Below are 115343 nucleotides of genomic sequence, written 5' to 3'. Positions count from 1 at the left end.
ATGTATATACAGTAGTTATTTTTTGTGCAGCTGGCAAGTGATTTCAACTTTTTTATCATTTGTCTAAATGAAAAAATTAAAGTGGCCAATTTAAACTTATGTTTTATAATGGTTAATTTATATCTTAGATAACAAATCGATCCGGAAAATCGGTAAAAATAGCGTCGATTGAACCTAGTCTTTCTATTTGTTCAGGCTTGTTTACTGTGTATGCCCATGCTTGAACACCTTTGTCGTGTAAGTAGTCAATGTCATTGTTGGTTACTGAAAGGTGGTGTAAATGACAGCTGTATGCACTGACATTACGAATAAGAGCCTTTGTTTTATCGTCTAATCTTTCGCAAAGGGCGCCTAATTTTGCATTTGGTAATTTTTGTCTGAGATTAAGCAGAGCTTGATGATCGAAACTTGAGAAAACAAGGTTGTTAATGGGAAAAGAACTTAAAGAGAGTGATTTTTCGAGTTGATTGCAAAGTTGTTCGCTCGCTTTTTGGAATACTTTCAGTTCAAGATTAATGGATAAAGAAAGACGCTGAGCGATTTGGAGTAGCTCTTCAATGGTTAATATTTTTTCGCTACTAAAGCGGCAATGGTCAAACCAACTGCCAAAATTGTACTGCTTTAATTGTTTCAGTGTTAGTTCGCTGATTGTTCCATGGCCATTACTACAGCGATCGATACTAGCATCATGAGCAATAACCAAATGGTTATCTTTGGTGATCTGGATATCAACTTCGATCCATTTTAATCCTAACCGAGCAGCTGCCTCTATACTAGCTTGTGTATTTTCAGGGTAATAGCCAGAAACACCTCTATGACCAACAATTAACATAATTTCCTCATAAATAATCATTCGCATTCGATATAAAAATCTGACACTATCAGTAAATAATAGATAATTTTGTAATTAAAGGGGGGTGAATGACTGCTGAAAACAAAAGTGCGCTTATTCTCCTATTTACAACGGTTCTTGCTGGTTTGGGCTGGATATTTTCAAAACAAGCGATCCAAGGTATTCCTCCTTTTGGCTTTATTGGATTAAGATTTTGTGTGGCCTCTTTCTGCCTTTTACCGTTCTGTTTTAAAAATCTAATTTTTATCGAAAAAGTGAATTTAATAAAAGCTATTGGGTGCGGGCTGGTGTTGGCTTTCGCCTTGCTAACATGGGTTTATGCAATTTCGGTGAGTGAATCTCTTGGAGCCGGCGCATTTATTGTCAGTCTATCCATGCTTATTGTTCCCATTTTCGGTTGGCTGATGTTTCGTGAGAAGCCCAAAAGGATATTTTGGTTCTCATTGCCAATTGCACTAGCTGGTCTGGCCCTACTTTCATTATCTGGTGGTTGGCATAGCTCACCCGGACAACTTTGGTTCTTAATAAATGCTTGCTTACTTGCTTTACACTTCAATGTGAACAGTAGGTTATCTAAAAGTGTGCCTGTTCTCGTCCTTACCACAATCCAATTGGGAGTTACCGGTTTCGTCGCTATTTGTGTCTCTTTATTGTTCGAGACCCAGCCAGCGCATGTCTCGGGTGAAATATGGGTCTGGTTTTTTCTTAGTGCTCTTCTTGCAACTAGTCTGCGCTATGTAATGCAAACTTTTGGTCAAAAAGGCTGTCATCCCAACAACGCAGCTTTAATCATGCTTCTAGAGCCAATCTGGGCTGTAGTTTTGAGTATGCTGGTTTACGGTGAGGAGTTATCGAATAATAAGATATTAGGGTGCCTGTTAATACTAGTATCCTTGCTTTTGTATCGTACTGAGGGTCGAATGTTTCGTTTACGTTCATAAGCTGGTCAAATATTTCTACTAACATCACAACCTAGAGTAATTGCTCTTACTTTGGGTGAGACTGTTGCTAAATTAAGTAAATGCTATTTTATACAGTCTTTATCCAATGAAAATACATGAGCTTGATGGCTATATTCAGACAATATATCTTGTTGAGGTAGATGAGGGTTTATTATTGTTGGACGGTGCGTCGAGAGCAGATGTTGAACTCATTCAAAAGTATATCACTGAGCAATTATCCCGTCCTATTCAAGATCTGAAAGTTGTGGTGGTGTCCCATATGCATCCCGATCATGCCGGAGCAGCGAACCCTTTGCGTAAACTCTCAGGTTGCCTTATCGTCGGTGCAGAGCGAAGGCATCATTGGTATCGTGGTTTTTCTGGCGCAGTCATGCATATTACCGATATTTTTCTTGCACGCTGGGTAGCAAAACGCCAACGTAAAAAAAGACGAAATTTATGGTACTCAAGAAAGCTAAAATTTGATGTAGAATTATTAGATAAGCAAATGCTCCCAATATTTGACGACTGGCAAGTTATTGAAACACCTGGGCATACAGACAGAGATTTGTGTGTATACCACCGAGGTATCGGTGTTGTCTATGTTGGAGATTTATTGGTAAAAATAAAGAAAGGCTTGATTCCTCCATTTCCGATATTTCATCCCAATCAATATCGGGCATCACTTGACAAGATAAACCAGCTAAAGCCTAAAACATTGTTACTCGCACATGGGGGAGAGGTTAAGTTTCAAGAGTTAGGTTTATCTGCTTTACGCGAAAAATTACCAACAAAGCCCAGAACACATTGGCGTTTACTTAAGTTTAAAATCAGACAAGTATCTATTAAATTATTCGATTTTTCATAATCTTATAGTGTTATTATTGTAATCTTTGCTATTAAAATCTGTTCGTGATTATTGTGTTGTTGTCCTACTAAGAATATGATGTGCGCTGTTGTAATTATTCAGAACCTTCCCATGTCACGAATTCTTATTGTTGATGATGATCTTGAGTTGTGTAGCCTGTTAACTGATGTATTAAACAACGAAGGCTACGAAGTTAATTGTGTTCACTGTGGAGAAAGTGCTATCAGTTATATAGAGAAGCACCCACTTGATATGGTTCTTCTCGATGTCATGCTACCCAAACTGAATGGTATGCAGGTTGCGAGAAAAATTTGTCAGCGATTTGCCACCCCGATTCTAATGTTAACTGCGTTAGATGATGAGGAGTCCATGCTTGATGGTTATCAAGCTGGTGCCGACCACTACATTGCCAAACCTTTCAAAGTTCCTCAATTATTAACTCGAATTAAAGCAATCTTTCGTAGGGTAAGTCTAGAAAAGCAGCGTAAACCGCATTTTGTTGATAGCGATTCTGTGCAACAAAAGCTGTTGAGGCTACCTTTAACTGGAACCGAAAATGATATATTGAGTTATCTGATTGCTCGAGAGAATAAAGTTGTTTCAAAATCTGAATTGCAAATCGAAGTTCTAAAAAAAGAACTTAGCCCGTTTGATCGCAATTTAGATATGCATATTAGTAATTTGAGACGCAAATTTTCAGAAGCTGGTGTCGCGAAACAACACATTAAAACTGTACGAGGTAAGGGATACAGTTATATAGAAAACATAAATTAACCCCCACTGTCTGGCAAAAATGAAAAATCAGTTCCTACTTAAAAGTGACTCTCTGGTATTCCAATTATTTGGCTATATGTCGACAGTCTTGATACTTATTCTTGTTTTACAAGCGATCGCGGAGCATGCCTTGATCAGAGTTATGCTGGGGGTACCACAAGAGATAAAAAACGAATTATATCAACTAGTTGATGAGGCGAATAGTTTTATTGATAAGAATGATATAAGCGGCCTTGAGGAATGGGAAGAATCACAACCTTATTATATTTTTGTTCTTAACAATTTAAACAAGCCACTGACAAGTCGTCAAATGCACCCACACTTTGAGTTCAAGCTTAAGTTTCTTAGAGAGATTGATGAAATATTAGACAATAAGGTGAACAAACCTCTGATAGGAATGGGTTTGAGAAACGGTAATAAGTTGATTGTCCAATTACCAAGCCAGAAACATCCGGCTCATAGGTATTTGTTATTTTTTAGTATTAGTAAGGTAATTATTGCTGTATTAACATTGCTAATAGTGTCTTATATTTTGGCTAAAAATCTGCAAAACCCACTCAATCGACTAAGAGAAGCGAGCAGGCGGCTCGCTTGTGGTGATTTCTCTGTTAATGTTGTTTCTGAACTTAAGTCCAAGACGAGAGAGTTCAATGATCTTGCTTCTGACTTCGATCATATGGCTGATCAAATCAGCCAACTTTCTGGTCGGCAGCGGCAACTGATTCGTGATGTTTCACATGAGTTAAGAACGCCTCTAGCGAGGCAAAATATCGCTATCCATTTATTGCGTGCTCAAGTAGACGAAAAGGGTGAACAAATTGTTGACCGTCTCGAGGCACAAGTCGATGAAATGAATAAGATGGTAGGGGAGATACTAGAGTTCAGTCGCTTGGAGAATGCACGTTATGAGGCAAATTTTAAATGGGTTGATCTCGGAGGTGTGATTTCAATGCAAATTGAGCAAGCTAGGCGACAGCTTGTCGGAGCTCAAGTTATCGACTTTAACCTAGAAAGATCTCCTTGCTTTGTAGTTACTGATGAGCGGCTATTTGTCAGATGCATTGATAACCTTCTTTCAAATGCAATGAAATATGCGGGGACTAACGCAAGTATTTCTGTTCGAACTCTCGATATAACTCGTCAAGGAAAAGCATTTACCAGGGTACAGGTATCAGATAATGGACCAGGAGTTCCGCAAGAAAAGATTGAGGAAATCTTTACACCTTTTACTCGTCTTGATAGTTCGAGAGCAAAAGCACGAAGTGGTTATGGCTTGGGATTATCTATTGCCAAGGAATCTGTTTTATTGCTGGGCGGTACGATAATTGCGGAAAATCTTATTACTGGTGGGCTGAGTATAGAAATTGACCTTCCTCAAAGTGAAATCTCCGTTTTATAGCGATTTTTGCCACTGATATTTGTATAAATCGTAAGTGTAATTGCTTTTTTTCTCAATCTCAGTACTATGAGATATCTAATGATAATGAGACTACTTCTCAATTCGCTATTTTGGCTCTTTGTAACGAAAAGACTTTATGAACATTAAAACAGTTAGCCTACCATTGCTTTTGGCATTGGCTGCGTCAGGCTCTAATGCCAATACTCTCGAACACGCTCAAGACATTCAGAAAAAAACCAACGATTCTTCTATTTCCAGTCAAAAAAGAGTGGATATGAGTGCTGATCGCACTCTAGAGTTGCAAACAGAAATTGAACAGATTCGTCTTGAAATTAAAAATTTAACCGTATATCGAAACCATCTTTCATCGCTTGTTAAAAGCCAAAACAATGAGATGGATAGCTTAGAGCAACAAATTGAAGAAGTAAAAACCACACGTCAAAGAGTTGTTCCTTTAATGTATGACATGATTGACGGTCTGCGACAGATAGTCGCTTCAGGGCCGCCAATTAAATTAAATATTCGCCAGAAGCGAATCGCAAAACTTGACTCGATGATGTCAAGGGCAGATATCAGTGACGCCGAGAAATATCGCCGAATTTTGGATGCTTATCAAATAGAACTTGACTATGGAACACTACTAGAGGTTTATCGAGGGGAAATAAAAGTTGGTCTAGAGAATATTCAGGCCGATATTTTTCACCTTGGTCGTATTTCTATCGTAGCGAGAAGCATAAATAAAATGAAATACTGGTCTTGGGATGGCAATTCTGGCTCTTGGGTTGAAATGAATGGCTCTTTAAATTCAGAGATTGATAAAGCGTTTAATCTGGTGGAACAAAAATCCACATCAATGGTGACATTGCCTGTATCGTTGAATGCTGGAGGGGTTAAATAATGAGGTTTTCAACTACTGCAGCCATGCTCGTTTTAAGTGTCTTGTCATCTCATGCCATCGCAAGTGACTTGGTCTTGCGTGCTTCTGAAGAGTCAAGTAAACAAAAACAGCACAATATCGCCCGAGAAGCTGACTTTAAAAAGACGGAAGCATTACTCTATTCTCAAAAAGCTGAATTAATGGCTCAGAAAAAAGAGCTAGAAAATAAAACTAAACGTTTGTCAGAGACATTTAGCGAAAATGAAGACAGTTTAGCTCGTTTAGAGGAAAAACTCCGTCTTGAATCAGGCAGCTTGGGAGAACTGTTTGGTATTGTTCGTTTGAGCGCTAAGGAGCTTGAAAGTGAGTTAGTTCGGTCTGTTACTGGCGCAGACTCACAATCTTACAATGACGTCATTAAGTCGGTCGTCTCTGCTTCTAAACTCCCATCAATAAAGCAACTGAAAGACTTATGGGCTGCTTTTGAAGAACAAATTATCGCCAGCAACGAAATTCAACCTATTGAAATATCGTTTATAAACGGTCAAGGCCAAACTGAGAAGGTAAATGCAATAAGGTTGGGCTCTTTTGGTCTCATTGGGGATGCTGGTTATATAAAGTGGGATGGAGAAAAACGTGTCGGGTTTGATTACTCGAAACAGCCAGATTCTTTTCCTACCTTAACCTCAATCACTCCCATTCTTTCGGGGCAGGTAACCCCAGTAGCACTCGACCCTTCACGTGGAGTGATTTTAGAACAGTTTACCCATCAACCAACTCTATTGGAGCGTTTTCAAACTGCTGGAATTGTTGGAAAGGTAATCGCAGGGCTTTTGGTGATCGGTTTGTTGATTGGGGTGGTACGGGGAACGGTCTTACTTAGAGTTCGTCACCAAATACAAAAACAGCTTAAAACTCCTGACTCCCCCGGAAATAACCCATTAGGTAGGGTACTTTCTGTTTACAACAAAGATAAGGATCGCACTGTCGAAGCTTTGGAGCTTCGTCTATTAGAGGCTGTGGTTGATGAACAGTCTGAGTTAGAAAAAGGTTTATCAATGCTGAAACTTTTTGCTGCTCTCGCTCCAATGCTGGGTCTGTTGGGTACGGTAACGGGTATGATAGAGACATTCCAAGTGATCACCCAATTTGGGAATGGCGATCCTAAGATAATGGCGGACGGAATTTCTATGGCTCTTGTTACGACAGTATTGGGCTTGATAACGGCTATGCCGCTATTATTGGCACACAATATTCTGAGCTCTCAAGCTGAAACGATCAGAACTACCTTGGAGAAACAGGGTATTGCCTTGGTTGCAGAACAGGCCGAATCTGCATGTTCGACAAGCAAAACTTTAGGACATGCCGCGTAATGGAGTCATTCCTTGCCTTACTAACCGATGGCTTCTTGTCTTCATTAAAAGGAACCTCTCTAGGAAACTTTATGCAACAAGGGGGGCTGGTACTTTGGTGGCTTGCTGGGGTTGTGTTTCTTACATGGACTTTGGCTATCGAGCGCATGTTATTTTTGTGGTTCGAGTTCCCTAAATTGCGACAAAAATGGGTGGATGCATGGATGCAAAGGGACGATCATGATTCATGGTTTGCTGTCTCTATAAGAGACGGCTGGCTTGCATCGGCAAAGTGTTCACTGAATAAAAACCTGCGATTTATTAAAGTGTTGGTTGCGATATGCCCGATGCTTGGTCTCTTAGGCACAGTGACAGGTATGATTTCAGTATTTGATGTAATGGCAAATCAAGGAAGCAGTAGCCCTGAATTAATGGCCTCAGGTATTTCTTTAGCAACTATACCAACAATGGCAGGTATGGTTGCCGCCCTTACAGGAATGTTTTGTCATTCACGGCTATCAAAGATTTGTATGACAAAACAGATAAAGTTGGAAAAATCATTAAGGAGTCGTCGATGAGACTCGGTAGACGTCAGCAACAAGAAGAAGCGCAAATCGATCTTACATCTATGCTCGATATTGTATTTATTATGCTGATATTTTTCATTGTGACTAGCTCATTTGTGCGTGAATCCGGTGTTGAGGTCAATCGACCTGCTGCCGCGAGCGCCGTTAGTCAAAAAGACGCGGGGATTTTTGTTGCGGTGACATCAAACAGCGATGTGTATATCGATAAGAGAATGGTTGATTTAGAGAGAGTGCAAGCCTCACTAGAAAATCTTCTTTTAGACAAGCCAGATGCCTCTTTGGTAATTCAAGCAGATGAGCTTGCTTACAGTGGAGTGGTAGTAAAAGTAATGGACGCAGCGAAGCAAGCTGGTATAAATAACATTGCTTTGGCAGCGGAGAAAAAGTAGTGAATCGCTTTTTTATTGCTACTCCTATCGCTTTATTCTTGTCTATCTCTGTATTCAGTTTTATGGCTCTTATGGTTAGTGTAGATTCGGATCGCAACTTAAAAAAAACAGAATCTCTTGCGTTTAACATGGTTATGGTTGAAGAGGATAGTGCTCTTCAACGCCGCCAGCGTGCGGCGCCAGAAAAGCCGAAAGCCCCACAAGCCCCACAACAACTTTCTGCTCTGACTTCACAAACTCCATCACCCTCAAATATTTCTCCTGTTAGTCCTATGACACTAGGATTGGATACCTCTATATCAGGCATAGAAATTAGCTCGCCAAAATTCGGTGATTTTGGTGTGACACAAAATGTTATGCCGCTTAGTCGTGTAGAGCCTAATTATCCGGCAAGAGCCCTAAAGAGAAACATAGAGGGTTCTATAACATTGAGTTTTACCATCGACTCAAAAGGTAGAGCTGTTGATGTAAAAGTCACTTCCGCTCAGCCAAAACGAATATTTGATAGGGAAGCGATAAGAGCGATCAAAAAGTGGAGGTATCAGCCAAAAATTGTTGATGGTGTCGCGGTATCTCAATTTGGAATTTCTCAAACAATTGAATTTAAGTTGGACAAGTAATGGAACGCTTAATTCTTATTCTATTGCTCATGCTTTCTTCTCTCGCACATGGTAAAGAGTTAAGTCAGTACATTGCTATTAAAGCTCAAAAAGCTTATCAACTTTCTCAAGAGGAGAAGACTGATGAAGCTATTCGTTTGCTTAAAGCTATCGAGACCTCTCGCTTGTACGATCAGGCTTATATATCAAGAATGCTGGGTATTTTCTATTGGCAAGAAGAACAAGTTTCTGATGCAATCTTGCACCTAAAAGCAGCTGTAGATAGTAAGCAATTATTACCGGACATAGCATGGTCAACTGAAAAAATGTTGGCAGATTTATACTTAAGTTCAGGGCAGTTTACCCAGGCGTTACCTCGATATTATTCATTGGTAAAGACTTCAGAGCCCAAGCCTGATTCAGAAGGTTTATGGCTACGAATCGCTCAAGCTCATTATCAATTAGGCCAATGGAAGTCTGTTATCTCATCGGTTAATAAGTATTTTAAGACTTCCCCAAAGGAAAGAGTTCAGCCTTTATCTCTAAAATTGGGCGCTCAACTTGAACTCAAAAAATGGGATAGAGCGATATTAACATTGAAGTCTTTGTTAGAAATAAAACCAGAAAAAGCAAGCTGGTGGCGCCAACTCGCTTCACTTCAGGTACAAGTAGGTAAAGTGCGTGATGCTGTCGATACACTCTCTCTAGCTAAAGTAAATCATGTTGAATTGTCACAGCGAGATCTTAGAATGTTAGCTCAGCTATATGCTCAAGTTGGCCTCCCAGAAAAAGCGGCGTTGGAAATTAGCCAACTAAATGATGCTTCAACTGATGTTAAACTGCTCTTTGAACAAGCCGTTTACTGGCAAAGGGCAAAAGAGTGGGATAAAGCCATCGCGGTATGGCAATCTGCTTCGAAATATAAGTCTAAGTATCGCTGGAACCTTATCGGCTTGTTACTTCAACAGCAACACTACAGAGAAGTCTTGGACCTAACCAAAGATATCAAAAAGAATCCAGAAAGAGTGGCTATGACAAGGGCTGAAGCATTCTACAAATTGGGCGAAATCAATAAAGCACTGCATGAGGCTAAAAGGGCTGACAGAATAAAGTCCTCAAAAATTAGCCAGCGCTGGATAAAGTTTTTGTCAAAGGTAAGTCGTGATACCACTGTATGATGGGAATATAAATAAGATTGTAAAAATTTTGACTGAGACGATTTATGACTAGACGATAGATAAAACGCCCTCTAAAGTTTTAGATGGACAAGAGCTGATTACTTTAGAGGTCGTTATGCGTGTATCAATATTTGTGTTCCTAATGGCGATATTTTTAATTCCTATCGTTAACAGCTCACAAATCAATACCCTAAGTTATGTGACAGAGCAGTATCCACCTTATAACTACAAACAAAACAATATCACCAAAGGCATCGCTATCGATATTCTTGTTGAAGCAAGCTCCCAAATCCAGAGTCCTATCGATATCAATAATATAAAGGTACAGCCATGGGCAACGGCGTATCGTTCTGCTTTGATTACCCCTGACACTGTACTTTTTTCTACTACACGTACGCAGTTAAGAGAGCACATTTTTCAATGGGCTGGGCCCATAAGCCAGACAAAAATCGTTGTTTTGGGTCGAAAAGACAGAAACTTTACTATAAACGGCCCTCTAGCCCTGGCTCAATATCGAATCGGTGTGATCCGAGACGATGTTGGTGAGCAACTTCTCGTTGAACTGGGTGTACCAAGAGATTCGATGATAGAAAACACAGTGCCACAAAAATTGGTTCATCAATTTATATCTGGTGAAGTGGATCTTTGGGCTTATGAAGAGAATGTTGCCAAGTGGTGGTTAAAGGAAAGTGGACAAAGCCCTGAAGACTACGAAGCCGTGTTTACCTTGAGTGAAGGGGATTTATACTTTGCGTTTAACCTTGGCACAGACAGGGCGTTGGTGAGGAAACTTCAAGAGGGCATTAATCAGTTAAAGTTAAAGATCGACGACAATGGTAAAAGTCGTTACCAAGTGATTCTCGATAAATATAGATAATAATGGTTGTCCTTTCTGATTGAAAATTGAGCAAAACTTTTTTGTCCATATTTTTATCTCTCAAATTTATTAAACAAAGCTTGTTCTCGTAATAGAAAGAAGAATAATTAAGAGGTCTAAACAAGCTTTTTGCTTTACTGGGGTCAAATGGAAAGTATTTTTATCATTCTCGCTATTTTGGTTCTTTTCTTCTTTTTTGTACAAAAGCGTTTTATCAAGCAAGAAGAACTAAAAGACAGTGTCTACAAGAAAAAGGGACCGATTTTAAATGCTCAAGAAGTCGCTCTTTATAATGCTCTATTAGCCGCTGTTGGAAAACATGGTGTTGTGTTAAGTAAAGTGAGCCTCACTAATGTCATTGCACCAATGGCAACGGACAAAAAAGAGTGGTTTATTGCCAGTAACCGAATCTCAAAAAGTTACTTTGATTTTGTTATTTGCGATCCTCGGACATTAGAGTCGAGGGTTGTCATTGAACTTGATGATGGTAAAGAGTTGAATAAGGGAAAAGTCGATCGGCAAAAACTACTAATGCATTGCTGTAATTCGGCTGGCATCCCTTTGATAGGGATTACTGTGAAATATAGCTATCAGGTGGGGCGACTTCGACGTTTGCTTGCAGCTCATATCGATTTAATTGAGCCTGACAAGGAAGTTAGATTTTGTAAAAAATGCGGGAGCCCAATGGTCGTAAAAGTTGCATCTCAAGGTGATTTTAAAGGCCGTCGTTTTTTCACCTGTAGTCGTCAGCCCCAATGTACCTATACCGAAAATTACAATATTGTCTTTGAGGAAGAGGACAATTGATTATTAAATGAAATGGAGTTGGGCTTGTTCGTCATCGCAGTAAACCATAACCTGATTTCTTCCATTTTTCTTTGCTTTATAGAGTTCTTTATCTGCAGCCTTTAACACAGATTCTAAGTTTGAAAAATGGTTGCAGTAATAAACTCCAATACTTGCGGTTAGTGCTATCGGGTTTTCTTCATTGTTGAAAATGTAGCTCTCTATTGCCTGACGTAGTTGCTCGGCTTTGTCTCTTGCTTCATTACTGCCTGTATCGTGAAGTGCGATACAGAATTCTTCTCCACCTATTCTATAAACTAAATGCTCACCACTTAGCCCATCAATAAGCGTTGCTGTTTCCACGAGAACTCGGTCTCCCACATCGTGCCCAAATTTATCATTGACTGCTTTAAAATAATCCAAATCTAGAATGAGTAATGAAAGTGGAATTTTTGAGCCTGAGCGCCTGTAATGATCGTAGTTATGAACGAGTGCATGTCGGTTATACACGCCAGTCAGAGCATCACGAGATGCAAGTTGCCCTAAAGAGGTTTCAGACAGTCTGCGTTTAACCTCAAGCACATGAGAAGTAGCCCATATCGCAACAAAGACGAGCGAGAAATTGATAACCAGTTGCGCATTGTTGGCAAGGTCGTCATTTGTTACTTCATAAGAGAGAATACCGACCTGAACAACAAATGCGGTACCTATTGCTAGTGCACCGCAGCGGCGACCTAATATCAAGTAAAATACAACCGGGAATAAACAAGTCCATAAAAATATACCAAACTCCATTGGATAGACTTTTGTTGCCAAGCTTGTCACTATGATCAAACTGTAAACATAGGCTGTTTTGAGTATATTAGAAATATTTTCATTGTAGGCAAGATAGGATACCGCCAAAGAAAAGAAACCTAAGCATCCTTCGATAATGTTGTAATACTCTATTTGGAAGAAACTTAGCTTTATAGTTGTTATTGTCAGTAAGAAAACCGCTATTAGCGTACTAAGCCAAAAAACTATGGCTCTGCGAAGCTGCCCTGAAGGATTAAAAATGTCTAGCTCCATTTGCTTCGCCTTTGTTTAAAAAATGAGAATATGCTAACGCTTGAATACTTTTCCATCATATTCTATTCACATTTGGAATCAAGGCTCAAACCTATCGAACCTCACAGTATTTGAACTGTAGGTTACATTTTGTACCAAAAATTTGTATTTTTCACGATAAATGCGGCATTAAAGATAATACAATCAATAGTTTAGTTATGTTAACGAATGTTACATTAAGGATGGTGAATTGAACAAATGAGTACTGTTTTGTTCAATTCTGGTATTATTTCGTATATTTTTATTTGAGACTAATAATGTGGAAAAAATAGCAATCTTTGTTGATGTGCAGAATATTTACTACACAACTCGCGAGAAATACCGAGCCCACTTTGATTACAATCATTTTTGGCATGTAGTAGCAACAGAAAAAGAAGTCGTTGTTGCTAACGCCTATGCCATCGCTTCTAAACATGAAAAACAGCGGCAGTTTCACCACATCTTAAGAGGGATAGGTTTCGAAGTTAAACTTAAACCATTCTTACAAAGAAAAGATGGCACTGCTAAAGGTGATTGGGATATAGGTATTGCCTTGGATATTTACGATATATCCAAGGAAGTTGACCGAGTCATATTATTATCGGGTGATGGCGATTTTGAAGTGCTAGTTGACCGTGTAAAAAAGACATCCAATGCAAAATTTGATGTATTTGGTGTGCCAAGTTTGACATCACAGTCACTGATTGACGTTTGTGATAATTTTACACCTATTGATGAAACGTTTCTTCTTTTGTAGACAATGTAGCATCATGGAAAGAGGTATAGACTCTATTCACATTGTTGTGCCTCTTCTTGCCCCTCGATAGCCGCAAGCTTTTCTCTTTCAGCCTTAGAGATATACCGAGGTTTATTGCTTTTATGCAACTTTGAGTTCATTTTCTTCTTCTTGGCTTTTAATGCTTGATTAATCTTTTTTTTTCGATTCATAGATTTTATCCTCTTAAATAATTGGGCATGATATCAATTATTGATATGGTCTGATACTTTTTTACACCATGCTAAGGTATTTGTTTCCTTTACTCTTACCAACGCATACATATAAACTGACAGTAATTAACAAACGAATAAGCTAGACTTATTGCGACATACGAAAAGCAGTATTAAAGATGACTATGGCAAAAATTCTTAAGCACACTCTCTATATTATTGAAGACGATACGAAGCTCCGTGAGATGTTGACGGAATACTTTAGCTCACAAGATTTTGATGTGACCTCATTCGAGAGTGGCGATTCTGTGGCAGCAGTCATTATTGAGAAACAACCCGATCTTGTAATTTTAGATTTGATGCTTCCAGGAGTAGATGGGCTAACGATCTGCAGACAAATAAGGTCAGGTTATCAAGGTAAAGTGGTGATGCTCACTGCGAGTGATGATGATTTTGACCACGTCGCAGCATTAGAGATAGGTGCTGATGACTTTATTACAAAGCCTATCAAGCCTCGTGTGTTATTGGCAAGAATGAGAATGTTATTAAGAAGGCCTGCGAATGGTAATAAAGGCCAAAACAAGACTATCGAATTCGGTCAGCTATTTCTCAATGAGGCAAGAAAATCTTGTACATTGAATGGTGATTCGATCCCTATGTCCGATAGCGAATTTGATTTACTTTGGGCACTCGCTTCTTCACCAGATCAAGCGCTATCGAGAGATGAGTTAACAAAAATTCTGCGTGGAATTGAGTACGATGGATTGGATCGAACCGTTGATAACAAAGTGGTAGGTTTGCGCAAAAAGTTGGGTGACACTTCAACCACACCAAAGAGAATTATCACAGTAAGAGGCAAGGGTTATCTCTTTGTCCCCGATGCTTGGTAGGGGATTGAGCCTTCATGCGTAGGATCTACTTAGAGTCTTTCATAGGTCTGCTCATATGGTTTATGGCAAGTCTTTTTGCCTATGAGCTTATTATCTATGGTGTCAATACTGACTATGATCATGTGCTCCAGGAAAGAGAAGGTAATGCATTTAGAAATGTACTTCTAAGTATTTCTGAACAGCAAGGTGCTCAAGCAGCAGTAGACGCGCTCAAGCATGTCGTGAGTGAAACATCGCGTAAGCTTCTGATTGTTAGAGTAGAGAACTTGCCCGAGGATGTAGGTCACTTTTTTTCTACTGAGCATATCGAAGACTCCATATATTATGATGATGATAGAGAACCTTGGTTTAAGCTCACTGACCCTAATTTAGTTTTCCATATTGTTCCAGATAAGAAAAGCGACTTGTGGAGAGCCATTCAATTTGATGATGATATCGGTTGGGTTTTTATACTATTAGGTTTTTTCATTTACTCATTATGGTTCGTTTGGTTTCTTGGCAGAAGGATCCAAACTCTCGAGAAAGTGACTATGGAGTTTGCAAGAGGTGATCTTGAGGTAAGAGCGCCTCTACAAAGCAATAAGGTAGTGGGGACACTTAATAAAAGCTTCAATTATATGGCAGATAAAATCTCCAACTTAATTTCTAGCAATCAATTTTTGGCTAATGCTGTTGCTCATGATCTGCGCACTCCTATCTTTCGAATTCAGTGGCAAGCGGAAATGCTCAAAGACGATAATCTTACCGATAAGCAACACCAGAAAGTTTCTAGCATTATCGAAGATACTGAAGAAATGGAACGTATGGTTGAGGATTTACTATACATGGGCAAGCTCGAAAGGCCAGAGGTAGATCTAAAGTTTGAGTCCACAGATTTGATCAACTTAATCGAAGACGTTGTCAACAAACAGCGGCAAGACTGTTCGAATGATATCATTTTAGATTATTCAGAAAGGGTCTACGTTAATTTGGACTCATGGCTGTTTAGGCGAGCATTGTCAAATCTAATTCTCAATGCAATTACCTATGGCAGATCGGTGACGAAGCTTAATGTCTCTACGGAACAAGATATTATCAGCATATCTGTTGAAGATAATGGCGATGGTATTCCCGAGTCTCATTGGCCCTCAATTTTTAAACCTTTCTACAGTACTGATCGATCGAGAAATAAATCTGCGAGCGGGTTTGGATTAGGGCTAGCAATCGTCGATTTAATCGTAAAAAGACATTATGGCCACATCGAGGTAGGACACAGTTCTCTTGGTGGGGCAAAGTTTACGATAAAACTACCGATTTGAACTGATACGTATCATTACAAATAATTACAAAAGTGTGACATACTTCTCCTTAATAGTTTTGTACGCTGTTCAATATTGAGCATTGGATGGAACTGGCTATGTGTAATGTTGAAGTATGTGTAAACAAACCAATCGTTGTTGCTTACCAAAACTTACCAATACCTTTCCCACATCGAATCGACAAGTTCACCATTATCATGCCGGCTGACTAAGCCTTCTTCATTGATGCTAAAAATGCCTTTTTGAAGAACCATGCTCAAAATTTTTGTTTTTATTACTGTTTCCCACAACATAGCAGCCCAATAAACGAGTGTTCATTTATTGTTCTGGGAGCTCTACAGGAAATATTTATGTCAGCGAATTATTTCAACTTTGTTGCTACATTACCTCAGATAGCTGAAACGGTTTATCCAGAAATACGTGGTTTTAAAAAGCTCCGTTATAACGCTAGATTTTGTTTGTGGTCATTACTTAAACCTAATGTGACCCAAAGGATGCAGGCATTGTTTGATAAACCCGGGTTGACAGAAGTGATTAAGCAGCACCCTCGTATTATAGAAAAACCGTTAAAGCCATATGTCTGCCTAGGCTGGCGCCCCGAAAAGAGAGCACAAAAAGTCTACGAGCATTTCGAAATGCTTCACGGTATTTACGGAAAGAATACACCAAATCTCTACTCTCCAAGTGGTTACACTATTGCATCTATTGAAGGATTTCGAGTGGTTTTATGTTCCGGGCCAGAGAGGGAGGGATCTCTAGCTGTTAAGTTAGTCGATGAGTTCAGCCAAGACCTCTTCACTATAGCTTTCAACATATCAACAGATCCAGAGCGCACTATCCACATTGGAGCACTTCAAGGCCCTGGTGAGCATATTCAAGATAGGGGTGAGATCATTAAGTCCCTGACTAAAACAATGTACGGCTTGCGTCCCAAGGCATTGGTACTTGAAGTATTATTGATACTCGCTCGTCATTGGAATGTGAAGCATGTTTTTGGCGTAACGAACAAAGGGCACATTTACCAAGCACTCAGATACACTGGTTCAAAGCGCTCGAGTATTACCTATAATTACGCAGAATTGTGGACAGAGTATGGTGGGGAAGAAGTCTCTAAATATCTATGTAGTTTACCTGTAGAACCGATAAGAAAAGACCCATCATTACTAAAAAGAACTAAGCGTCGCCTCTATACAAAACGTTATCAATGGCTCGATGAGCTTGAGTTGTCAGTCGTGCAGAGCATTGCAGAATTAGAAGAGTAATTCTTCTTTTTACACACTTCATAAATCAATTTTCGTGAATCAGGGACTGATTCTTCTTACTCCAAAAATCGAATTGAATGGTAGGCTCGTGTATAAACTTTTATATGAAAGAAGTAGAGTTGAAATCGCTTATTTTTAAAGATTTTGGATAGGATGCAGATAAATGAAAAACCCACTCAAAGTGGGCTTTCTTAAATTTGGTGGGTCCGGGCGAACTCGAATCGCCGACCCCTACCATGTCAAGGTAGTACTCTAACCAACTGAGCTACGGACCCAAATTTTTCAATGCATTTATACATGCAAATGTTTCCTCAAGGAGTGGTGGGTCCGGGCGAACTCGAATCGCCGACCCCTACCATGTCAAGGTAGTACTCTAACCAACTGAGCTACGGACCCATTCCTTAAGAACGAAATGGATGTTACCTAGACTTTTCGGATGGTGCAAGAAAATTTTCGCTTGTTATGTTTGTTTGCTTTATAACTGAGCTAATCGTCTGGGTTTTGTACAAAATTCGATTGGATTCACTTGGTTGTAATAAAAATTGCCCACTGTATTTGCCGTTCTTTTGACTTATAGATGTAGACTGAGTTGCTTAAATATTAATCAAAGTGAAGTGTGTTGAAAGTTTATTTTAAAATGGTGAATTTCAATCTTAGAGTTTGCCATTATGATATTTATTTTTAACCAATAAAGGGGTTATTCATGCGACTATCTTTAGTGGCATTCGCCGTTATTGTAACGCTCACTACAAGAGCAGAAACTGTCCCGTCATATCAAGGCATGGTCCCTGTAACCTTGGCAAAAACTTATGACAAGGATAAAGATGTCTCCCAATACTGGGCGAGTGAAAAGCTCGATGGGATCAGAGCGCTTTGGAATGGTAAGTTTCTTCATACGCGGAGTGGAAAGAGAATTTACGCACCTCATTGGTTTACTAACTCACTACCGAAGATAGCCCTTGATGGTGAACTGTGGGCGGGGCGTGGCCAGTTTCATGTTGTTCAAAGGACGGTACTTGATAAAGTTCCCAGTGATAGTGCTTGGCGGAATATATTTTTCGTTGTGTTCGATTTACCAAATAAGTCGGGCAATTATAAGATTCGATATGAAGAACTAAACAACATACTGAATATAAAAAATCAAACACACATTATTCCCATACAGCAAAAAGCTTTGACGAGCGATGGTGACCTTATGGCATTTTTGTCTCAAATCGAGAATTTAGGCGGGGAGGGTGTAATGCTGCGCGAACTTAATAGCCCTTATCTATCTGGTAGAAATAACAGCTTGTTAAAGCTAAAAAGTTATCGAGATCAAGAAGCGCGCGTGATTGGCTACAAACAAGGTAAAGGTAGGCTTAAAGGGAAAATTGGCTCGATCTTGGTGAGAACAGAAGACAACCTTGAGTTTTACATTGGAAGTGGCTTGACTGATGAGCAAAGAAGCTCTCCGCCGAAGTTAGGAACCGTAGTAACTTTTAAATATAGTGGAGTAACGCAAAATGGTATTCCCCGTTTTGCGAGGTTACTCAGAATCAGAAATGAGTAACCTCGGTATTACTCTGTGGTTATCTTGAAGCAAGCTCTAGCTGGTGTTTTTCATCTAACTTGTGTATCCATCTAAGCCTTTGTCCTAGCATTATTGCAGCGGAAGTGAGACCAATAATAAAGCCAACCCAAAAGCCCATAGCTCCCATTGGCTCAACAACCCAATCAGTGAGAGCGAGAATATATCCAATAGGTAAACCGAGTACCCAGTATGCAATAAAAGTTCGATTGAAGATTGCGGACATGTCCTTATATCCTCGTAGAGCCCCTGCGGCAACGACTTGGATAGCATCTGTAACTTGGTAGATAGCTGCAAATATTAGTAATGTTGTTGCGAGTTCAATAACGGCGCGGTTCTCCGTATACAATAAGCTTATTTGCTCGTTAAACAAGACAGTCAACACCGCCGTTAAGCTTGCGATAGCGATAGAAACCAATATACCTACCTCACTAGCAACTTTTGCCCCTTTCGCGTCTGCTTCACCAATGCGATGACCAACACGGATACTCGCGGCGGCACCAATGCTCATTGGTATCATAAAAACTAATGAGGAAAAATTCATGGCAACTTGATGAGCGGCCACGACAAGTGGTCCGAGAGGAGCTACAAGTAGGGAGACGACAGCAAAAAGGGTCACCTCAAAGAATAGTGCTGCAGCAACAGGGAAACCCAACTTGAAGAGTTTTATTAACTCTTTAGTATTTGGCTTATGAAACTTTTCAAAAACATTCAACTTTTCTAGTTTCTTTGACTTAAGTACATATAAGAGGAGCAATACAAACATCACCCAATAAACGATGGCGGTAGCAACACCGCAGCCGACGCCTCCAAGGGAAGGGGCACCGAATTTTCCATAAACAAATATCCAATTAAGAGGGATGTTGAGAAGCAGACCGATAAAGCCGATTACCATTGAAGGCTTTGTTAATGACATTCCGTCTGTAAGGCTCCTCAGCGCTTGAAATAATAAAAAGGCAGGAACACCAAAGATAACAACATCGATGTAACCAACGGTTTTATCTCTCATCAATGGCTCAAGATCCATAAAACTTATAATGAACTGAGCTTTGAGGAGAACGAATGCAGTTGGAATGGAAAGTAGCAAAGCCATAGCAATGCCTTGTTGAACCTCGAAGGCAATTTTCTGAGTACGATTTGAACCGTTAAGCTGAGCAATGACAGGAACCAGAGCCATTAAGAGTCCAACACCAAATAGGATTGTGGGTAACCATATACTCGCTGCAATAGATACCGCGGCCATATCAGTTGGACTGACACCTCCAGCCATCACCGTATCGACAAATCCCATTCCCGTTTGGGCGACTGAAGCGATAAATACTGGGATTGCAAGTTGGATAAGCGATGTGGTTTCTTTTTTATAATTGTTCAACAGAAGTTTCCTAATCGATACGTATAAGTGCTGGTGTTGTGCTCGGGAAGGCATTAGCATGAACATGATTTGCCACCTACTATGCGAATAATAAAGAATTGTCATATTAACTTCTATTAAAAAATTGGGAATTGTTGAAATGTTTACTGGAATTGTTAAAGGTATGGCCGAAGTCATTGCGATAGAGAAGAAAGAGGATTTTCAAACACATACGCTTAGACTTTCATCTTCACTCAACGATGGCTTGGCGATAGGTGCTTCTGTGGCACATAATGGTTGCTGTCTCACCGTAACCAAAATACGGGATGATTTAGTTGATTTTGATTTGATGCAGGAAACACTAAAGCTTACTAATCTTGGTCATGTTAATGAGGGAGATAAAGTCAATATTGAGCGCGCCGCTCGATTTGGTGATGAGATCGGTGGACACTCAATGTCGGGTCATATCTCGTTAGTAGCAGACATCGTTGAGGTGATTGATACCCCAAATAACCGCACAATCTGGTTTGAGATAGACCAAGATAAGATGAAATATATTCTTGCAAAAGGTTATGTTGGTTTGGATGGCTGTTCATTGACCATTGGGTCGGTAAAAGAAAGTCGTTTTTCTGTGCACTTAATACCAGAAACACTCCAGCGAACACTTTTCGGCGAGAGAAAGGTCGGGGATAAAATAAATGTTGAGTTTGACCCCCAAACACAAGCCATAGTTGATACTGTCGAAAGAGTCTTAGAAAGGTAAATTCTAATATACTCAAGTAACCTCAAGATGCTAGGTTCAGCGAGAATGGCTTGCTTTGCAGAAATTTGAAGTTCGAACAAAGTTTAAACCCTAGAATATTTGTTCGTCATCGGCATCTATCGTGAGTTCAATCTGATCGGATTGATTGTTGATATACATATTCATATGAATGCTGTGGCAACAAGCAGGGCAATCATCGTAAAAATCTTGACTGCCATTTGACGCATCTAGCTCAACGTTAAAACCATGCCCACAATGTGGGCAAGAAATCTTTTTATTGCAGTAGTTTCGCATAAAAAGTCCTTCTTATTACTCAACTGAAGTTACGGCAAATCAGTTTTACAGCGAATAAGTTTATAGCCAAGTGATCTTTGGATTTTTGGCTCTTTTAAAAACTGCTAACAATGCCAAAGTTACCTTGAAGTCTCTTGGAAATACGCGATATTTTATCTAAGTGTAGAACTACGTCGTCAAAATTTCAGGCACCTTTTCGCCATGAATTTCTAATCATGGTAAGCGATACAGAATCCCCAATGTACCCGATAATATGTATATTATTAAACTGGCGATTTTTTTGGAACTGGTGACTGAAGATGTGTACAGTGAAGGCGCGATTAGAGATATATTGCACTTCATAAGTGACATTGTCACGTGGGATTTCGCGACAATAGAAAGCCTACAAGGCACTGAGATAACTTGTGTATATTAGACATCAAAGTGACAGTATACGTTTGATTAATACTTCGGAGGAATCTAGGTAGTGCCCACCAAATTGATTACAATGATTAAGTATATGGTACAAATTATAGATATCTTTGCGTTCTTCATAACCATAATTAAGTGGTGCAATACTTTCGTATCCTTGGTAAAAATCGGGCTGAAAGCCTCCAAACAGTTCAGTCATGGCCAGATCACACTCTCTATCCCCCCAATAGCATGCAGGGTCATAGCATAGTGGTCCAAATACAGTTCTTGAACAATTACCGTACCATAGGTCCCCGTGCAGCAAAGAGGGTTTTGGTTGGTGGTTGGCCAGCTTGTTTTGAATTAGTGATGTGAAGTCAGATATATCAATGAGATTTACACCCTTTTCCCTCAATAGTTGTAGTTGCCATCCTATGCGTTGCTCAGCAAAAAAACGGCTCCATTTCCTGTCCCACTGGTTTGGTTGAAGGCTCGAACCAATAAAGTTGTCTTGATCGAAACCATACTCTTTCTGTTCTCCCCAAAGGTGCAGTTCCGCTAGTTGTTCGCCGAATAGTCGACTTGCTTTGCCATCATCTAGAGGTTTGGTGGGTAAATAATTTAGAATGATGAAGGCGTTATCTTTTGAACAGCCAGTAAGGATACACTCTGGGACATCAATAGTTGATGTTTCTCTGAGGTATCTAAGGTTTTCAACCTCTATTTCAAACTTTTGATAAAAATCTTTACTATTTATTTTAACAAAATAACGTTGGTTGCCGTCCGATATCATATAGCAATCACTAATATCACCACCATTAAGTTTTTCTTTCTCTATAATTTGGTAAGAGAACATTAAGGTATCTGATAACTGCTCACAAATTGCTTGCCACATAATTGCTGCCACATTCAAGTTGGTAAATAAAAGTGTAGAAGATGTTTTCTATAATAGGGATTAAAGTTGCAATTACGTGCCGGTGACTTGGTCGATTGCAGTAGGGTAAAGAGTCCTACAACATATATCTATTACCATATTAAACTTTAGTCACATACTTAGTTGTGGTTCACATGTTAGTGAATAGAGCGAATTTTTTGTGATGAACAATGTTGCCTTTACTTGTGCAAAAACCTCGATATGTCATAGTATTAAAAGATGCGGTTTGGCTGGCGTAGAAAAAATGGAGATAAGCTGTGGTTGTTGAGACCGATGGATACTTAGCCTTAATTGAGCACTTGTCCTTTAATTTGGATATATTCTCTTCAGATGAGGGGGATACAGGAACGGAAAGTGTAGAAGATGTCGTCACTGACATGATTTCCAGTAATATAATGTCTATATTTGAGCAAAACCCTGAACTTCACTCTAGTGTGAGGTTTCAATTACTAAAAGAAGCAGATGCTGTAGTCGCTGATTTGAGTGAAGTCTTAGCCAATGTATGGGATAAACAAGCGACTAATGAACAAGTTGGCTTCCTAGATGAATATATCTCTTTGCTGAAAAACCTGTTTGACTCAGCAGTTGCAAAATATGATTAGAGGTATGGTCAGTCAGTCGCGCTGACTGAAATTGAGACTCGCCTAATTTGCCACAATTTGTTACTCCAATATGGGTTATCTAACCGAGATATGATAACCCCCTTCGACTGTGATGCGTGAATAAACTGTTGGTGGCCAATGTAAATTCCAACATGTCGACTCTTTCTTGTTATTTTGAAAAAGAGCAAATCTCCAACCTCTTTTTTATCAAAAGGCGTTATGGAGTGGCCAACCTTGCTCTGGGTTCTTGTTGTTCTCGGTAAATGATAAGCAAAGTTCTGCTTGAAAAATGTTTGGACTAAAGCAGAGCAATCTACACCTTGACGTGTCTGACCTCCATACAAATAAGGTACTCCTTTCCAATTATCGTATGCTTCCATTAATACACTTCTGTGTTTCATTTCAGTTGTTGTTAACGGGAGAGCATTTATGTTGAAGCTTTTTGGTTGTGAGGTGCTACATCCCATAACCATCGTACCAAGTAAACTAATGCTAAAAGCTTTTATTATCTGAGTTGTTAACACGATTTCTATCCATGAATAAAAGTAAGCAAAATAGAGTAACATGAAATTGATAAGTATATGATAAAATGAATAATAAAAGTTGTTACGCTGTAACAAAAATTAACAGATATGAGTGTTTTTGTACCATGCTGTCCAGTTGATAACAACAGTTAGGTATGATGGTCTACTTGTTTCGAAAAGGCTGAGAAAGCATTTTATCAATACGTTGTTCTATTTTTGAACGAAATATGGGCAATCCTATCGAAACGTGCTGATGCCCTAGGCTTGGTTGGCAGAGGTAGGTGTTAAAGATACGATCCCAGATGGATAAGAAAAAACCAAAATTAGAATGGGTCTCTTTAGGAATAATGGAATGATGAACACGATGCATATCAGGAGTCACGATCAGAAACCGCAAGTAGCGATCAATGGTTTTCGGTAAATAGATATTGCTGTGATTGAACAGCGCACTTGCGTTGAGTAGAATTTCAAAAATGATGACGATTAATGGGGATACGCCTAAAAGCATTACGACAACTATTTTAATCCACATCGAGAGCAGAATTTCGATGGGATGGAAGCGTATGCCAGTGGTAACGTCGATATCTTGATCAGCATGGTGCATCCGATGCAATCGCCACAGTAGTGGAATGCGATGAAAAATGACATGTTGCGTATAGATGGCGAGGTCAAGAGCCAATATACCAAAACACATTTCGAGCCATAGTGGCCAGCTAAGTGATGTCCAGTGAAGCAGCCCAAAGTTAAGGTCAGCAGCAAATGAAGCGGCTTCAAAAGCTACAATTGGCATCATTATGGTAAGAGTTATTGAGTTAAAAGCAATCAGCCCCAAGTTATTGAACCATCTATACACTTTATTTTGGGTGAGAACTTTGCGAGGGAAGAGGAACTCAAAGATACTGCAAATCAAAAGCACACTCACAAAAGCAATTAATCTAACGGTTTCTGTTGTTTCCATAATTCTTAGCCCTTGCAACGACCATGATGATAAGTAAACTTAGCTTCCCATTTAACTAAACATGTCAACTTATGAGAATCCACGCCTTTCATCGTCTTTATCAAACAAGGGTGGCGCAATCGACAAAAACGTTTAATGCGCGAGGAAGCCGCGTTAAGCGATGCCAGTATTGTCAGGTTGCCGTTGAATATTGTGTATGTCAATACCAACCTGTCGTGGATAGTAGGGTGGCTGTAATGCTTTTACTATCCGCTAACGAAGTGTTTAAGCCTAGTAACACCGGTCGCTTAATCCTTGATACGATCCAACAAGGCTTTGCGTACCAGTGGAGCAGGACCGAACCAAATAGAGAAATGCTTGGGCTATTGAGTAATTCAAAGTATCAGCCAATTTTAGTTTTTCCCAAACAATATGTTGAAGATGAAAGTCGTATTATTCAACAACCTGAACCGCTTAAATGTTCGAATAAAGTACCTTTGTTAATTTTTATCGATGGCAGTTGGCGTGAAGCGAGAAAAATTTTCAATAAATCAGAGTACCTATCAAAGCTTCCGGTTCTTTCGATTGAACCGACGCGTATGTCACAGTACATGATGAGGCATTCTGAGAACGAGCAACACTTGGCGACAGCGGAAGTTGCTTCTATTGTTCTTGATCAGCTTGGAGAAAATCATGCATCAGGAGTACTCTCGAGTTGGTTCGATGTGTTCCGTGAAAGTTATATGTTATCTAAATCACGGTTTTATTCTGATTTTTCTCGCCCAACGTTAAGACAATACTTGGTTGATCATAGAGATTATTTAGATTTTCAACACAACCCCGATCTTTCGTAGACGAGTTGTAAAAAGTAACGTTAGTATGGGAAATTAAGACACGAGCTAAGAGAGGGATACTATGTACTATGGCTTTGATATTGGTGGTACTAAGATCGAATTTGCTGCTTTTGATCATCAGTTAAAGTGTTGCGCTAAAAAGCGTGTGCCAACTCCTACACAAGATTATTTAGTGCTATTGGATACAATAAGCTCGATAGTTGTAGAACACGATACCAAATTTGGAGTAAAAGGTTTTGTGGGCCTTGGTATTCCTGGGATGGAGAATCCCATTGATGGCAGAGTTTTAACTGTCAATATTCCAGCTGCAAGCAATCGAACTCTACGTAAAGACTTAGAAGAGAGATTACAAAGAAGAGTTCAGATTGAAAACGATGCGAATTGTTTCGCAATATCTGAAGCTTGGGATGAGGAATTCAGAGAGTTACCATCTGTGCTTGGGCTGATTCTCGGTACCGGTTTTGGTGGTGGGCTCGTTTATAACGGCAGTATATTTAGAGGGGCAAATCATCTAGCTGGTGAGTTTGGTCATCTGAGACTCTCTATCGATGCATGGTTTACACTCGGAGAAAATCCGCCACTTTTTGATTGTGGTTGTGGAAAGTCTGGTTGTTTAGACAACTACTTGTCTGGACGAGGCTTTGAAGCATTATATGCACACTATTTTAAACGAAAAAAAACGGCCCAAGAAATTATTGCAGACTTTGACGCAGGTGAAGAGCATGCAATCGAGCATGTTGAGCGATTTATCGAAGTTATGGCGATCAGCTTTGCCAATATATTTACGGCCAATGATCCTCACCTTGTGGTGCTCGGGGGTGGGCTTTCAAATTTTGATTATCTCTACCAAGAATTACCCCAACGAATCGAAAGTTACCTTATAGATGTTGCTCACTGCCCAAAAATTGTGAAAGCAAAATATGGTGACTCCGGTGGTGTTCGCGGCGCGGCTTTTTTAAATATTCAAGAGGGCACTGCCCAGCCATTATAAACCCATAATGGCTGGCTTTTATGATGCTAGGACTTTCTCTTTCCAACACCGAGGTTTTCTTTTTGCTGTAGCGTGATTCTACCAAAACCTAATTTTTTAAAGTGATTATCACGGTAGTTACGTACTGTTTTGGTGTCTGAAATTGCTTCTATTTGTTGTTCCATTTTTAGGTATTCTGAAATATCAATACCTTCAGCTTCAGCTACGGCTTCATGAATATTTCGGTGTTTTTCGTAGGAAAATGAGAGGGTTTTTTCTTCGTCTTTAAACGTGTAAAGAATCGTTCTTACCATAATGATACCTAGATTTAGATAGGTGATCGGTACTTTGATCACTAGTGTCTTTTATTTGCGGCTGATTTTGCCTGTATTCAACGCAATTGTCACCGTTAAAGAGAGTCTCTTGTCACATTGACTATGTCTTCAGGGGTATTTAAGTTGATAAACATTGTTTTGCAGTCACTAAAATCGACATAGCAGCAGCGCACTCTCTGATGCAGCAAAGCGAGCTTTCTCTGCTGTTGGTCTAAGCAGGATTTTATTTGTGGAACAATACGCCGATTCATTGCTGTAAACACCGGTTGACAGTAGTCACCATCGTGGGCAACGACGATATCTACTGTATCATTGATGGCGTAGGTCAAACGCTCCACCAAGTCATTACTTATAAATGGACAATCACAAGGAATAAATCCAATCCATTCTTTGTCAATGTGTTGAAATGCTGAGTAGAAAGCTGCAATAGGCCCTTGATAGCCTTTAATGGTATCTACAATAACCGGAGCATAACGTTGGTATTGCTGTATGTTTCGATTGGCGCTTATATAAATATCATCAGTTTGCGGTTTTAAGCGTTCAAAGACGTGTTCAATGAAAGGTTTTTGGGATAACACGGAAAACCCTTTATCTACTCCCTCCATTCTGGACGCTTGACCACCAGCCAATATGACCCAAGCACAATCTGTTATCATGGTAGTTAATAGCCTCTTATCCGCTTTTTTAGCATGCTTAAAAACATTGCAAAACTGTTTAGTGATAGGGTTCGGTGCTCAAATATTAACTAATTTGGCCTTTATTATAAACAATACTTGAAGTTGTAGGCTTGAATCATTAATGTGACGCAGATTTTGACATTTTTTAGGTACAAAGACATTGATTTCGACAAATAACATCACGCAACAATTTGGCGCCAAACCATTGTTTGAGAACATTTCGGTAAAGTTTGGTGAAGGCAACCGCTATGGCCTAATTGGGGCGAATGGTTGTGGTAAGTCGACATTTATGAAAATTCTAAGCGGTGAGCTCGATCCAACTGCAGGAAATGTTGCTTATGATCCTAATGAACGAGTCGCAAAACTGAACCAGGACCAATTTGCCTATGAAGAATTTACAGTTATCGATACTGTTATCATGGGATATAAAGAGCTTTGGGAAGTGAAGAAAGAGCGAGATCGTATCTATTCACTAGCGGAGATGACCGAAGAAGAAGGTATGCTAGTTGCCGATCTTGAAGTGCAGTTTGCGGAAATGGATGGATACATGGCAGATGCAAAAGCGGGTGAGCTTCTGTTAGCAGTCGGTATTCCGGAAGAGCAACACTATGGATTAATGAGCGAGGTGGCTCCTGGTTGGAAATTACGTGTGCTACTTGCACAGGTTCTTTTCGCAGACCCTCATATCATGTTGCTCGATGAGCCAACCAACAACTTGGATATGGACACAATCCGCTGGCTTGAAGATACTTTGAATCAGCGTAACTGCACCATGATTATCATTTCTCACGACCGTCACTTTTTGAACTCAGTTTGTACTCATATGGCTGATCTTGATTATGGTGAGTTGAGGGTCTATCCGGGTAATTACGATGAATACATGACGGCAGCAAGCCAAGCTCGAGACCGCCTCTTGTCCGATAATGCTAAGAAAAAGGCACAGATCGCCGAGTTGCAGACGTTTGTGGCACGATTCTCTGCGAATGCGTCTAAGGCTAAACAAGCAACATCGAGAGCGAAGCAGATTGACAAGATTCAACTGGAGGAAGTCAAAGCCTCGAGCCGCCAAAATCCCTTTATTCGCTTTGAACAATCTAAAGAGTTATTCAGAAACGCTTTGATTGTGGAGAACCTGTCTCAAGGTTTTGAGGAAGATTTATTTGCTAATTTTGATGCGATCTTCGAAGTTGGGGAGCGAGTAGCAATCATAGGTGAAAATGGCGTCGGTAAGACTACTCTGCTGAATACATTAGCGGGCGTGTTGCAACCACGCACTGGTAATTTCAAGTGGTCAGAAAACGCCAACATCGGTTATTACGCGCAAGATCATGCTGCGGATTTTGCAGAAGATATCAATCTTATGGATTGGATGGGGCAATGGCGCCAAGAAGGCGATGATGAGCAAGTCATTCGTAGTTTTTTAGGGCGTATGCTGTTCTCCCAAGATGACATCAAAAAGTCTGTTCAAGTACTATCCGGCGGGGAGCAAGGTCGAATGCTTCTAGGTAAGCTTATGATGCACAAACCGAATATGTTACTGATGGACGAACCAACCAACCATATGGACATGGAATCAATAGAGTCATTAAACACCGCTCTTGAACATTACAAGGGCACCTTATTTTTTGTTTCGCATGACCGTGTTTTTGTTGACTCCCTAGCGACTCGAATTATCGAAATTAAAGATCATAAGATTATTGACTTTAAAGGCTCATATGAAGAGTACTTAAAAAGCCGTGGGATTAATGACTAGTTTTTACCTCTATGCAGTAAAAAAGAGCCAAGATTGGCTCTTTTTTTATTTCTGTAAGAAACGTTACTGCTTGGCATGTATCGTGATTAATTTGATTTCGACCATAGTCTAATAGGCAAAGACTAGGGAGAGCTCAGATAGAATGTTATGATCCTCCATCATACCTAAGAAATATAGACAGAATGAATTTTCCTTATCGAAATATCGTCGTGTTGACCGGAGCGGGGATCTCGGCTGAATCAGGTATCCAAACATTTCGTGCTGAAGATGGGTTATGGGAGAACCATCGGATTGAGGATGTTGCAACTCCTGAGGGCTTTGAAAGAGATCCTGAGCTTGTGCAAAGTTTTTATAACCAAAGACGCTTAAATCTCCAATTACCAACTATACAACCCAACTCTGCTCACTATGCTTTGGCTGAGTTAGAAAAACAGCTGGATGGGAATGTAACAATTATAACGCAAAATATTGATGATCTGCATGAAAGAGCAGGGAGTCAAAATGTGATTCATATGCACGGTGAATTGCTGAAAGTGAGATGTTGTGAGTCTGGTCAGACAATAAGCCATACAGGCGAGTTAAAGACGGGTGATCTTTGCCATTGCTGTCAAATTCCGACGCAGTTGAGGCCTCATGTTGTTTGGTTTGGAGAAATGCCTCTCAAGATGGATGAAATTTACCAGCGCATTGAACAATCAGACCTCTTCGTTTCTATTGGCACCTCTGGTGTTGTTTATCCTGCTGCAGGCTTTGTCCATGATGCAAAAATGTTTGGGGCACATACCATTGAAATTAATTTAGCACCAAGTGCCGTCGAAAGTGAATTTGATGAAAAGCATTATGGGAAAGCAAGTGAGAAAGTTCCAGAGTTGGTGAAATTACTTCTTGACTGAAGTGAATAGAGCATTCGTGCCGCTCTTCTTAATTTTCTGAAGAGCGGTTAGGTGGTTACTACTAGCCTATCAGAGGCTTGGCATTATCTCAGTGCCGTGGACAGTAATTTCTACTTTGCGAGCGCTTGGGTCATCTTCCTCGTTCTCGGTGACCATGACTTCAATTTGAATATAGTCTTTCTGTATGCCATGTTGAATCAAAAAGTCTGCAACGGCGATAGCCCTTCTTTGAGCAAGATCAGTGTTGTGACTTAAATACATAGGTTTACTGTCTGCGCCACCTGTTACTCGGATATCATAGGTTTCTAGCCTCTCGATCCTGTTGACTAACTGTAGTAGCTGAGACTTCATCGTTGGTTCGAGCTCTGCAACATCATAGCGATAAATACCGCTATTTTCAGCTAGATCTACCTGCTGCTCGAAAGAAACTTCCTGAATATGCTGGATAGGCTTTGCTTCATATTTATTTCCAGACCAAGGGTGAAGCACGAACGATAAGCTTATTTGACGCATTTGTTTCGTTTCTGTCTTATTTATGTACGGGTCAACAACATCGACATTAAACATCTGATCAAATTGTATTGAGACGTCAATAAATTCACTTAATGCGTAACGACTGCCAATAGATAGATAGGGTGCAATGCCACTGGTCGTAAACGAAGACTTTTTGCTTGGATTATTCATCTCTGATTGATAAAAGTAGCCACCTGCACCTAAAAAAACGCCAACATCACGAGATAATGACCAGTTATGTTTTGTATATATATCAATTCCATGCATATTATAGCTATTACCATCCGATAGGTTTCGGTACCCTAATTCAAAATTCAATGGTTGAGTTGCAATACCGATACTGTATTTTAAGCTGGTAATATCATTCATTTTTGGGCCTTGATGACCATTAAACTTCGCAAGACCTCCTCCAACTTTAAAGTAGAGTTCGTTATCAATAAGAGTATCAACGAAACTTATCTCGTGATCATTCGGTGGAGCCGCCTCTTCGGCCAGCGCTAAATCAACGACCAGAGTACTTAGAGCGAATAGTATTATTTTTATAAATTTCATTATATTTCCTACAAATAAGAAACGGTGTAAACCACCATTCCCTGAAACTTGCCTTTATTTATATTGGAAACACCTAAAGGAACTAATTTAGCAAGATAGCGGTCATATCCGATCTGAGTTATCTCGTAACCATTTCCAACAGGTTCGTTTAATGTCACCTCTCTACCATCTGGTGTGTAGAGCTTAATACCAAAGGATTGAATTTCTTGGTTATTTTGGTCAAATACGGGAATATAGGATTTGTTGGTTAAGTCGCGAACATTATCAAAATAGCCCCGTAATTTAACCGAGGGGCAATCAGGTCCGTACTTTACGTTTCTGACAATAATGGTGAGGGGGCTCGGTTCCATCTGAGCGATGTCGTTTACACCAATACGGCCATAGTCAACATTGTTATTTTTAATTTCGAGTTCGACTAGGCACTTAGAAGGCTTTAATATGTCCATATTGGCGATGACGCTACGATAGTTTGCAAATTTACCGTTGTAGCCGATCTCGCCATCTACCTGAAAGATGTTTACTGGTGAGCTATAACCCCTGAACTCACCTGAATCAGTAACAATAATCGGTTGATAAGTAATTGTACGCGTGGTTCTTGTTCTTTTCTCACAGGATTGATCACTCTCGTATGAGTAGCATTCAGAAACAATAAAATTATTTATAGCAACTTTTTCACCATAAATATCCGTGCCTTGATAGCGGAATCCAACTTTGATACCAGGTATATGAGGAACTACAGTATTACCAGTTTTACCAGGCCAAAAGTAAACATGTTCTCTTAAGTATCTATAGCTAGGGTAATTTCTCACATCTTTATAGCAGGTAATGGTTACCTTTTGTGAAGGTCCTCGCCATACTATTTGCCCATTCGGTGCATCCATTGGTACTGATGCAGAGGGGTCAATATAAAAGTTGGTCATATTACCCGCCTCAGTCGCGCTGTAACACGCAAGAGCCATTACCCTAGGGGTCATACAAGCACTTGCTATAAATAATATAAGTGCAGTAAAAAAGTACTTTATCATTGGTTTAATCTTTCTTTACCTGTGCAACGCAAATACCGGTTGAGCGGCAGTAAAAAGTATTAGTTACGGTTGCTCCATAGTCGTTGATATGACTTAAGTGATATCGCTCACTTTTCTTTATGGCTAAGGTTTTGCTACTAAATGGTGGCAGCATTATTGGCTTAAAACCTGAAGTTTCCATTTTCTTACCCTGAGTTAAATCAGAGTATGTCACGTAAAAAGGAGACCCATTTTCTAAAATTATTTTGTCTTTAGCCAAGGTTTGAATTCTCGTCGAGCTCGCTATTGCTTTATCAATTCTGTTGATATGGTTTAGGCTATCTGGACGGTAGAAAAATTTGATCACCGATTCAACAGCAATCTGAATCGAGCCAGTTGTGGTCTGGGGTTTTGCTTCGTCCCCTTTGTTTTCCGTTGATGGTGGAACTTCTCTTACGTGTAAGAAAAACGCGCTCTCCCTATCTTGAGGTAAAAGTGAGGAGGTTGGTAAGGATCTAATACGCAGTATCGCATAATCTTTACTCTCTATTCTTAACACAGGAGGTACGACGACAAACTTATCTTGGAGCTCCTTGCCATTGATGTCTGTTAACCAAGACTGTGCGAGAAATGGACTATCGGACGAGTTTCGAATTTTGATGGTCTCGATGGCAGAATCCCCCTCATAGACCACCCGGGTTCGATCTAGAGCTAGTGCAGCGATTGCAGGCGTAGTAGTCAACAAGCAACATAACATTGCAAAAGTAACATTTTTCATTTTTTGATTACCGATGTTTTTATACAGTTAATTGAACGGACGACTTCGTCGCTATTCAAAATGGATTCATTTATGGCTAGTTGGCAGTGGTTTTCTTCCCAAAGAACACTGATTTTGGAATCGATATTTATACCAACCACATAAGCGGTTGAATTTTGTCCTACGATGCCTATTTCCTGTTTGAGCTCTTCGTCGAAGACGATAGCGCCGAATGGAATACTTTGTTCGCTGTTAAAAAGTGCTAAGAAGTTTTGTCCTTTGCGTGCTGTTATTTTTTGATATCCTATGGCTCCCTCTGTTAGAACCATACTTTGTATGCTTGAAAGTACTTCAATATCTTCTGGTAGTGACTTGAAGTCGATAGTGTTGTGACTTTTCTGATAGGGTGTTACACCGTTAACCAGAGCTAAACCAAATACATTGGTTTTTTCGTGGTTACTGCCATAGATAGTGACGTCCGGTACGCCCGAGTCAATGAGTATACGTGATGCCCCGGTGTTGAGTGCGCTATAGGCCAAACCATGTTCAGACAATAAAGCTGTTCCAGACATATTCCCGTTAATCTGACGGTATGAATTGGTTTTATAGCTGCCACCAAACGACGTTGATACTGCTGAGAGGTCTCGATTGTAATTGCCACTCACTCCGTTGGACTCACCTTCATAGACATCGTACGCAATACGATAGTTAGAACCCTCTTCTTTATCGTGCCCTGAATAAGCTAGAGTTTGAGAATAATCATTGCTTCGCGAATTGGTTTGTACTGAAACCGTATGACTTGTACCGATAGGTATGGAAACGCCTAAGGACCATCCTTGATCATCACCAACTGATGAATATGGATTAAGATATGACTCACTCGAACGATAGACATTTGCTGTAAGGTATAAATCTATGTCATTGATTTTCAGGGGGTGGGAAATGTTAATATCATATCGAGAACTCTTACTTCGCTCTCCCCAGTATTTGTTTGAAGTGAAAGAAATATAAGCACTCGTTGACCCAAACCTCTGGGTTAGTGCGATGTGTTTTTTATCTTTTCTATTGCTATTTGGGACATAGGGATTAGAAAAGTTAATTTTTTTGTAAGTGCCTAAATACTCTTCGAATTCATAGTATTGCTCTTGTGAAAAACGATATCCAGCAACCCGTAAACCTAATCCAAGACTGGTTAGTGTGGTGTTGTACGTGATCCCATACGACATGCCTGAGGCAGTATTGTGATCAGAAAATTTAGCTTTTGCTGAAGTAACATCGACTGAGGCAGCACCGAACGCATTGAAATTAACGCCTGTTCCTAATGTATAAGACTGGTAATTTTTAGACAGTAATGTGGCTGAGAATACGGATAGGTAGTTGTTCAGACCGTAAGCTGCCTCAGTAGAAAAAAATGCAGGTTTATAGTCGTATGTGTCGCTTCTCGGTACTCCTGCAGAGACGCTGTAACGCAAATGTTGAGGTCGAGTTAGATATAATACGTCGGCACCATTGACTTGATAGTGCAGGACTTTACCATCCGCTTGTTTTACTTCAACATCTAAAGTTCCTTTGTGAGCTTGAGAAAGATCATCAATCAAATAGGGACCTGCGTTTACATTGACGACTCTGAGAATGTCCCCCTGTTGTCGTATAGTAATTACGGCATTAGTACTGACGGTACCGGAAACAATAGGAGAGTATCCGCGCAAGTTAGAAGGCAGCATTTGATCGTCACTTTGCAACCGGATACCTGTCATACGAAATGAATCATAAATATCCGAGCCATATTGGGTATTACCAAACGTAAGTTTAGACTTTATCTTTCGTAGGGGTGTATAGCCATAGAGTGATGTCAGTTCTCCTGAGTAGTTATTTGACATCTGATAATTGGCCCGAAAGCGATATGCTCCACTATTTAGACCGATAGTGCCGTAAGTTGATAGATCGTTGCTCCAGTCAGAGATTCCTTGTTGTTGACTAGAAAAATAGTTTATATCGTAATCGAGATACAAGGCTGAAATCCCATCATCCCAAAGGCGATCGGGGACAAATCCGTATTTATACTCTTTAGCGATATATTTCTGGGGTATTGCGATATCGATACGAGTTTTCCCCAGATTTGGTGAGATTTTGGTATATGAAACCTGGTCAATCTCATAGCATGCAGTATTGGTCGCTGAGGAGACAGTTTTTTTATAGACTTCATACCCTTTGTTACTCAATGGCAGGCTAGCGAGCAATGATTCTGAGAGACAGGGTTCATTGTTGTTGAATAAAATTCTTTCTGTCGTCAAAAACTCACTGTTTATATAAACATTAAGCTGATATTGCCCATCTTCAATAAAATTTGCCTTTGAGAATTTGCTTAAATCGACATTATTTTCGCTACGGATAAAATAGTTATTAAAGTTTGTCGCAAAGGAAAGACTCGGAATAAAAAGGGCAAGTATCACACCCGTTAAAAGACAACGCATTTTTATTGACCAATATTTATTTGAGAAAAAGGAGTAGGGCCAATGGCCTCTACTCCCTAATTAACGGCTTATAAATAGCTCACACGCAATAATGCCCAAGATTCTGCATTACCAGCTTTTACCGCATCAGAACCAGCCGCCACGTTCATTTCATAAGCAGCAGAAAAAGAGGCGATATTAGTTCCATCAACAAGCACATTAGTTGCTGCAATTTCGCCATTCTTGATTGGATTTCCATTATGAAGAATGCGAACGCCTATACCCGTTGCACCACCTTCAACATTAAAGAGATCGCCTGTGGTATCTGGGTTTGATTCGAATCTGAATACTGCTTTTGTCAATGCCGAGTTGTCGCAGTCTGTTAGTTTTACTCTAAAGGGAACTGGAGTCGAACGGTCACCTTTTTCTTTGAATTTATGAATCGGATGTTGACCAAGTTCAATAGTTTGATTAAGGCTATCTGGTGACAAACCACATGCTGACTCAACAATTTCACCTTTGAAATAAACATTGGTGGTATTTTCTGCGAAAGCAGACTTTGTTGATATCAACCCGAAAAGAAGTGTGGCTGCAATTGATGAGCGAGTATATTTAGCTCTCATTGTTAATTCTCATAGTTTTAGTGATTAGATGTAAGAAACAAATCATGTTACTTAACTTACTTTTAGTTAACATTTTATTATCATTTTTGATATTAATGTCATTAGCAATCCTATAGTTAGGGCATCTCTAAAAACAAATGAAAAATTATAAATCAGAAAAGGTAAGGTGTTTTTTATGTGGAAAAATCATGAGAATAAGTGAATGTTTTGGAAGTAATAGATCTAGTTGTTATATTTAGGTTGTTGATATTTTGTTCAAATGTTCAGAGCTGATATACCTAGCTTAAGGCTTACTACTGATTCAACATTATCTTTATTCGCATAAAGGTGTATTGGCATAGACATCAATGTGATTGAGCTTTTTTCAGAATAAGAACTTTTTCTGCTGGGGATTCAGAAGTAAGTATGTATTGGCGTTAGAGGCTGAACAGGTTTGTTTCTACCGACCTGCGAGGTAAATATAAAATATATCCCCAAGTGACTTCAAATGCATGCTCCCAAAGGGCGAGTTGTCTTGCTATTCTCGCTGAACCTAGCATCTTGAGGTTGCTTGGGTATAGAGAGAAGACATCTTTTAAATCTTCAGAATACTTTCGACGTGCCTCAGACTTATATAAATAGTGAGTTTTTGGGTGATAAAGTGAGAAAACATGAATATCTTATTTGTCAGGTGAACTTAATAAAAAAGAGCGCTTAAATAGCGCTCTTTATATATTTACAAGTATTATCAAAAGCTTAGTTGTTTACTTTTAGTTTTTGGAAGTACTCGTCGTAAATAACGCTTGCTTCACCGACTTCATCTTGCCAAGTTCCGCTATCCATCACTTTCTGTGGCGGGAAAATACTCGGGTCGTTGGCAAACTTTTTAGGTAGTAGCTCAATCGCAGAGGCAACCGGTGTCGGATAGCCAATTTCGAGCGCAATCTTCGCTGCATTCTTAGGGCGCAGTAGGAAGTCAATCATTTTGTGAGCTGCTTCTGTATTTTTTGCGCCTGCTGGTATTGCAAGGCTATCCATCCAGAAAATGGTTCCTGTCTCTGGCCAGACGACATCAATTGAAGCTCCTTCTTGGCGAGCCATATAAGCAGAGCCATTCCATAACATACCTAGAGATACCTCTCCAGCCAAATATGGGTTTGCAGGGAAATCAGAATTAAACACCAAAACATTTGGCATCAGTTTCTTTAACTCTTCATACGCCGCTTTGATTTCTTCAGGTTTAGTTGTGTTAGGTGAGTAACCAAGTTTAGTCAGTGCGATATGAAAAACTTCACGGGAATCGTCCATTAGCATCAATTGACCTTCCCATTTGCTGTCCCACAGATCATCCCATTTACTAACAGAAGACTTATCCAGCATTTCGGAATTTATGCCAATCCCAGTGGCGCCCCAGATATAGGGGATAGAGTAATTGTTACTTGGATCAAAAGGCTTATTGAGAAAATTTTTATCCAAGTCAGTGAAGTGCGACAGTTTTGATTTATCAATTTGTTGCAACATACCTTCTTTACGCATCTTGGAAACAAAGTAGGTAGAAGGTACGACGAGGTCATAACCGGAGCCTTGAGTCTTTAATTTAGCATACATGCTTTCGTTAGACTCATAAGTTGAATAGATAACTTTTATGCCAGTTTCTTTAGTAAAATCTTCGAGAACTTCACTGGGAATGTACTCAGACCAATTGTAAAAATAAAGTTCTTTATCAGCAGCAAAAATAGGAGAAGCCGCAAGGGCTGCACCAATAATACCCGCGCAAAATATACTTTTCATTGATTGTCCATATTATTTGTGTTTATACAGTAAGCAGTTACTCCAAACTACATGGGCTGTTTAAACATGAAACAAAAAGTTCACCCCTTAGGTAAACGTGTCAGTGCGAGATTATATCAGCCTCATAAAAAAAATAGGCAGCGAAGGCTGCCTATTTTTCTCCTAATTTTAATCAGTAAAACGTGTTATGCGCCGCTTTTTAGTTTCAAAAAGTAGTTTTCATATTTGCTATTGAGCGCGCCTACTGAGTTCTGCCACTCAACTCGTTCCAGTTCATCTTCACTAGGGAACAATGGTTTTACATTTTTGAACTTGTTATTCGATGCCTTAACACCGGTTAGATAGCCTGTTTCCTCAGATATTTGCTCGGCAATATCGGGCCTGAGGAGAAAGTTAATCATTTTATGCGCTGCGTCAGTGTTGTGGGCACCTTTTGGTATAGCGAAATTATCGACCCAGCCAATCCCGCCCTCTTTTGGGAAAACAAGCTGTAAATTAAGGCCTTCTTTCTGAGCGGCAGCAGCACTGCCATTCCATAACATTCCTACACCAACCTCTCCGGAAAGATAGGGAGCGGCCGGGTTGTCTGAGTTAAATAGCAAAACATTTGGCATGAGTGTTTTTAATTCCTCGAAGGCAGAATCAATTTGGTTTGGGTCAGTAGAGTTGCCAGAAAATCCTAATTTCTTGAGCGCGATATGGAAAACTTCCCGAGTATCATCCATTAACATGATTTGACCTTTGAGTTCAGGCCTCCATAAATCTGACCAGCTAGTAAAATCTCTGGGATCATACATATCTGTATTGACTGCTAAGCCAGTTATGGCAACGACATGTGGTATAGAGTAGTCGTTATTGGGATCATAAGGTTTGTTGAGATAATGTGGGTCTAATTGATTAAAGTTACTTAATTGGGTTTTATCGATTTTCTGTAGCATGTCTTCATCACGCATCTTTGCTACAAAATAGGTGGACGGAACCACAAGATCGTAACCTTGATTGTGTGTTTTCATCTTGGCATAAAGCGTTTCGTTAGACTCATAGGTAGAGTAGATCACTTTAATGCCAGTTTCTTTGGTGAATTGCTCCAAAAGATGGGTATTAATGTAAGGTCCCCAGTTCATAAAAACGAGTTCCTCGGTTTTTTCCGATGCTAAAAGGTGACCAGAGAAAAGACTCAATATACAGGTGCTACAAGCGAGTAAATTTGCCCATTGTTTCATTGATATAAGCTCCAAAACAAGCGTTGAGGAATACAGAGTGCTTAGCACTCTGTATGGGGTGATATTTTATTTATCTTTCGCGATCAGTTGTGAAATACCAACCAGTATTAAGGAAACCACTAACATGATCGTTGCCAAGGCATTGACCTCTGGTGAGATACCCACTTTTACCATAGAGTAGATTTTAAGGGGGAGGATCTCATAGGTTGGCCCTGTAACAAATGAACTAATGATTACGTCATCAAGGGAGAGGGTAAAACTCAGCAACCAGCCAGCAGCGACGGCAGGTTTGGCAAGGGGTAAAATAATTTGCTTGAGGATAACCCATTCACTCGCACCAAGATCTTTTGCCGCTTCTAACATCTTTACGTCAAACCCGTTTAATCTACTGTAAACAGTGACGACAACGAATGGAAGGCAAAAGGTTATATGAGCGATAAGAAGGGTAAAAAAACCCAGCTGGAACCCAACCACCAAAAATAGAGCAAGTAAGGAGATGGCCATCACAATGTCTGGAGACATCATGACCACAAAGAGCATGCCATTGACTGCTCCTTTTCCTCGAAATGAGTATCGAAACAGTGCTACAGCGGCTAAGCTACCGATCAATGTTGCGGCCGTCGCAGATACAACGGCAACATTCAGGGAGTGGAATGCTGCCTGCATAAGACTGTCATTGTTAACTAATATTTCATACCATTTGGTAGTAAAACCACCCCATTTCATGCCAAATTTACTGCTGTTAAAAGAGTTAACAATGAGCACGATAATAGGTAGGTAAAGAAAAGCATAGACTAGCGAAAGATAGCTAAATTTTATTGTACGTCCCATCAATTTAGCTCCACTTTTTTGTTTAACAGTCTTCCAGCGCGATAATAGGCGTAGAGCATCACTGCCATTGCAATCGTTAATGCAATACTTGTGGCGGCGCCGAAGGGCCAATCGCGGGCATTGAGGACTTGACTCTTAATAACATTACCGATTAATAGGTTTTTTGCACCACCTAATAGGTCGGATATATAAAACATACCCAATGCAGGAAGTAGTACCAGCAGGCAACCACCAATGATGCCCGGCATAGTTAAAGGCAGGATCACTTTAATCAAGGTTTGAATTTTATTTGCCCCAAGATCTCTAGCTGCCTCGATATAGGTATGATCCAGTTTTTCGATTGCAGAATACAAAGGCAAAATCATAAATGGCAGCAAGATATAAACCAAGCCAATCATGACGGCACTTTCTGTGTACATGATACGAATCGGTTTATCAATAATATCGAGTGCGAGAAGAGACTTATTGAATATGCCTTGTGTTCCAAGCACAATTTTTAAACCATATGTGCGAATAAGCGAATTAGTCCAAAACGGCACGATGACCAAAAACAACATAAAAGGTCGCCACTGTTGAGGCATTTTTGCCACTATGTAGGCAAAAGGATAGCCAATGACCAAACAGAGTAATGTTGCCACTAATGCCATATAAAATGAGTGTAATAAGACTTTCGCGTACAAGGGATCCAGTAATCGCTGATAATTATCTAAGGTAAAAACCATGTCGATTAAATTGGCTTCATCTCTAGTCAAGAAGCTTGTTACTATGATCATTGCATTTGGTATCAATACAAAAAGACCGAGCCAGCCAACGATTAATGCAATGATACAGTTCTGCAGATTAAACGTTTTGGCTTTCATTGAGCACCACCTCCCAACTTTCAACCCAGGTTATCGCGACTTTTTGTCCAAGCGAATGGTCAACATCGGGATCATCTTCATTGAAGAACTCGCTCACCATAACTCGCATTCCAGATTCTAGCTCAATCACTGAATCAAGCGTCATTCCTTTATAAGTGCGATCAACGACATGACCCACGATTCCTTTTTTTTCTGATTCTTTTATTTCTTCAATACGAAGATCTTCTGGGCGAAGAAGAACTTGCAGTTTTTCACCTGATTGCGCTGCTTTGTCATAATAAACCACAGATTCAACACCCTCGATGTCCGCCATGATTTTTTTGTCATCTATGCGGTCGAGCATAACAGCATTAAAAACGTTGATTTCGCCTATAAATTTGGCGACAAACAGGTTACTTGGTTCTTCATAGATCTCTCTTGGTGAGCCATCTTGTTCAATTTTTCCATCACGCATAACAATGATGCGGTCAGACATTGAAAGTGCTTCTTCTTGGTCGTGGGTGACAAAGATAAAAGTAATACCCAATTGACGCTGCAGTTGTTTCAGCTCAATTTGCATTTGTTTACGTAATTTATAATCGAGAGCAGACAATGACTCATCGAGCAGCAATACTTTTGGTTTATTAACCACCGCCCGTGCTATCGCGATTCGTTGCTGTTGTCCGCCAGACAATTGATGAGGTTTACGTTCGGCCATTTTTTCCAAACGAACCATTTTTAATGCTTCGATAACTCTTGGTTCAATATCGGTAGCGGGCACTTTTTGCATTCTTAAGCCAAAAGCAACGTTGTCAAAAACGGTCATATGGGGAAAAAGAGCATAACTCTGAAAAACAGTGTTTACGTGCCTTTGTTCTGCAGGGATGTGAGTGACATCATGACTATCTAACACAATCGTTCCCTTATCGGCGGACTCGAAGCCAGCAATCATTCTTAGGACGGTAGTTTTTCCGCAGCCAGAAGGGCCGAGAATAGTTAAAAACTCGCCATGATTAACATTTAGATTAAAACTCGAGATAATTTCCTTATTATCAAAACTTTTACTGATTCCATTCAAACGAACAACGGTTTGTCCTGCTTCTTTTTGAGCGTTCAACGTCTGTTTTTCTCCCACCTTGTCGATGTAAATTAAGAGTCTAGTATACCCAACTGAGCTCAAGATACTGAATACAAAACGAAGAAGCTACTTTGCCGAAATTTAGAAAGTATGTGCTAGCGTACTTTCTACAAGTTGCGACTCAGATAATCGTCTTAGTCTGTTCAATGCGTAATGTTAATCTTGATTCAGGTTGCATAACGATTTTTAATGAAGGTGAAGCTTTCTCAAATCATTATTACAGCCGAGACTCAAGCTTATCGTAATGGTTACAGCATCTCGAGGTGACTTGGGTTGATCATATCAATTTAAAGCGCGGATCATAATCATCAAAGAGGTGAAATCAAAGCCTTTTTTCATGGTAAATGTGAAAAAATTTTACTGATTAGAATAAACGATTTTTGTCATGAAATGAGGTTTTGAATTTGTATAACAGAATAATAACTCTGTAATGTTAAAATATGCTCTGCTTACCGCTTGACTTGATGTGGTTGTTTTTCGAACTCTTGACAGATAAATCAAGCCTTAAATCAACAAGATGTTTTTAGACAACGCTTGTTGCAGTATAATGAGTTATAAGTTTAGTTTTGATAAATTCGCCATTTTTGTACTTTGGTGTTGGATATAGATAATAATGAGTAATGATTTAGAAAAAGATTTGAATTTAGGCGGAAGCATAGACCGTGCGTTATCTGGTGACTATGAGCTCAACGTTGGGGGCATCCTTAAGGAAGCCTGGTTACATACGTTGCAGAACTTTTTTTCCTTTACACCTGCAATCATTATCGTAGTCCTCGCACAGTTCTTTATCTTCGCTTTTGCTCTGCATTTCAAAATCGGTGACATATGGTTGGTTTTTGACGCTTTGAGTCAACCCAATAAAGTAACGGTAGAAGTACTTGAAGCTATAATGGTTGCAAACTTCAGCTATGAAGTTATAAGTGCTCCTTTAATTGCTGGTGTAAGTTTGATGGCAATGAGTCACGCTGCAGGTATTAGCACTAAAACAGGAGATCTTGCTAAAGGACTACATTACACAATTGCGGTCATCATAGTTACTTTGATAAGTCTACTTTTACAAAGTATCTTGGGTAGTATCTTTCCGTTATTGTCTTTTTACGTGTCGATTGTTTTCAGTAAATCCATTTTACTGGTTTGTGAAAAAAAGCTTTCTCCGTTTCAGTCGCTATGGGTTTCATTTAGAGCAGTGAATAAAAAGCTACTTCCCATTTTTGCTTTATATACAATTACGTCCATACTCTTTATTTTTGGCGCATTATTCTACGGAATTGGGCTTATTTTTGCTGTACCTTTCTTTTTCCATGTGAAGGGGATTATTTATCGTAATATGTTTGGTATAAAGCTGAAAGTAATACCTAAAAACAAGTCGAATGATAAGGACGATCATGACAAAAATTCACAAATTTTCGATGCATAAAAGGGAGTTTTTTGTTGTTTTATTGGTAGGGCTTTTTGCTAGCTACAGTGCTTATGAGTACCAAGCAAGTCGCAGTCTCGATAAAGAACGAGAGAAACAAACTGAGTCCGCTACAAAAAAAATTGGGCCTGCACCTTCTCCTATAGGGAAGCCCCCTCTATTTTCATCTATCAGTGCTGGTGATGCGCGCAAAAAAGCCTTCTTTGACTATTTACGTCCGGGAATCGCAAGGGAAAATCATAGAGTAGAGGTTGAGCGTACAAAGCTTGTCGAGATACAACGACGTTTACTGAATAATCTTATTTCACCTAGTGATGTGCAATTCGCACAGCAGCTTGGAAAACGGTACCGAGTTAAGTTGCCTGGCTCAGGGATTTCTGAACAATGGATAGTCGATATGTTACATAGAGTTGACGTTATCCCGGAAGGTTTAGTCCTTGTTCAAGGAGCGAATGAATCAGCATGGGGGACATCTCGCTTTGCTAGAGAGGCTAACAATTACTTCGGTCAATGGTGTTATAAAAAAGGCTGTGGTGTTGTGCCTTTGCAAAGAGGTGAGGGTATGACTCATGAAGTGGCAAAATTTTCTTCACCACAAGGCTCTATTCATGGCTACTTTATGAACGTGAACCGAAATAGTGCCTATGAAGCCTTGAGAGAAATTCGCTTTCAGCGCCATCAAAGCGGTATGAGTATTTTAGATACAGATGCTGCTTTAGCCCTAACAGATGGATTGATGCAGTATTCTGAGAGGGGAGAAGATTATGTTAACGATCTGAAAAGCATGATAAGACATAATCAAGAATTCTGGCAAATAAGTACAGATAATCAATAAGAAGACGTTTATATGAATATGCTCAAGCCTCTGGCTGTTCTCGCGTTATTTATAATAAGTTCTCATTTGTATGCCCAGGAATACATATTCACTTATTCAAAACTTTATTCGCACATGAAGCAAAATGCGAAAGAAGGTCATGATGACGTCAAAGTAGGTTTCTTTTTCTTAAATGCTCAAAATAAAACACTCTGCCCAATAGAAAAAGCATGGATGGAGAAAGAAGAGCATTATGAGGAGCTTAAGACCTCTAGCGTCAATGAAGTTATTGTTCCTTTGGACAATAACCTTCGTTCAGCCAACCCACTAGTTTTTGTTCACACACCCAAAGCAATGCGCTGTGATTTCTCTATGGTCGTCATGACTAAGAAGTCATTCTCCGGAAAAATTACTTATCAACAAGTGAAACGCTTACTGCCTCAGATGCAGTCTATTCTCGAGCAGTTAGGTGGTATGTTCGCAAGCTGGTTTACACCCGATGTTGAGGGGGTTACGCTGGAATTTCCGAAAAGTGTTGAGGGCGTAATTAAATTTTCTGATGGGAAGACGAAACCGCTTATCAATGGGAAAGTACAGATAACAGCAGATGAGATAGGAATTGATGGGTGGATACTACTTCCTCATGAGACTTCTAGAATTCTGCCTTATATTCCTAAAGCAGGATAGGCTGCCATAGATAACAAACAGTCTCTTTGCCGCACATGCTTGGTACTAACACTAGAATCAGTGGCTTAGTGAGCTTTTTGTCTCGCCTTTATTACTTATATTGGCAGACAATGATTTCATACTGGGTAAAAAGTACGTATAATCTCCGCCCCAAACATAATGACTGAGAATCCTACTGCTGTAATACTCAGCACTGTGAGAGCAAGCAATGAATCAGAAAGACACCCGCAAAGAAACCCTAGAGTTCAATAAGCTGCAAAAGCGTTTGAGAAGGCATGTTGGCAATGCGATTGCCGACTACAACATGATAGAAGAGGGTGATGTAGTCATGGCTTGTATCAGTGGCGGTAAAGACTCGTTTGCCATGCTTGATATTTTGCTTAATCTACAAAAGGCAGCACCGATTAAATTTGATGTTGTTGCGGTGAATTTGGATCAGAAACAGCCTGGTTTTCCCGAACATATTTTACCAGAGTATTTTGAAAGCCTTGATATTCCGTATTATATCGTTGATAAAGATACCTATTCTGTTGTTAAAGAAAAAGTACCTGAAGGTAAAACTACATGCGGCTTATGTTCACGTTTGAGGAGAGGAACACTTTACTCCTTTGCAGAGAAAATTGGGGCGACTAAGCTTGCGTTGGGCCATCATATGGACGACATGGTGGAAACTTTATTTTTGAATATGTTTCATGGTTCCCGTCTAAAGGCTATGCCACCAAAATTACGCTCTGATGATGGTCGTAATGTTGTCATACGACCACTCACTTATTGTCGTGAAAAAGATCTTATTACCTATGCTGAACACAAACAGTTTCCGATCATTCCATGTAACCTGTGCGGCTCCCAAGAAAATTTACAGCGCCAGTCAATAAAGGCGATGTTGATTGATTGGGATAAGAAAACTCCGGGTAGAGTTGAAGCAATTTTTAAATCTTTGCAAAATGTTAGCCCAAGTCAATTAGCAGATCGCAACTTGTTCGACTTTGTAAACCTTCCTCTAGACCGGGAAGGTGACAGGGGTGAATATCAGTTCACAGAGGCAACAGTATCATCAACGAATATTGATGAGAGCCTATTTATCGATGTAACCAATGTTTAATAAAAAAGGAAGACATAATGTCTTCCTTTTTTAGACCGCTGTTTTAGGATCGAGAGGGCTAACATAACCATTAGGTTTAAGAGCCAGTACGTCACAGTTGATATTATCAATGATATGTTCCGCTGTATTTCCGATAAAAACAGCTGAGAGCCCAGTTCTACCTGTGGTACCTACCACAACCATTGCTGCATTGAGCCTTTGCGCAACGTCGGGAATAACATCTTCTGGCAGCCCTTGTTCTACAACCGTTTTACTCTCATCGTAGCCATGCTTTTGTCTTAATGCTTTCATTGCTGTTAGGTGATGACCTCGAACTGCGTTTGTGTAGGTCGATGGGTCAAATTCTGGTAGCTCTATTGTGATATTTGCTGGTGTTACTGGATAAGCATTGACCAGGTAGGGCTCAGCACCTAGCCTATCGGTTAGGCTGTTCATTTGTTCCACCATAGCGTCATTAAGCCCCAAGTGATTGTGGTTCTCTGAACCAACATGGACAGATGCTAGAATACTCGCATTTTCCGGCCAAGCAGAGTTCTTAACCATCAATACAGGTGAAGGGCACTTCCTTAATAGGTGCCAGTCTGTGGGGGTGAATATAACAGATTCAAGCAAGTCGTGCTTTCTCGTTCCCTTTATCACGATATCATGACCACCTGCAAAAACTTCGGCAATAATTGCCTCATATGGTCTGTTGTGCCACACAACTCTTACATCAAACTGAATATCGTCTAAAACATGCTCTTTTGCTATTTCACGCATCCATTTTTCACGTTGCTGAATAACGCCTCTTCGCATTGCGTCACGTTCGTCGACTGATAGCATGGAAGTCATATCATAGGAAAAATCATAAATAGAGAGAAAAAATAGAACGTGGCTTGTCGACTGACTTTTCGAAGCCAATTGCATAGCACGTTCTAAGGCAGGCTGAACTTCGCTATTAATATCTGCAACCACTAATATTTTATTGTAAATACTCATGTGAGCCCCCTTTGGAGGAGTTAAGTCTTAGAATAATGTAGCCCACTTGAGGAGAGAATATTAGCGTTATTGAGAGGAATTTGAGAGAAGTATGACGTAGCTCATTTTTATGCTACGTCATTGAAAAATATTGTGATTAGTTTGACAAACCAGCAAGACGACGTAGAGCTTCTTGATCTAATACAGTTATGTATTTTCCTTTTACACACAAGATCTGAGATTTTTGAAAGCGACTTAATAGCCGTGAAATAGTCTCTACCGTTAGCCCTAAATAGTTACCAATATCTCCTCGGGTCATTGTTAAGCGAAATTCTTTTGCGCTAAAGCCTCGTTGGGCAAATCGAGTGGAAAGGCTATGAAGAAATGCTGCCAATCTTTCTTCTGCTGTTTTTTTAGAGAGCAGTAAAATCATCTCTTGATCGCACTTAATTTCATTACTCATAAGACGCATGATTTGCTGACGCAGTTTAGGCACTTCACCTGCTAATTCATCTAGCGTGTCGTAGGGAATTTCGCACACCATTGATGTCTCTAGGGCTTGAGCAAAACTTGGGTGACACTCCTCTGTAATCGCATCGAAACCAACAAGATCGCCAGCAAGATGGAACGCGGTAATTTGTTCATCACCTTGTTCGGTAATAGTATAGGTTTTAATAGTCCCTGAACGAATTGCATAGAGTGATCTCATTGGATCACCTGCTTTAAAAAGTTGATGGCCTTTTTGAATCGGCCTTTTTCTCTCGATAATATTATCTAATCGATTTAATTCATGTTCATTTAGGGTAAAAGGAATACAAAGTTGGCTAATACTGCAATCTTGGCAATGTATTGCGCAGGTTCCTTGTAGCGTTGGTCGTTTTGAGGGTTTTAGAGGAATCATGATAGACCTTCATATATATCGAGCAAGGTGATGTTATCACTGGTATGTCTTTATGTGTAGTAAACAGTGTTCATATTCACTGAATATGTGATATCAATTTTATACTGTCGATGAGAGAGTAACCCCCGAAGCTAAGTATTAGAATGGCAACTGTCTGACGAAACCACGCTGAATTTTTGATTTTCTGTAAACGCGCAGCAGCGTGGCCTACAAATAACATGGCCGGCAATGTACCTGTGCCAAATGAAAGCATGATGAGGGCACCTTCAACGGCACTACCAGAAGCGGCCGACCAAGTCAGCATCGAATAGACCAACCCACATGGTAGCCAGCCCCAAATAAAACCAAAAGGAATAGCATGGATAGGGGACTTCAGCGGTAAAAAGGAGCGTCCTAAGGGGGACAGGTATTGCCACAATTTTTGACCCAGTTTTTCAACATAGACCAACCCATGCCACCAACGACCAATATAACAGGCAAGTAATATCATAAATAATGCGGCAAATATTCTTAGCCAGCCTGTGGCGTTATTTATTTGGCTAACCTCTAGAAGTGATGCAACCGCACCACCAATAAATGCTCCAGCACAAGCGTAGGCGATGAGTCTGCCGATATTATAGAAAAAAGGTATAAAATTTGATGATGCGTTAGGTCCAAGCGTTAACATTGACGCTATACCTCCGCACATACCTATGCAATGCCCAGCACCTGCGATGCCTATGGTAAAGGCACTGATAAGCTCAATATTCATTTAGGCGGTTTCTCTGAATCTTTTCTTTCTTCGTCTTCATCAAACAGAATATTGTGACCTTGTCTTTCTAAATCTTCAAACTGCTCATTTTTAACTGCCCACAAAAAAACTAAGACGGCGATAAAGACAAGTAAAATCGCTATAGGAATTAGGATATAAAGGCTTTCCATTTACTTACCCTCATCATAGTTGAGTAATCTCAATGAGTTAGAAACGACAATAATAGAGCTGGCAGACATTCCAATTACTGCGACATAAGGAGCGACATAGCCAGATACCGCTAAGGGTAGAATAAGAAGATTATACCCCAAAGACCAGGCTAAATTTTGGTAAATAATTTTTTGGTTTGCAGTGCAAGAGTCCGAGCTTGTAGAATCCGATCTAGTCGATCTCCGAGTAGAGTCATGTCAGCAGATGCTTTAGCAACGTCTGTGCCGCTACCCATAGCAACTGACAAATGTGCTCCTGCAAGTATTGGAGCGTCATTTATACCATCGCCAACCATTAGGCTGATTTGATTTTTATCTTGTTGATTCAGAAAGTTGAGTTTGTCTTGAGGCCGTGCTTTTGCGATAACATTATCAATTCCAACTTTATTCGCAACTGCAAGGGCACTCTCGTTAGTATCACCGGTTAAGAGTGTTACCTCCACTCCTTGGTGTTTAAATTTACTAATAAACTCCGCCGCTTGTTCCCGAATAGGGTCTCGATACTTAAAACTGGCAATATGCTGATTGGATAGGGACAAATATACTGTGTTAGCTTCGCTATCACTTCCGTCACCAAGCACATATTCATAACTGCCAATTTTGACTTGTTTTGAATGATACATACCTTGCAAGCCAGCACCGATTGAGTTCTCAACGTTTGTCACCGAAATATTGGGGTCGTGATAATGCTGAAAGGCGCGAGCTATCGGGTGGTTGGCGTGAGACTCAATAGAGGCCGCAATCGCAAGGACTTCTTTTTCTGACACTCCAGTATAGGTATCGACTTGGTATATTTCCATATCACCGTAGGTGAGTGTGCCCGTTTTATCGACCACAAGGTGATTTATTTTACAGAGAGTCTCAAAAACATGTCCCTTACGAAGAAGTATACCTAAACGGCTCATACTTGATGTGGCACACGTAAGAGCTGTCGGAGTCGCTAACGAGAGAGCGCATGGACACGTTGCCACTAAAACGGAGAGCATGATCCAAAAAGCTTCGTCGGGTTTTTGAAAATGCCAGTATAGCCATGTTGTGAGTGCCGTGATCAATACAATTGAGACAAAATATCGAGCGACAATATCAGCGACTTTGGCAATTTTAGGTTTAGATAATTGAGCTTGGTCTTGAAGCTTGATGATATTAGATATCATGGAATCAGCTTTGGTTGCTTTAACCTCTAAATCAAAGGCTTCTTCACCGTTTATTGTTCCTGCGAATACCCGGTCACCTTCTTGTTTAACAACTGGAACTGATTCTCCAGTAAGCATTGATTCATCTATATGAATTCGACCCGACAATACGGTTCCATCTGCAGGGACATTTTCTCCTGGTAAAACTCGGACTTTATCATTAATTTTTAGGGCTTTTACAGGGACTTTGTCACCATTAAGCTTTGTTGCCATTGCTGGTATAAGTTTTAGCAGGTTACCACTAGCTGCTGCTGCTTTTCTTCTCGCTCGCATTTCCAAAAATCGACCAATAAGGAGGAAAAAAGCAAACATAGATATGGATTCAAAGAAAACCTCGCCTTGTTGGGTAATTGTCGCTATTAAACTTGCAATATAGGCAAAAATCATGGCTATTGAGACGGGCACGTCCATGCCAAGGGTACCTGAGCGAATACTACGCAATGCATTCAGATAAAAGGGCAAAGCCGAATAAAGCATGACGGGAGTGGCAAATATTAAACTGACCCATCTCAAGTAGTTTTTGAACTCTGAGTCGAGATCTCCAAACACTTCAAAGTATAAAGCAAAAGCAAGCATCATAATTTGCATGGTTGCTAACCCTGCGACTCCTAGTCTATATAGGTACTGCTTCATCTGGCGATGGTAGGCTGCTTCTTGCTGATCGGCTTCAAAGGGCGCTGCTTTATACCCAAGCTGACGTATGGTACTTAGGAGCTTGCTGAGCTTTGTTTGGGTCTGATCCCATATCAGTGTTGCTCTGTGGGTCGTCGTATTTACTCTGATGGAGAGCACACCATCTGAAGCGGAAAGGTGTCTTTCAATCAACCATGCACAAGCAGCACAAGAAACCCCCTCAAGTGACAGTGTCACCTCGGAGCGATGATCATCAACACTAACGAACTCAGATTGAACTTGTTCATTGTCATAATGGACAAGTGCTTGAAGTTCTTCAGGAACAAGATCTGCTTTTTCAGCCTTCGTTGTGCGATATTGATAGTAAGATACAAGCCCACTGTCAACGATTGTCTGTGCAACGGTTTGACATCCAGGGCAACACATCGCTCTAGGCTCTCCTAGCACTTCAACTTGAAAATCCATGTTGGTTGGTATGTCTTCACCACAGTGATAACAGGATTGATCAGCCATAATTAATTCGATAGCTTAGTTGGGTTTTGAGAGGGGAATGAGACGCGCCCTTGAATAAGCCATTCATTGTTATGTGGAGTAATCTCGATAAACCAAGGTCCTTCAATTTTGCTGTCTGTTGTTAAGCGGTACACCCCATTGGCATCAGGTGTCAGCATTGTAGTGAAGTCCTTTCCAGGTAAAGTGCGGTGAGCAAACATCACTGAAAGAGCAGGATAATAAGCAGTAACACCTTTATCAAAGTTGATAACTATCTCTTTATTTTGTGAACTGACAGAAGCACTCAACCCAAGTTCTTTCGCGATCTTTTGCTTGGATATATCAACATTTATCCCTTTCCCCTTCTTGTAATAGTCTTCAGTGACTAGTGACACAGAGTTTTTAGAAAAAATAATCACTGTGATGACTGTCCAAACGATAACCGTTAAGGGAAGAAGGATTAGAAACCAAGGCCAGAATTGTTTATACCAGGGCTTAACCATAAACTTTCTCAATTAAATCAGTGGTGAAAGTAAAACCTTACAGGAAAGAAAGCCCCGCAAGAAGGGGGCTCTATAGTTTTATTTGTCGCTCGGGTTGCTTAAGCTCCAGACATAAGCTGAGACGAGCTGAATCTTTTCTTCTCCCAGTATGTCTTTCCAAGCAGGCATTACGCCCGCACGGCCGTTTAAGACGGTTTCCATGAGATCAGCACGAGTGCCTCCGTATAGCCAAGTTTGGTCGGTTAAATCTGGGGCACCAATCGCAGGGTTTCCTTTTCCGTCTGTACCATGGCAGGCAGCACATACAACAAAGCGCGCTTTACCCGCCTCGGCTTCACGTACGTTAACTTTTCTTCCTGATAGGCTCAGCGTGTAACTAACTACTTCTTTAACCCCTTGAACACCGAGTGCATCTTTCCAAGCAGGCATTTGTCCAGCACGACCATAAAGTAGCGTTGTGACAATTGCTTGAGGTTCTCCACCGTATAACCAAGCTCCATCCGTCAGGTTAGGGAAGCCTTTCTGACCTCGCGCATCTGAACCGTGGCACTGAGAACAGTTTTGCAAAAATAACCTTTGACCGACTTGAATTGCTTCATGATCAGCGGCAATGGTTGGAATCGGGCGTAAGTCTTTAGTACCCTCAACATAAGCTAGCTTGTTGAACGCTTCTCCAAAATATCTGTCTGCATCATCCAGCTCTTTGGCAAATTGATCGAGTCGCTTATCTTTTTGAGCCGAGGCAATAGACGCCTTATACTCAGCAACGTTAGTGACCGTTTGATCGGAACTTTGCCAACCTAGTAGACCTTTAAAGCTGCCTAGCCCTGGGTAGAGAGCGAGATAGATGGCAGCAAATATAAACGTGCCAAAAAAGAGATATGTCCACCATTTTGGTAGTGGGTTATTTAATTCACGGATACCATCATATTCATGGCCCATATCCGTACCTTCTTCGATACCGGTGCTATCATTGAGACACCATCTCAGGATGAAGAAAAGGCCGAGCAGGGTACCGACTGTTATGATAATTATCCAAAAGCTCCAGAACAAATTCATTTCTTAGTCACTCCTTGTTCTTTTTCGGGTGCTTCCTGCTCATCAGCAAAAACCAGATTGGCGGCTTCTTCAAATCGTGCCTTTCGTCTTTTACTAAACGCCCAGATCACGATTCCAATAAAGCTCACGAACAACACTATGGTCCAAATACCGTGGAAAGTACCTATATCCATAATTGACCCCCTAAATTACTTCATTGCGTGACCAAGAGACTGAAGATAAGCGATGATTGCATCCATCTCTGTCTTACCTTCTACTTCTTTTGACGCGTTTGCGATCTGCTCATCGGTGTAAGGTACGCCAAAGTGATCACGGAATAAGCGCAATTTCTTCTCGGTATCCTTTCCATCCAATAAGTTATCAGCTAGCCAAGGAAACGCTGGCATATTTGATTCCGGCACAAGTGCGCGTGGATCCATCAAGTGAGCACGATGCCATTCATCAGAATACCGTCCTCCGACTCGAGCTAAGTCTGGGCCAGTACGTTTTGAACCCCATAAAAAAGGATGCTCATAAACGCTCTCTCCCGCGACTGAGTAATGTCCATAGCGCTCGGTTTCAGAACGGAATGGACGCACCATTTGGCTATGACATACATGACACCCATCACGGATATAAATGTCACGGCCTTCCATTTCCAAGGCAGTGTACGGGCGCAGGTTTTCAACTGGTTTGGTTGTTTGATCCTGGAAAATAAGCGGAGTGATTTCCACGAGCGCACCAAGGCTTATCGCAAAGATAATTAATATCGCCAGTAAACCCGCATTCTTTTCGATCAGTTCATGACGGTTAGTAGAATTAGAACTCATGTTACGATCTCCTATGCTGGCTGTGGCGCAGCTTTGAGGCTGTCTTTCGGCGCTGTCACTGTCTTATAAGCATTATAAGCGAGCAACAACATACCAGTCAGGAAGATCGCACCTCCTACGAAACGCATAAAGTAGAATGGGTAAGAGGCCTGAACTGATTCAACAAAGCTATAGGTGAGCGTACCGTCTGAGTTTACTGCTCGCCACATTAAACCTTGCATAACTCCCGACATCCACATAGCAACGATATAAAGTACCGTGCCGATAGTGGCCAGCCAGAAGTGAGTATTGACGAGAGCGACAGAGTACATACGCTCTTGTCCAAATAGGCGAGGAATAAGATGGTACAGAGAGCCAATAGATACCATGGCTACCCAACCGAGTGCACCTGAATGAACGTGACCAATGGTCCAGTCGGTGTAATGCGATAGTGCGTTGACGGTTTTAATCGCCATCATAGGTCCTTCGAAGGTGGACATTCCGTAGAAGGAAAGCGAAACAACCAGGAAGCGTAAAATCGGGTCGTAACGCAACTTATGCCATGCACCAGATAACGTCATGATTCCGTTTATCATTCCCCCCCAAGATGGAGCAAACAGAACGATTGACATCACCATACCAAGAGACTGAGTCCAATCTGGTAACGCAGTGTAGTGGAGGTGATGAGGGCCAGCCCAAATATAAAGTGATATTAGAGCCCAGAAATGGACGATCGATAAACGATAAGAGTAAACGGGACGTCCAGCTTGTTTTGGAACGAAGTAGTACATCATCCCCAAGAAACCCGCCGTCAGCAAGAATCCAACTGCATTGTGTCCGTACCACCACTGAACCATAGCATCGACAGCACCAGAGTATATCGAATAAGACTTCGTGAGTGATACTGGTATTGCCATACTGTTCACGATATGCAATACCGCGACTGTCAGAATGAATGCGCCGAAGAACCAATTAGCGACATAAATGTGTGACGTCTTTCGCTTGACCATTGTGCCGAAGAAGACGATGGCGTATGATACCCAAACCACTGCAATGGCGATATCAATTGGCCACTCTAACTCTGCGTATTCTTTAGTGGAGGTGAGGCCCATTGGGAGAGTAACGATTGCTGATAAGATGATGGCTTGCCATCCCCAAAAAGTAAACGCTACCAGAGGACCTCCAAATAACCGTGTTTGGCAGGTTCGTTGAACGACATAGTAAGAGGTTGCGAATAGGGCGCTTGTACCAAACGCAAAAATAACCGCATTAGTATGCAGAGGACGTAAACGACTGTACGTCAGCCACGGCGTGTCAAAATTTAGCTGTGGCCAAACTAACTGAGCGGCGATCAAAACTCCTACAGACATTCCCACAATACCCCAGAGGATAGTGACAAGGGAAAATTGACGAACGACTGTATAGTTGTAGTTTTGTTCTAGCTGCTTTTCTTGGCTCATTTGCATGCTTCCAGTTTTTTAATTAACTACACTTTACTTCCAATACGACATAAGTCGTAATGCCACCCAAATCGGTGAGAAATTGTAACTAGTTATTCCCTGTCAAATTGACTTGCTGATTTTAAGAAAAAGTGGCATTTTCAATGCTTAATTATACTGCATTTAACAAATCAATGACAGTAAGGTAACCTTACACTTGATCGGGTTTTGACCTTTTTATCTGAAAACTTTGAAGTTTGTTACACGGAGCTAAAATTCGCTATGGCAGCGCAAAAACTAACCACAGGCCGTTTGGCACAAATAATCCTCATGTTAACTATATTAGTTGTTGCTTTTATATGGCGAACGATAAACTTCTCCAATCCAGAAGCTATTTCGTGTTTTCTTCAACCAAATTGCTCTTTTACCATCGATAAAGCGCGTTTTTCAGCAGTAAAAAATGACAAAGGTGTTTCGCTCTCATTGCCTTCTTCGGATTGGAGTGTTGAGGGTAAGGAAAGAGGTTTAGCAATTCGTATAGATAAGCTAAATGCTCAGATTAGCAATGACAATGAAGACTTCGAAGTGAAACTAAAAAAGAAAGGCATGGATGGCAGTGTAGTGGTAAGTTTTCGATACTAGGATAGTATGGCGGGCGATTGACCCGCCATTTATTGCCAATCAGCGAACTTCCTTAGTCTCTACGTAACCATCACCTCTGCTTGCGTCAGAAGATTGATTCAGCACGACCCAGTGGTATTTGCCGTTTTTAGGATTAGCGGTTACCCATCGAGATGGCCCTTCAACTATATTCCCAGAGTTATCGACTAAAACTAAGCGTAACCATGCGTTAGACAGATTGGTCAGTTGACCAGAGACCTGTTTATAAGGACATTTTTGTTCAAATGAATAAACTAGGGTTGCGTCACCTGCTTTGAGGTTTCTGATGTAATTCTTTTGATTGATCGTCATCCTACAACGAAAATTAGCCAATTCTACCTTTGACTCATGTTGTTGTGTCACATCTTTACTATCGAAGGGTATTTCCAAAGTTGTACTCGTTTTGATCTCGGAGTCTAACTTGACTACGGGGTAGGTAGTTCCTTCAAACGTAATTTGTCCTATCTGCGCCACCGATGGTGCAGACAGCGACACGAGACATAGAAAAATAGAACATACAAAAGCTTTCATTATCATATCCTTATTGATTAAAAAGCTAAATTCTATTTTCCTTATTAATCTATTCAATCGCGAGTGTTAAGTTGTGTGAGTGATTATAAAATTAGATGAAATTTATAAAAGTCACAATTTCTCTTTCCATTGAGCTATTTCAGCGATATGACTTGGGCCGATGCCGCAACATCCGCCAATGATCCGCGCACCTGCCTCGTACCAGTTTTGTGCATGATGCAAATACGCTTGCTCAGAAACAGAGCGGAGAGATTGAAAGGTACTGTTTGCTTTGTGGTTCTCATCGATAGGAATAAAGCTGTTTGCATATGCGCCTATTGTTAAATGTTTTCTTAAAGCCTTTATAAGCAGTAATGCAGGCCCTATAACTTCAGGAATAGAACAATTTAACAATACTCCGCGAACGTCAGTTTCTCTCAGATATTCAATCGCCTCTGATAATTGTTCGCCTGATCTCAATGTTGGCGTTTTAGCGTTAACGTCATCATTTAGAGTAAAAGCGATATAGAAGGGCTTTGATGATTGAGCTGCAAAAGTGAGCATAACCTTTAACTCAGCGATACTAGCCACAGTCTCTGCTATCCACAGATCACAATATGGGTCTTGAGCTGTGTAGAGTTGCTCGGTAACGTCAAATGCTATTTTAGGTTTGAACAGATCAGGACGATAAGAGCCTAGAACTGGTGGTAAAGAGCCGGCAATAAGCGCTGTCTTTTTTTCTGAATTTTGGACAGCTTCTCTTGCTAGTATCGCAGCCTGGATCGCGAGTTCAGGTCCTTTTTGCTTGTAGAGAGCAGCGCCAAGGTGGAAGGGTACACATGCATAACTGTTTATCGTTATTATATCTGCCCCTGCTTGAATAAAATTGCAATGTGCTTGCTTCACATACTCTGGTGCTTCTATTAATGCTTGGGCACTCCATAAAGGCTGAGAAAATGGAGCGCCTATTCTTTGTAGTTCCCGGCCCATTCCGCCGTCTAAGATAACTAAACTCACAGGGGTTCTCATAATTATTACTTTGTCATAAAGAGCTTATACCATTAAATCCGTTACAACTCATAAAAATCGTAATGCACTATAACTAAAAATTGATACAAAAAGTTATAGAAAAGTACTCAAAGAGATAAAAGTCCTATTTATATAATAGCGACCTGTCTGAACATTTTATTTAATTGGAATTATTATTAAATAAGTTATTTAAAGCCTTTAAAATACAAATTAAATTAGAATTATATAAACTTAACTTTTAATTTAAATGTTATCTTGATTTTGATTTTTTTTACTATAGATCTCATGAATAAATAAATGGTTAAAATATATTTTTACAACCTTAAGTTTTTTTATTATGTCTATATTTATCTGGGGATGACCTAGATGAATTTATTGATTGAATATTTAATATATTAAGGAAATGATATGTTTTTTAAAAATAGATTAATCATGCTTGGTGCTATGGTTTCCCTATCCGGAGCAGTGTTTGCGGACGGATTTAATTTTAATAACCCAGATGGGTTAACAGTTGATGTTGTCGATGAAAATAACACATCATTGTATCATTCTATGGCAAGTATGGATGGTTTTGGTTGGACTCCGCAAACAGATTACGTCACGGTGACTGCAAAAAATGCGGATAATAGTGAAGTTTTCAGAAAAGATTTCCGTACTTCACTTCATGGTAATGGACCTATGTGTAATTATACTCTGTTACTCTCAGAATATGAGGGTTATAAGCATGAAATGTCATCATTATCTTCTCGTGGCTGTACGTCTGATGAGGATAACTACCATCCAAATACCGGTGTCCCTAAATATACTCTTGATAACGCCTCCGACCACGTATTTAACCCTTCATTTAGAAAAGAAGGCGAAGAGTTTGCTGCTGATTCAGTCCACGGATGGGTAAGGCCAGGGGAGATCAGAACTTATACTCCTGATGATGCTTATTGGTCTTCGCCTTCTGTCAATATTCATGAAGGAGACATTCTTTCTACCGCAGCTTACGACCCATATTCAAGTTATATTATTTGTGAAGATAATACACCGGCTATGGGAACAAAAACATTTGTATATCGGAAAGTTGACGGCGAATACACTTGTACACTAAAAGCGGCAACAGGCGCTTGCGAAAATGCATGGAATAACAGTCAACTTTACCGCAAAGGCGACATTGTCTCCTATCAAGGAATACTGTGGGAAGCACGGTTTGTGAGCTATGGTTTCCCTCCCTCAAACTGGCTTTGGAAAGAAGTTGGAACATCTGAATGTAATTAAAACCTAGTCAATTAGACAATCTTATATGAAGTTTTAGAGCATATGTTTAGATTGTCGAAAATAAGGATATTATAATGTGCAAATACAATAAGTTTATTATCTCAATACTGGGCTTGATTTTTTCTGGGACAGTATTTGCTGATGGGTTTAGTTTTAATAATCCAGATGGAATGAATATAAAAATTATTGATGGGAATGGTTATGAAATTTACTATTCACCAAATGTAATGGATTATTTTGGATGGAGGCCTAGCACCGATTATGTAACAGTTAAGGCAATAAATAATAGTGGTACAGACGTATTTAGTAAAGAGTTCAGAACTTCTCGGCGCAACTATCCAATGTGTAATTACACGCTTCTTGTAACTGAATATAATGGATATCGACATGAAAAGTCCTCTATATCCGGTAAAGACTGCACAGCTGATGAAGATACCTATTTCCCTGACTCAGGGGTACCTAAATATTCAATAGACAATATGTCGAATCACAAGGTTTATCCAGCATTTGCAACAAATGGTGATAATTATGCGCCAGATTCTATTCATGGCCTGCTGGACCCAGGAGTAATTCGCACGTATACCCTAGAGGATGCTTATTGGTCATCTCCGGCAGTTAACATTGGCGAGGGTACCGAAACATCTGTTGCGGTTTTTGACCCATACCTTGGTAAGTATGTTGTTTGTAAAGATTTCGAACCTGCTCATGGAACTAAGACCTGGTTCTATTCAAAAATAAATGGAGAATATAAGTGTACTCTAAAAGAGTTGAGTAAAGCACCTTTTAATACAGGAGCGTTGTTTTATGAAGGTTTCAACTATCAAGGACAAGTTCATAAATATGATGAAAGCGTTGGAGTCGTTAACTTACCATCATTTTTAAATGATAAATTTAAATCTGTCGAAATTGGTCAGTTTTCTAAGGTTTTTGCTTGGACTCACTATGAATCAAAACCTACTCAGGCCTACGAATTGATGGAAAATACGCCGGATCTCAACTTTATAGGAGGCTTATCAAAGTTCAAGGTAACACCTAAAGAAGTAGAGGGAGTTTATATTCGTTTGGTGGATGGGATCAACACTGGGACACTATACTGCATGATGCCCAAAGTCTACGGAGAAGGAGAGGGGGCAGATGTTAACTCTTGTACCGACAACGAAACATACCAACTGCTTGGCACTTTGAACCCAACCGAGGGTGGAGAAAGTATTGTGACACAAATCCCTGTCCGCAATATGGATCACAGCAGTCCTAATTTTGGTCAATTCATAAGCAATGGTTCTCTGTATTTTAAAATTGATTCATACGGTGACGTCAGCGTATCTCACGAAAATGGAGAGTTTGAGAATTTCCCCGATAACCTCACGATTAGAGAGGTTCGAGACAATACTTTTGATGTGGAGATCGTTTCTGAAGAGCCCGATCTAGATTTCTAATAGTGAGAGCAGCCTAGATATTTTCACGACTTTAAATTCACAACTAAAATCTAAGCCCGTGGAAACGGGCTTAGCCATAAATCAGGCTTTCTGGTTCGATTCGAGGAACCAAGAGGGAGTAAAATGGGAAATAAAAGATATCAAGACATGCTCACCGCGAAACAAACACTAAATTCAAACGCTGAACATTGGACAATTGCTTTTCTTGACTCTATCGAAGATCTGGTTGAGTCGTTTTATCTTGCATTAGGTTTTAATTACGACAATTACAGTGATTCTTCGAATAGGCCTTTGATAGAAATAACCAAAATAGATGACAAAAAACAGTACCCAAAAAAAATCGAAGATATATTGGATAGTGATCAAGTGGCTCACGTTCTATTGAGAATCTACTTAAATGAATCAGAAAGTAATCACCATGGTGGCGACTTTAAAATTCAGACTCTAATTAGGTACTCAGAGAAAGAAGGAGCGCAATATTCGGTTTCTTCACAACAGCCATTTTTTTGGTATTCAGATAAAGGCTCGTTTACTAATGAAGTTTTTAAGATGATGGAAGCCCAGTTTTAGCTCTATGTGGATATAAGGATATAAGATCGGTAAATGTTGATATTAGCCTAGATAATTTCATTATGTTAAAATCGTTCATAAAACTTAAGCCCGTGGAAACGGGCTTGGTGATAAATAGATTATAAAGCATGATTTTCAACCAATGTAGAGTAGTTTTTAGGCAAGTATTTGAGATAAATACTATCCATAGTACCGTCTTGGATCATTTCTCCTAAAACCCTATCATAAGCTTCGAGAGTGTCTTCATTATCTTTGTTAAACGCTAAATATAATTTCGTAGAGTCGACCTCAGGTTTTAACATGCGAATCTTAATGTTCACTTTTTTGGCCAAAAGGTCTGCGCTTATCGTATCAAGCAATACATAGTCGTAGCGATTAACTTTCAACTTTCCGAGAGCTAATTCATCTGTGGATGCATATTCTCTGATCCAACCGTCATAACTGGTAATAGTCTCGGTATAATCATATCCTCTCACTAAACCTATGCTCTTACCGACGAGTGATGACCATGAAAAATCTGTTTGTTCATAGTTTTCTCTTACGTAGACACCAAGCGTGTACTTTGCTGTAGGATGTCTCCCTGTAATGAACGGGGCGAGCGCAGCATTATCGATAACAGCATCGTATTTGCCAGTCTCAACATAAGAAAGACATCGAGCCCATGGTATTACATCTTTTTCTACTTTGATGTTAAGCCTATTAAAAGCCTCACTCAAAATATCGTAGGTTAATCCACCAGTAATTTTCCCATCGTGGCTATAAGTAAAAGGGGGCCATTCCACGCCACATAATTTTAGCTCTTTAGCGTTGATACTCACAGAGAATAAAAAAAGGGCACTCAAACAAACATACATTTTCATACATCTTACTCCTTGTACGATTAGTACTAACATCCATATTTACTAATGACCAAGTCATTAATTGGAATGCTATCCTATAAAAGTTTCAATTTTGTTTCAAAGTTATTACTAAGCGCTGGGAGCAGTAGCCGAATGATGAAAATCGTAGAGCGATTATTGACATAGCTTATGGCGGTAATATTCAATAACTCATTTCGAAGATAATAAGTTATTGAATATTATATATTTTATGGTAAATGACTTATGTTTAATGAAACAATGGAAATGGAATAAGTATAGAGGAGGTGTATATATGCACAATCAAACTTAATTTAACATAATATACATAATGCGCACTAAAGTAACAGAAGAAATAGAGCGATATTTTGGCAATATTTACGCTTGTTAACACTAATTACGTTCGTTTTTGTCTAATCTCACCGACTGGGTCTACCTTATCCAGGCTGCAAAAATTTTACTACGTGTGGTAATTATGATGTTCTCGATTGTCTCTGTTTAATCATCGTTATTCTGTTCTGGTAACACTATTAGAAAATAATTTCTTTGAAATGATTGTGATTGTTTGTAGTTTCTCGCCAATCTTATGACCACTTGTTGCCAGCGTTTTCTTCGCTCTGCAATTCTGTCTATGTTGTACTTATTAAGTATCACGTCTCTTTTTAATCACAGCTTAGGTCAAGATTCTGTTCTAACATATTGAAGATAAATGCCGTAGTTCACTTAATGACTACCACTAATTCAAAGCGTTACGTGGTCACAATAATGCTGGCTTTATCGATAAGCTCATTATAATACCTCGTCGATCGTCAAAGATTAGTTTGTTTAAGCTCTATATGCATGTTTTCTAGATGAAATTTGATCTTCAAGTACTCGAAAATGCCGAAAAAACCAAGCACTGTGTTTATGTACAGTTCCTAGTATTGAAGAAAAAGTAATAACACCACAGCCTCACATTTAAACATTAGCAAGTATCTCGACAAACACTCAATTTCAGTCATTAGATAAACACGTATGTTCCCTACTCGTCGTAAAGGTCACATCTTAAAGTATTTACTCGAGCCCCTATGATGTAGATGAGGCTAGGAATTAAAAGGCTGTATCATTTAGGTACAGCCTTTTCGACTAACTTTCTAATATTTTTTTTGTTTCTGCTGGCTTTAATTCGGCTTCAATAGCTTCAACGATCATATTTAAATTACAAATATTTTCTTTTAAGCAACCAGAATTTTGACTTGAGTGTTTTACTAGCTCCAGAGCACAGGCCACGGCGATAACCTTTCGGCCTGAATCGTCTTTTGCCCTGTGGTACATAGATTTCACATTGTCACTACCGACACGAAGAAGAGTTTCTTTAAAGAGATTACTAGACATGATCTTTCCTATAACAGTGAGAATAGAGCGAGAAAATACGGAACTAGATGCGCTTTTCTATGATTGACCGATAAATAAAGTTTTGGCGTGTATCAATGAAATTCAGTAACTTTACTATTTTCTCTGCGTTAGAGAATTCTCATTGCGAGATTTGTTACCGCCTGATTACTACTAAGGCTATAGTAGGTTTTGTAAGAATCTATCCAATAACTAGAGCCATCAGGCTTTATAATTTCAAAGATTTCCCATCGAGAAGTACCACTTTCAGCGGGTTGAGGAACATAACCTGCTAAACAATTAAATACTTTAGTATTGTAAATCGCTTCATCAACACGAAAAACATTAAAATATTGACCGTTGACCTCAGTGACACGAGCCCATTGGCCTTCAATGGTTTCGTAGTTATCATTACCATCAAGTAACCATTCCCAGTCACTACCATCTGGTAGTCCACAATAGACATAGGAAGTGTTCCCAAAAGCTGCCGAGGTTAGAAATAAAGTAATGCAGGTGATAAATGTGTTTAGTTTCATTTTGTTATGGCCTTTATATTTGTGAGATAGCTGGCCATTAATATCAGTAACAAAAAATACTTGGTTTGATACTAATCAATTTTTTTTGTTTTATAAATCATGCATATATATTCTTTTGCGTTAGTAAACACAATATGACGGCTTTTAGATAATGTACACCAAAGTGTGTTATGAACGAAAAAGACTCTCTGAAGTACTCCTAATTAGGTTGATCTAATGAAAAATGATTTGATGCTATCCGCGTGAGATCGGCCTACCCTTTGCTAGAGCTGCGAAAGGATATATTTGTCTATAATTTACAACTAAGACAGCTTTGATTAGCGTGTTCTTCACCTTCCACACCAGTATCTCTTCATATTAGTGCCGGTAAATAGTTACAAAAAAGCCCAAACGTTTATTTTGGGCTTTGAGTAGAATATATGTTTTTGGAGGAGCTTAATAGCTTCTTGTGATTAAACCGATAACCGAAGCATTGTTAGTACCAAAATGAAGTGTTACCGACTTAGTTTCTCCTTGTGCGAACGTACCGTCTTGCTCAATAGAAAGCGGTGATATGAATCGTTGACCACCAAAATAAGCCTTTATTTGCTCTGGCTTAAGGCGAACACCACTGCCAGAGTGGTTAGTAATGACGGCTTGGACCATACGTTTACCCGCTGCACTACTATAGATATTGTAGCTCTCTATTGTAAAGTAGCTATGCGCCGGCCTATCTTTGGTATGCTTGGGCTGTGGGGTCTTGAGCGGAGATGTTACTGATCGTACAAACTGCATCGTATCTTGAGATTGTGAGATGCTATCTTGTATACCATCTATTGTATTTTTTATGTCTTCGATATTATCGGCAACCTCTGCATGCACGGAAACGGAACCCATTAGCACAACGGCGATCAACCATTTTTTTGCTGACATTGTGATACTCCTTGGAGTGTTTGCTATACCTGAACGTTGAATACTATTTTTAATATCTTTGTTCTGTGTCAATAACGAGTCACTTTACCTAATTTTTCATTACTAAACGATATGCAGTAATAGATAGTTTGAGCCACTTCCCTAAAAAAAACACATAAGTTCATCAAATTGTATTAATAAGTTACATTGTAACTTTATTTGTTAGAGATTGATCGTATAGATAAGGTTATATTTATACTTGAATTTATTGAATAGTGATTAAATACATTATAATTTAGAATATATTAATTTAGTTATAGTGCATTATAATGTAACAAATAAAAGGCATCATAACGCACTGCACTATTTTAAATGGAACGTTTTTTACCTTTAGATTTGAAACCTTGGTGAGGAAATACATTTCTTATGCGCTGCTGCACAGGTTTAGGGATGTCTCTTGTAAATAAGAGTTTGGCATCGGAACGCGCCATATACACTTTAATTGTTCCCGAAAACGTTTCTTTATCGCCAATTTCTATTAGGTTCTTTTTAAACCCATGCGGAATATGCCCTTTACAAGCTACGATTTTTCCTTCTTGAACCTTGATTTTAGCGACAGGTCTGTCGATAAAAACCAGCCAAAAGATAATCGTACAGGTTATAAATAGCAGGGTTAACATAGCCTATCCCCTAATCTAAAAGTTTACTTAGATCTTCTTTGAGGCTGCTTACGGCTTTGCTAGCTTTCTCACTACGAGAAGCCTCTGAAAGTAGATACTCAATAGCATCAGATAACGTACAACCCAGCTCATTGGCCCGATGTGATAGTTTTTCCCATACACGATAATCTAAATCGATAGACTTTTTCTTGGTATGAACTTGCTCAGCATTAAAATGTCGCTTACGTTTCGCTCTTATCGCCTGTTTGAGTTTATTATCAAAATCAGGAGACATATGATCGTTGATCCATTCAAGGACCTGAGTGGGGTCATGTTCTAGCTGGCGAAGCTGATTAACTGCTTCTTTTGCCTCGCTACTATCAACGTATCGAGTGATGGACTCACCGGCTTTCCACTTATTGACCAAGTAGTTCCACTTCCACCCACATTCTAAATTTTCTAGCTGCTGATATTTCATCGTGAAGTCGTTTATCCTTACATTAAGGTGACAGCGTAACCCTAACTGATTAAAGTTACAATCCTAAACTTTTTTAAAAGCGATCTTTGTCATCACAAAATTACCAGTATCTACCTAGCACATTTTTCTATATAATTTTTCTACATTTTTAGTATACGAATTGATTGAATGAACCAAGAAAGCTGGCACGCCATCACTCCGCAATACTCTCAGTACGATGCCCAAATTCAACGTTTGGATGAAATTGAGCAAGTCGACTTCTTACAACTGCAGCCAAGGTTGAAGCAAGCATTGAAAACCCTCTGCTCGCTAAAAGGCTTTACTCGTTTATTGGTTGTCGATGCATATGATAATGCATTTTATCGTAGTCTGATTAAAGATGGCCTCTCAACGCTTGATGCTAACAAACCAATTGTTACTACTGAGTCTTTAAATATAGCCACCCTATTGGGTTCATACAACTGTAATGACCATGGTGACATTGTAACAAAGAATGACGGTCTGGTTGATAAAGCCGATGGTGGCTACCTGATTATTCCAATGAGTCTTTTACTCGCCAATCCATCCAGCTGGCAAATTCTGAAATCTATTCTTCTCAATGAAAAAGTCTCACCGGTCAATGCGAATCCGAGTAAAATTGCTAATGAGCAACAATCAAAGTCGTATGATATCAAGCTTGTCATTGTTGGCCGCGGAGTTCAAATTTCTGAATTTGAATACATTGATCCTTACATTTATGACAACATTGCCCTATACACCGAAATCGAGGGAGAAATTCAACTCAACGAAACCAGTATCAATCAATACTTAGGCTATTTGCGTTGGATTATCGCAACTTATCAGCTCCCTTCTCTCTCATTTGGTGCTGTACATAGATTGATGCATGCAGGTGCTAGGCACACAGAAGATCAAGGTTACATGCCCATTGAAGTGCTTTGGTACCTCTCACTATTTCAAGAAGCGATGCTAACCAGCAATGGTAAAGTCATATCTGAGTATGACATTGACCAAGCTATCGAGAATAAGCATTACCGCGAAGCCTACCTTCAAGAGCGCGCCCTTTCCGATATTACTGATGGACAAGTAATCATAGAAACCAAGGGAGAATGTATAGGACAAGTCAATGGTCTAACCGTCATCAGCACCTCCGGTCACCCTGTTTCCTATGGTGAACCGAGTCGGATTTCGTGTGTTATCCATTTCGGCGATGGTGATATCTCCGACGTCGAACGCAAGGCTGAACTAGGCGGTAATTTGCACGCTAAAGGCATGATGATTATGCAGGCTTTTGTTAGCAGTGCATTAAAGCTTGATGAACCGTTACCCTATTCTGCTTCTGTTGTATTTGAACAATCCTATATCGAAGTCGATGGCGATAGCGCAACATTAGCTGAACTATGCTCTTTTGTTTCTGCACTGTCTGAATACCCAATTAATCAACAAATCGCCGTTACGGGCGCTGTTGACCAATTTGGCCGTGTGCAAGCAGTTGGAGGCCTAAATGAAAAAATTGAGGGCTTTTATAATGTTTGTAAACACCAAGGGCTTACTGGCTCGCAAGGCGTGATTTTACCTAAGTCTAATCTAAAGCATCTTTCTCTGCATAAAGATGTTGTCGAAAGCATTAAAAACAACGAATTCCATATATGGTCTGTCGCGACCGTTGATGACGCTATCCCGATCATTATGGGCAAGCCCTTCAGGGATGACGATGATGAAGATAGTGTTATCAATAAAATCGCCCAACGTATTGAGAAATATGAAAGACACGAACATTCTCAAGGAATTGTGGCTCGCATCAAAAACTGGTTCGCATAACCCCGTTTTTCATCCAGAATTTTACTGATCGGACTTGTTTAGCGTACACCTGTTCACTAACATGCTGCTACCAAATATTGGAGTTATTGATAATGCAAAATAAACGTGATTCTTACAATCGTGATGATCTTCTAGCCTCAAGCCAAGGCGAATTGTTTGGACCTGGCTACCCACAATTGCCTGCGCCTAACATGCTAATGATGGATCGCGTCACTAAAATGTCAGAAACAGAAGGTGATTTCGGTAAAGGATTGATCCTTGCTGAGCTCGATATTTCTCCAGATTTATGGTTTTTTGACTGCCACTTCCCTGGTGATCCAGTAATGCCAGGATGTTTGGGTCTAGACGCGATGTGGCAGTTGGTTGGATTTTTCTTAGGCTGGGTCGGTGGCAAAGGAAAAGGCAGAGCCTTGGGTGTTGGTGAAGTTAAATTTACTGGCCAGATCCTTCCAACAGCAAAAAAAGTGACTTATGAAATTCACATGAAACGCGTTGTTAACCGCAAACTTGTTATGGGTTTGGCTGACGGTCGAGTTTGTGTAGATGGCAAAGAAATCTATGTCGCGAAAGATCTTAAAGTGGGCCTTTTCCAAGATACTTCTTCTTTCTAGATTTAACATTAAATGTTTAGAAGTGGCCATTTAGCGCCACTTTTTTGTTGTCAAAATATTTAGTTATAGTGCATTAGGTATCCTTTTAAAGCCCCGATGATCGGGGCTGGTTAGATAATATTTTATCGTATGTGGAATAGCGTTATTTGTAGAGACCAGAGTGTTTATCTTCTCTGGCATCGCGCCAACCGCCCATCCAGTAGGAACGAGCGTCCATTTGTTGATACGGACATGCTTCCATAGAGCGGCCATTTAAGCCTGCTTTATACCCTTTTGATTGAGCTCTTTCTAAGCGGTCACGCTTTTGTCTCTTCATAGGTTCGTCCTCATACATTGTGTTTTAACGTATTAATTTAGTAATTATATAGCCCACCAGCTTCGTATTCGAGGCTAGTAGCGCTATGAAGCTTTTATTACTTCACTGTTAAGGTTCGTTCAAAAAGCAGGCTTATTCAAGCTAAAAACACCACGATATGTTAAAGTGTGAAGCGATACTCCGAACATCCTTCTTTTCTCTTAACTAGTTAATACAAAAAGAAAAAACTAACAAAATAACCCCTAAACTCTGCCTCAATGTAAAAATTAATTACCAATAATCAGAGAGTTAAACTTGTGGCTTTTACTAAAAAAAATGCCGCTGTTAACAGCGGCATTTTTGAAGTTTTTATGACAGTTATTCACTTTCTTTTTGCATCGACTCGAGTTCTTCCCAGCGCTCAAATGCCTGCTCCAATTCTTGCTCTGTCGCTGTAAGCTTATCCAGGATAGGTTGAGTCACATCAGAAGACTTACTGAAGAAATCTCCACTGTTAACTTGTTGCTGTAATGTATCGATGTCTTCCTCAAGTTTTTCAAGCTTTAATGGTAATTCTTCAAGTTCTCGTTGAAGCTTGTAGGAAAGCTTTTTATTTTTTCTCTCTTCTGGGCGCTTAGGATTACTCTGTGATGATACTGCCGCTTTATCAGATGACAAAGGAATTTGGCGCGTTTTATGAGCTTGTGAGCGCTGCAGTTGTGCATCATGATAACCACCGACAAACTCTTCAATGATCCCATTTCCTTCGAAAATCCAACTGGATGTCACCGTATTATCGACAAATTGACGGTCGTGACTAACCAAGATCAGAGTTCCCTGATAGTTGGCCAAAAGGTCCTCTAACAGTTCTAATGTCTCGATATCAAGATCATTGGTCGGTTCGTCCAAAACCAGAAGATTATTTGAACGAAGGAAAATTCTCGCCAAAAGCAACCGATTCTTTTCTCCGCCAGATAAGGCTTTTACCGGCGTACGTGAACGATGAGGCGCAAATAAGAAGTCTTGCAGATAACTCAGCGCATGACGCTGCCGACCTCCTACCATTACCTCTTGTTTTCCATCAGCAAGGTTATCAATTACAGACTTTTCTGGATCGAGAACTTCTCTGTATTGGTCAAAGTAAGCAACTTCAAGCTTGGTACCGCAGTGAATAGTTCCCGACGTCGGTTTGATCTTATCCAGCAACAGCTTAATCAAAGTACTCTTGCCACAACCATTCGGTCCGATCAATGCGATCCGATCGCCGCGCATGATATTAAACGAAAAATTGTCCACAATCGAAGAACCTTCGATTTTATAAGACAGTTCTTTGGCTTCGAAGACAATTTTTCCTGAGCGTGCCGTGTCGTCAATTTGCAAATTCGCTTTACCTTGCACTTCTCGACGCTCTTTGCGCTCTTCTCTTAACGCCTTTAAGGCTCTAACTCGACCTTCGTTACGTGTACGCCTTGCTTTGATACCTTGACGAATCCACACTTCTTCTTGCGCAAGCTTCTTGTCAAATTCAGCATTTTGCATTTCTTCTACGCGAAGCATTTCTTCTTTTTCAATAAGGTAATTCTCATAATCCCCTGGGAAGGAAGCAAGATTGCCGCGGTCTAGATCAACGATGCGTGTAGCCATCGATTTGATAAAGGCTCGATCGTGTGAAATAAAGATGATCGAGCCACGGAAATCTTTGAGAAAACTCTCGAGCCATTCAATTGTTGTTACATCAAGATGGTTAGTCGGCTCATCGAGTAATAGTACATCGGGGTCGCGAACAAGCGCTCTAGCTAGCGCAGCCTTTCTTTGCCAGCCACCGGATAAATCGCTAAGTTTTGTCTGTCCCTCAAGTTTGAGCGCAGCAAGCACGTTTTTGATTCTATCTTCAAAACGCCACGCACCTGAGTGTTCAAGCTGCTCTTGGATCTTTGCCAAACGATTAATGTTTTTTTCACTGGGATCAACGGCGATAAGATCAAGCTGAACTTGATAACTTTTAAGCTGTTCTCCTACTTCAGCTAATCCACCAGAGACGTAATCAAATACACTTCCTTTTTCGTTTCTAGGAGGATCTTGTTCGAGTCTCGATACGACTACGTCTTGCGTTACGGTCAATTTCCCATCATCGAGAATCACCTCGCCTACAAGCACCTTCATCAAAGTCGATTTACCTGCACCGTTGCGTCCAACCAAACACACACGCTCGTTTTCTTGTAGGGAAAAGTTTGCCTTATTTAGCAATGGATGATCGCCATAAGCGAGCAAACCATCATGTATCGTAAGTAATGCCATTTTTATCTAACCAAGATTGAATCTGTTCCAAATCAAAAGGCCAATAGAGCTCATCACCTTCGAAATTCAGTACAGGAATTGTTACGCCGTAACGAGAAAATAGGCACTCATCGAATGCAATATCAACAATCTCGATAGGACAAGAAAGATTTGTTTGTTTTAGTAAATCAAGGGCCATCTCGCAGAGATGGCAGCCTTCGGTACTATAAAGAATGACCACTTTCGATCGTTATTCCTTATGCGTAATTACCCAACAGTTATGGATATGTTTGTTACGTGCAAAATCCATAGGTAGTGTCTTGTGTGAAATATTTTCTGCCACCAAACTCAACTCACCAAGACTCTCTACATCCATTTTAAATTGACGTTTATTATTAGAGAAGACTATCTTGCCTCTCGCTTTGAGTAAACGTTTCAAGTTCTTCATTAATTGAATATGATCTCTTTGGACATCAAAACTCTGCTCCATACGCTTAGAGTTTGAAAACGTCGGTGGATCAATAAAGATAAGATCAAATTGTTTATCGCAATGCTCAAGCCACTGTAAACAATCCGCTTGTTCATACCGGTGCTGGCGACCCACCTGACCATTGAGTTGCATATTCTGCTTAGCCCAGTCGAGATAGGTGTTCGACATATCTACCGTTGTTGTCGACTTAGCACCTCCACAAGCTGCATGAACGGTCGCCGAACCTGTATAAGCAAACAGATTGAGAAAATCTTTGCCCTGCGCCATTTGACCTATCTGACGTCGAGTAAGTTTATGATCTAAAAATAACCCCGTATCGAGATAGTCATGAAGATTGACCGACAGCTTCACTCCGTATTCAACTACGGTAAGTGTTTCTGACTTCTGAGCCAGTTTTTGGTACTGCTGGCGTCCTTTTTGCTTTTCTCTTACTTTCAATACAACATTATTCGCCTGAATGCCTGTTACCTGAATAGAAGCACGAATAATATCAGTCAGTCTCTTTTTGGCTTTCTCTTCTGGAATATCTTTTGGCGCTGCGTATTCTTGAATCACTAAGTGATCAAGATATTGGTCAATTGCAACATTATACTCAGGCAAATCAGCATCATAAATACGATAACAATCCAATTGTTCTTTACGTGCCCATTTGCCAATTTTGGCAATATTTTTCTTCAAGCGGTTACTAAAATCAGGAGCAACCTGAATTTGAGTGACGTTGTCACCTAAATCAGAACGAGCCCCAGAGAGACTAATAGAATAGTTCTTTTGTATACAGGCAATAGCACCGTTGTTTAACTTGAACTGTTTATCAGCTCGCATTCTCAAGCAACTCAGTAATTCGTCAGAGCTTGAGAATATGGACGCTTGACTGCCAGGAAACTCAGCTTTAAGTTGGGCACCGAACTCCGAGTACAAAGCAATAAGACCCGGTTCTGTACCAAGTCGCTCACCATAAGGCGGGTTAGAGACGATTACACCTGTTTCAAAGCCCTCAGGTCGTTTACAGTTGGATGCGTCCGCTTGACTGAAATCAATTAAGGTATCGACACCTGCACGACGCGCATTCTCTCGTGCTGTTTTGAGCACACTTTCATCATTATCCATGCCCCAGAAACGAGCGACAGTTTTTTTGACACCCCTTCTCGCTTGAACATTAGCCTCCGATTTGATCTCTGCCCACGTCTCTGGCTCGAAGTCTTCAAGAGATTCGAAACCCCAGCTTTGACGTTTGACACCAGGCGCCATATTAGCCGCCATCATTGCAGCTTCAATAAGTAAGGTCCCTGAGCCACACATTGGATCGAGTAAATTTAGCTCTTCATTCCAGCCACTTCTTAAAACGATCGCGGCCGCCAATGTTTCTCTAAGTGGTGCTCGGCCAGATTTTGGTCTGTAACCGCGTAAGTGCAGACCTCCACCAACCATATCAATACCAAGCAACGCTTTATCTCTGTGTAAGCGCACGTGAACTCTTAGATTTGGGTTTTCTTTATCAATCGAAGGTCTTGGTAAATTCTTCTTTTCAAAATGATCAACGATAGCATCTTTGACTTTCATCGCACCATATTGACTGTTACGAATTTCACGGTTGGTACCATTAAAATCGACGACTAATCGTTTCGAGCTATGAAAATGCCCGACCCAGTTGACTGCCGATGAGGCTAAATAAAGGTCCATATCATCGTTACAATTAAACTCGGCAAGTACTCGAACAAAACGAGAAGCGAGACGGCTCCATAAGCAGCATCGATAAACTAGGTCGTTTGATGCAGTGAATTTAACCCCAGCTTGAACAGGTTTTGCGTCAGTGACACCTAATTTAGTCAGCTCCTCAACCAATAGGTTTTCTAAGCCATTCGATGTAACCGCAAGATATTGATGCATAGTGAACTTTTTTTAACAGAAAAATAGCCTCCTATTATACCTGACTCAAATACCTATCGTTAGCTCAATCTGCGGTGAAAGCGCAAAAACTTCTTTCTGTTGGCTCAGTAAATAAATTTCAAGATCCACAAACATCAAAACAAATTTCGACAATAAACTCTATCCTTCAGCCGAAGTGAATACTTATTCTCATTGAATCTGGTCTATACCAAAGGGTTTTTATTTGGTAATTTAGTTACAAAAATAGGCTAAATGGGGAATAAATGAACTTTTCAGCGCGACTGGATTGGGAAAACAATGCGAAAAAAATGTAATAATTTAGGTTAATTTCGAGTGAAATCACTCTGAAGTAAGTTAGGTAGAAGCGTAAAAAAACCAGCTTGCTGCTGGTTATAAGAATTAAAAAGGATTAAAAAGGATTAAGTTTGATACTGTTAACCGACCATTGCGATCTGCTGAGAAAGGAATGCATCATTGGCCAATGTCATACGGTCGTGTACGACTTTGATAGCCTGGCCAAACTCAAGTGATTTGCTTCCGTTAAGATCGAAACCATCCAGCTTCACACAAGCGCAAAGGCTTGCACACTCTCCCACTTCGAGCACAACAAAGTGGCCGCTACCATAACTGTTAGATAACTCTATGATATCGCCTTCTTCTGGGCTTGAAACACCGTAATCTGCGACATCAAAAAACCAGCTTTTAGGCTGTACGGGCTTGTGAAAGCGTTTCGCAGCGACACAATAAAGCGTCAACTCTGCTTGTCTAGGTTCGGTCAAACCTAACAGAGCTATCTGCTCTTTATAAGTTTGGAACGCTGTCGCGTCATCGACAGAAAATTCATTCACTCCCATTGCGCAATCAACCACCAGTTTTCTCGATAGATTGGTTTTAAATAGCATATCACCACCGAGGTCGAGCATTAGATGCTCATCCACGTCGTCGTAATACCATATCCAATTATCATTAGGCTTTAGCATGATTGCGTCTCTTGGTTAAGAAGTCAGGCGCCTTTACAACAAAATCGCCAACTTATACCGAGAAGTCTATGCGTTAATAAATAAAAGAAAAGAGGAAATGAATAGTCATTTCCTCGTGTAATCAACCATTTTAAATGAGAGTTTTATATAGTTACAGCGTAACTTAATCAACTCTAGATATTTTTAACGATATCTTTCACCAGAGATGGGCCTTGATATATTAGTCCTGAATATACTTGAACTAAACTTGCACCAGCGAGTAACTTTTCTTTAGCGGCAACATAAGAGTCAATACCTCCAACACCAACTATAGGAATATTGCCGTTCAATTCTTTAGCGAGAATAGCAACAATCTCAGTGCTGCGACTTTGTAGTGGACGACCGCTTAAGCCCCCTGCCTCACTGCCATTTTTCATACCTTCAACAATCTGACGATCAAGCGTAGTGTTGGTTGCAATCACACCATCAATAGCGTTGTTGAGTAAAGATTGGCAAATCTGCTCCAATTCTTCATTCGTTGAATCAGGCGCGATCTTTAGCGCCAAAGGCACATATTTACCATGCAGCTTTGACAGTTCTTTTTGTTTGGCTTTAAGCTGAGACAATAAATCATCAAGAGCCTCGCCATATTGTAGAGAACGCAAACCAGGAGTGTTTGGCGAAGAAATATTAACGGTAATATAATCAGCATATTGGTAAACCTTATCCATACAAATAAGATAATCCTCTGCCCCTTTCTCTATTGGAGTGTCTTTATTTTTACCGATATTTATACCAAGAATACAATCAAACTTTGCCTTCTTCACATTTTCAACAAGGTAATCAACCCCCTTATTGTTGAAGCCCATTCGGTTAACAATGGCGTCAGCTTCAGTAATCCGAAATAAGCGAGGCTTTTCGTTTCCTGACTGCGGCCTTGGTGTCACAGTTCCCACTTCTACAAAACCGAAGCCCATCGCATCAAAGGCTTCGATACATTCTCCGTTTTTATCGAGTCCAGCCGCTAAGCCCACTGGATTTCTGAAGGTTAATCCCATGCAATTTACTGCTCTATGAGGAAGTTGCTGGCGATAAAGAAGATCGACTGGTGTGCCAGTAAAGCGTTTCAAGTTTTCAATTGCAAGATCATGTGCTTGTTCAGCATCAAGTTGGAAAAAGCCATTTCTAGCTAAGCGGTAGAACATTTTGCCTCCGAAAAAAAGCCCCGTATAAACGGGGCGATATTATTCAACGTTTTGTCTCATATTTCAATCAATGAAGAGAAACCTTTACTCATTACCTGAACAATTCAGGTTAAGTAACATAAGCTCCCTCAAAGCGACTGAGAATTTTGCAAATTCATGGACCGAGCCCACTTTAAATTCATTGAGAATGTTTTCCCAGCGATGTAAAGAGGCTTGGTTAATTTCAATCCACTGCTCTAGCGCATTCATCACATGAAGCTCGCCCGGGTCACAGGCACAATTCAAAACTTGACCAGTTAGCTGACGCTGTTGCCAGTCCAAATCTTCTCTAAACGCAGCTCGAGCTAATGCTTGCCAGTTGTTCTCCACACCCTGACTATTGATTTGTTTTAGGAACCAATGCAATGACAGACGATCCCCCAAGTTGTAGTAAAGTTTTGCAGTTTGCTCGATGCTCTTGCCCTTTTCCTTAGCAACTGTAGATATATCCAATACTGAGTAAAGGCTAGACAAACGCGCAACGTAATTGGCAACTTCAGTTGTCACACCATTCTTGATCCACGCTTTAGCCATATCATTATGCTCTTCAACCTCAGATGGAACCAACATGTCATCAAGGCCCGCTTGAATAATTTCAACGTTAGCTTGATAGCACTCGATCAGCTCTTTCACTGACTGTCTACCACTGCGGTTTTGCAAGAACCAGCGAGTTAAGCGGCGAAGTGTGCGACGTACATAGAAGAAGATATCGTATTGAGCTTCAGCAGAAGCCTGATTATCAAGAGCACGCACTTCCTCAAACACTTTACCTAGTGAGTATATTTCACGAGACGCCGTGTAAGCATTGGCAATATCAACCACGCAAGCACCCGTTTCTTCTTGAAGACGAGTGACGAAGTTACAGCCCATTTCATTTACCATTTGATTGGCGAGTGCGGTGGCAATAATTTCAGCACGAAGTGGGTGACTCGACATTTGTTCAGAATAGTTACGGCGTAACTCTGTCGGGAAATAGTTGATGAGTTGCTGAGCATGGAACTCATCTTTAGCTATATCTTCATGGACCAACTCTTCTTTAAGAACCATTTTTCCATACGCAACCAGTACAGATAATTCTGGGCGCGTTAGAGCTAGGCCCTGCTTTTCACGTTCAAGCAATGTCTCGTCATCAGGAATGTGTTCAAGTGCTCTGTCTAGATGCCCTGCTTTTTCCATGGTATGAATAAAGCGGATTTGCTCTTTGACTAGAGAACGTCCTTTGTATTCAGTCACTGAAATCGTCTCAGATTGACAATATGCGTCATCTAGAACAATCTCACCAACTTCATCTTCCATAGACTCTAGTATTTTATTACGTTGCTTGACGGTTAGATCGCCGTTGACCACCAGACTATTGAGGAAAATTTTAATGTTTACTTCATTATCTGAACAATCAACCCCACCGACATTATCGACGAAGTCGGTGTTCACTCGGCCACCGTTGAGAGAGTATTCTACCCGACCCAATTGGGTTAAACCTAGGTTACCACCTTCACCAACAACTTTTGCACGCAATTCTTTGCCATCGACGCGAAGAACATCATTTGCACGGTCACCCACATCAGTATGCGTTTCGCTCGATGCTTTCACATAAGTACCGATACCACCATTCCACAGTAAATCAACTTCCATTTTCAAGATCAATTTGATCAAGTCATTTGGGGCCATGGACGTTTTCTTGGTCCCGACCATTTTCTGGATTTCAGGAGAAAGTTGGATTGATTTTGCGCGGCGAGAGAAAATGCCACCACCCTTGGAGATTAGATCCTTATCGTAATCTTCCCAACTTGAGCGAGGTAATTTGAACAAGCGGTCACGCTCTTTCCATCCTTTAGCTGAATCTGGATTGGGATCAATGAAGATATGTAAGTGGTTAAATGCAGCTTGAAGACGAATATGTTTTGATAGCAACATACCGTTACCGAAAACATCTCCCGCCATGTCACCCACACCAATCGCGGTGAAATCAGTGGTCTGACAGTTAATGCCCATTTCCCTAAAGTGACGCTTAACAGATTCCCAGCCACCTTTAGCAGTGATCCCCATCGCTTTGTGGTCATAACCGTTAGAGCCACCAGAAGCAAAAGCATCACCAAGCCAGAAATTGTACTCTTCTGAAACTGAGTTTGCCAAATCAGAGAATGTTGCTGTTCCTTTATCTGCTGCAACAACCAAGTACGGGTCATCTTCATCATGGCGAACAACGTTTTGAGGATGAGACACTTCACCATCGATAATATTATCTGAAACATCAAGAAGTGCACGAATGAAACGCTTGTAACAGCGCTGGCCTTCAGCGAATATTTCATCACGGCCACTCAGTGTGTGCTGACGTTTACAAACAAAACCACCTTTTGCCCCTACAGGAACAATCACGGTATTTTTCACTTGCTGCGCTTTGACCAAGCCAAGGATTTCTGTACGGAAGTCTTCTTGTCTGTCTGACCAACGTAAGCCACCACGTGCAACTTTCCCGCCACGTAAATGTACACCTTCGATATCTGGCGCATAAACGAAGATTTCAAACGCTGGTACAGGTTGAGGGATTTCTGGAATTTCACTAGGCTTGAGCTTTAGTGATAACCATGGCTTAGGATGTTTTTTCTTGTCGAGCTGATAATAGTTAGTTCTTAGTGTCGCCGTTATCATTTCCATGTAACGACGAATAATCCTGTCATCATCCAAGCTTTCGACATGGTCAAGCTGCTCCATCATTTTAGCGATGAGGTCACTCTGACCCTTTTCGACGCCTTTAAGTTTTGGATCAAAACGCTTAGTGAAGAGCTCAACTAGGCCTTTTGCAAGGTCTGGATAATGATTCAGCGTATCTTCGATATATTGTTGACTGAACGGGAAACCGACTTGGCGCATATATCGGGCGTAAGCACGTAAAAGCGAGGTTTCACGTCCGGTCAGTGATGCGCTCAACACCAGACGGTTGAAACCGTCACTTTCAAGTTCACCTGACCATATCGAAGCAAACGCTTGTTGGAATCGATCCCTAGCTTCACGTAAATCAACCGTTTTTTCGCTTTTATGTAACATTGAGAAATCAAGGATCCAAAAGACCTGGCCATTTGATTTTCTCACTTCATAAGGTGACTCACCGATAACGCGCATGCCAAGATTTTCCAGCATAGGCATAACATCAGATAAGTGGATTGGCTCATCACGATGATAAAGTTTAAGCTTTACGGACTTGGAATCTGAGGCCAGTTCCTGAGGACGGTAAAATAGCATCCCGAGCTTATTGTCATCGTTAAGTTCCTCAAGACGCTCAATATCAGCAACGGCTGAGCCAGGTAAAACATCTTCTTTGTAAGAACGAGGGAAGGCACGCTGGTAGGCTTTGGAAAGAGGTAGGCCTTTGCTCTCACCAAAGTTAGCGATTATTGCGTCTGATAGTCGGTCATCCCAATTCGAAGATGCTTCCATTAAATTTTGCTCAATCATTTTTGCGTCAACATCTATGTCGGTACTATCGACACGGACAATGTAGTGAGTTCGGGCTAGCGGACTCTCGGAGAAGTAGGTGGTAAACTCCACCTCCTGCTCACAGCCAAAGTACTGTTTTAAAATACTCTGAGTCTGGCGTCTTAGCTCGGTGTTATAACGGTCTTTTGTTACATAGACCATACAGCTGAAGAAACGCCCAAATGGGTCTTTACGAACAAACAAACGCAGCAAATCTCGGTCTTGCATTTGAACTACGCCTGTTCCAACCTCAAGAAGCTCTTCTTCTTTTGCTTGTAATAGCTCGTCTCGAGGGTAGTTTTCCAAGATATTGTGCAGCGCTCTAAAAGAATAAGAACCTTCACGATAGCCGCTGTAGTCTAAGATACGCTCGACTTTCTCTCTGATCAGCGGAATACCCTCAACACTTTGATTGTAGACGGCTGACGTGAATAGGCCAATGAATCTGTGCTCACCGATTACTTTTCCATTTTTATCTAGCTTCTTGATCCCAATGTGGTCGGTGTAAGCTGGGCGATGAATGCGGGAAGCTCTATTACCTTTCGTCACAACGATAAGTGACGACTTTTCAATTTCTTGGCGTGCAGAATAAGGGAAATTCGACAAACGTGCAGAACGAAGTCTTTCTGATTTAGCTAAAAGGCCGTAACCCTTATCTTCAGTAGGCCTTAACTCTAAGTCTCCTTCAATAGAAACTAGATCATATTCCTTATACCCCATAAACGTGAAGTTATGATCGCCTAACCAACGAAGAAAGCGAATCGACTCTTCGTAGCGATCACACTCAGTTTTTACTTTCCCTTGCTGAGACTCAACATGACTCGTTACCTGCTCTAGCTTTTCAACCATAAGTAACCAATCTTTAACGACCAGCTCAGTATCATTGAGAATACTTAGAAGCTCCTCCTTGAGAGAGGTCATTTCTGCTTTGTCGGTAAGACGATCAACTTCTATGTGGAATAAAGATTGGAGTGCGCCTTCACCTTGGTTGATACCAGTGATTTTCCCTTTATCACCGCGACCTATCTGAGTCGGACCGTGGAGCATTAAGTGAGAAGACAAGTCGAGCCGGCTCAAAGCCATTTTAATCGAATCGACCAGAAACGGGCAGTCAGGTACAACAATTTCGACAATAGTATGCGTCGATTGCCACCCTTGACGGCTGACAGTAGGATTGAAAACACGGACAGATATTTGGTCAGGTTTTTGTTCATTGATATGATGCCAAAGAGAAATAACGGCGCCGTAAAGGTCAGACTCGTTTCTTTCAACTAAGTCATCCTGTGCTACGTTACTGAACAGGTGTTGCGCTAGTTGGGTTACTAGAGGTTGATGAGCAAGGTCAAGTTTGTCTTGAATCAGTTTGTAAACTTTTTCAAGCAGAACCGGCATCAATGTTTCACGCGCGGTCATAATCACACTCCACAATTAGAATTGTATGTTTTTTTGGGTTTTTTGTAAGCATAGTGCTTATTACGAGTAATGCCGCCTTATTGTAAGAGCTTTACTGAGCAATAGTTAATTTTTTTAGGAGTGGTACGATGTGAAATGTTTGATAATGTGACTAAGGTTCTATTTAAAGTGGCCCTACACCAATGGGTTAAAGGAGTTCCAGTTGTAAAAAGCGGTTGTCATTGTCTGTTGTCAAACGAAAACGGCCTTTTAGACCAATTTGACTTAGAAACGGTCGAAAGCGAGAAGCCGAAACCTGAATACGTAGTCCCTCATCAGTGTTCACAACGACACTACTCGCAGCACCGCTATAGTGCATAAGAAATGTCTGATAAGGGATGTTTAGCATAAAATAATAGTGTTTCAATTCCACACACCTACTGTTTGAAAGTGGCACAAAAATTACCGGTGCCACTTTCATTCTCCCTACATTTCTAAAGCTTTATTGACTTTTTCAAACAAATCTTTTGCTAGATTGTCCAATGCTTGTAGTTGTAGAAGCTCTTCTTTAATCATCGATTGTCGTATCTCATCGTATTTCTTGAACTTCAAAAGAGGATCGATAAGACGAGACGCCACCTGTGGATTACTCTCGTTCATTTCTCTCAATATCTCACCTGCAAACTGATATCCCTCTCCTGAAAGTGAATGGAAGTTTACTGGATTGAGGTTTAAGAATGAACCAATCAGACTACGTGTACGATTTGGGTTTTTGAGGCTAAACGCATCATGCTCCATCGATAACTTCAGTTTAGCTAGAGCATCGTTACAAGGGTTACTTCCTTGCAACGCGAACCACTTATCCATGACAAGACCATCATGAGACCATTTCTCGCTATAGTCCGCCATAAGTGCGTCACGGCACTCAAGTTCTGCGCTATTCGCCGCAGTCATAGCGGCAATGGTATCTGTCATATTATTGGAAGAACGATATTGTTGTTCTACCAACTGATTCCCTGTTTCAGTGAAGGCTAAATAGCTTAACGCGATATTACGTAACGCCCTCATACCGATTGCTTCGTGCTCTACCAAGTATTTATCTTGATATAGACTATGATAAATAGCCGTCAACTCGTCTTCTAGCTCTTTTGCCAGATTCATTTTTAACGCTTTGAGCGCAAAATTTATGGCTTCAATATTAACGGTATCGTACCAACCCGTGACTTCATTAAAGCTAGGTAACGATATCATTTCAGCAATAAAGGCAGGCTCAAGACTTTGAGACAATAATACGCCTCGAAATGCATCGATAACATCCAGCGGCATATCGAAATTACCACCATCAGCAATTCTGGCAATATTTTCTTTTAAGTATTTTGCCAGCAACATCTGCCCCGCATCCCAACGAGCAAAGTCATTTTTTGCATGAGACATGAGAAAAACGAGTGCTTTGTCATCGTAATCATACTCTAGCTTAACAGGTGCAGAAAACTCCCTCAGTAGAGATGGGATCGGTGCCTCGTCAATACCATCAAAGACAAAACTTTGATTTGGCTTTTTAATGTCCAAAACATGATGAACAGGCTCTCCATTGCTGGTCAATGGAATCGCCGCGCCATGTTTGTCATAAAGTTCGATATCAAGCGGAATATGAAGTGCCTGTTTCTCTTCCTGTCCGGGAGTTGCTGGTGTCTGCTGTGACACTGAGAGCGAGAATGTTTTGTGCTCTGCGTCGAACACACTGGAAACTGTCAGCTTTGGTGTGCCAGATTGGCTATACCACAAGCGGAACTGCTCCAAATCAACCCCTGAAGCATCCTCCATTGCAGCAACAAAATCCTCGCATGTCGCTGCCGTACCATCGTGACGCTGAAAGTAGAGCTTCATTCCCATTTGAAATTTAGACTCACCCAGTAAGGTATGAATCATCCTAATAACTTCACTGCCTTTTTCATATACAGTCAGAGTGTAGAAATTGTTCATTTCTATCACTTTTTCAGGACGAATTGGGTGAGACATTGGACTTGCGTCTTCTGCAAATTGTGCCCCGCGAACCACACGTACATTATTGATACGGTTCACTGCGCGAGAGCCGAGATCGGATGAAAACTCTTGATCTCTAAAGACAGTCAACCCTTCTTTCAAGCTCAGCTGAAACCAGTCTCTACAAGTGACACGGTTACCTGTCCAGTTATGAAAGTATTCATGACCAATAACAGCTTCAATTCCGAGGTAATCCGTATCTGTCGCTGTTTTTTCATTGGCTAGGACATACTTAGAGTTAAAAACATTAAGCCCTTTATTCTCCATCGCACCCATATTGAAGAAATCAACAGCAACAACCATGTAAATATCGAGGTCGTATTCAAGTCCAAAACGCTCTTCATCCCACTTCATAGAGTTAATTAAGGATGTCATCGCATGTGGCGCTCTGTCTAGGTTTCCTCTGTCAACAAATATCTCTAGATCGACATTACGGCCAGACTTTGTCGTGAATACATCTCTCAGCACATCGAAATTACCCGCCACTAACGCAAAAAGATACGCAGGTTTTGGGTGTGGGTCTTGCCATTGAACCCAGTGACGCCCATTAGCCAGAGAGCCTTCGCCAATTTTATTTCCGTTACTCAACAGATACGGGTATTCCACCTGATCGGCCACCACTTTTGTAGTGAAGGTGGCGAGAACATCAGGCCTATCCATATAATAAGTGATGCGTCTAAAGCCTTCGGCTTCGCACTGAGTACAGAAAGCACCGCCTGATTTGTATAGTCCTTCAAGTGCCGTATTGTCTATCGGACTTATCTCCGTGATGATCCGGAGCTCAAATTCTTCTGGCAATTGATGAATCAATAACCCAGCGTCTAGTTCTTCGTAATTCGACCAGTTTTCACCGCTAATCTGAATTTCTTTCAGTTGAAGACCTTCACCATCAAGATAAAGTGATGTCTCCGTTTTTAACTGCTTTACAGTAGATATGGCCGAAACCGTCGTCATTCTGTCATACAAGTCAAAAGTTAAATTAATATTTGATATTGTATGAGAGGGTGATTGGTAATCTTTACGGTACTTGGCTTGAGGCATGTTCGCCATCTCGAAATCCTTCTGACTGTTGTATGAAATTACAGAGTTTTATACGTTAACTTTTTCCATGTTTGGTTAACTCTGATTTTTGATGGCTTTAGCTTACAAAACTCCAACAAAAAAAACGAGACTTCACAGAGAAATGCCTCGTTTTTTACGCAAAAACTTCAGGAAAATTGTTCTTATATATTGGTTTTTGGAAAAAGATTGACGTTGCGAACGTCAGCGAACCCTATTAAGCACCGCGTACAATGCTCCTTCACCCATTTCCAAAGTGAGGATATCACTGTTTAAGGTGTACTTGGTGCCATGTTCACCATGCTTGTATAAGAGAACCAAATGTTCGCCTTCGGTGTAGTACACACCACGATGAACGGCTTCAACTCCATCTCCGTTTGTAACTCTAAAAAGGAAAACAAAATCAGGTTGTAATATTAAGTCGAGCTGATGAACATCGCTTGTTGAAGCATCTACGCCACTTAGCGTCTCACTCGACCACATGCCCGCAAGCGAATTTGATAACGCTTTAGTAAACATTACACCGTTCAAATTTAGAAGATTGTGATTGGCTGAATATTGATATACTTGTGGCTCATGACTGTTAAGTCCCAAGACTATAATGTCTTCGTTAGCGCTATAATTACCCTCCCAATGGTCAACAGTGAGGTCGCGCTTTTGAATATCAATATTGAAGCGATAGTCAGAATCCAATGTTAACTTTATCGCTAAAAAATTCTCTTGTGATTGCTCTGGATCTGGGTTGACCAAGTACCAATCCCCAAGCAAAAACGGTTGGTCAAAATGGGTTAAATCTCGATTATCATGAGTCTGCTCACTTAACACTGAGAAGCTTAATATCAAGGACAAAAAAACAACCAATTTCATAAAGTGCTCCTTAGTGTTTTCTTTAAGCTTAGGTGCACTATGAATAATTCGCGAAAAATTGAATCAAAACAGTCAATATAAAAAGCGAGCCCAAAAGGACTCGCTCTGAAAAGATAGCGATAGAGTTAACTTAACGAAAAACGAATGTCTAACTCAAACAAGACACAAATTACTTAGGTTCAATCATGTCAAGCATGATATCAACCGATTCATCGAGATACGCATCAGGCGCTTTGTAATCTTTGGGAATGTCATCAAGACTCTTGAACACTGGTTTACCCTGGGATTTTTGTCTTGCATTCACCCTTGCTAAACGACTTTTATCGGCTTGTTCAGATTCATCTTTTCTTACCTTCTCATTAAGAGAAATAAAGTTGTCATCTTTTTCTGCTTTATATTTGGCAATATCTTCAGCAATAAAACCAAACTCTAAGTCCTTTGCAATTCTTGCAGAGTGCTTCTGAGAGAGTTTTTTGACCAAATCATCGTTACGCTGTAACCTTTGATATTTTGCCATTTTTATACTATCCCAGGGTAGTGCATTATCTTCGACACTCTCACCCGTCTCTTCAGGGTCAATGGCGGTAGGGAAAAGAATATCTGGCGTCACACCTTTATTCTGAGTACTACCACCGTTGATGCGATAGAATTTCTGTATCGTGAACTGGATATAACCAAGCCCTTTGTCAAAGAAGTCATACATTTCCCGTAAACTCAAATGCTGCTGGACTGTTCCTTTACCAAACGAGTTTTCTCCCAACACAATTGCACGACCATAATCTTGAAGAGCAGCGGCAAAAATTTCAGAAGCAGATGCACTATTTCGGTTAACAAGCACGCTCATAGGGCCGCTGAAACTGATTTTGTCATCGAGGTCGCCATTAACATTTACACGACCGTAGCTATCGCGGACCTGAACAACGGGTCCACTTTTAATGAACAAACCCGTCAGGGCCGTTGCCTCGCTCAAAGCACCGCCACCGTTATTTCGGAGGTCAACGATAACACCATCGACTTTTTCACTTTTAAATGTTTCTAAGAGCTTGTCTGTATCTTTGGCAAGCCCCATGTAAAAGCTAGGTATTTCAAGAACGCCAATTTTTTTGTTGTTCTTTTCGATAATTTGAGATTTTACCGCCCTATCCTCGAGCCTTATTTTGTCTCGTACAAGAGTGATAACCTTAGCCTTCGAATCTTTACCATCAGGCAAGATCTGCAGGAAAACCTTGGTACCTTTGGGCCCTTTTATTAGTTGAACCACATCATCTAGACGCCAGCCGATGACATCCACAATGTCATCTTTGTCTTGGCCAACACCAATAATACGATCTCCCTCGGCAAGTTGATTACTTTTAAGTGCCGGGCCACCAGCGACCAAAGAGCGGATCACTGTGTAATCGTCAGTCATTTGTAATACTGCACCAATACCTTCAAGAGATAGGTTCATCTCTGTCTGAAATTGATCAGCTGTACGCGGTGACAGGTAACTGGTATGGGGGTCAATTTCACGAGCAAAGGCGTTCATGTAAAATTGGAATACATCTTCACTCTTTGTTTGGCTGATACGTTTGAGAGCATTGTTGTAGCGCTTGCCCAATATTTCCTTGATTTCTTCCCAATCTTTGCCGGCAAGTTTAAGATTCAGCGCATCATATTTAACACGCTTACGCCAAATCTCATTTATCTCAGCGATATCTTTTGGCCACGAGGCTTTGCTCCGATCTCTCTCTAAATTTTCATCTGTATTAAACTTGATTTCGTCATCGAGTAAAGAGAGAGCGTAAACGAACCTCTCATAACGACGCTTTACTGACAAATTATAGAGATCAAAAGCAATATCGGTTTTATTCGACTTTAACTGCTCATCGATAGAGAATTGCCATTTGCTAATCGCATCGATGTCAGTTTGAGTGAAGATGTTCTTGCCATAGTCTAGAGTCTCGACATATCTCCAGAATATCTTCTTGGACATATCGTCATTTAAGTTGATACGCTTGTAATGAGAACTGGTAAATTTATCTGTAACTCGTCGATTTGCTGTTGCATGCTGAGATTCAGAAGTCAGATTGGGTAGATCATCGAGAGAATAGTTGGCTTCAAGAGCCGATACTGATCCAGCTGCTAGCAAAAAGCTAGCAGCAATCAGCGAAAGTTTTAAACGGCATTTCATGCGTAGGAGTATCTCCTGTTATGCGCGCAAGTGCTCCGCCCTTACAACCATTTGCAGGCCGTTAGCTAGTTGAACACGTACATCTTCCTTATTGATTTCAACAATGGTCGCAGCCATGTTCCCTTTGCCCATATTAACATTAATCTGGTTACCAACTTTTACTTCGTCAGCATTCAAAGTTCTTGTCTCTGTAGGCTTAGTCGTATTCTTAGTAGAAGCTTTATTTGATTGAGGTCGCTTTCCGTTCGCCTTTTTAGCTGCAGGTTTAGCTTTTGGTTTAGCCTCTTCGCGAGCTTTTTGAGCTTGTTCTTTGCGTCTCGCTTGAACTTTCGCTTTGCTCTCAGCTAATGCTGTTTTTGCGTGAACTACGTGCTCTTCGTCAAGCTCTCCAGCCGAGTTACCATCTAGATCGACACGAACCGCTCCGGGTTTGACTCCGTGAAGGTAACGCCATGATGATGTGTACTGTCTTAGCGCCGCCCTTAGTTGAGTTTTGCTGACTTTTGGATCATCGTTAAGACGTTCAGCAAGATCTTGAAATATACCAATCTTAAGAGGCTTGGCTTCACCCTCTAATGTGAAGCATTTAGGGAAACATTCAGCAATATATGCAATAACTTCTTTGCTGTTCTTTAACTTTTCAGTGTTTTCCATTGAGGATTCCTGGTTGTTGCGGCTGGTCCGCTAGCATTTAACGTATATATGCGACGTATTATAGTGACATGAAAGCGAAAAACCACACTCAATGAACAAATTATGAGTCGATAGCGTGTGAATTGAGCATCTTTTCTACTTCTGTCATCAAAAATACCATCCCTTGTTCATCAGTTTCATCAAAACGAGCAATTTTCGGGCTATCAATATCTAACACACCTGCCACCTCGCCATGAATTGAAAATGGAACCACTAACTCAGACCGGCTCTCAGCATCACATGCAATATGCCCTTCAAATTGATCCACATCTCTCACTGATTGATACGCATTCTGCTCTACTGCTGTACCACACACACCCTTCCCTATTGGGATACGAACACAAGCAGGTTTACCTTGAAAGGGGCCCAGAACAAGCTCGTTGCCTTTCACTAAATAAAAACCGATCCAATTGATATCAACTAACTCCATATTCAAAAAAGCACTGATATTTGCCAGATTTGCGACCAAATCGTGTTCAGTTTCAATCAGAGAAAGTGCTTGTTTGGTTAATCGTTGATAATCGGCTCGATCCATTTCTTATTTTTTCCTTGCTGTAAACTAGATACTTAATGCTCATAAAGCGTACAATTGCCTAAGGGAAACTATCGGTCTCGCCATAAACAATGAAAAATAACATAACTACTATTAGCCGTTATTGGTTGATAAAACAAGCAAAAAAACACAAAAAAACACTTCTCTTTGCAAATTTTATTGCACTAGTTGCGACTCTTGTAAGCGTTCCTATCCCTTTACTCATGCCTTTAATGGTTGATGAAGTTTTGCTAAATCAGCCTGCAACAGGCCTCAGCGTAATGAATGTGATCCTACCCGATTCACTGCAAACACCAACCAGTTACATCATGATTACCTTACTTTTAGTGGTAGTTATGAGGATTATCAGTCAAGGTTTAAATATTCTCCAAAGTCGGCAGTTTACGCTTGTTTCGAAAACGATTACTTGTCAAATCAGAGAGAAAATGATCGATAAGCTCGGTCGTATTAGTATCCGTCAATATGAAACCCGTGGTAGCGGTGGCATCAATGCGCATCTGGTTACTGATATAGAAACCATCGACCAGTTTATTGGCTCTACCCTGAGCAAGTTTTTAATTGGAATGTTAACTGTTATTGGGACTGCAGGCGTACTTCTCTGGCTCGACTGGCGTTTGGGACTATTTATATTATTAGTCAACCCCATAGTTATTTATTTCTCACGCAAGCTAGGGGGTATGGTTAAACACCTCAAAAAGACTGAAAATCAATCCTTCGAGAAGTTTCAAAATCGCCTTGTCGAAACACTGGATGGCATTTACCAACTGAGAGCAGCGAACCGGGAAAAAGAGTTTCTAGATCAACTCAAAGGCGATGCCAACCAAATACGTAAGGATGCGGATAAATATGCATGGCAATCGGAAGCCGCTGGCAGAGTTTCCTTTTTACTCTTTCTGCTTGGGTTTGAGCTTTTTAGAGCCGTTGCCATGTTAATGGTCATCTTTAGCGACTTAACCATCGGACAGATATTTGCCGTTTTTGCCTACTTATGGTTTATGTTGTCACCCGTACAAGAATTGCTTGGCATACAATTCTCTTGGTACAGCGCAAAAGCAGCACTGAAAAGAATTAACGCCTTACTTGACTTGGAAGAAGAATACCGACCACCAAGCAAAGTCAACCCATTTGTGAACAGCAAACAAGTGGATATAAATATAGAAAATCTACATTTCTCCTACAACAATGACGTTAATGTCCTATCAAACCTTAACTTAAAAATTCCAGCAGGGAAGAAAGTCGCGCTAGTCGGAGCAAGTGGAGGGGGCAAATCAACCCTAATTCAACTTCTGATCGGTGTGTATACAGCAAACTTTGGAACAATCAGATACAATGGAGAAACCACACAAGACATTGGTTTTGACATAATCAGAGACAATATTGCTGTTGTATTACAACAGCCTATACTATTTAATGACACTCTAAGACATAATCTGACACTTGGGGCGAGTTATAATGACGCGCAGTTGTGGCAGGCTCTAGAAATTGCTCAAATGAGCGATGTGATGAATCAACTTAACGAAGGTTTAGATACACAAATTGGGCGAAATGGCGTTAGGCTTTCAGGGGGACAGAGGCAGCGACTCGCGATAGCTCGAATGATTCTCAGTAATCCCCAATTCGTCATATTAGACGAGGCTACCTCAGCTTTGGACACTTCGACAGAGGCAGCTTTGCACATTGCATTGACACAGTTTTTAAGAAATCGAACGACGTTAATCGTTGCTCATCGGCTCTCAGCTGTTAAACAAGCCGACCTTATTTATGTTTTGGAAGATGGACAAGTTGCGCAATCGGGAACACATATTGAACTTATCGAACAACAGGGTCTTTATCAAACACTTTATGGAACCATACAAAATCACACCGTATAAACGAGCGCTAGGAAGTAAGGCGTGACTGATACCTCGCAGTTAACAGCGAATCGTGATTCTAACCATCATTGCTGCAAAATATGCAGTTTGGTCGTCACAGAGGTACCTCTTGAAGTAGGTCAAGGCGCATACTGCCCACGCTGCGAGCAAAAGCTCTATCAGTCTAGGAAAGGGACTATTTCCGTCGATCTCGCTCTTGCCCTAACTTGCTTGATTCTATTTATACCCACACAGCTGTTTGAGTTCGTTCACATACGCTTGTTCGGAGTGATGATATCCTCATCATTAACATCTGGAGCGTATGATCTGTTCGAAGGCGGCTTCCTTGCCTTATCGTTACTAATATTCTTTTGTTGTTCTGTTGTCCCTTTTCTCGTGTTCTCTTCGGTAATTCTCAGTCATTTTGCACTCAAAATACGCAACAGGGCATTGTTAAAGCTTTCACTCTTCCTGCTAAGAAACCTCAAACAATGGGTGACCTTAGATGTATTTTTGGTCAGTGTTGCGATCTCTTGTTTTAAGTTAAAAGATTATGCAGATATTTATTTTGGATATGGTTTAATTGCTATTATTCTACTTCAGCTAATGACCTTTTTACTTGTCATTCGGCTAGATTCCCGTAATTACTGGGAGGCAATAAAACCCTCGCTCGAACGTCAGAGCACCGGCACAATGTTACACTGTCACACGTGCCATTTACTTCAACCTATTAAGACCAAGTGTGATAGATGTAACAGCCGATTATATTGGTTCAAACCTTATTCTGTATTGAAAACATGGATTTGTGTCATAGCGGCCGCAATAGCTTTAATACCCGCCAATATTTTGCCAATTTCAATATTACTTACCAATGGCAAACGACTTGAAGACACAATAATGTCAGGTATTTTTTCTCTAATAAATAGTCAAATGTATGGAATTGCATTAATCATCTTCACGGCAAGTATTGTTGTTCCCGTTGCAAAAGTGGCTGGGCTATCTTATTTGCTTCTAAATATTCAACGTGGCAACGACCATGAAAAAAGGCTTCGAACAAAATTATATCTAACAATCAAATGGATTGGTCGCTGGTCGATGATGGATCTATTTGTTGTTGCGATCATGATAACTTTAGTTGACAGAGGTCAAATCCTCGACTTCACACCCGGTTATGGCGCTGTAGCCTTTGGAATAGCAGTTGTGCTGACAATGATTGCGACCGAAAGTCTCGACCCCAAGCTAATTTGGCTATCGCCACCCGAAGAAAAAAAGAGAGAGCTTTTAACCAATGAGTAATCTTATCTCAAACGAAAAACCTGAAATGCCGAAAATTAAGTATAACAGGCGTATTTCTCCATTATGGTTACTTCCAATACTCGCTCTTTTAGTCGTTACCTGGATGGTTTTTAAAGGCTTCCAGGACGCTGGCGAAAGAGTTCAAATCTATTTCACGGATGCTCAAGGTCTGGTTGCTGGCCGCACTGCAATACGTTATCAGGGTCTTGAAATAGGTATGGTCAAAGATATTAATCTAGCTAAAGATTTACAGAGTATTTATGTCGACGCAGACATATATCCAGAGGCAAAAAAGCTACTTACGCAGGGGGCGAGATTTTGGATGGTAAAACCCACCGCAACACTCTCTGGGATCTCTGGACTTGATACTTTAGTAACGGGTAACTACATCGCGATATTACCCGGAGATTCGACTGCCCCAGCCGAACGAAAGTTTATCGCGTTAGAGCGTGCTCCATCAGATCTCATGGAATCACAGGGTTTAAATATAACCTTGAAAGCAAAAGATCTTGGAGGGATTAGTACCGGTTCTAAGATTATTTATAAAAAGATACCTATCGGTGAGGTATACCACTATCAACTAAGCTCAAATAGTAAATACGTTTTAGTACAAGCTTCTATTAGAGAGGAATATCGCCACATCATCACAGAGGACAGTCGCTTTTGGAATATCAGTGGTTTTAATGCCAATCTTGGCTTTAGTGGTATCGATATTCATTTAGATAGTATCGGAACACTTGTCGCTGGTGCGATCGCTGTCGACTCACCCGACGGTGGCGCTCCTATAGCAAATAACACCCTATTTAAACTCTACCCCGATATAAAAACGGCAGGAAGAGGTATCGCTATCAAACTTGAACTTCCTGAAAATAGTCATGTTCGCCAAATTGGTTCACCAATCATGTATCGAGGAATTGAGATTGGTCAAATTACTGATCTCAAGCTATCGAAAGATGAGAAACAAGTGATTGCCTCTGCAGCAATACAACCAGCATTTACGGATATGTTAAACACCGGAAGTACGTTTGTGCTTGAGGAGCCAAAAATTTCTCTTTCTGGAGTTGAAAACTTAACAAATATTGTGAGCGGCAACTTCCTTTCCCTCATTCCAGGACAAGGTCAAAGACTAAGAAACTTTAGTGTCATTCGTAAAACCGATTTTTCACTACAAAAAGATCAGGCTATGCCAATAAAGTTAACCGCAGAGCAGTCTTGGGGAATTGAAAAAGGTTCTGAGATATTATACCGGGGCCTAAACGTTGGTTCAGTAACGGGAGTCAAGCTGACAGAACAAGATAAGGTTCAGGTAGATGCGATAGTTTATAATCAGTACACAAACCTCATAAAATCTAAAAACCGTTTTTACCTAACTAGTTCTTTCCGTGCAAAAATCGAAGAGTCAGGTTTGACTGTTTCAATGCCACCAGCCAAACAACTTTTATCAGGATCAATCAGCTTTACTAGCGAAGGAGATGGAAAGCCTCGCAATAACTACACGTTGTATTCTAGTGAGCAACTTGCTGAGTTAGCTTCATACGATGCAAAGGGCTCCAAGAAACTATCTCTGTATAGCCCGTCCCTGCCCAAAATAAGTAAAGGTAGTCCGGTACTCTATAGAAACTTGCAAGTCGGTAAGATTGAAGGATACACATTACTTAATAATGGCTTTAAGATATCAGCCTCCATTGATAACCAATTCAAACACCTTATCACAAAGTCCAGTGTCTTTTGGGTTCAGTCAGCAATTGAAATTAATGCTGGTTTGGCGGGTGTTAGCATTAAAGCAGCACCCTTGAAATCGCTTCTAGAGGGAGGGATTTCTTTTGATGATGTACCAGATGTTGAGAATAAAGCCAATGGTTATTGGATGTTACACTCCAGCTTTAAAGAAGCGAAGAAGTATGGGCAGTTGATCTCTCTTAAGTTAGCAGGAGACAACAAACTAAGCATTGGAGCGGACATTAATTTTAACGGCATCAAAGTTGGTGAAGTGACTTATTTGATACCAAACTTTGAGCAACAAAGTGTCACTGTAGAAGCTCGCATTTTACCGGAGTACACTAGTATTATTCCGGTAAAAGGATCGTACTTTTGGCTGCCAACCACCGAATTTGGTTTGAACGGCATCAAGAATGTAGACAACCTCTTATCTCAATCTATTAACGTAATTCCCGGTAAAGGTACAAAACAAACGACATTTGAGCTAAATAGCCAAGTTAAAGAACCCTTTGGTATAGAGTTTACTCTGCAAAGCGCAACTAAAGGTTCTGTGACTGTCGGCACACCTGTACTTTATAGAGAAATTGAGGTTGGCGAAGTCACCGACGTGAGTCTTGGTGAGTTTGCTGATAGAGTTTTGACCACTATTTCTATAAAGCCAAAATTTTCTTATCTGGTTCGACAAAACAGTGTCTTTTGGAACACTTCTGGAGTGGATGTTTCTATTGGTCTCACAGGAGCAGAGGTAAAAGCGGGAACACTTGAAAGCATCGTGAGAGGTGGAATTACATTTGCAACTCCAGAAAACGTTCAACTTCAACCTATCGCTCGTGAAGAAAGCACGTTTTTGCTTCATTCAAAAGCGAAACCAGAATGGCGAACATGGCGCACTGCCATACCAAAGCCTCAATAAAAAGCTAAACCGTTAATTACGTTATTAATAAGGTTTGTTTAAAAAATTGACTACAACACCGTCATCAAAATCAGCAAATGGCTTTGAAATTGCTTGGGTACTATACTCAAGTGACTTCAAAACATAGGATTCAGAGCGATGCTACAGTGTTGTATTCAAGGGGAATAACGCAGCGTAATAGCATTTCCGGTATTGGTACCCTTGTGATTTCAAGGAGATAAGAACTACAGCGTAATATTGCTAAACGACACCATTGATCCTATAGCACCTTCCAATAACCAAGCTTTCTTGGTTTACGGTGTGGTTACCAGCGATCAGTTTCGATGAACTAAACACCTCATTATTGCCTTGTCCTTAAGGCAATCCACTCACTCTGAACCTAGCATCATGGGGTTACTTGAGTATAATAGAGCTCTACTGGTTTTAAAGAGTTAACAACTGTGCATCAGAACGTCTATTTACCCGCGGAATTTCTTTCAAAAATAGAATCCATTCTCCCCAAGCACCTAAAAATGGATGATTTTATATCCGCCTGCCAGCGCCCACTGAGAAAAAGTATTCGAGTTAACACCCTCAAGTCATCGATATCTGACTTTATGACTCTGGCGAAAGCCAAAGGCTGGCATATTGAACAAATTCCTTGGTGCAAAGATGGATTTTGGGTTGATCTAGATGAAGAGCAAACACCTTTGGGAAGTACTGCTGAGCATTTATCGGGCTTGTTTTATATTCAAGAGGCCAGTTCTATGATCCCCGTTTCTGCGTTATTTTCAGACAGTACGAAACTTCAATCAGTACTCGATATGGCAGCGGCCCCGGGTTCTAAAACCACGCAAATTGCAGCGTTAATGGGAAATAAAGGAGTACTAATTGCCAATGAGTACTCCGCCAGTAGAGTAAAAGCCTTACACGCCAACATAGAACGCTGCGGCATTCGAAATACTGCTCTGAGTAATTTTGATGGCGAAGTCTTTGGTTCCTGGCTCCCAGAAGCATTCGATGCGGTCCTCATTGATGCTCCCTGTTCCGGAGAAGGGACAGTACGTAAAGATGATAGTGCACTAAAAAACTGGAGCTTAAAATCTATTCAATCTATTGCAGATACCCAGAAAAAGCTGATTGAAAGTGCTTTTCATGCCCTAAAGCCAGGCGGAACACTTGTTTATTCTACTTGTACACTGAGTCTAGAGGAAAATCAGTTTGTTTGTCGGCACCTTAAAGACAAGTTTGCTGACAGCGTTGAGTTTGAATCTTTAAGTCATTTATTTCCCGGAGCATCTGAGTCAGTGACCGATGAAGGATTTTTACACGTATTCCCTCAAGTGTATGATAGTGAAGGTTTTTTTGTCGCAAAATTGAAAAAAGTAGCCTCGATAGAGAAATCCGACTCCCCTAAAACTAAACTCGGTACATTCCCATTTATAAAAGCCAACCATAAACAACACACTGAGATCACTCATTCACTGAAAGATTCATTGGGGGTGACCTTACCCGATGACTCAACCTTGTGGCTTCGCGACCGAGATGTATGGTTATTTCCACAGAGTCTCGAGCCATTCCTAGCCAAGTTTCGTTTTTCTAGAATGGGAGTAAAAATCGCAGAATCACACAAAAACGGTTATCGCTGGCAACATCAAGTAGCGACGGCGTTAGTAACTGGTAATGAAGGAAAAATTATCGACATTTCAGTCCATGAGGCCAGAGAATGGGTAATGGGCCGAGATATCAGACCAGAGGGTGTTTTGGGTAAGGGAGAAGTTATCATCCGCTATAATAATGGTATATTAGGACTCGGGAAATGGGTAGGAAGCCGAATTAAAAACGGATTGCCGCGTGAGCTTGTCAAAGATAAACATGTGTTTTAATTACACTTTAAAAAAAAGCAAGACTCCGCATCTCACTCTAGTAGTAAACTTTCATTTCTACACTAAACTAAGAAGAGTATACATGTTTTGTTAGGCTCATTATGAGCCTCTTCCCCTAGGCCCTACGCAGTGAACGCAAAGGGCCTTTTTTTATTGAATGTTGCACTATTCCGAAAGACGGATACCCTCTGGCTCGATGGTTATCTTGCCTTGTTTATATAATGAGCCTATTGTCTTTTTAAAAGTACCTTTACTAGTGACGAAAGTAGCATAAATCGCTTCGGGCGAAGATTTATCATTCAGAGGCAAAAATCCGCCCTTTTGTTCTAGGGTCGATAATATCCTACTGCCTAGATCGTCCATCTTGCCTATACCAACTTTCTGTAGCGATAGGTTTATCTTCCCGTCACTGCGTACTTCCTTAATATAACCTTTCATCTTTTTACCAATGAAAAGCTTCCCAAACGCGTCAGAGAGGAAAATCATGCCCCAATGTTTACCTTCAATGATGGCTTTAAAGCCCAATTCACTTCTCTCGGCGATGATAATGTCAACTTCTTGATTTTTCGAGTAATTTGCTGGAGTTTGATCTAGCCATTTATTGAATTTTGTCGTTCCAACTATACGTCCAGAAGCCTTATCTGTGTACACATACACTAGCACCTTCTGACCGACACTGAATCTCATTCTTTGTTCGCTAAAAGGGATCAGTAAATCTTTATCTTTTATCCCCCAATCAGCAAAAGCACCTGTTGAACTAATACCTTCGATTTTCATCAACCCCCACTGCCCGACTTGAGCAACGGGTTTCTGGGTAGTTGCAACCAACTGGCTATCCGAGTCGAAGTAAAGGAAAACATCCAAAAGGTCACCGATCTCCACGTTATCAGGAGCGTATTTTTTGGGCAACATTGTGGTTCCAAAGTCTTGTGCATTAAGAAATAAACCGAAATCTGTCTTCTTAAGCACTTCTAAGCGGTTAATCTCGCCAACTCTGATCATTTTTCTCTATCTCTTTCTAAATTTGCGGTGATTATAGCGAATCTCTGTTATGCTTTCGTCAGTTATTTCGCATTTTTTAGGAGGGCTTTTGCTTACCGTTGATAAACAAGACGGCATAACACTGAAAATCTCTCACGCCATGGCCGCGACAAAAAAGTCAGATATTGATTTGTATTTTTTTATTCCAGGAGAGCTTGGGATAACCTCTGATGTCCTAAAAGAGAGTGAATTTTACTACGAAGCTCTAGTGCAAAAGCGGGCTTATTACAGTGATAAAACACTCCTTCCTCTAGTTCACAGTCGTCTAGCCAAACGGGGACATCTCTCGACTACTCAGTATCGTGTTAGTTTGAGTCTTTTTGCCTACCAATATGTTATTGCGCTCGACAAAGCCGTCAACGAGCTAAACAAACACAATACAGAGTCGGTAACAACAGATGAAGTTGACGAAGTTATTCATTTAGCATTAGATATTTTAAAGAAACTTCGTCGTAGTATTCCATACGAAGAGAGTTTAAAACGATATTACGCCAATATAGATAACTATTTATCTTGGTACACAGGTCAAAGACTTATGTCCCTTGTTTCTCACATGCCGAGAGACAGTGAATACAAAGGTCTAAAAGAAAGTTTGCTTGCCATCGTCGAGAAAGAAGCCGCACACAGAAAACTCAATAACTATAACTCAGAGAATGTTCGTGATGACATTACAAGGTTGAGTAATAAAATGAGACTGTTAAGACGCCTAATCGAGCACCCTGTTGTACTTCAGGACAAAACTCAATCGCTTGGCAAAAATATGAAACGCGTCGTCAAAGGCGGAGCAACTGGTTTTGTCATGGTTTTCGTTACCATTACCGTTATCTTGGCTCGAGATTATTGGGGAGAAATTACCGCGTCGTTCATAATCTTAATGTCGTTTGTATACGCACTCAGAGAAATTTTTAAAGATGACTTGAGAGACGTCATGTGGCGCTGGATACGTAAAGGTCGACCAAAGTGGCGTAAGCTCTACCTTGATCCAACGACAAAAAAGGCTGTGGGGCAAAAGCTAGAATGGCTCGACTATAAAATTCTCGATAGACTCCCCGACCGAATCAAAGCGATCCGTAAAAAGAGAGTAGTTCAGCGTGAAGAGCAGGTCTTACATTATAGTTCACAGGCAGAAATGTCCACCTCAAAATTTATGAGTGGCTATGAAGAAACTAGAGAGTCGATGCTTGTCAGTATGCGGGCGATAATGCGACAAATGGATAAAGGATCAAACAAAATCTACACCAACAATAATGGTCAAGTCAGCCGAGAGTCAGTTGAAAAGCGTCACTTGATTAACTTGATAGCGAAAGAAGATAACCACAATAGCGAACCAACTTACTACCGATGGAAAATTGTTTTAAATAGAAACAAAATTGTGGCCATTGAACAAATCAATGTTTCTGATCACGGTGTTCCATACTCTTCAAAGACAGAGTTAGAGAAAACTCAGCCATAGACTCTTGACCATGTAAACTCGGGCAAATGGCCGTAATCTTAACGTCTCTGTTTACCCTTTGCCCAGTTTCAAAAGTTTCTTCCAGCATTTTGTCGATACAGGAGCCATCCTCACAGATAAAGTGTACGTCTGCCTCTGGACGTTTTAGGAACTTTCCTTCTACTCCTTTAAATGCGAGAGAAACCTTTTTTCCGCAGCGTCCGGCTTTATTCATCGCCATATAACCACCTGCAAGATCAGCCCCCACTGCTAGAACACCGAAATACATGCTATTTAGATGGTTTTTGTTTCTTCGTTTTAGTGGAATTTTAATCTCTACACGTTGAGAGGTAAGGTCAACTATCTTCGGAGAAGCCAACCAGATAAATGGGACTTTAAAAAAACCGAACATTTTTAAATGAAGATTTGCTTTTGTGAGTTGAGAGAACATACAGACATCCGACCAGTTTTTAAGTAAAACTTAACAACGTGAATACAATTAGTCAACATTATGAAAACAAGAAAATTTCAACAATGTGAGAGTGATAAAGAATATAGCTGTTACTCATATATTCACGTCGATTGAGGTTCAAAAGGTCGCAGCAAAACCTCAAGGTCAATATGAAAAAGTATTTTGTTAAGAGGTTTATTCCTTGCCTTGTTTCCGTTATCTTTATCGCTTCGAAATAAAATGATTAGCAGCAATATGCCACTTAAAACTGATGAGTTAAGAACTCAACCACTGGGACCGATGCCAACACCAGCAGAATTGGTTAGTGCTCATCCCATTACAGACGAAGTCGCGAGTAAAATCGAACAATCTCGACGCCAGATTGAAGATATACTGACAGGCAAGGACTCTAGGCTACTAGTTGTCGTTGGGCCTTGCTCAGTACACGACACAGAGGCCGCTATTGAATATGCCGAAAAGCTGGCTTCCATTCAAAAGCGCTACTCCAACCAACTGCTTATTGTAATGAGAACTTACTTTGAGAAGCCAAGAACAGTGGTTGGCTGGAAAGGCCTCATTACTGATCCTAATTTAGATGGATCATATGCTCTAGAAACAGGTCTGAATAAAGCTCGAAAGCTACTCCTCGACATCAATAAATTGGGCCTTGCGACAGCAACTGAGTTTCTTGATATGATCACTGGTCAATATATTGCTGATCTCATTTCTTGGGGAGCGATTGGTGCAAGAACGACAGAATCACAAATTCACCGTGAAATGGCATCAGCGCTATCCTGCCCTGTTGGTTTCAAAAATGGTACGAATGGAAACGTTAAAATTGCCATCGATGCCATCCGTGCATCTAAAGCGTCACATTATTTTTATTCTCCAGACAAAAATGGGCGAATGACAGTATATCGTACAAGTGGGAATCCTTTTGGCCACATCATATTACGCGGTGGAGACAAAGGACCCAATTATGATTCAACTTCAATCGAATCGGCATGCCAACAATTGTCTGATGTTGAGCTTCCCAAAAGACTGGTTGTAGATTTTAGTCATGCCAATTGCCAAAAACAACACAAAAGACAATTGGATGTAGCGAAAGATATCTGCCTACAGATCGAGTCAGGAAGTACCCATATTGCAGGGATTATGGCGGAGAGTTTTCTTGTAGAAGGTAATCAGCCAATGGATGATTTGGAAAACCTCACCTATGGCCAATCCATTACGGATCCATGCTTGAGTTGGGAAGACACACAAGTAATGCTCGAGATGCTCGCCAATGCGGTCAAAAAACGTGGTTAAATACTAAAGGAAAATAATATGCCATCATTTGATATTGTTTCAGAAATAGACACCGTAGAACTTCGAAATGCGGTAGATAATGCGTCAAGAGAGTTAACGACACGCTTTGATTTTCGTGGTGTGGAGGCGTCCTTTGAACTTCAAAAAGACGAATCAGTAAAGCTCAATGCGGAAGGCGATTTTCAGTTAAAGCAAATGCGCGATATTCTCCGTGGACACTTAGCAAAGCGTGGAGTGGATGCCAATGCCATGGAAGCAAAAGATGAAGAAGCATCTGGAAAAAATTGGCACCAAATCGTACTTTTTAAGCAGGGAATCGAAACATCTACAGCAAAAAAAATTGTAAAACTCATCAAAGACAAAAAGATGAAAGTCCAAGCATCTATTCAAGGCGAAAAAGTCAGAGTAACTGGCAAAAAAAGGGATGACCTTCAAGCTGTGATAGCACTGATAAAAGAGTCAGAGCTCGGGCAACCTTTCCAGTATGAAAATTTCAGGGACTAATTAAGTGAAAGCCGTTAGCCTGACTGACTAACGGTTTTACCTTACAACTACCTTCCTAGCCCGATAATTTGTACCTCCCTCCTAGACGCTAACATGTCTAAGCGATCTGAGTTACAAAATACCACCACGGATTTTTTTGTGCGCTCCAGTTGGATTAACCAATTGTCGATTTCTCCGTCATTCTCACAGCACACCCGTTCAGCATCCCTTCGTATTAGGTCGACAAAATCAAAAGGACACTCAGACGAATATAAAACAACTTCTGCCTGCTGCATGATTTGTAATGCTTTTAGTGTTAATAGCTCAACATCGTTACCATATTCAATCCATGTGAGCCGGTGAACAGGCTGAAAATTTTCGCAAGAAAGGCTTTTATAAACCCGTTCTAGCATTTCAAGATCACTTGCCATTTTTACATCGTTCACAGCGAAGAACTTTTCCCAAAATCTTCTTCTCATATCTACACTAGGCAGTATTTGCTTGATATGAGCGCGCTTGGACGCGGCAAAATCTGCGAGGAGTGAAAGATTTTTTGGTAAAATGGCTTCCATTTTTTCTCGTAAATTACGAATTAAAACTGGGGCCGCTCCCCCACTAGAAATTGCCAATTGAACCTTACCTCTATTGATGATCGAAGGAGTGATAAAGTCACAATAAGGCTGGTCATCTACTACGTTAACAAGGATCCTTTTCTTTGTCGCATCAGCATGAATTTGGTGATTTATCTCTCGACTATCTGTCGTTGCCCAAACTTGGACATACTCTTTTGTAAGGTAGGCATCCGAATACTCGCTTTGTATCCAATGACAAGCCTCTTCTTCCACCAAGCTCTTTAAATAAGTCTCAATTTCAGGAGAAATTATCGTTACCTGTGCTTGTGCTCGCAACAAAGTGTCGACTTTTCGGCAGGCCACTTCACCACCACCAATAACTAGAACTGGCTTAGTACGTAAATCCATAAATAGGGGAAAATACTGCATTTTTCACCTTTGATTACTCATCATAATGAATGGTTATATTAGCAAAAGAATATCATGGCCTGAATGCGACAAAATTCATAAGATAGAACAAGAACTAAATTTTGAATAAAATTTAGCCAAACATTCTAAAATATGCTTTCAAAGTAAATTTCAAAACTATTTATATTGATAAAAGTGTTATTCAATCCTGTCCCGTTAATTCTGTGAACTTGCTCGCTATTTACATTTTAATAACATTTGTACATTCTAAAGACTGTCTGGGTTTGTGAGTTCTATCAAAATTCTTTTTAAATTATACATTTGAGAAATTACAGATCCTTACCTACGCTTATAACTGGTTGATATAACAGAGACTCGTCAAGAGCAGTAGCAGCCAGCTTATTTAAACCAACATGACACTATTTAAACGTTATATCAGGATTAACCTGAGCTAACATGGACCATACAGGATGGATACAGATGGCACATAAACTAACACTTCTTGCTTCAGTTGTAGCGGCATCTTCTGCACTTATAGCGACCCATGCATTTGCTGCCGGAGACACACTGGATAAAGTTACAAAACAAGGTTTTATCACTTGTGGTGTGAGTACTGGCTTGCCAGGATTCTCCAACCCAAACTCTAAAGGGGAATGGGAAGGTATCGACGTAGAATACTGTCAGGCACTTGCTTCTGCGGTACTCGGCGACAAAAAGAAAGTCAAATACGTACCTCTAACAGCAAAAGAACGTTTTACCGCTCTCCAATCCGGGGAAGTTGACGTTCTCTCTCGCAACACGACTTGGACATTGCACCGAGACACCGCGCTTGGGCTCAACTTTGTTGGCGTAAATTATTACGATGGACAAGGGTTCATGGTAAAAAAAGACCTAGGTCTTAAGAGCGCTAAAGAACTCGATGGTGCTTCAGTGTGTGTTCAGTCTGGAACAACAACCGAACTCAACCTGGCGGACTACTTCCGAAACAGTGGTATGAAATACCGTCCAGTTGTATTCGATACAGCAGCGCAAACTTCGAAAGGGTTCGACGCAGGACGATGTGATGTACTGACAACTGATCAATCCGGTCTCTATGCACTAAGACTCAATCTGCAAGATCCTGCATCAGCACAAGTTCTTCCTGAAATCATTTCAAAAGAGCCACTTGGCCCCGTGGTAAGGCAAGGTGATGACCAATGGTTTAACATTGCTAAATGGACGCTTGCAGCCATGGTTAACGCTGAAGAATATGGTATTTCATCCAAGAATGCGGATGAGATGCTTAAGTCTAAAGATCCAAACATTAGACGGATTCTTGGTGTTGAAGGACCAAAAGGTAAAGGACTGGGAATCAGAGATGATTGGGGATACCAGATCGTGAAGCAAGTTGGTAACTACGGTGAGAGTTTCGAAAGAACTGTAGGACAAGGGTCTCCCCTACAGATTTCACGTGGTGTAAACGCTCTTTGGAATGCTGGTGGATTCATGTACGCTCCTCCTATCCGCTAACGGTTATTGACCTACTTTTAAATAGAAAAATGGGCGGTTATCACCGCCCATACTAATAAAATGGACTGAGGTTATAAGCTGTATGAAACCTACTGAAGACTTTGGGGAGCCGAGAAATATGGCAACGTCCAAAACCAATATTTTCTATAATCCTACTTTTCGTTCTGTCGTCTTTCAGATTTTGGCTGTTGCAGGACTCGCTTTCTTCTTTTATACGATTGTGAACAATGCATTAAGCAATCTTGAAGCAAGAGGTATTGCTACTGGTTTTGATTTTCTTAGCCAAGAAGCCGGCTTTGGCATTGGTTTAACATTAATCGAGTATGACGAAACATACTCTTACGGACGAACGTTTATAGTCGGTCTTTTAAATACTGCACTTGTCTCGTTCTTCGGCATTATTCTCGCCACAATCGTTGGTTTCATAATGGGGATTGCCCGTTTATCTACTAACTGGCTTGTTAGTCGTTTTGCCGCCGTTTACATTGAAATTTTTAGAAATGTTCCACTATTATTACAAATTTTCTTTTGGTATTTCGCTGTTCTACAGGCACTTCCCTCTGCACGTCAGAGTTTAAGTTTAGGCGAAGCAATATTTTTAAATGTGAGGGGGCTTTATTTCCCAGCACCCATTTTCGAGACTGGTGCTTCTATTGTGATAGGCTCTTTCGTAGTCGGCATCATAGTAACTATCCTAGTTTCTGTTTGGGCGAAGAATAAACAACAGCTCACAGGGCAACAAACACCAATGGGTAAGATTACTTTATTGTTTTGTGTAGTTATACCTGTAGTCTGTTATTTCGTTATGGGCTCTCCGATCTCTGCTGAAATGCCAGAGCTTCGTGGTTTTAACTTTGAAGGTGGCATCAGCATTATCCCAGAGCTTGCTGCGCTACTTATTGCACTTAGTATTTACACCGCATCATTTATCGCGGAAATAGTACGCTCTGGCATCAATGCAGTGAGCCATGGTCAGACCGAAGCGGCAATGTCTCTTGGGCTGCCAAGGTCAAGAACGCTCAAACTGGTGGTGATTCCTCAAGCGCTAAGAATCATTATCCCTCCATTGACGAGCCAATATCTCAACTTAACCAAAAACTCATCATTGGCGATGGCTATTGGTTATCCCGATCTAGTTTCTGTTTTTGCTGGGACAACACTCAACCAAACAGGCCAAGCGATCGAAATCATCGCAATGACGATGGGCGTTTACTTAACATTAAGCTTGCTGACTTCAGCGTTAATGAATATATACAACCGCAAAGTTGCATTGGTGGAGAGATAAAATGACGATACATCAATTTCAGCCTGATTTACCACCTCCAGCAAACACTATAGGCACAGTTGGTTGGCTGAGAAAAAATTTATTCAATGGCCCCGTTAATTCTATTGTCACCATTGTTCTAGGGTATTTATTATTCTGGTTACTTTGGAATATTTTCGACTGGGCATTCTTGAAAGCTGACTGGATTGGTACCACGCGAGATGCATGCAGCAAAGAAGGCGCATGTTGGGTATTTATCAAAGAGAGATGGGGGCAATTTATGTATGGCTTCTATCCTGAGGAACAACTATGGCGACCCAGACTTTTCTACATCACTCTTGCCATATTCACCGCTTTACTTGCTTATGAAAAGACACCGAAACGGTTCTGGATCTGGTTGTTCTTTGTCAATATTTATCCATTTATTATTGGTGCGCTTCTTTATGGTGGTATTTTTGGATTAGAGGTGGTAGAAACACATAAATGGGGAGGACTACTGGTTACATTAATTATCGCTCTGGTTGGTATTGTCGTTTCTTTACCGATAGGCATTGCCTTGGCACTTGGACGACGTTCCGAAATGCCGATAATTCGCAGTATCTGTACCGTTTATATAGAAATATGGCGTGGTGTACCACTCATCACTGTTTTATTTATGGCTTCAGTTATGCTGCCATTGTTCCTCGCAGAGGGGTCCGAAACCGATAAGCTCATTCGAGCGTTAATAGGTGTTGTAATGTTCAGTGCAGCGTACATGGCTGAGGTTATTCGCGGTGGTCTGCAAGCTATTCCAAAAGGTCAATATGAAGCAGCTGATGCTCTCGGGCTGACATACTGGAAAAAAATGGGGTTAATTATCCTCCCCCAAGCCCTTAAAATTACGATCCCTTCTATCGTAAACACATTCATTGGTTTGTTCAAAGATACAAGCTTAGTGCTAATTATTGGTATGTTCGATGTTTTAGGTATTGGACAGGCGGCAAACACTGATCCTGAGTGGTTAGGCTTTGCTACAGAAAGTTACGTATTTGTAGCGTTGGTGTTCTGGGTATTTTGTTTCGGCATGTCGCGGTATTCGATATGGCTTGAAAACAAACTTCACACTGGTCACAAACGATAATTAAGAACTCAAGGACGCATTATGACGCAACAACAAGATTATATGATTCAGTTAAAAGATATGAACAAATGGTATGGTGAATTTCATGTCTTGAAGAACATTAATTTAAACGTAAAAAAAGGTGAGAAAATCGTTATCTGTGGACCATCTGGTTCAGGAAAATCAACAATGATCAGATGCATAAACCGCTTAGAGGAACACCAAAAAGGACATATTTTTGTTACAGGTAATGAGTTAACCGAAGATCTGAAAAATATCGAGGCCGTTCGAAGAGAAGTCGGTATGTGTTTCCAACACTTTAATCTCTTTCCTCATCTTACTGTTTTGGAAAATTGCACCCTTGCCCCTATTTGGGTCAAAAAAATGCCAAAAGAGCAAGCTGAATCGATTGCTATGAAATATCTAGAACGTGTAAAAATTCCTGACCAAGCTGAAAAGTACCCTGGTCAATTGTCTGGCGGCCAACAACAAAGGGTAGCCATCGCTCGCTCGCTATGTATGAATCCACAAGTTATGCTTTTTGATGAGCCGACGTCGGCGCTTGATCCGGAAATGGTTCGGGAGGTACTAGACGTTATGGTTGAGCTTGCTGAAGAGGGTATGACAATGCTTTGCGTTACTCATGAAATGGGTTTTGCTAAAGAGGTGGCAGACAGAGTTATCTTTATGGATGCGGGTGAAATTATTGAGGAAAATAACCCAATCGATTTCTTTGAAAACCCACAATCGGACAGAACCCAGAACTTCTTGGCACAAATACTCCATCACTAGAATTGATTTACTTTATCTAAGGGTGACTTATGTCACCCTTTTTTTGTTGTTATATACTGTTACATCTTTCAGAATACACGAGTTTCTATTTCTATTACTCTATTTACGTTTACTTTAATTGGGGCTTGATCTTTTTAACTATAACCCCCATAAATGTACATATACTTCAAATCTCACGAGGATGATTATGAATAGTCCAATGTTCAGCCGCACATCGAGCAACGAAAGTGCATTACAAACAAACAGAGTCCTGCGTAACACGTACGCGCTGCTTTCTATGACGCTACTCTGGTCAGCATTAGTCGCGGGTGTTTCAATGGCGATGAACCTGCCACGTCCAGGGATCATTATCACACTCGTCGGATTCTACGGATTACTTTTCCTTACTGAAAAGAACAAAAATAACAGTATGGGCTTGGTGTTAACTTTCCTGTTCACTGGTTTCCTAGGATATACGCTTGGCCCGATATTAAACATGTATATTGGCGCAGGTATGGGCGACGTTATACTTACCGCTTTAGGTGGCACTGCACTATCATTCATGGCGGCGTCGGCTTACGCACTGACAACAAGAAGAGACTTGTCAGCCATGGGTGGCCTGATGCTCTCATTGTTCGTCGTGCTAGTGGTTGGGATGATCGCCAGCTTCTTTATCCAGTCGACCATTCTTCACCTTGCCTTAAGTAGTTTATTCATCGTATTTTCAACAATGGTAATACTGATGACGACACAGAGCATTATCCGTGGTGGTGAAAACAACTACATATCTGCTACTATCGCTCTTTACGTTTCCATCTATAATATCTTCATTAGTTTACTTAGCATTCTAGGTATCATGAACGACGATTGATGCTGGTTACTTAGAAAAAACCCGAGCATGCTCGGGTTTTTTGTTACTTGCTATCTTACTTAATCAAGGTATGCTCCACTACCCTATCACGTACTATTTACTCGGAAAGCCATATGTTTGAATATAAGGGCAATAATATTGAAACCGACTCACAAGGTTATCTACTGGATCACTCTCAATGGGATCAGGGAATGATTGAAGTGCTTGCCAACAGGGAAGGAATAGAGCTGACCGATGCTCATATAGAAATCATTCTTTTCGTAAGAGAGTTCTATGAAGAATTCAATACTTCTCCCGCGGTAAGAATGTTGGTAAAAGCCATCGAGAAAAAGCATGGCCCAGAAAAAGGTAATAGTAAGTATCTATTTAAATTATTTAAACAAGGTCCAGCAAAGCAGGCGACTAAGCTTGCAGGCCTTCCAAAACCAGCCAAATGCCTATAACTCTAACTCATAGTTAAGTTAGAGAATATCAAAATCCACATGACCTTCGTCTTTTGCCTGTTCCCTGGCCACGCTAATTACTATCGCATGACTCGGACCGGATTTGAGCCAAGTTGCAAGCGTTTCAATTGGCTCTTTTTCTCCACAAGCAATCACTTCAACGCTACCATCTGTTAAGTTTTTCGCATATCCTACTAAGTCTAGCTTTCTCGCTTCCAAATACGTGTGATAACGAAAACCCACTCCTTGAACATGCCCTTTTATAGTGAACCTCTCACAATTTTTCATTACTTTCATACCCTTAATGTTATCTAAATGCTATAAAACCATTCTAATCTTGCACAGTGACGTTGTAGGTTTTTACTAGGTAAAGGAACTATGAAAGAAATACCATTTCGTTGGATTGATAGATATCTCATTCATTTAAAGATACAAGAAAAATTCTCCCTGCTCTTAATCTTGCCAATTATCGCTCTGATCTCAGTTAGTCTGGTCTTTAATAATGCCGCTGAGAGAATGTTACATAATCAATATAATACAGAGTATCAATTGGTAAAAAATTTAATAAATGATGGCTACGTTAGTCAAAAAAAAATAGACACTATTTTGACTAGTCTAGGAGAAAACACCTCCTCAAATACAAAAAGTACTCTCTTATTAGAAAATAAAAACAGTTTACTCTCTTCATTGAATATTGCTGAGATGGTCATTATCTTTTCAGTGTTGTTTATCATGACCATGAGTGTCTATTACATTATGACATTTATCGGCGGAGCAATGTTCACTATGAACAAAGCTTTAAAAACGCTTGCAGATGGAGATTTAACGGAAAGAATGAATTTCTTTAAAGTGAGAGATGAATTTAGTGATATTGCGATAACGATAGACAAAGTGGCTGAACGAGAGCAAAACATGGTTTTATCAATCCAAAAATCAATCACTTTAATGCAAAGTATTAGCGCCGATTTAAGCCAGTCGAACCAAAGAAGCCACGAAATATCGGGGGTACAGCAAGAACATTTAAACTCTCTGGCAAGCGCCACCGAGGAGATGGTAGCAACGATTAGAGATGTAGCCAACTTGGCTCAAGACTCAAGTACACAAACAGTTCAGGCTCATACTGTCGCAGCAGAAGGACAAACAAAAGTAGTTCGTACACTAGACTCCATTTCGAACCTCTCATTTGAAATTCAATCTGCTTCTGATGCTGTATCTCAATTGGAGAGTAACACTGCACAAATCGATGATGTTGTTGCAACAATCCGAGGGATATCAGAACAAACTAACTTGTTAGCTCTGAATGCAGCGATTGAAGCAGCCAGAGCTGGTGAACAAGGCCGAGGCTTTGCCGTTGTTGCTGATGAAGTCAGAGCATTAGCAAGTCGAACTCAGCAAGCGACTGGAGAAATTCAATCAATGATTGAGGCTGTTCAAAAAAATAGCCGTTCTTTAACACATTTGATGGAAAAAACAGTGTCCAACGCATCAACAGGTAAACAAAAAATGTCTGAGGTTGATGTAGAGATCGGTACGTTAACCAAAAAAAATCAAAGAATCTCTGATAGTAGTATTCAAATAGCCACAGCAGCAGAGCAACAAGGCGTTGTCGCAGTAAACATTGCTGAAAGTGTTGAAGAGGTTCGCAATCAAGCTACAAACGTTCACAACATGATCAGTGAAAATACACTTACCATCAGTAAACTCACAAATCAAAGTAACCAGCTCGAAAAACTCCTTGATGGGATAAGAGCCTAAACTAAGCCGCTTTTTGCGGCTCTTTTATTTGCTTTTCAGAAATACTTACTAGAAAATATCCTCCTTTTTTCATCCAGAAGAACGAGTACCAATGACTCCTGCTATATACCTTTTAAAAGGCCGTGAAAAATCTTTAAAACGAAAACATCCTTGGATCTTTTCTGGGGCCATAAAAAATGTGCAAGGTGAGCCGAAACTTGGTGAGACAATTGATGTTTATTCCAATGATGGAAAATGGCTTGCAAAAGCCGCCTACTCTCCTAAATCGCAGATTCGAGCAAGAGTGTGGTCTTTTAAAAATAAAGAAATAAATAAGTCGTTCTTCATTTCTCGCTTTGAGGATGCTCTGCTCTTAAGAAAGGACATTATAGTAAGGGACGGTCTGACTGGTTTTCGACTTGTCGCGGGTGAATCTGATTCCCTACCTGGGATCACCATTGACAAGTACCAAAGTTTCTTGGTTTGTCAGTTTCTCAGTGCGGGAGCAGAGTATTTAAAAGACACGATTATAGAGGCACTGATTACTATTTTCCCTGATTGTAATATCTACGAACGCTCTGATGTTTCTATACGTAAAAAAGAGGGACTTGAAGAATGTACTGGAGTTCTTCATGGTGAACAGCCACCAAATTCCATTGTCATTGAAGAAAATGGAATAAAGATTGCCGTTGATATCAAGACAGGTCATAAAACTGGCTTCTATCTGGATCAACGTGATAGCAGAAAACAAGCGATGAAATATGTCAGAGACAAAGAGGTTCTCAACTGTTTCTCTTACACAGGTGGATTTGGTCTTTATTCAATGAAAGGTGGCGCTGCTCGTGTCATTAATGCCGATGTTTCTCAGCCTGCACTAGACCTAGCCAAAAGCAATGCAGAACTCAACAACTTTGATGTTTCCAAGAAAAAAGCCGTTTTTCTTAACGCAGATGTGTTCAAGCTGCTTAGGGAATATCGTGAGCAAGGCACCAAATTTGATGTCGTTATCATGGATCCACCCAAGTTTGTTTCAAGCAAAAATAATCTGACATCAGGCGCTAACGGCTACAAAGATATTAACATGCTGGCAATGCAAATCCTCAAGCCGGGTGGAACACTATTAACCTACTCGTGCTCGGGTTTAATGAGTGCTGATTTATTTCAAAAAGTAATTGCCGATGCCGCTCTTGACTCAGGGCGCAAAGTTAAATTTATTGAACGATTTGAACAAGCCGCAGACCATCCTACAGATAGCGCTTACCCAGAAGGCTTCTATCTGAAAGGTTTTGCTTGTAAAGTGCTTTAGCCCAAAAATGTGACAGCGTCACCAAGGGCGTGTAAGTAAATAAAAGCCGGGCACTGAGCCCGGCTTTTTATTCAAACACACAATCAATAGTCGTTATATTTCAAACCATGCTGGTTAAACAGATAATCTGTTAACTCAGATAACTCAGAGCTGGTGGAGATATTTTCGAACTCAATCGTCATCGAGCTTGCTCCTTTAGCTACCGTAATAGTTGCATGACCATTATCATTCACTGAGGCCGAGCTCTCTATGCTGTCAAGTAACTGATCAACTTCCGTATCATTCAAGCCTTCAAAAATATCGGATAAGTCAATACGGTCACCATGGTCACGATCAAAGTCCTTTATAACGTCTTTTGCACCATTTTCAACATTAACCCATTTAAATAGATCTGAACCTTCACCACCAGTAAGAATGTCATTTCCAAGGCCGCCAATAAGCATATCGTTGCCTTTATCACCATGCAGTTGATCATCTCCTCCTTGTCCGAAGAGCACATCACTACCTTTGCGGCCTTCAAGGAAGTCATCTTTCTGATCTTGAGTAGAATACTCAAATTCCGAAGCATGTTCACGAACATAATGACTAACTTGAGCACTATTAACTGTCTCAAGTCCCAGTTTATCAGCAACGTAAGATTCGATCGCTTGATAACCTTGTCCACCCGTGTCTGGCAACATGATATTGTCACCGAACAATATATCATCGCCATCATTACCCCGGATAGAGTCTTCTGTTGGGACAAGGTTACTCACTTTGCCCATTATGGTATCGGCAAGTTGAGTCACGTCAATCTTATTGGCGACCATGGTATCTGAATCGAAATCGTCAAGATAGTTAGTGGCAACATTTTGGCCGATTCCTATAGCTTCAACAGTGACATGGGCTTTTAAATGCTGATTAAATGCTTCCGAAGCTTGCTGATAGTCGATAGAGTCCACACGATAACCTCCAACAAGGTCTACAACTTCAAAACCACCATCACCATCAGGACGTACATGATAAGGTGTATTTCTCCACACTCCTGTCGCGCCTTCGATGTAGATCCTTCCGTTAGTCTCAATTTTGAAATCACGCACTACTATTTCATTAGTGCTATATTGAGGGATTCCACTGTGTGAAGTGAATATTATTGGTTCATCAATCGTTCCATTCAAATTACTAACGAGCTCAGAAACTCTAGTCCATGTATTCTGATCATTAGACACGAACCAATTTTCTGTGGATACGTCTTCACTGTAAGCCGTGGCATGACCATCCGTAACAAAGTAGGCAATATTGATTGCGTCTGTATTGGATTTTGCCTGATCACTTTCAAACCAGTTTGCAGTTGTTTTGAATACGTCCTCATAGTTAGTACCACCTCCCCTCGACATACTATCAATCATAGTATTAAGCGTTTGCAGTGCATTTGAATCATCCAATTTAACCGAGATGAGAGCGCGTGTAGGGTTATCGAAATCAGCAATAAAGACATTCACCTCTCCCGCATGTTCACCGCTCACGCTATCTTTTAACTGAACCATTACAGATTTCAATTGATTCTTAATCTCTGCCATATCACTGTTGGACATGCTTCCAGAGGTATCCACCATAAAGGCAACATTATGACTCTTGCCCGGAGTCACAACAGCACCTTGTAGATCTCCAATCACGATATCATTCGCCTCGCCAAGTGAAGTACTGAACTGACCTTCCGTTCCTTCGTGGCTAATCACTTCATTTAAGCTAACGGTATCTGAGGCCGTTTGTCGTTGACCTGTTGATTGCTCAACTATTGTCGCAGTGACTGTAATATTTGCCTGAGTATCGTTACCTGGGAGTTTTATATAATACTCTGCATCATTGTTCCACGAGTCGTCATCAATAGTAATTTCACCGTGCTGATCAGCATTACCAAGCCACATATCATTAGCGAAAATGGTACTATGTTGGGGTAGTCCACTAATAGTCACAGTTTTGATACGTTCGCTGCCATCTCTATCTAGTAATTCAATATTGATGTCAACTGGATACATAGTAGTTGAACCGATTATCTCTGGTGAATCCGACATAGTGGCTGTCACAATTACACGATCGACTTGAGCCTCTACATTTAGCCCCACCGTAGCCGTACTTTGTTTGTCTCCATCTGAGACCGTAACCTGGAATGGAACATTGTTGTCACCAACAAAATGACGATCAGCAGCAGGTTTAAATTCTGCACCTACCACCTTATTTTCACTATCACGTGTGAGAGTAAGCTCCCCATATTGAGGGTCTACTGTAATATTTTTGATAAAGTAAGCATCGCCCTCTTCATCAGTAACAATCAGTTCACTTAGTTTAAGTGCAAACGTTTCATCTTCTTTACCCGAGGTAGCAAAAGTATCCACTGTAATTTCAGGAGCATCATTTACAGTTTGTACTGTAGGAGTACCTTCACCAATCCCCTTAAGTGTTGTATTCGCTGAATTATGCACCACGGTTAAACTTACCGGAGGTAAATTATTTCCTGCGTTGACCTCAGCAGCACCGGCTCCAGTCAACTTAACAGTTTGGTTGACTGAATCCAAAGTGTAGTAGGCATTAGGATCGGTTCCTTCAGTAATAGTCACTGTAACTTCACTATTTTCATAATGGGTAGAATAGGAAGCAGCTACGGTACCCTCAGCTACACCATCATCCTCGATGAGCACTTTTCCGTCGACATTAATAACAGGTCTCGTAAATGGATTAACGCTAAATACGCCTGTGACTTTATCACCATCACCATCGGTGGCAACAAAGGTAAAGTCAATATCATTATCACCTTGTGGCACAAGCATTGACTTATATTGGAAAAACTCCCATTGACCTGTCGTAGGTGTTAAATGAACTTCAAAAACGAGCTGTCCATTGGTATCACGGCCCACGAGAGAGTTCTTATCATTTGCATTAACCGAAACGACAACGTCGTCAACGTCGTGGCCATTTGCTGTTTTGAGGCCAGTTTCTGCCTCCACTAGGTACAAATTGCTCACACTGCCGAAACCATCTGCACCATACTCAATTTGCAGTGTCCCTTCTGCTCTGGCAATCATGGTTTTATCAGACGGATCAGGGAAGGTAATGGACGCGACTGTAAAGTCACTGTTGTCTTGCTGTGAAGCTGTGTTTCCATTACCTGTGGCTTTTAGTACTATCTTATCGAAGCCACCCTCATGTACATCAAAGTTCTTGGCATAATCACCGCTTGTTTTGTCAGAGCTAAAAGTTTGCTCGAAAACTTCAACGCCATTTCGATAAAAAGTTGCAACACCGCTTTCAGGCTCATTACTAAACATTTTATCGAACTCTATGGCTGCTCCGAATGCAACTTTACCCTGCAAATCGATAATGAGTTCTTCAGAAACACCAGGTTTGCCTTCGCTGTTATTAGCGAAGCGGTAATCAACTTCATTACTGAATGGTAAACCGAGACTGGCTGAACTATGCACGCCAATTCCATGCTGAGATTGGTTTACATCTGCCGTACCAAGAACATTACTTTCATAGGAAGTAAAGCCAAGTGCGGTGACGATAATACCTTTATCTGCAAGTAACTGAGCAGTATTAGAAGAACCAGAATTACCTCGGAAAGACACTTGCCCAGTAACCACATCCGGTAGGTTATTAAGAGTGAAGTCAACTGCTGCTTTGTCTGTGACAACTAGAGCATCATCTTCAACACTGATTACAAGCGGCGTGTTGGTTTCAATACTACCATCTGACGCTACAATGCCAAGGTTAACACTCAATGCATCTTCGCTAGTATCATTTTGATGGTCAAGAGGTTTAAGTAAGGTCGCCGTGTAGTCCCAAGTTCCTTTCCCATTATCATTAGGCTCAGTGACGGTAATTTCCATTACAGTGCCTGTGGACGTAGAGCCAATCAACTTGTTCTCAACTGCATTCCAACTCCAAGTAATACTCTCTCCGCCCGAGGTTAGACCGTCTGGCCCAGTCAGCGAGACCGTCAATGAGTCACTATCAACATCACTAATAACGAAAGAGCCATTAACCGAAGTGTCATTGGTAGTATCGGGTGAACCCAGATCATCTTGTATTCCAGATGCTAGCCCCTCCTCAGATACAGAGCCCGTTGTTACGTTCTCGATCGTTGGGGCATCATTTGTTTGAATTACATTCGGCGTCGCGCTGCCGTGGCCTTCCAGCCCGTTCGCCGTCGCCGTTAACTCAATCGCCGCCAAGTCGTTGCCTGCGTTTATCACGTCCACCCCGGCTTGCGTCAGCAACACCTGACCGTTGGACAAGGTGTAATGTCCACTGTCTTTGTCAGTGCTGAAGTCCACCGCAATATCGTGCTCTTCTTCGTCCGACGTCTGGTACGTGCCCGCAACCGCGCCCACGAACACCGTGGTCGCATCATCCTCAGTAAAGTCGTTCGCCGTCACCGTGATCTCCGGCGCGTCGTCCACTGGGGTCACTTGAGGAGTCGCACTAGCAGAAGAACTCTCAACATAACTACCAATATGTTCTGTTACAATGAGATTAATTTTATCTAATTGCTCACCCTTGTTTATTGCAGCTAACCCTTTATCCGTCAAAATCACCGCATTGTTGGCTAAGTCGAGTTGATAGTGTTGATTGAGATTTGAATCTGAAGCGAAAGTGATCTCTGAATTACTGGTCGAATTAACGGTATAGTTAAATGTCGCCGCTGGATCACCCACACTGGTCGTACCACTATCTTCCACAAAGTTGTTAGCCGTAACCGTTATGGTCGGTGGAATATATGGGTTCACAGCGAAGGTTCCTGTGACACTATCACCATCAGCATCGAGAACTTTAAAGCTAAAATCAATGTCTCCATCACCTTGTGGCGAAAGCATAGTTTGGTATTGCATGAACTCCCATGCACCCGTCGCAGGTGTGAAATGAACGTCAAACACCAACTTGCCATCATCGTCATAACCACTGACTCTATTTGGATTTTGCGCCTGAACAGAGACAGTAATATTCGAGCCATCTTTACCTGTTTGAAGGCCGCTTTCAGCACCAGTCAGACGTAGGCTGCCAGCACCATCTGCACCAAAGTCCCCCTGTAGAGTGCCTTCAACATGGGCGATAGCAACATCGCTCGTGGCATCGGTAAACGTAATGCTTGCTACAGTAAAGTCGCTATTGTCCGCTTTGGTATGATCGTTACCATTACTGGTCGCTTCCAAGACAACCTTATCAAAGCCACCTTCTTGGACACTAAAGTGTCGTGCATAATCTCCACTGGAAGCATCAGAACTAAAGCTTTGACTCGCAATCAATTCTCCATCTCGGTAGAAGTGTGCAACCCCTTCCTCTTTTTCACCGCCGTACAAATGGTCAAATTCGATCGTCGCACCATATGCCACTTTCCCATCCAAGTTGATTACTAACTGCTCAGACACGCCTTGGTCTCCGGCATAGCGGAAGTCAACTTCATTACTGAGTGGGTAACCGAGATTTCCTGGGCTAGCTACACCAAGACCTTGGTTGGACTGAGTCACATTAACGGCCCCAGTCTCGGCGCTCTCATTGTTCAAGAAACCAACGGCAGTAACAACAACGCCATCTTTCTCAAGCTGGTTGCCAGAGAAGTGGCTGCCTTTAAACGATATTTTCCCTGTTAATACATCAGGGATGTCAATAACGCTGACATTAACGGCATCGATGTTCACCGCATCGGGTGAATCATCCTCTACCTTAATCGCAATAATGCTCTGTGCATCGATGTGTCCGTCTGAAACAAGTAAGTTAATATCTAAATCTAGGACATCTTCTGTAGACGTATCTGAGTGATCGATCGGAGCTAGCAATGTTGCTGTGTATGTCCACTCACCCGCACCTGAGCTAGAAGCCGGCGCTGACAGAACGATTTGTATGACAGAAGCGGATGGAGTAGAGCCTGTAAGCATTTGATTTTCAGCATCCCAAACCCAAGTGATAGACTCACCCTCAGAGGTCACGCCGGCAGGCCCAGATATTGATACATTCAAATTATCACTATCAGAGTCAGCAACATTAAATTTGCCAGTGAAGACTTTAGAATTGGTCGTGTCACTGGAGCCTTGGTTGTCGACATTACCATCAGTAAGGCCTTCTTCTGATACTGCACCATTAACAACAGAACTGATGGTTGGTCCATCATTCAAACCTTTCAAGGTGATGGTGATGTCGGTGGTCGTGCCGTCTTTACTCGTGACCGTGAACACTTCTTGCGTGTCGCCCGCCACCAAATCTTTATCGTTGCGCACGTACTCCCACGCGCCGTTTTCATCGATGGTCAGCGTGCCGTAACCGCCCGGTTTGCTTTCGCTGCCCGCCGTAAAGCCGTTCTCGCTGTCCACGTCCGTCGCCGTCAAGCTGCCCGTCACCTTCGCGGTCTCAGACCCGTCGTTGGTTTCCGTGATCGTCTGGCTCGCTGAGCCCCCAATCACCGCCGCGTCGTTGGTGCCAATTAAGG

The 115343-nt window shown here is 40.7% G+C and carries 103 protein-coding genes, 2 tRNA genes and 1 pseudogene; 48 read left to right on the top strand and 58 right to left on the bottom strand.

The features are described from left to right. Positions 1-124 precede the first annotated feature (124 nt). Positions 125-832, bottom strand: a complete 708-nt coding sequence (locus RH40_RS02540; RefSeq protein ID WP_009599743.1) for a glycerophosphodiester phosphodiesterase — start codon at positions 830-832, stop codon at positions 125-127. An 89-nt stretch (positions 833-921) separates the two neighbouring features. Here RH40_RS02540 and RH40_RS02535 point away from each other — a divergent pair, with 89 nt between their 5' ends. From RH40_RS02535 to RH40_RS02480, 12 genes are all read left to right on the top strand, one after another. Then, positions 922-1794: a DMT family transporter gene (locus RH40_RS02535; protein ID WP_009599742.1), complete on the top strand. Its 873-nt coding sequence runs from the start codon at positions 922-924 to the stop codon at positions 1792-1794. Between the two features lie 106 nt (positions 1795-1900). Continuing rightward, the gene (locus RH40_RS02530) at positions 1901-2662 is read left to right on the top strand and encodes an MBL fold metallo-hydrolase (protein ID WP_009599741.1); all 762 of its coding nucleotides are present in this window, start codon (positions 1901-1903) and stop codon (positions 2660-2662) included. 111 nt (positions 2663-2773) lie between these two features. Further along, positions 2774-3436: a response regulator transcription factor gene (locus RH40_RS02525; RefSeq protein ID WP_009599740.1), complete on the top strand. Its 663-nt coding sequence runs from the start codon at positions 2774-2776 to the stop codon at positions 3434-3436. Positions 3437-3455: 19 nt separating this feature from the next. Next, entirely contained in the window at positions 3456-4835 is a 1380-nt protein-coding gene (locus RH40_RS02520; protein ID WP_009599739.1) for an ATP-binding protein, read from the top strand. A gap of 136 nt (positions 4836-4971) precedes the next feature. Next, complete coding sequence (locus RH40_RS02515) at positions 4972-5733, top strand: DUF3450 domain-containing protein (protein WP_009599738.1); 762 nt, start codon at positions 4972-4974, stop codon at positions 5731-5733. Next, a complete protein-coding gene (locus RH40_RS02510) occupies positions 5733-7085 on the top strand; it encodes a MotA/TolQ/ExbB proton channel family protein (protein WP_009599737.1) in 1353 nt (450 codons plus the stop codon). Before RH40_RS02515 ends, RH40_RS02510 begins: the two co-directional genes overlap by 1 nt. After that, positions 7085-7642, top strand: coding sequence for a MotA/TolQ/ExbB proton channel family protein (locus RH40_RS02505; RefSeq protein WP_009599736.1), 558 nt, complete (start codon positions 7085-7087; stop codon positions 7640-7642). Before RH40_RS02510 ends, RH40_RS02505 begins: the two co-directional genes overlap by 1 nt. Beyond that, positions 7639-8040 (top strand): ExbD/TolR family protein, encoded by a 402-nt coding sequence (locus tag RH40_RS02500; protein WP_009599735.1) that lies wholly within the window; start codon positions 7639-7641, stop codon positions 8038-8040. The genes RH40_RS02505 and RH40_RS02500 overlap by 4 nt, the downstream gene beginning before the upstream one ends. After that, the gene (locus RH40_RS02495; RefSeq protein ID WP_009599734.1) at positions 8040-8660 is read left to right on the top strand and encodes an energy transducer TonB; all 621 of its coding nucleotides are present in this window, start codon (positions 8040-8042) and stop codon (positions 8658-8660) included. Before RH40_RS02500 ends, RH40_RS02495 begins: the two co-directional genes overlap by 1 nt. After that, positions 8660-9817, top strand: a complete 1158-nt coding sequence (locus RH40_RS02490; protein WP_009599733.1) for a tetratricopeptide repeat protein — start codon at positions 8660-8662, stop codon at positions 9815-9817. Before RH40_RS02495 ends, RH40_RS02490 begins: the two co-directional genes overlap by 1 nt. A gap of 115 nt (positions 9818-9932) precedes the next feature. Continuing rightward, on the top strand, positions 9933-10694 hold the full coding sequence (locus RH40_RS02485; RefSeq protein WP_009599732.1) for a substrate-binding periplasmic protein: 762 nt from the start codon (positions 9933-9935) through the stop codon (positions 10692-10694). A gap of 147 nt (positions 10695-10841) precedes the next feature. Next, entirely contained in the window at positions 10842-11501 is a 660-nt protein-coding gene (locus RH40_RS02480) for a DUF2726 domain-containing protein (protein WP_009599731.1), read from the top strand. Positions 11502-11504: 3 nt separating this feature from the next. On the opposite strand, the gene RH40_RS02475 is transcribed toward RH40_RS02480, so the two are convergent. Continuing rightward, a complete protein-coding gene (locus tag RH40_RS02475; RefSeq protein ID WP_009599727.1) occupies positions 11505-12548 on the bottom strand; it encodes a GGDEF domain-containing protein in 1044 nt (347 codons plus the stop codon). A gap of 298 nt (positions 12549-12846) precedes the next feature. Between RH40_RS02475 and RH40_RS02470 the strand changes: the two genes are divergently transcribed. Beyond that, positions 12847-13323, top strand: coding sequence for a LabA-like NYN domain-containing protein (locus RH40_RS02470; RefSeq protein ID WP_009599724.1), 477 nt, complete (start codon positions 12847-12849; stop codon positions 13321-13323). Between the two features lie 32 nt (positions 13324-13355). Here the strand turns inward: RH40_RS02470 and RH40_RS20205 are convergent, their stop codons facing one another. Further along, positions 13356-13514 carry a DUF2986 domain-containing protein gene (locus RH40_RS20205; RefSeq protein WP_009599723.1) on the bottom strand — a complete coding sequence of 53 codons (159 nt, stop codon included), beginning with the start codon at positions 13512-13514 and terminating at the stop codon, positions 13356-13358. A gap of 179 nt (positions 13515-13693) precedes the next feature. On the opposite strand from RH40_RS20205, the gene RH40_RS02465 reads away from it, so the two are divergent. The 3 genes from RH40_RS02465 (at position 13694) to RH40_RS02455 (ending at position 16964) form a co-directional block, all read left to right on the top strand. Then, a complete protein-coding gene (locus tag RH40_RS02465) occupies positions 13694-14404 on the top strand; it encodes a response regulator (RefSeq protein ID WP_009599722.1) in 711 nt (236 codons plus the stop codon). 14 nt (positions 14405-14418) lie between these two features. Then, positions 14419-15702: a sensor histidine kinase gene (locus RH40_RS02460; protein WP_009599721.1), complete on the top strand. Its 1284-nt coding sequence runs from the start codon at positions 14419-14421 to the stop codon at positions 15700-15702. 350 nt (positions 15703-16052) lie between these two features. Then, positions 16053-16964, top strand: a complete 912-nt coding sequence (locus tag RH40_RS02455) for a VirK/YbjX family protein (protein WP_009599719.1) — start codon at positions 16053-16055, stop codon at positions 16962-16964. Positions 16965-17162: 198 nt separating this feature from the next. Here the strand turns inward: RH40_RS02455 and RH40_RS02450 are convergent. Further along, a tRNA-Val gene (locus tag RH40_RS02450) sits at positions 17163-17239 on the bottom strand. Positions 17240-17283: 44 nt separating this feature from the next. Further along, a tRNA-Val gene (locus RH40_RS02445) sits at positions 17284-17360 on the bottom strand. A gap of 307 nt (positions 17361-17667) precedes the next feature. On the opposite strand from RH40_RS02445, the gene RH40_RS02440 reads away from it, so the two are divergent. Next, positions 17668-18513: a DNA ligase gene (locus RH40_RS02440; protein WP_009599718.1), complete on the top strand. Its 846-nt coding sequence runs from the start codon at positions 17668-17670 to the stop codon at positions 18511-18513. Positions 18514-18532: 19 nt separating this feature from the next. Here RH40_RS02440 and RH40_RS02435 read toward each other — a convergent pair whose 3' ends face one another. Then, on the bottom strand, positions 18533-19963 hold the full coding sequence (locus RH40_RS02435; protein ID WP_081454953.1) for an MATE family efflux transporter: 1431 nt from the start codon (positions 19961-19963) through the stop codon (positions 18533-18535). A 79-nt stretch (positions 19964-20042) separates the two neighbouring features. Here RH40_RS02435 and RH40_RS02430 point away from each other — a divergent pair, with 79 nt between their 5' ends. Next, positions 20043-20645, top strand: a complete 603-nt coding sequence (locus tag RH40_RS02430) for a riboflavin synthase (protein WP_009599716.1) — start codon at positions 20043-20045, stop codon at positions 20643-20645. Between the two features lie 90 nt (positions 20646-20735). On the opposite strand, the gene RH40_RS02425 is transcribed toward RH40_RS02430, so the two are convergent. Beyond that, positions 20736-20939 (bottom strand): CPXCG motif-containing cysteine-rich protein, encoded by a 204-nt coding sequence (locus RH40_RS02425; protein ID WP_009599715.1) that lies wholly within the window; start codon positions 20937-20939, stop codon positions 20736-20738. Positions 20940-21357: 418 nt separating this feature from the next. Further along, positions 21358-22224: a fructosamine kinase family protein gene (locus RH40_RS02420; RefSeq protein WP_009599713.1), complete on the bottom strand. Its 867-nt coding sequence runs from the start codon at positions 22222-22224 to the stop codon at positions 21358-21360. Between the two features lie 296 nt (positions 22225-22520). On the opposite strand from RH40_RS02420, the gene RH40_RS02415 reads away from it, so the two are divergent. Next, a complete protein-coding gene (locus RH40_RS02415; RefSeq protein WP_009599712.1) occupies positions 22521-22865 on the top strand; it encodes a DUF3802 family protein in 345 nt (114 codons plus the stop codon). Positions 22866-22873: 8 nt separating this feature from the next. Here RH40_RS02415 and RH40_RS02410 read toward each other — a convergent pair whose 3' ends face one another. Beyond that, positions 22874-23245, bottom strand: coding sequence for an NlpC/P60 family protein (locus RH40_RS02410; protein WP_241209854.1), 372 nt, complete (start codon positions 23243-23245; stop codon positions 22874-22876). A 307-nt stretch (positions 23246-23552) separates the two neighbouring features. After that, positions 23553-24347, bottom strand: a complete 795-nt coding sequence (locus RH40_RS02405; protein ID WP_009599710.1) for a sterol desaturase family protein — start codon at positions 24345-24347, stop codon at positions 23553-23555. Between the two features lie 71 nt (positions 24348-24418). Here RH40_RS02405 and RH40_RS02400 point away from each other — a divergent pair, with 71 nt between their 5' ends. Together RH40_RS02400 and nagK are read left to right on the top strand one after the other, a co-directional pair. After that, positions 24419-25180, top strand: coding sequence for a tRNA-uridine aminocarboxypropyltransferase (locus RH40_RS02400; protein ID WP_050790416.1), 762 nt, complete (start codon positions 24419-24421; stop codon positions 25178-25180). Positions 25181-25241: 61 nt separating this feature from the next. Beyond that, positions 25242-26171: an N-acetylglucosamine kinase gene (gene nagK, locus RH40_RS02395; RefSeq protein ID WP_009599708.1), complete on the top strand. Its 930-nt coding sequence runs from the start codon at positions 25242-25244 to the stop codon at positions 26169-26171. A gap of 26 nt (positions 26172-26197) precedes the next feature. On the opposite strand, the gene RH40_RS02390 is transcribed toward nagK, so the two are convergent. Together RH40_RS02390 and mobA are read right to left on the bottom strand one after the other, a co-directional pair. Beyond that, positions 26198-26464, bottom strand: a complete 267-nt coding sequence (locus RH40_RS02390) for a DUF2960 family protein (protein ID WP_009599706.1) — start codon at positions 26462-26464, stop codon at positions 26198-26200. A 95-nt stretch (positions 26465-26559) separates the two neighbouring features. Then, positions 26560-27141: a molybdenum cofactor guanylyltransferase MobA gene (gene mobA, locus RH40_RS02385; RefSeq protein ID WP_009599704.1), complete on the bottom strand. Its 582-nt coding sequence runs from the start codon at positions 27139-27141 to the stop codon at positions 26560-26562. Between the two features lie 181 nt (positions 27142-27322). Between mobA and RH40_RS02380 the strand changes: the two genes are divergently transcribed. Then, positions 27323-28915 (top strand): ABC-F family ATPase, encoded by a 1593-nt coding sequence (locus tag RH40_RS02380; protein ID WP_009599703.1) that lies wholly within the window; start codon positions 27323-27325, stop codon positions 28913-28915. A 182-nt stretch (positions 28916-29097) separates the two neighbouring features. Next, entirely contained in the window at positions 29098-29808 is a 711-nt protein-coding gene (gene cobB, locus RH40_RS02375) for a Sir2 family NAD+-dependent deacetylase (RefSeq protein ID WP_009599700.1), read from the top strand. A gap of 69 nt (positions 29809-29877) precedes the next feature. Here cobB and RH40_RS02370 read toward each other — a convergent pair whose 3' ends face one another. The 10 genes from RH40_RS02370 to potA form a co-directional block, all read right to left on the bottom strand. Beyond that, positions 29878-30873 (bottom strand): OmpA family protein, encoded by a 996-nt coding sequence (locus RH40_RS02370; RefSeq protein ID WP_009599696.1) that lies wholly within the window; start codon positions 30871-30873, stop codon positions 29878-29880. Positions 30874-30881: 8 nt separating this feature from the next. Further along, on the bottom strand, positions 30882-31898 hold the full coding sequence (locus RH40_RS02365; protein ID WP_009599694.1) for a fimbrial protein: 1017 nt from the start codon (positions 31896-31898) through the stop codon (positions 30882-30884). Positions 31899-31902: 4 nt separating this feature from the next. Next, on the bottom strand, positions 31903-32655 hold the full coding sequence (locus RH40_RS02360) for a fimbrial biogenesis chaperone (RefSeq protein ID WP_009599693.1): 753 nt from the start codon (positions 32653-32655) through the stop codon (positions 31903-31905). Next, positions 32652-35108 (bottom strand): fimbria/pilus outer membrane usher protein, encoded by a 2457-nt coding sequence (locus RH40_RS02355; protein WP_009599692.1) that lies wholly within the window; start codon positions 35106-35108, stop codon positions 32652-32654. Before RH40_RS02355 ends, RH40_RS02360 begins: the two co-directional genes overlap by 4 nt. Before the next feature lie 68 nt (positions 35109-35176). After that, positions 35177-35710, bottom strand: a complete 534-nt coding sequence (locus RH40_RS02350; RefSeq protein WP_009599691.1) for a fimbrial protein — start codon at positions 35708-35710, stop codon at positions 35177-35179. Between the two features lie 735 nt (positions 35711-36445). Continuing rightward, a complete protein-coding gene (locus tag RH40_RS02345) occupies positions 36446-37480 on the bottom strand; it encodes an extracellular solute-binding protein (RefSeq protein WP_009599690.1) in 1035 nt (344 codons plus the stop codon). A gap of 185 nt (positions 37481-37665) precedes the next feature. Further along, complete coding sequence (locus tag RH40_RS02340) at positions 37666-38703, bottom strand: extracellular solute-binding protein (protein ID WP_009599689.1); 1038 nt, start codon at positions 38701-38703, stop codon at positions 37666-37668. A gap of 66 nt (positions 38704-38769) precedes the next feature. Then, complete coding sequence (potC, locus tag RH40_RS02335) at positions 38770-39534, bottom strand: spermidine/putrescine ABC transporter permease PotC (RefSeq protein WP_009599688.1); 765 nt, start codon at positions 39532-39534, stop codon at positions 38770-38772. Next, positions 39534-40394: a spermidine/putrescine ABC transporter permease PotB gene (gene potB / locus RH40_RS02330; protein ID WP_009599687.1), complete on the bottom strand. Its 861-nt coding sequence runs from the start codon at positions 40392-40394 to the stop codon at positions 39534-39536. The genes potC and potB overlap by 1 nt, the downstream gene beginning before the upstream one ends. Next, complete coding sequence (potA, locus tag RH40_RS02325; RefSeq protein WP_009599686.1) at positions 40375-41508, bottom strand: spermidine/putrescine ABC transporter ATP-binding protein PotA; 1134 nt, start codon at positions 41506-41508, stop codon at positions 40375-40377. The genes potB and potA overlap by 20 nt, the downstream gene beginning before the upstream one ends. A 616-nt stretch (positions 41509-42124) precedes the next feature. Here potA and RH40_RS02320 point away from each other — a divergent pair. From RH40_RS02320 to ttcA, 4 genes are all read left to right on the top strand, one after another. Continuing rightward, positions 42125-42928 (top strand): DUF2189 domain-containing protein, encoded by an 804-nt coding sequence (locus RH40_RS02320; RefSeq protein ID WP_009599685.1) that lies wholly within the window; start codon positions 42125-42127, stop codon positions 42926-42928. Further along, complete coding sequence (locus RH40_RS02315; RefSeq protein ID WP_009599684.1) at positions 42897-43763, top strand: glucosaminidase domain-containing protein; 867 nt, start codon at positions 42897-42899, stop codon at positions 43761-43763. The genes RH40_RS02320 and RH40_RS02315 overlap by 32 nt, the downstream gene beginning before the upstream one ends. Before the next feature lie 12 nt (positions 43764-43775). After that, positions 43776-44429, top strand: coding sequence for a DUF2987 domain-containing protein (locus RH40_RS02310; protein WP_009599683.1), 654 nt, complete (start codon positions 43776-43778; stop codon positions 44427-44429). Between the two features lie 208 nt (positions 44430-44637). Beyond that, a complete protein-coding gene (gene ttcA / locus RH40_RS02305) occupies positions 44638-45531 on the top strand; it encodes a tRNA 2-thiocytidine(32) synthetase TtcA (RefSeq protein WP_009599682.1) in 894 nt (297 codons plus the stop codon). Positions 45532-45561: 30 nt separating this feature from the next. On the opposite strand, the gene uspE is transcribed toward ttcA, so the two are convergent. From uspE to ccoN, 10 genes and pseudogenes are all read right to left on the bottom strand, one after another. Beyond that, the gene (gene uspE, locus RH40_RS02300) at positions 45562-46509 is read right to left on the bottom strand and encodes a universal stress protein UspE (protein ID WP_009599681.1); all 948 of its coding nucleotides are present in this window, start codon (positions 46507-46509) and stop codon (positions 45562-45564) included. Positions 46510-46645: 136 nt separating this feature from the next. Continuing rightward, a complete protein-coding gene (locus RH40_RS02295; RefSeq protein WP_009599680.1) occupies positions 46646-47389 on the bottom strand; it encodes an FNR family transcription factor in 744 nt (247 codons plus the stop codon). Between the two features lie 76 nt (positions 47390-47465). Then, positions 47466-48140 (bottom strand): sulfite exporter TauE/SafE family protein, encoded by a 675-nt coding sequence (locus RH40_RS02290; protein WP_009599679.1) that lies wholly within the window; start codon positions 48138-48140, stop codon positions 47466-47468. Beyond that, positions 48137-48310: a cbb3-type cytochrome oxidase assembly protein CcoS gene (gene ccoS, locus RH40_RS02285; protein ID WP_009599678.1), complete on the bottom strand. Its 174-nt coding sequence runs from the start codon at positions 48308-48310 to the stop codon at positions 48137-48139. The genes RH40_RS02290 and ccoS overlap by 4 nt, the downstream gene beginning before the upstream one ends. Beyond that, positions 48311-50688, bottom strand: a pseudogene (locus tag RH40_RS02280) (heavy metal translocating P-type ATPase). Between the two features lie 2 nt (positions 50689-50690). Next, positions 50691-51170, bottom strand: coding sequence for a FixH family protein (locus tag RH40_RS02275; protein ID WP_009599676.1), 480 nt, complete (start codon positions 51168-51170; stop codon positions 50691-50693). A gap of 78 nt (positions 51171-51248) precedes the next feature. Then, positions 51249-52229, bottom strand: coding sequence for a cytochrome-c oxidase, cbb3-type subunit III (gene ccoP, locus RH40_RS02270; protein WP_009599675.1), 981 nt, complete (start codon positions 52227-52229; stop codon positions 51249-51251). Beyond that, positions 52226-52402 (bottom strand): CcoQ/FixQ family Cbb3-type cytochrome c oxidase assembly chaperone, encoded by a 177-nt coding sequence (locus tag RH40_RS02265; protein ID WP_009599674.1) that lies wholly within the window; start codon positions 52400-52402, stop codon positions 52226-52228. The genes ccoP and RH40_RS02265 overlap by 4 nt, the downstream gene beginning before the upstream one ends. Before the next feature lie 15 nt (positions 52403-52417). Next, on the bottom strand, positions 52418-53038 hold the full coding sequence (ccoO, locus tag RH40_RS02260; protein ID WP_009599673.1) for a cytochrome-c oxidase, cbb3-type subunit II: 621 nt from the start codon (positions 53036-53038) through the stop codon (positions 52418-52420). An 11-nt stretch (positions 53039-53049) separates the two neighbouring features. Next, on the bottom strand, positions 53050-54477 hold the full coding sequence (gene ccoN / locus RH40_RS02255; protein WP_009599672.1) for a cytochrome-c oxidase, cbb3-type subunit I: 1428 nt from the start codon (positions 54475-54477) through the stop codon (positions 53050-53052). Positions 54478-54738: 261 nt separating this feature from the next. On the opposite strand from ccoN, the gene RH40_RS02250 reads away from it, so the two are divergent. Beyond that, entirely contained in the window at positions 54739-55098 is a 360-nt protein-coding gene (locus RH40_RS02250) for a hypothetical protein (protein WP_050790415.1), read from the top strand. A 39-nt stretch (positions 55099-55137) separates the two neighbouring features. Here RH40_RS02250 and RH40_RS02245 read toward each other — a convergent pair whose 3' ends face one another. Together RH40_RS02245 and RH40_RS02240 are read right to left on the bottom strand one after the other, a co-directional pair. Beyond that, on the bottom strand, positions 55138-55647 hold the full coding sequence (locus RH40_RS02245; protein ID WP_009599670.1) for a hypothetical protein: 510 nt from the start codon (positions 55645-55647) through the stop codon (positions 55138-55140). A gap of 111 nt (positions 55648-55758) precedes the next feature. Further along, on the bottom strand, positions 55759-56655 hold the full coding sequence (locus tag RH40_RS02240) for a homocysteine S-methyltransferase family protein (protein WP_009599669.1): 897 nt from the start codon (positions 56653-56655) through the stop codon (positions 55759-55761). 432 nt (positions 56656-57087) lie between these two features. Here RH40_RS02240 and RH40_RS02235 point away from each other — a divergent pair, with 432 nt between their 5' ends. The 3 genes from RH40_RS02235 (at position 57088) to RH40_RS02225 (ending at position 59924) form a co-directional block, all read left to right on the top strand. Then, positions 57088-57918, top strand: coding sequence for a hypothetical protein (locus RH40_RS02235; RefSeq protein WP_158091814.1), 831 nt, complete (start codon positions 57088-57090; stop codon positions 57916-57918). A 74-nt stretch (positions 57919-57992) separates the two neighbouring features. Then, positions 57993-59354, top strand: a complete 1362-nt coding sequence (locus RH40_RS20015; RefSeq protein ID WP_009599667.1) for a beta/gamma crystallin domain-containing protein — start codon at positions 57993-57995, stop codon at positions 59352-59354. Positions 59355-59477: 123 nt separating this feature from the next. Then, positions 59478-59924: a hypothetical protein gene (locus RH40_RS02225; protein ID WP_009599666.1), complete on the top strand. Its 447-nt coding sequence runs from the start codon at positions 59478-59480 to the stop codon at positions 59922-59924. Positions 59925-60043: 119 nt separating this feature from the next. On the opposite strand, the gene RH40_RS02220 is transcribed toward RH40_RS02225, so the two are convergent. The 6 genes from RH40_RS02220 to matP all read right to left on the bottom strand — a co-directional run bounded on the left by RH40_RS02220 (position 60044) and on the right by matP (position 64716). Further along, a complete protein-coding gene (locus tag RH40_RS02220) occupies positions 60044-60784 on the bottom strand; it encodes a substrate-binding periplasmic protein (protein ID WP_009599665.1) in 741 nt (246 codons plus the stop codon). 1122 nt (positions 60785-61906) lie between these two features. After that, complete coding sequence (locus tag RH40_RS02215; RefSeq protein ID WP_009599664.1) at positions 61907-62155, bottom strand: hypothetical protein; 249 nt, start codon at positions 62153-62155, stop codon at positions 61907-61909. Between the two features lie 128 nt (positions 62156-62283). Then, on the bottom strand, positions 62284-62688 hold the full coding sequence (locus RH40_RS02210; RefSeq protein ID WP_009599663.1) for a hypothetical protein: 405 nt from the start codon (positions 62686-62688) through the stop codon (positions 62284-62286). A 435-nt stretch (positions 62689-63123) separates the two neighbouring features. Further along, a complete protein-coding gene (locus RH40_RS02205) occupies positions 63124-63600 on the bottom strand; it encodes a hypothetical protein (protein WP_009599662.1) in 477 nt (158 codons plus the stop codon). Between the two features lie 347 nt (positions 63601-63947). Continuing rightward, positions 63948-64259 carry a DUF3634 family protein gene (locus RH40_RS02200; RefSeq protein ID WP_009599661.1) on the bottom strand — a complete coding sequence of 104 codons (312 nt, stop codon included), beginning with the start codon at positions 64257-64259 and terminating at the stop codon, positions 63948-63950. 10 nt (positions 64260-64269) lie between these two features. Then, positions 64270-64716: a macrodomain Ter protein MatP gene (gene matP / locus RH40_RS02195; protein WP_009599660.1), complete on the bottom strand. Its 447-nt coding sequence runs from the start codon at positions 64714-64716 to the stop codon at positions 64270-64272. A gap of 168 nt (positions 64717-64884) precedes the next feature. On the opposite strand from matP, the gene RH40_RS02190 reads away from it, so the two are divergent. Both RH40_RS02190 and fabA read left to right on the top strand, forming a co-directional pair. Beyond that, positions 64885-66534 (top strand): S16 family serine protease, encoded by a 1650-nt coding sequence (locus tag RH40_RS02190; protein ID WP_009599659.1) that lies wholly within the window; start codon positions 64885-64887, stop codon positions 66532-66534. A 92-nt stretch (positions 66535-66626) separates the two neighbouring features. Beyond that, on the top strand, positions 66627-67145 hold the full coding sequence (fabA, locus tag RH40_RS02185; protein WP_009599658.1) for a bifunctional 3-hydroxydecanoyl-ACP dehydratase/trans-2-decenoyl-ACP isomerase: 519 nt from the start codon (positions 66627-66629) through the stop codon (positions 67143-67145). 142 nt (positions 67146-67287) lie between these two features. On the opposite strand, the gene rmf is transcribed toward fabA, so the two are convergent. The 13 genes from rmf to RH40_RS02120 all read right to left on the bottom strand — a co-directional run bounded on the left by rmf (position 67288) and on the right by RH40_RS02120 (position 86530). Continuing rightward, positions 67288-67461 carry a ribosome modulation factor gene (rmf, locus tag RH40_RS02180; RefSeq protein ID WP_009599657.1) on the bottom strand — a complete coding sequence of 58 codons (174 nt, stop codon included), beginning with the start codon at positions 67459-67461 and terminating at the stop codon, positions 67288-67290. 357 nt (positions 67462-67818) lie between these two features. Beyond that, the gene (locus RH40_RS02175) at positions 67819-69738 is read right to left on the bottom strand and encodes an ABC transporter ATP-binding protein (RefSeq protein WP_009599656.1); all 1920 of its coding nucleotides are present in this window, start codon (positions 69736-69738) and stop codon (positions 67819-67821) included. Further along, the gene (locus tag RH40_RS02170; RefSeq protein WP_009599655.1) at positions 69716-69958 is read right to left on the bottom strand and encodes a glutaredoxin family protein; all 243 of its coding nucleotides are present in this window, start codon (positions 69956-69958) and stop codon (positions 69716-69718) included. Before RH40_RS02170 ends, RH40_RS02175 begins: the two co-directional genes overlap by 23 nt. A gap of 9 nt (positions 69959-69967) precedes the next feature. Beyond that, positions 69968-72094 (bottom strand): bifunctional 23S rRNA (guanine(2069)-N(7))-methyltransferase RlmK/23S rRNA (guanine(2445)-N(2))-methyltransferase RlmL, encoded by a 2127-nt coding sequence (gene rlmKL / locus RH40_RS02165; protein ID WP_009599654.1) that lies wholly within the window; start codon positions 72092-72094, stop codon positions 69968-69970. A 434-nt stretch (positions 72095-72528) separates the two neighbouring features. Then, the gene (locus RH40_RS02160) at positions 72529-73074 is read right to left on the bottom strand and encodes a cell division protein ZapC (protein WP_009599652.1); all 546 of its coding nucleotides are present in this window, start codon (positions 73072-73074) and stop codon (positions 72529-72531) included. 173 nt (positions 73075-73247) lie between these two features. Next, positions 73248-74258 carry a quinone-dependent dihydroorotate dehydrogenase gene (gene pyrD, locus RH40_RS02155; protein WP_009599651.1) on the bottom strand — a complete coding sequence of 337 codons (1011 nt, stop codon included), beginning with the start codon at positions 74256-74258 and terminating at the stop codon, positions 73248-73250. Positions 74259-74342: 84 nt separating this feature from the next. Further along, on the bottom strand, positions 74343-79184 hold the full coding sequence (locus RH40_RS02150; protein ID WP_009599650.1) for an NAD-glutamate dehydrogenase: 4842 nt from the start codon (positions 79182-79184) through the stop codon (positions 74343-74345). Between the two features lie 187 nt (positions 79185-79371). Next, positions 79372-79590, bottom strand: coding sequence for a DUF2835 domain-containing protein (locus tag RH40_RS02145; protein ID WP_039954054.1), 219 nt, complete (start codon positions 79588-79590; stop codon positions 79372-79374). A gap of 59 nt (positions 79591-79649) precedes the next feature. Further along, entirely contained in the window at positions 79650-82256 is a 2607-nt protein-coding gene (gene pepN / locus RH40_RS02140) for an aminopeptidase N (RefSeq protein ID WP_009599647.1), read from the bottom strand. A gap of 213 nt (positions 82257-82469) precedes the next feature. Next, on the bottom strand, positions 82470-83132 hold the full coding sequence (locus RH40_RS02135) for a hypothetical protein (protein WP_009599645.1): 663 nt from the start codon (positions 83130-83132) through the stop codon (positions 82470-82472). Between the two features lie 169 nt (positions 83133-83301). Next, positions 83302-85302: a carboxy terminal-processing peptidase gene (gene prc / locus RH40_RS02130; protein WP_009599643.1), complete on the bottom strand. Its 2001-nt coding sequence runs from the start codon at positions 85300-85302 to the stop codon at positions 83302-83304. Between the two features lie 18 nt (positions 85303-85320). Further along, a complete protein-coding gene (proQ, locus tag RH40_RS02125) occupies positions 85321-85956 on the bottom strand; it encodes an RNA chaperone ProQ (RefSeq protein ID WP_009599631.1) in 636 nt (211 codons plus the stop codon). A 100-nt stretch (positions 85957-86056) separates the two neighbouring features. After that, entirely contained in the window at positions 86057-86530 is a 474-nt protein-coding gene (locus tag RH40_RS02120; protein ID WP_009599630.1) for a free L-methionine (R)-S-oxide reductase MsrC, read from the bottom strand. An 89-nt stretch (positions 86531-86619) separates the two neighbouring features. On the opposite strand from RH40_RS02120, the gene RH40_RS02115 reads away from it, so the two are divergent. The 4 genes from RH40_RS02115 to rsmF all read left to right on the top strand — a co-directional run bounded on the left by RH40_RS02115 (position 86620) and on the right by rsmF (position 94191). Next, a complete protein-coding gene (locus RH40_RS02115; RefSeq protein WP_009599629.1) occupies positions 86620-88419 on the top strand; it encodes an ABC transporter ATP-binding protein in 1800 nt (599 codons plus the stop codon). A gap of 21 nt (positions 88420-88440) precedes the next feature. Further along, positions 88441-89694, top strand: coding sequence for a paraquat-inducible protein A (locus RH40_RS02110; protein ID WP_009599628.1), 1254 nt, complete (start codon positions 88441-88443; stop codon positions 89692-89694). Next, positions 89687-92326 carry a PqiB family protein gene (locus tag RH40_RS02105; RefSeq protein WP_009599627.1) on the top strand — a complete coding sequence of 880 codons (2640 nt, stop codon included), beginning with the start codon at positions 89687-89689 and terminating at the stop codon, positions 92324-92326. The genes RH40_RS02110 and RH40_RS02105 overlap by 8 nt, the downstream gene beginning before the upstream one ends. A 440-nt stretch (positions 92327-92766) precedes the next feature. Continuing rightward, positions 92767-94191, top strand: coding sequence for a 16S rRNA (cytosine(1407)-C(5))-methyltransferase RsmF (gene rsmF, locus RH40_RS02100; RefSeq protein ID WP_009599626.1), 1425 nt, complete (start codon positions 92767-92769; stop codon positions 94189-94191). 165 nt (positions 94192-94356) lie between these two features. Here rsmF and RH40_RS02095 read toward each other — a convergent pair whose 3' ends face one another. Further along, positions 94357-95193, bottom strand: a complete 837-nt coding sequence (locus tag RH40_RS02095; RefSeq protein WP_009599625.1) for a CvfB family protein — start codon at positions 95191-95193, stop codon at positions 94357-94359. 88 nt (positions 95194-95281) lie between these two features. Here RH40_RS02095 and RH40_RS02090 point away from each other — a divergent pair, with 88 nt between their 5' ends. Further along, positions 95282-96685, top strand: coding sequence for a hypothetical protein (locus RH40_RS02090; protein WP_039954037.1), 1404 nt, complete (start codon positions 95282-95284; stop codon positions 96683-96685). On the opposite strand, the gene RH40_RS02085 is transcribed toward RH40_RS02090, so the two are convergent. After that, on the bottom strand, positions 96621-97115 hold the full coding sequence (locus RH40_RS02085) for a DUF4442 domain-containing protein (protein WP_039954034.1): 495 nt from the start codon (positions 97113-97115) through the stop codon (positions 96621-96623). The two genes, RH40_RS02090 and RH40_RS02085, sit on opposite strands and share 65 nt — an antisense overlap. Positions 97116-97370: 255 nt before the next feature. On the opposite strand from RH40_RS02085, the gene RH40_RS02080 reads away from it, so the two are divergent. Together RH40_RS02080 and RH40_RS02075 are read left to right on the top strand one after the other, a co-directional pair. After that, the gene (locus tag RH40_RS02080; RefSeq protein ID WP_009599622.1) at positions 97371-98423 is read left to right on the top strand and encodes a 3-deoxy-7-phosphoheptulonate synthase; all 1053 of its coding nucleotides are present in this window, start codon (positions 97371-97373) and stop codon (positions 98421-98423) included. Between the two features lie 18 nt (positions 98424-98441). Beyond that, a complete protein-coding gene (locus RH40_RS02075) occupies positions 98442-98927 on the top strand; it encodes a YajQ family cyclic di-GMP-binding protein (RefSeq protein ID WP_009599621.1) in 486 nt (161 codons plus the stop codon). Between the two features lie 47 nt (positions 98928-98974). Here RH40_RS02075 and RH40_RS02070 read toward each other — a convergent pair whose 3' ends face one another. Next, on the bottom strand, positions 98975-99907 hold the full coding sequence (locus RH40_RS02070) for a siroheme synthase (protein WP_009599620.1): 933 nt from the start codon (positions 99905-99907) through the stop codon (positions 98975-98977). A gap of 459 nt (positions 99908-100366) precedes the next feature. On the opposite strand from RH40_RS02070, the gene RH40_RS02065 reads away from it, so the two are divergent. The 6 genes from RH40_RS02065 to RH40_RS02040 all read left to right on the top strand — a co-directional run bounded on the left by RH40_RS02065 (position 100367) and on the right by RH40_RS02040 (position 105843). After that, the gene (locus tag RH40_RS02065) at positions 100367-101395 is read left to right on the top strand and encodes an amino acid ABC transporter substrate-binding protein (protein ID WP_009599619.1); all 1029 of its coding nucleotides are present in this window, start codon (positions 100367-100369) and stop codon (positions 101393-101395) included. A gap of 82 nt (positions 101396-101477) precedes the next feature. Then, positions 101478-102680: an amino acid ABC transporter permease gene (locus RH40_RS02060; protein WP_009599618.1), complete on the top strand. Its 1203-nt coding sequence runs from the start codon at positions 101478-101480 to the stop codon at positions 102678-102680. A 1-nt stretch (position 102681) separates the two neighbouring features. Beyond that, positions 102682-103779, top strand: coding sequence for an amino acid ABC transporter permease (locus tag RH40_RS02055; RefSeq protein WP_009599617.1), 1098 nt, complete (start codon positions 102682-102684; stop codon positions 103777-103779). A gap of 21 nt (positions 103780-103800) precedes the next feature. Continuing rightward, entirely contained in the window at positions 103801-104550 is a 750-nt protein-coding gene (locus RH40_RS02050) for an amino acid ABC transporter ATP-binding protein (RefSeq protein WP_009599616.1), read from the top strand. Between the two features lie 187 nt (positions 104551-104737). Next, positions 104738-105400 carry a Bax inhibitor-1/YccA family protein gene (locus tag RH40_RS02045; protein WP_009599615.1) on the top strand — a complete coding sequence of 221 codons (663 nt, stop codon included), beginning with the start codon at positions 104738-104740 and terminating at the stop codon, positions 105398-105400. A 113-nt stretch (positions 105401-105513) separates the two neighbouring features. Further along, positions 105514-105843, top strand: coding sequence for a TusE/DsrC/DsvC family sulfur relay protein (locus tag RH40_RS02040; protein WP_009599614.1), 330 nt, complete (start codon positions 105514-105516; stop codon positions 105841-105843). Between the two features lie 18 nt (positions 105844-105861). On the opposite strand, the gene yccX is transcribed toward RH40_RS02040, so the two are convergent. Then, positions 105862-106131 (bottom strand): acylphosphatase, encoded by a 270-nt coding sequence (gene yccX / locus RH40_RS02035; protein ID WP_009599613.1) that lies wholly within the window; start codon positions 106129-106131, stop codon positions 105862-105864. 90 nt (positions 106132-106221) lie between these two features. Between yccX and RH40_RS02030 the strand changes: the two genes are divergently transcribed. Next, positions 106222-107598, top strand: coding sequence for a methyl-accepting chemotaxis protein (locus tag RH40_RS02030; protein ID WP_009599612.1), 1377 nt, complete (start codon positions 106222-106224; stop codon positions 107596-107598). Between the two features lie 91 nt (positions 107599-107689). Next, entirely contained in the window at positions 107690-108883 is a 1194-nt protein-coding gene (locus tag RH40_RS02025) for a class I SAM-dependent methyltransferase (protein ID WP_009599611.1), read from the top strand. A gap of 83 nt (positions 108884-108966) precedes the next feature. Here the strand turns inward: RH40_RS02025 and RH40_RS20010 are convergent, their stop codons facing one another. Further along, on the bottom strand, positions 108967-115317 hold the full coding sequence (locus RH40_RS20010) for a VCBS domain-containing protein (RefSeq protein ID WP_206536085.1): 6351 nt from the start codon (positions 115315-115317) through the stop codon (positions 108967-108969). Between the last annotated feature and the right edge of the window lie 26 nt (positions 115318-115343).

The sequence above is a fragment of the Vibrio caribbeanicus ATCC BAA-2122 genome (genome assembly GCF_000165125.1).
Classification (GTDB): domain Bacteria; phylum Pseudomonadota; class Gammaproteobacteria; order Enterobacterales; family Vibrionaceae; genus Vibrio; species Vibrio caribbeanicus.
The sequence above is the reverse complement of the archived record's forward strand: the minus strand, read 5'-3'. Positions and strand labels throughout refer to the sequence as shown.

Excerpts from the sequence above, each read along its gene's own strand:
- potC (WP_009599688.1), bottom strand. The coding sequence starts at position 39,534 with ATGGGACGTACAATAAAATTTAGCTATCTTTCGCTAGTCTATGCTTTT.
- RH40_RS02455 (WP_009599719.1), top strand. The coding sequence starts at position 16,053 with ATGTCAGCGAATTATTTCAACTTTGTTGCTACATTACCTCAGATAGCT.
- RH40_RS02135 (WP_009599645.1), bottom strand. The coding sequence starts at position 83,132 with ATGAAATTGGTTGTTTTTTTGTCCTTGATATTAAGCTTCTCAGTGTTA.
- RH40_RS02275 (WP_009599676.1), bottom strand. The coding sequence starts at position 51,170 with ATGGTTAAGCCCTGGTATAAACAATTCTGGCCTTGGTTTCTAATCCTT.
- RH40_RS02460 (WP_009599721.1), top strand. The coding sequence starts at position 14,419 with ATGCGTAGGATCTACTTAGAGTCTTTCATAGGTCTGCTCATATGGTTT.
- fabA (WP_009599658.1), top strand. The coding sequence starts at position 66,627 with ATGCAAAATAAACGTGATTCTTACAATCGTGATGATCTTCTAGCCTCA.
- RH40_RS02210 (WP_009599663.1), bottom strand. The coding sequence starts at position 62,688 with ATGAAACTAAACACATTTATCACCTGCATTACTTTATTTCTAACCTCG.
- nagK (WP_009599708.1), top strand. The coding sequence starts at position 25,242 with ATGTACTATGGCTTTGATATTGGTGGTACTAAGATCGAATTTGCTGCT.
- RH40_RS02175 (WP_009599656.1), bottom strand. The coding sequence starts at position 69,738 with ATGGCATTACTTACGATACATGATGGTTTGCTCGCTTATGGCGATCAT.
- RH40_RS02525 (WP_009599740.1), top strand. The coding sequence starts at position 2,774 with ATGTCACGAATTCTTATTGTTGATGATGATCTTGAGTTGTGTAGCCTG.
- RH40_RS02420 (WP_009599713.1), bottom strand. The coding sequence starts at position 22,224 with ATGTGGCAAGCAATTTGTGAGCAGTTATCAGATACCTTAATGTTCTCT.
- RH40_RS02160 (WP_009599652.1), bottom strand. The coding sequence starts at position 73,074 with ATGCTAAAGCCTAATGATAATTGGATATGGTATTACGACGACGTGGAT.
- RH40_RS02345 (WP_009599690.1), bottom strand. The coding sequence starts at position 37,480 with ATGAAAAGTATATTTTGCGCGGGTATTATTGGTGCAGCCCTTGCGGCT.
- RH40_RS02425 (WP_009599715.1), bottom strand. The coding sequence starts at position 20,939 with ATGCGAAACTACTGCAATAAAAAGATTTCTTGCCCACATTGTGGGCAT.
- RH40_RS02315 (WP_009599684.1), top strand. The coding sequence starts at position 42,897 with ATGACAAAAATTCACAAATTTTCGATGCATAAAAGGGAGTTTTTTGTT.
- RH40_RS02520 (WP_009599739.1), top strand. The coding sequence starts at position 3,456 with ATGAAAAATCAGTTCCTACTTAAAAGTGACTCTCTGGTATTCCAATTA.
- RH40_RS02360 (WP_009599693.1), bottom strand. The coding sequence starts at position 32,655 with ATGAAAAATGTTACTTTTGCAATGTTATGTTGCTTGTTGACTACTACG.
- RH40_RS02225 (WP_009599666.1), top strand. The coding sequence starts at position 59,478 with ATGGGAAATAAAAGATATCAAGACATGCTCACCGCGAAACAAACACTA.
- pepN (WP_009599647.1), bottom strand. The coding sequence starts at position 82,256 with ATGGCGAACATGCCTCAAGCCAAGTACCGTAAAGATTACCAATCACCC.
- uspE (WP_009599681.1), bottom strand. The coding sequence starts at position 46,509 with ATGAGTATTTACAATAAAATATTAGTGGTTGCAGATATTAATAGCGAA.
- RH40_RS02530 (WP_009599741.1), top strand. The coding sequence starts at position 1,901 with ATGAAAATACATGAGCTTGATGGCTATATTCAGACAATATATCTTGTT.
- pyrD (WP_009599651.1), bottom strand. The coding sequence starts at position 74,258 with ATGTTCTACCGCTTAGCTAGAAATGGCTTTTTCCAACTTGATGCTGAA.
- RH40_RS20015 (WP_009599667.1), top strand. The coding sequence starts at position 57,993 with ATGTGCAAATACAATAAGTTTATTATCTCAATACTGGGCTTGATTTTT.
- RH40_RS02250 (WP_050790415.1), top strand. The coding sequence starts at position 54,739 with ATGGCAGCGCAAAAACTAACCACAGGCCGTTTGGCACAAATAATCCTC.
- RH40_RS02050 (WP_009599616.1), top strand. The coding sequence starts at position 103,801 with ATGACGCAACAACAAGATTATATGATTCAGTTAAAAGATATGAACAAA.
- RH40_RS02500 (WP_009599735.1), top strand. The coding sequence starts at position 7,639 with ATGAGACTCGGTAGACGTCAGCAACAAGAAGAAGCGCAAATCGATCTT.
- RH40_RS02070 (WP_009599620.1), bottom strand. The coding sequence starts at position 99,907 with ATGCAGTATTTTCCCCTATTTATGGATTTACGTACTAAGCCAGTTCTA.
- RH40_RS02440 (WP_009599718.1), top strand. The coding sequence starts at position 17,668 with ATGCGACTATCTTTAGTGGCATTCGCCGTTATTGTAACGCTCACTACA.
- RH40_RS02120 (WP_009599630.1), bottom strand. The coding sequence starts at position 86,530 with ATGGATCGAGCCGATTATCAACGATTAACCAAACAAGCACTTTCTCTG.
- RH40_RS02240 (WP_009599669.1), bottom strand. The coding sequence starts at position 56,655 with ATGAGAACCCCTGTGAGTTTAGTTATCTTAGACGGCGGAATGGGCCGG.
- proQ (WP_009599631.1), bottom strand. The coding sequence starts at position 85,956 with ATGGAAAACACTGAAAAGTTAAAGAACAGCAAAGAAGTTATTGCATAT.
- mobA (WP_009599704.1), bottom strand. The coding sequence starts at position 27,141 with ATGATAACAGATTGTGCTTGGGTCATATTGGCTGGTGGTCAAGCGTCC.
- RH40_RS02060 (WP_009599618.1), top strand. The coding sequence starts at position 101,478 with ATGAAACCTACTGAAGACTTTGGGGAGCCGAGAAATATGGCAACGTCC.
- prc (WP_009599643.1), bottom strand. The coding sequence starts at position 85,302 with ATGAAATGCCGTTTAAAACTTTCGCTGATTGCTGCTAGCTTTTTGCTA.
- RH40_RS02430 (WP_009599716.1), top strand. The coding sequence starts at position 20,043 with ATGTTTACTGGAATTGTTAAAGGTATGGCCGAAGTCATTGCGATAGAG.
- ccoN (WP_009599672.1), bottom strand. The coding sequence starts at position 54,477 with ATGAGCCAAGAAAAGCAGCTAGAACAAAACTACAACTATACAGTCGTT.
- RH40_RS02265 (WP_009599674.1), bottom strand. The coding sequence starts at position 52,402 with ATGGATATAGGTACTTTCCACGGTATTTGGACCATAGTGTTGTTCGTG.
- RH40_RS02045 (WP_009599615.1), top strand. The coding sequence starts at position 104,738 with ATGAATAGTCCAATGTTCAGCCGCACATCGAGCAACGAAAGTGCATTA.
- RH40_RS20205 (WP_009599723.1), bottom strand. The coding sequence starts at position 13,514 with ATGAATCGAAAAAAAAAGATTAATCAAGCATTAAAAGCCAAGAAGAAG.
- RH40_RS02245 (WP_009599670.1), bottom strand. The coding sequence starts at position 55,647 with ATGAAAGCTTTTGTATGTTCTATTTTTCTATGTCTCGTGTCGCTGTCT.
- rmf (WP_009599657.1), bottom strand. The coding sequence starts at position 67,461 with ATGAAGAGACAAAAGCGTGACCGCTTAGAAAGAGCTCAATCAAAAGGG.
- RH40_RS02480 (WP_009599731.1), top strand. The coding sequence starts at position 10,842 with ATGGAAAGTATTTTTATCATTCTCGCTATTTTGGTTCTTTTCTTCTTT.
- RH40_RS02095 (WP_009599625.1), bottom strand. The coding sequence starts at position 95,193 with ATGATCAGAGTTGGCGAGATTAACCGCTTAGAAGTGCTTAAGAAGACA.
- RH40_RS02405 (WP_009599710.1), bottom strand. The coding sequence starts at position 24,347 with ATGGAAACAACAGAAACCGTTAGATTAATTGCTTTTGTGAGTGTGCTT.
- RH40_RS02235 (WP_158091814.1), top strand. The coding sequence starts at position 57,088 with ATGCTTGGTGCTATGGTTTCCCTATCCGGAGCAGTGTTTGCGGACGGA.
- ttcA (WP_009599682.1), top strand. The coding sequence starts at position 44,638 with ATGAATCAGAAAGACACCCGCAAAGAAACCCTAGAGTTCAATAAGCTG.
- rlmKL (WP_009599654.1), bottom strand. The coding sequence starts at position 72,094 with ATGCATCAATATCTTGCGGTTACATCGAATGGCTTAGAAAACCTATTG.
- RH40_RS02485 (WP_009599732.1), top strand. The coding sequence starts at position 9,933 with ATGCGTGTATCAATATTTGTGTTCCTAATGGCGATATTTTTAATTCCT.
- RH40_RS02390 (WP_009599706.1), bottom strand. The coding sequence starts at position 26,464 with ATGGTAAGAACGATTCTTTACACGTTTAAAGACGAAGAAAAAACCCTC.
- RH40_RS02105 (WP_009599627.1), top strand. The coding sequence starts at position 89,687 with ATGAGTAATCTTATCTCAAACGAAAAACCTGAAATGCCGAAAATTAAG.
- RH40_RS02220 (WP_009599665.1), bottom strand. The coding sequence starts at position 60,784 with ATGAAAATGTATGTTTGTTTGAGTGCCCTTTTTTTATTCTCTGTGAGT.
- RH40_RS02200 (WP_009599661.1), bottom strand. The coding sequence starts at position 64,259 with ATGTTAACCCTGCTATTTATAACCTGTACGATTATCTTTTGGCTGGTT.
- RH40_RS02150 (WP_009599650.1), bottom strand. The coding sequence starts at position 79,184 with ATGACCGCGCGTGAAACATTGATGCCGGTTCTGCTTGAAAAAGTTTAC.
- cobB (WP_009599700.1), top strand. The coding sequence starts at position 29,098 with ATGAATTTTCCTTATCGAAATATCGTCGTGTTGACCGGAGCGGGGATC.
- RH40_RS02040 (WP_009599614.1), top strand. The coding sequence starts at position 105,514 with ATGTTTGAATATAAGGGCAATAATATTGAAACCGACTCACAAGGTTAT.
- RH40_RS02115 (WP_009599629.1), top strand. The coding sequence starts at position 86,620 with ATGAAAAATAACATAACTACTATTAGCCGTTATTGGTTGATAAAACAA.
- RH40_RS02350 (WP_009599691.1), bottom strand. The coding sequence starts at position 35,710 with ATGAGAGCTAAATATACTCGCTCATCAATTGCAGCCACACTTCTTTTC.
- RH40_RS02190 (WP_009599659.1), top strand. The coding sequence starts at position 64,885 with ATGAACCAAGAAAGCTGGCACGCCATCACTCCGCAATACTCTCAGTAC.
- ccoS (WP_009599678.1), bottom strand. The coding sequence starts at position 48,310 with ATGGAAAGCCTTTATATCCTAATTCCTATAGCGATTTTACTTGTCTTT.
- RH40_RS02080 (WP_009599622.1), top strand. The coding sequence starts at position 97,371 with ATGCCACTTAAAACTGATGAGTTAAGAACTCAACCACTGGGACCGATG.
- ccoP (WP_009599675.1), bottom strand. The coding sequence starts at position 52,229 with ATGAATTTGTTCTGGAGCTTTTGGATAATTATCATAACAGTCGGTACC.
- RH40_RS02320 (WP_009599685.1), top strand. The coding sequence starts at position 42,125 with ATGAGTAATGATTTAGAAAAAGATTTGAATTTAGGCGGAAGCATAGAC.
- RH40_RS02290 (WP_009599679.1), bottom strand. The coding sequence starts at position 48,140 with ATGAATATTGAGCTTATCAGTGCCTTTACCATAGGCATCGCAGGTGCT.
- RH40_RS02075 (WP_009599621.1), top strand. The coding sequence starts at position 98,442 with ATGCCATCATTTGATATTGTTTCAGAAATAGACACCGTAGAACTTCGA.
- matP (WP_009599660.1), bottom strand. The coding sequence starts at position 64,716 with ATGAAATATCAGCAGCTAGAAAATTTAGAATGTGGGTGGAAGTGGAAC.
- RH40_RS02535 (WP_009599742.1), top strand. The coding sequence starts at position 922 with ATGACTGCTGAAAACAAAAGTGCGCTTATTCTCCTATTTACAACGGTT.
- RH40_RS02510 (WP_009599737.1), top strand. The coding sequence starts at position 5,733 with ATGAGGTTTTCAACTACTGCAGCCATGCTCGTTTTAAGTGTCTTGTCA.
- RH40_RS02370 (WP_009599696.1), bottom strand. The coding sequence starts at position 30,873 with ATGAAATTTATAAAAATAATACTATTCGCTCTAAGTACTCTGGTCGTT.
- RH40_RS02475 (WP_009599727.1), bottom strand. The coding sequence starts at position 12,548 with ATGGAGCTAGACATTTTTAATCCTTCAGGGCAGCTTCGCAGAGCCATA.
- RH40_RS02400 (WP_050790416.1), top strand. The coding sequence starts at position 24,419 with ATGAGAATCCACGCCTTTCATCGTCTTTATCAAACAAGGGTGGCGCAA.
- RH40_RS02490 (WP_009599733.1), top strand. The coding sequence starts at position 8,660 with ATGGAACGCTTAATTCTTATTCTATTGCTCATGCTTTCTTCTCTCGCA.
- RH40_RS02310 (WP_009599683.1), top strand. The coding sequence starts at position 43,776 with ATGAATATGCTCAAGCCTCTGGCTGTTCTCGCGTTATTTATAATAAGT.
- RH40_RS02055 (WP_009599617.1), top strand. The coding sequence starts at position 102,682 with ATGACGATACATCAATTTCAGCCTGATTTACCACCTCCAGCAAACACT.
- RH40_RS02085 (WP_039954034.1), bottom strand. The coding sequence starts at position 97,115 with ATGTTCTCTCAACTCACAAAAGCAAATCTTCATTTAAAAATGTTCGGT.
- RH40_RS02515 (WP_009599738.1), top strand. The coding sequence starts at position 4,972 with ATGAACATTAAAACAGTTAGCCTACCATTGCTTTTGGCATTGGCTGCG.
- RH40_RS02410 (WP_241209854.1), bottom strand. The coding sequence starts at position 23,245 with ATGGAAGCATACGATAATTGGAAAGGAGTACCTTATTTGTATGGAGGT.
- yccX (WP_009599613.1), bottom strand. The coding sequence starts at position 106,131 with ATGAAAAATTGTGAGAGGTTCACTATAAAAGGGCATGTTCAAGGAGTG.
- RH40_RS02025 (WP_009599611.1), top strand. The coding sequence starts at position 107,690 with ATGACTCCTGCTATATACCTTTTAAAAGGCCGTGAAAAATCTTTAAAA.
- RH40_RS02215 (WP_009599664.1), bottom strand. The coding sequence starts at position 62,155 with ATGTCTAGTAATCTCTTTAAAGAAACTCTTCTTCGTGTCGGTAGTGAC.
- RH40_RS02205 (WP_009599662.1), bottom strand. The coding sequence starts at position 63,600 with ATGTCAGCAAAAAAATGGTTGATCGCCGTTGTGCTAATGGGTTCCGTT.
- RH40_RS02295 (WP_009599680.1), bottom strand. The coding sequence starts at position 47,389 with ATGATTCCTCTAAAACCCTCAAAACGACCAACGCTACAAGGAACCTGC.
- potB (WP_009599687.1), bottom strand. The coding sequence starts at position 40,394 with ATGAAAGCCAAAACGTTTAATCTGCAGAACTGTATCATTGCATTAATC.
- RH40_RS02065 (WP_009599619.1), top strand. The coding sequence starts at position 100,367 with ATGGCACATAAACTAACACTTCTTGCTTCAGTTGTAGCGGCATCTTCT.
- RH40_RS02355 (WP_009599692.1), bottom strand. The coding sequence starts at position 35,108 with ATGCGTTGTCTTTTAACGGGTGTGATACTTGCCCTTTTTATTCCGAGT.
- ccoO (WP_009599673.1), bottom strand. The coding sequence starts at position 53,038 with ATGAGTTCTAATTCTACTAACCGTCATGAACTGATCGAAAAGAATGCG.
- RH40_RS02030 (WP_009599612.1), top strand. The coding sequence starts at position 106,222 with ATGAAAGAAATACCATTTCGTTGGATTGATAGATATCTCATTCATTTA.
- RH40_RS02340 (WP_009599689.1), bottom strand. The coding sequence starts at position 38,703 with ATGAAACAATGGGCAAATTTACTCGCTTGTAGCACCTGTATATTGAGT.
- RH40_RS02365 (WP_009599694.1), bottom strand. The coding sequence starts at position 31,898 with ATGATAAAGTACTTTTTTACTGCACTTATATTATTTATAGCAAGTGCT.
- RH40_RS02435 (WP_081454953.1), bottom strand. The coding sequence starts at position 19,963 with ATGCTAATGCCTTCCCGAGCACAACACCAGCACTTATACGTATCGATT.
- RH40_RS02505 (WP_009599736.1), top strand. The coding sequence starts at position 7,085 with ATGGAGTCATTCCTTGCCTTACTAACCGATGGCTTCTTGTCTTCATTA.
- RH40_RS02465 (WP_009599722.1), top strand. The coding sequence starts at position 13,694 with ATGACTATGGCAAAAATTCTTAAGCACACTCTCTATATTATTGAAGAC.
- RH40_RS02540 (WP_009599743.1), bottom strand. The coding sequence starts at position 832 with ATGTTAATTGTTGGTCATAGAGGTGTTTCTGGCTATTACCCTGAAAAT.